Annotated in this window: 97 protein-coding genes, 3 tRNA genes, 1 other RNA gene and 1 pseudogene (1 of these 102 running past the window's edge); 53 read left to right on the top strand and 49 right to left on the bottom strand. The window is 36.1% G+C overall.

The genetic code is table 11. The annotated features are described in order from the left end of the window. From traM to BM361_RS09155, 14 genes are all read right to left on the bottom strand, one after another. On the bottom strand, nt 1-28 hold the start of the coding sequence (gene traM, locus BM361_RS09220; protein ID WP_074978387.1) for a conjugative transposon protein TraM. 914 nt of this gene lie to the left of the window's left edge; 28 of the gene's 942 nt are visible here — the first part of the coding sequence; its start codon is at nt 26-28; its stop codon lies off the left edge, out of view. 11 nt (nt 29-39) lie between these two features. Then, nucleotides 40-672 (bottom strand): conjugal transfer protein TraK, encoded by a 633-nt coding sequence (locus BM361_RS09215; protein ID WP_074978386.1) that lies wholly within the window; start codon nt 670-672, stop codon nt 40-42. Between the two features lie 29 nt (nt 673-701). Further along, nucleotides 702-1,532: a hypothetical protein gene (locus tag BM361_RS09210; protein ID WP_074978384.1), complete on the bottom strand. Its 831-nt coding sequence runs from the start codon at nt 1,530-1,532 to the stop codon at nt 702-704. A 6-nt stretch (nt 1,533-1,538) separates the two neighbouring features. Continuing rightward, nucleotides 1,539-2,108 carry a conjugal transfer protein gene (locus BM361_RS09205; protein ID WP_074978622.1) on the bottom strand — a complete coding sequence of 190 codons (570 nt, stop codon included), beginning with the start codon at nt 2,106-2,108 and terminating at the stop codon, nt 1,539-1,541. Between the two features lie 76 nt (nt 2,109-2,184). Next, a complete protein-coding gene (locus BM361_RS09200; protein WP_074978383.1) occupies nt 2,185-4,590 on the bottom strand; it encodes a TraG family conjugative transposon ATPase in 2,406 nt (801 codons plus the stop codon). Then, nucleotides 4,577-4,861, bottom strand: coding sequence for a VirB3 family type IV secretion system protein (locus tag BM361_RS09195; RefSeq protein ID WP_074978381.1), 285 nt, complete (start codon nt 4,859-4,861; stop codon nt 4,577-4,579). The genes BM361_RS09200 and BM361_RS09195 overlap by 14 nt, the downstream gene beginning before the upstream one ends. Next, the gene (locus tag BM361_RS09190) at nt 4,861-5,148 is read right to left on the bottom strand and encodes a hypothetical protein (protein ID WP_074978380.1); all 288 of its coding nucleotides are present in this window, start codon (nt 5,146-5,148) and stop codon (nt 4,861-4,863) included. Before BM361_RS09190 ends, BM361_RS09195 begins: the two co-directional genes overlap by 1 nt. Nucleotides 5,149-5,366: 218 nt before the next feature. Then, nucleotides 5,367-5,585 carry a hypothetical protein gene (locus BM361_RS09185; RefSeq protein ID WP_074978378.1) on the bottom strand — a complete coding sequence of 73 codons (219 nt, stop codon included), beginning with the start codon at nt 5,583-5,585 and terminating at the stop codon, nt 5,367-5,369. Between the two features lie 129 nt (nt 5,586-5,714). Then, nucleotides 5,715-6,047: a hypothetical protein gene (locus tag BM361_RS09180; protein WP_074978377.1), complete on the bottom strand. Its 333-nt coding sequence runs from the start codon at nt 6,045-6,047 to the stop codon at nt 5,715-5,717. 329 nt (nt 6,048-6,376) lie between these two features. Beyond that, nucleotides 6,377-7,039 carry a P-loop NTPase family protein gene (locus BM361_RS09175; RefSeq protein ID WP_175496566.1) on the bottom strand — a complete coding sequence of 221 codons (663 nt, stop codon included), beginning with the start codon at nt 7,037-7,039 and terminating at the stop codon, nt 6,377-6,379. After that, nucleotides 7,036-7,572 (bottom strand): hypothetical protein, encoded by a 537-nt coding sequence (locus tag BM361_RS09170; protein ID WP_074978375.1) that lies wholly within the window; start codon nt 7,570-7,572, stop codon nt 7,036-7,038. Before BM361_RS09170 ends, BM361_RS09175 begins: the two co-directional genes overlap by 4 nt. Before the next feature lie 2 nt (nt 7,573-7,574). Further along, nucleotides 7,575-7,853 carry a helix-turn-helix domain-containing protein gene (locus tag BM361_RS09165; RefSeq protein ID WP_074978374.1) on the bottom strand — a complete coding sequence of 93 codons (279 nt, stop codon included), beginning with the start codon at nt 7,851-7,853 and terminating at the stop codon, nt 7,575-7,577. Between the two features lie 304 nt (nt 7,854-8,157). Beyond that, nucleotides 8,158-9,003, bottom strand: coding sequence for an RteC domain-containing protein (locus BM361_RS09160; protein ID WP_074978372.1), 846 nt, complete (start codon nt 9,001-9,003; stop codon nt 8,158-8,160). Between the two features lie 82 nt (nt 9,004-9,085). Continuing rightward, nucleotides 9,086-11,512, bottom strand: a complete 2,427-nt coding sequence (locus BM361_RS09155; protein WP_074978371.1) for an aminotransferase class I/II-fold pyridoxal phosphate-dependent enzyme — start codon at nt 11,510-11,512, stop codon at nt 9,086-9,088. A gap of 226 nt (nt 11,513-11,738) precedes the next feature. Here BM361_RS09155 and BM361_RS09150 point away from each other — a divergent pair, with 226 nt between their 5' ends. From BM361_RS09150 to BM361_RS09130, 5 genes are all read left to right on the top strand, one after another. Next, nucleotides 11,739-12,113: a DUF7793 family protein gene (locus BM361_RS09150; protein ID WP_074978369.1), complete on the top strand. Its 375-nt coding sequence runs from the start codon at nt 11,739-11,741 to the stop codon at nt 12,111-12,113. A gap of 46 nt (nt 12,114-12,159) precedes the next feature. After that, nucleotides 12,160-13,128, top strand: coding sequence for a helix-turn-helix transcriptional regulator (locus tag BM361_RS09145; RefSeq protein ID WP_083425904.1), 969 nt, complete (start codon nt 12,160-12,162; stop codon nt 13,126-13,128). An 85-nt stretch (nt 13,129-13,213) separates the two neighbouring features. After that, nucleotides 13,214-13,702 carry a MauE/DoxX family redox-associated membrane protein gene (locus BM361_RS09140; RefSeq protein WP_074978366.1) on the top strand — a complete coding sequence of 163 codons (489 nt, stop codon included), beginning with the start codon at nt 13,214-13,216 and terminating at the stop codon, nt 13,700-13,702. 23 nt (nt 13,703-13,725) lie between these two features. Then, nucleotides 13,726-13,974, top strand: coding sequence for a DUF6520 family protein (locus BM361_RS09135; protein WP_074978364.1), 249 nt, complete (start codon nt 13,726-13,728; stop codon nt 13,972-13,974). Between the two features lie 57 nt (nt 13,975-14,031). Next, nucleotides 14,032-15,084: a hypothetical protein gene (locus BM361_RS09130; RefSeq protein WP_074978363.1), complete on the top strand. Its 1,053-nt coding sequence runs from the start codon at nt 14,032-14,034 to the stop codon at nt 15,082-15,084. 5 nt (nt 15,085-15,089) lie between these two features. Here BM361_RS09130 and BM361_RS09125 read toward each other — a convergent pair whose 3' ends face one another. Genes BM361_RS09125 through BM361_RS09115 form a run of 3 tightly spaced genes read right to left on the bottom strand, consistent with a single transcriptional unit; the run spans nt 15,090 to nt 21,076 of the window. Further along, on the bottom strand, nt 15,090-16,619 hold the full coding sequence (locus tag BM361_RS09125) for a TlpA family protein disulfide reductase (protein ID WP_083425903.1): 1,530 nt from the start codon (nt 16,617-16,619) through the stop codon (nt 15,090-15,092). A gap of 30 nt (nt 16,620-16,649) precedes the next feature. Next, nucleotides 16,650-18,068, bottom strand: coding sequence for a RagB/SusD family nutrient uptake outer membrane protein (locus BM361_RS09120; protein ID WP_083425902.1), 1,419 nt, complete (start codon nt 18,066-18,068; stop codon nt 16,650-16,652). Between the two features lie 23 nt (nt 18,069-18,091). Further along, nucleotides 18,092-21,076 (bottom strand): SusC/RagA family TonB-linked outer membrane protein, encoded by a 2,985-nt coding sequence (locus tag BM361_RS09115; RefSeq protein WP_074978360.1) that lies wholly within the window; start codon nt 21,074-21,076, stop codon nt 18,092-18,094. A gap of 1,052 nt (nt 21,077-22,128) precedes the next feature. On the opposite strand from BM361_RS09115, the gene BM361_RS09110 reads away from it, so the two are divergent. From BM361_RS09110 to BM361_RS09050, 13 genes are all read left to right on the top strand, one after another. Beyond that, nucleotides 22,129-22,503 (top strand): helix-turn-helix domain-containing protein, encoded by a 375-nt coding sequence (locus BM361_RS09110; protein WP_074978358.1) that lies wholly within the window; start codon nt 22,129-22,131, stop codon nt 22,501-22,503. Between the two features lie 494 nt (nt 22,504-22,997). Further along, on the top strand, nt 22,998-24,677 hold the full coding sequence (locus BM361_RS09105) for a DUF262 domain-containing protein (RefSeq protein ID WP_074978357.1): 1,680 nt from the start codon (nt 22,998-23,000) through the stop codon (nt 24,675-24,677). Between the two features lie 5 nt (nt 24,678-24,682). Further along, nucleotides 24,683-26,668, top strand: coding sequence for a DUF262 domain-containing protein (locus tag BM361_RS09100; protein ID WP_074978355.1), 1,986 nt, complete (start codon nt 24,683-24,685; stop codon nt 26,666-26,668). A 574-nt stretch (nt 26,669-27,242) separates the two neighbouring features. Continuing rightward, nucleotides 27,243-28,730, top strand: coding sequence for an Eco57I restriction-modification methylase domain-containing protein (locus BM361_RS09095; protein WP_074978354.1), 1,488 nt, complete (start codon nt 27,243-27,245; stop codon nt 28,728-28,730). Continuing rightward, a complete protein-coding gene (locus BM361_RS09090; protein WP_074978352.1) occupies nt 28,723-29,697 on the top strand; it encodes a BsuBI/PstI family type II restriction endonuclease in 975 nt (324 codons plus the stop codon). The genes BM361_RS09095 and BM361_RS09090 overlap by 8 nt, the downstream gene beginning before the upstream one ends. 9 nt (nt 29,698-29,706) lie before the next feature. Beyond that, the gene (locus BM361_RS09085; protein WP_217643768.1) at nt 29,707-30,246 is read left to right on the top strand and encodes a hypothetical protein; all 540 of its coding nucleotides are present in this window, start codon (nt 29,707-29,709) and stop codon (nt 30,244-30,246) included. 157 nt (nt 30,247-30,403) lie between these two features. Continuing rightward, nucleotides 30,404-30,973, top strand: a complete 570-nt coding sequence (locus BM361_RS09080) for a Crp/Fnr family transcriptional regulator (protein ID WP_074978351.1) — start codon at nt 30,404-30,406, stop codon at nt 30,971-30,973. Nucleotides 30,974-31,128: 155 nt separating this feature from the next. Further along, on the top strand, nt 31,129-31,491 hold the full coding sequence (locus BM361_RS09075; protein WP_217643767.1) for a nuclear transport factor 2 family protein: 363 nt from the start codon (nt 31,129-31,131) through the stop codon (nt 31,489-31,491). Nucleotides 31,492-31,656: 165 nt separating this feature from the next. Next, nucleotides 31,657-31,887 (top strand): contact-dependent growth inhibition system immunity protein, encoded by a 231-nt coding sequence (locus tag BM361_RS17125; protein WP_254785779.1) that lies wholly within the window; start codon nt 31,657-31,659, stop codon nt 31,885-31,887. 418 nt (nt 31,888-32,305) lie between these two features. Continuing rightward, the gene (locus BM361_RS09065) at nt 32,306-33,721 is read left to right on the top strand and encodes a hypothetical protein (protein ID WP_074978347.1); all 1,416 of its coding nucleotides are present in this window, start codon (nt 32,306-32,308) and stop codon (nt 33,719-33,721) included. 160 nt (nt 33,722-33,881) lie between these two features. Continuing rightward, nucleotides 33,882-34,919 (top strand): DUF1214 domain-containing protein, encoded by a 1,038-nt coding sequence (locus tag BM361_RS09060; protein WP_083425901.1) that lies wholly within the window; start codon nt 33,882-33,884, stop codon nt 34,917-34,919. An 870-nt stretch (nt 34,920-35,789) separates the two neighbouring features. Next, complete coding sequence (locus tag BM361_RS09055) at nt 35,790-37,139, top strand: DUF2971 domain-containing protein (RefSeq protein ID WP_074978346.1); 1,350 nt, start codon at nt 35,790-35,792, stop codon at nt 37,137-37,139. Nucleotides 37,140-37,909: 770 nt separating this feature from the next. Then, a complete protein-coding gene (locus BM361_RS09050; RefSeq protein WP_139226670.1) occupies nt 37,910-38,218 on the top strand; it encodes a hypothetical protein in 309 nt (102 codons plus the stop codon). 114 nt (nt 38,219-38,332) lie between these two features. Here the strand turns inward: BM361_RS09050 and BM361_RS09045 are convergent, their stop codons facing one another. Then, nucleotides 38,333-38,509, bottom strand: coding sequence for a histone H1 (locus BM361_RS09045; RefSeq protein ID WP_074978343.1), 177 nt, complete (start codon nt 38,507-38,509; stop codon nt 38,333-38,335). 196 nt (nt 38,510-38,705) lie between these two features. Here BM361_RS09045 and BM361_RS09040 point away from each other — a divergent pair, with 196 nt between their 5' ends. Continuing rightward, nucleotides 38,706-39,125: a hypothetical protein gene (locus tag BM361_RS09040; RefSeq protein ID WP_074978341.1), complete on the top strand. Its 420-nt coding sequence runs from the start codon at nt 38,706-38,708 to the stop codon at nt 39,123-39,125. A gap of 110 nt (nt 39,126-39,235) precedes the next feature. Here the strand turns inward: BM361_RS09040 and BM361_RS09035 are convergent, their stop codons facing one another. The 3 genes from BM361_RS09035 to BM361_RS09025 form a co-directional block, all read right to left on the bottom strand. After that, on the bottom strand, nt 39,236-40,468 hold the full coding sequence (locus BM361_RS09035; RefSeq protein ID WP_074978340.1) for a site-specific integrase: 1,233 nt from the start codon (nt 40,466-40,468) through the stop codon (nt 39,236-39,238). A gap of 237 nt (nt 40,469-40,705) precedes the next feature. Then, nucleotides 40,706-40,779 (bottom strand) — tRNA-Arg (locus tag BM361_RS09030). A gap of 138 nt (nt 40,780-40,917) precedes the next feature. After that, a complete protein-coding gene (locus BM361_RS09025; RefSeq protein ID WP_139226668.1) occupies nt 40,918-42,117 on the bottom strand; it encodes an IPT/TIG domain-containing protein in 1,200 nt (399 codons plus the stop codon). Between the two features lie 135 nt (nt 42,118-42,252). Between BM361_RS09025 and BM361_RS09020 the strand changes: the two genes are divergently transcribed. From BM361_RS09020 to BM361_RS09010, 3 genes are all read left to right on the top strand, one after another. Further along, complete coding sequence (locus BM361_RS09020; protein ID WP_074978337.1) at nt 42,253-44,184, top strand: tetratricopeptide repeat-containing sensor histidine kinase; 1,932 nt, start codon at nt 42,253-42,255, stop codon at nt 44,182-44,184. Then, nucleotides 44,177-44,815 (top strand): response regulator, encoded by a 639-nt coding sequence (locus tag BM361_RS09015; protein WP_074978335.1) that lies wholly within the window; start codon nt 44,177-44,179, stop codon nt 44,813-44,815. The genes BM361_RS09020 and BM361_RS09015 overlap by 8 nt, the downstream gene beginning before the upstream one ends. Before the next feature lie 129 nt (nt 44,816-44,944). Next, complete coding sequence (locus tag BM361_RS09010) at nt 44,945-46,414, top strand: sulfatase (RefSeq protein WP_074978334.1); 1,470 nt, start codon at nt 44,945-44,947, stop codon at nt 46,412-46,414. A gap of 86 nt (nt 46,415-46,500) precedes the next feature. Here the strand turns inward: BM361_RS09010 and BM361_RS09005 are convergent, their stop codons facing one another. The 3 genes from BM361_RS09005 to BM361_RS08995 are packed head-to-tail and all read right to left on the bottom strand — an operon-like array spanning nt 46,501 to nt 47,320. Then, complete coding sequence (locus BM361_RS09005; RefSeq protein WP_083425900.1) at nt 46,501-46,719, bottom strand: hypothetical protein; 219 nt, start codon at nt 46,717-46,719, stop codon at nt 46,501-46,503. After that, nucleotides 46,716-47,039, bottom strand: coding sequence for a rhodanese-like domain-containing protein (locus BM361_RS09000; protein WP_074978332.1), 324 nt, complete (start codon nt 47,037-47,039; stop codon nt 46,716-46,718). Before BM361_RS09000 ends, BM361_RS09005 begins: the two co-directional genes overlap by 4 nt. A 2-nt stretch (nt 47,040-47,041) precedes the next feature. Continuing rightward, nucleotides 47,042-47,320, bottom strand: a complete 279-nt coding sequence (locus BM361_RS08995; RefSeq protein ID WP_038262554.1) for a rhodanese-like domain-containing protein — start codon at nt 47,318-47,320, stop codon at nt 47,042-47,044. A 525-nt stretch (nt 47,321-47,845) separates the two neighbouring features. Here BM361_RS08995 and BM361_RS08990 point away from each other — a divergent pair. Next, a complete protein-coding gene (locus BM361_RS08990) occupies nt 47,846-49,396 on the top strand; it encodes an arylsulfatase (RefSeq protein WP_083425899.1) in 1,551 nt (516 codons plus the stop codon). Between the two features lie 1,436 nt (nt 49,397-50,832). Here BM361_RS08990 and BM361_RS08985 read toward each other — a convergent pair. The 3 genes from BM361_RS08985 to BM361_RS08975 all read right to left on the bottom strand — a co-directional run bounded on the left by BM361_RS08985 (nt 50,833) and on the right by BM361_RS08975 (nt 53,190). Continuing rightward, nucleotides 50,833-50,910: transfer RNA gene (locus BM361_RS08985), tRNA-Pro, on the bottom strand. Between the two features lie 6 nt (nt 50,911-50,916). Beyond that, nucleotides 50,917-51,000, bottom strand: a tRNA-Ser gene (locus tag BM361_RS08980). 141 nt (nt 51,001-51,141) lie between these two features. Further along, nucleotides 51,142-53,190, bottom strand: coding sequence for an HD family phosphohydrolase (locus tag BM361_RS08975; RefSeq protein ID WP_074978330.1), 2,049 nt, complete (start codon nt 53,188-53,190; stop codon nt 51,142-51,144). A gap of 178 nt (nt 53,191-53,368) precedes the next feature. Between BM361_RS08975 and BM361_RS08970 the strand changes: the two genes are divergently transcribed. Beyond that, nucleotides 53,369-54,547, top strand: a complete 1,179-nt coding sequence (locus tag BM361_RS08970; RefSeq protein WP_074978329.1) for an acetyl-CoA C-acyltransferase — start codon at nt 53,369-53,371, stop codon at nt 54,545-54,547. A 79-nt stretch (nt 54,548-54,626) separates the two neighbouring features. Further along, a complete protein-coding gene (locus BM361_RS08965; RefSeq protein ID WP_038262483.1) occupies nt 54,627-55,379 on the top strand; it encodes a C40 family peptidase in 753 nt (250 codons plus the stop codon). An 87-nt stretch (nt 55,380-55,466) separates the two neighbouring features. Here the strand turns inward: BM361_RS08965 and BM361_RS08960 are convergent, their stop codons facing one another. Together BM361_RS08960 and gyrA are read right to left on the bottom strand one after the other, a co-directional pair. Further along, complete coding sequence (locus BM361_RS08960) at nt 55,467-56,747, bottom strand: tetratricopeptide repeat protein (protein ID WP_074978327.1); 1,281 nt, start codon at nt 56,745-56,747, stop codon at nt 55,467-55,469. 113 nt (nt 56,748-56,860) lie between these two features. Further along, entirely contained in the window at nt 56,861-59,410 is a 2,550-nt protein-coding gene (gyrA, locus tag BM361_RS08955) for a DNA gyrase subunit A (protein ID WP_038262460.1), read from the bottom strand. 264 nt (nt 59,411-59,674) lie between these two features. Here gyrA and BM361_RS08950 point away from each other — a divergent pair, with 264 nt between their 5' ends. The 4 genes from BM361_RS08950 (at nt 59,675) to BM361_RS08935 (ending at nt 64,666) form a co-directional block, all read left to right on the top strand. Further along, nucleotides 59,675-62,230, top strand: a complete 2,556-nt coding sequence (locus tag BM361_RS08950) for an ATP-dependent Clp protease ATP-binding subunit (RefSeq protein WP_074978326.1) — start codon at nt 59,675-59,677, stop codon at nt 62,228-62,230. Between the two features lie 125 nt (nt 62,231-62,355). After that, entirely contained in the window at nt 62,356-63,732 is a 1,377-nt protein-coding gene (gene rimK / locus BM361_RS08945) for a 30S ribosomal protein S6--L-glutamate ligase (RefSeq protein ID WP_038262456.1), read from the top strand. Between the two features lie 79 nt (nt 63,733-63,811). Next, nucleotides 63,812-64,195 carry an STAS/SEC14 domain-containing protein gene (locus BM361_RS08940; RefSeq protein ID WP_074978324.1) on the top strand — a complete coding sequence of 128 codons (384 nt, stop codon included), beginning with the start codon at nt 63,812-63,814 and terminating at the stop codon, nt 64,193-64,195. A 78-nt stretch (nt 64,196-64,273) separates the two neighbouring features. Next, on the top strand, nt 64,274-64,666 hold the full coding sequence (locus BM361_RS08935; protein WP_074978323.1) for a hypothetical protein: 393 nt from the start codon (nt 64,274-64,276) through the stop codon (nt 64,664-64,666). Here the strand turns inward: BM361_RS08935 and hutH are convergent. Beyond that, nucleotides 64,635-66,146: a histidine ammonia-lyase gene (gene hutH, locus BM361_RS08930; RefSeq protein WP_074978321.1), complete on the bottom strand. Its 1,512-nt coding sequence runs from the start codon at nt 66,144-66,146 to the stop codon at nt 64,635-64,637. The genes BM361_RS08935 and hutH overlap by 32 nt on opposite strands. 123 nt (nt 66,147-66,269) lie before the next feature. On the opposite strand from hutH, the gene BM361_RS08925 reads away from it, so the two are divergent. Continuing rightward, the gene (locus BM361_RS08925) at nt 66,270-67,619 is read left to right on the top strand and encodes a TlpA family protein disulfide reductase (RefSeq protein WP_038262450.1); all 1,350 of its coding nucleotides are present in this window, start codon (nt 66,270-66,272) and stop codon (nt 67,617-67,619) included. A 24-nt stretch (nt 67,620-67,643) separates the two neighbouring features. Here the strand turns inward: BM361_RS08925 and BM361_RS08920 are convergent, their stop codons facing one another. Beyond that, the gene (locus tag BM361_RS08920) at nt 67,644-69,176 is read right to left on the bottom strand and encodes a bifunctional ADP-dependent NAD(P)H-hydrate dehydratase/NAD(P)H-hydrate epimerase (protein WP_074978319.1); all 1,533 of its coding nucleotides are present in this window, start codon (nt 69,174-69,176) and stop codon (nt 67,644-67,646) included. A 307-nt stretch (nt 69,177-69,483) separates the two neighbouring features. Here BM361_RS08920 and thrA point away from each other — a divergent pair, with 307 nt between their 5' ends. The 8 genes from thrA (at nt 69,484) to BM361_RS08880 (ending at nt 78,470) form a co-directional block, all read left to right on the top strand. Then, nucleotides 69,484-71,931 carry a bifunctional aspartate kinase/homoserine dehydrogenase I gene (gene thrA, locus BM361_RS08915; RefSeq protein ID WP_074978318.1) on the top strand — a complete coding sequence of 816 codons (2,448 nt, stop codon included), beginning with the start codon at nt 69,484-69,486 and terminating at the stop codon, nt 71,929-71,931. Between the two features lie 2 nt (nt 71,932-71,933). Next, on the top strand, nt 71,934-72,860 hold the full coding sequence (locus BM361_RS08910) for a homoserine kinase (RefSeq protein ID WP_074978316.1): 927 nt from the start codon (nt 71,934-71,936) through the stop codon (nt 72,858-72,860). 20 nt (nt 72,861-72,880) lie between these two features. Then, nucleotides 72,881-74,179 carry a threonine synthase gene (thrC, locus tag BM361_RS08905; RefSeq protein ID WP_074978315.1) on the top strand — a complete coding sequence of 433 codons (1,299 nt, stop codon included), beginning with the start codon at nt 72,881-72,883 and terminating at the stop codon, nt 74,177-74,179. Nucleotides 74,180-74,240: 61 nt separating this feature from the next. Beyond that, complete coding sequence (locus tag BM361_RS08900; protein ID WP_074978313.1) at nt 74,241-74,885, top strand: peroxiredoxin-like family protein; 645 nt, start codon at nt 74,241-74,243, stop codon at nt 74,883-74,885. 156 nt (nt 74,886-75,041) lie between these two features. Further along, nucleotides 75,042-76,127: a glycine cleavage system aminomethyltransferase GcvT gene (gene gcvT / locus BM361_RS08895; protein ID WP_038262421.1), complete on the top strand. Its 1,086-nt coding sequence runs from the start codon at nt 75,042-75,044 to the stop codon at nt 76,125-76,127. Nucleotides 76,128-76,254: 127 nt separating this feature from the next. Next, nucleotides 76,255-77,082, top strand: coding sequence for a sugar nucleotide-binding protein (locus BM361_RS08890; RefSeq protein ID WP_074978311.1), 828 nt, complete (start codon nt 76,255-76,257; stop codon nt 77,080-77,082). 205 nt (nt 77,083-77,287) lie between these two features. After that, a complete protein-coding gene (locus BM361_RS08885; RefSeq protein ID WP_038262416.1) occupies nt 77,288-77,575 on the top strand; it encodes a 4a-hydroxytetrahydrobiopterin dehydratase in 288 nt (95 codons plus the stop codon). Nucleotides 77,576-77,744: 169 nt separating this feature from the next. Next, nucleotides 77,745-78,470 (top strand): YebC/PmpR family DNA-binding transcriptional regulator, encoded by a 726-nt coding sequence (locus BM361_RS08880; RefSeq protein ID WP_038262414.1) that lies wholly within the window; start codon nt 77,745-77,747, stop codon nt 78,468-78,470. Between the two features lie 30 nt (nt 78,471-78,500). On the opposite strand, the gene BM361_RS08875 is transcribed toward BM361_RS08880, so the two are convergent. The 5 genes from BM361_RS08875 to BM361_RS08855 form a co-directional block, all read right to left on the bottom strand. Beyond that, the gene (locus BM361_RS08875; RefSeq protein ID WP_317039396.1) at nt 78,501-79,007 is read right to left on the bottom strand and encodes a 1-acyl-sn-glycerol-3-phosphate acyltransferase; all 507 of its coding nucleotides are present in this window, start codon (nt 79,005-79,007) and stop codon (nt 78,501-78,503) included. Nucleotides 79,008-79,065: 58 nt separating this feature from the next. Beyond that, the gene (locus BM361_RS08870) at nt 79,066-79,695 is read right to left on the bottom strand and encodes a chloramphenicol acetyltransferase (protein ID WP_074978308.1); all 630 of its coding nucleotides are present in this window, start codon (nt 79,693-79,695) and stop codon (nt 79,066-79,068) included. Next, nucleotides 79,695-80,393, bottom strand: a complete 699-nt coding sequence (locus BM361_RS08865; protein ID WP_074978307.1) for an HAD family hydrolase — start codon at nt 80,391-80,393, stop codon at nt 79,695-79,697. Before BM361_RS08865 ends, BM361_RS08870 begins: the two co-directional genes overlap by 1 nt. Then, nucleotides 80,384-81,112, bottom strand: coding sequence for a 3-deoxy-manno-octulosonate cytidylyltransferase (gene kdsB, locus BM361_RS08860; RefSeq protein ID WP_074978305.1), 729 nt, complete (start codon nt 81,110-81,112; stop codon nt 80,384-80,386). The genes BM361_RS08865 and kdsB overlap by 10 nt, the downstream gene beginning before the upstream one ends. A gap of 125 nt (nt 81,113-81,237) precedes the next feature. Continuing rightward, a complete protein-coding gene (locus tag BM361_RS08855) occupies nt 81,238-81,804 on the bottom strand; it encodes a DUF4126 domain-containing protein (RefSeq protein WP_074978303.1) in 567 nt (188 codons plus the stop codon). Nucleotides 81,805-81,987: 183 nt separating this feature from the next. Here BM361_RS08855 and BM361_RS08850 point away from each other — a divergent pair, with 183 nt between their 5' ends. The 3 genes from BM361_RS08850 to BM361_RS08840 are packed head-to-tail and all read left to right on the top strand — an operon-like array spanning nt 81,988 to nt 84,799. Continuing rightward, the gene (locus BM361_RS08850) at nt 81,988-82,599 is read left to right on the top strand and encodes a flavin reductase (protein ID WP_074978302.1); all 612 of its coding nucleotides are present in this window, start codon (nt 81,988-81,990) and stop codon (nt 82,597-82,599) included. Further along, nucleotides 82,596-83,780, top strand: a complete 1,185-nt coding sequence (locus tag BM361_RS08845) for a M20 family metallopeptidase (protein ID WP_074978300.1) — start codon at nt 82,596-82,598, stop codon at nt 83,778-83,780. Before BM361_RS08850 ends, BM361_RS08845 begins: the two co-directional genes overlap by 4 nt. Next, on the top strand, nt 83,777-84,799 hold the full coding sequence (locus tag BM361_RS08840; RefSeq protein WP_074978298.1) for a hypothetical protein: 1,023 nt from the start codon (nt 83,777-83,779) through the stop codon (nt 84,797-84,799). The genes BM361_RS08845 and BM361_RS08840 overlap by 4 nt, the downstream gene beginning before the upstream one ends. A gap of 10 nt (nt 84,800-84,809) precedes the next feature. Here the strand turns inward: BM361_RS08840 and BM361_RS08835 are convergent, their stop codons facing one another. Next, nucleotides 84,810-86,234: an ATP-dependent DNA helicase gene (locus tag BM361_RS08835; RefSeq protein WP_074978296.1), complete on the bottom strand. Its 1,425-nt coding sequence runs from the start codon at nt 86,232-86,234 to the stop codon at nt 84,810-84,812. Nucleotides 86,235-86,351: 117 nt separating this feature from the next. Between BM361_RS08835 and BM361_RS08830 the strand changes: the two genes are divergently transcribed. From BM361_RS08830 to BM361_RS08810, 5 genes are all read left to right on the top strand, one after another. Next, a complete protein-coding gene (locus BM361_RS08830; RefSeq protein ID WP_038262391.1) occupies nt 86,352-87,002 on the top strand; it encodes a hypothetical protein in 651 nt (216 codons plus the stop codon). After that, complete coding sequence (locus BM361_RS08825; RefSeq protein WP_038262387.1) at nt 86,980-87,810, top strand: DUF3822 family protein; 831 nt, start codon at nt 86,980-86,982, stop codon at nt 87,808-87,810. Before BM361_RS08830 ends, BM361_RS08825 begins: the two co-directional genes overlap by 23 nt. Further along, complete coding sequence (locus tag BM361_RS08820; protein WP_074978295.1) at nt 87,811-88,353, top strand: RsmD family RNA methyltransferase; 543 nt, start codon at nt 87,811-87,813, stop codon at nt 88,351-88,353. Nucleotides 88,354-88,506: 153 nt separating this feature from the next. Continuing rightward, nucleotides 88,507-89,010 carry a nuclear transport factor 2 family protein gene (locus BM361_RS08815; protein ID WP_074978293.1) on the top strand — a complete coding sequence of 168 codons (504 nt, stop codon included), beginning with the start codon at nt 88,507-88,509 and terminating at the stop codon, nt 89,008-89,010. An 18-nt stretch (nt 89,011-89,028) separates the two neighbouring features. Continuing rightward, on the top strand, nt 89,029-89,781 hold the full coding sequence (locus tag BM361_RS08810) for a hypothetical protein (protein ID WP_074978292.1): 753 nt from the start codon (nt 89,029-89,031) through the stop codon (nt 89,779-89,781). A gap of 38 nt (nt 89,782-89,819) precedes the next feature. Here BM361_RS08810 and rnpB read toward each other — a convergent pair. Further along, an RNA gene (rnpB, locus tag BM361_RS08805) (RNase P RNA component class A) lies at nt 89,820-90,118 on the bottom strand. A gap of 272 nt (nt 90,119-90,390) precedes the next feature. Between rnpB and BM361_RS08800 the strand changes: the two are divergent. Further along, nucleotides 90,391-92,137 (top strand): annotated as a pseudogene (locus tag BM361_RS08800) (DNA polymerase III subunit gamma/tau). Here the strand turns inward: BM361_RS08800 and eboE are convergent. Next, a complete protein-coding gene (eboE, locus tag BM361_RS08795) occupies nt 92,138-93,337 on the bottom strand; it encodes a metabolite traffic protein EboE (RefSeq protein WP_038262372.1) in 1,200 nt (399 codons plus the stop codon). Between the two features lie 348 nt (nt 93,338-93,685). Between eboE and miaE the strand changes: the two genes are divergently transcribed. Beyond that, a complete protein-coding gene (gene miaE, locus BM361_RS08790) occupies nt 93,686-94,267 on the top strand; it encodes a MiaE family protein (protein WP_074978291.1) in 582 nt (193 codons plus the stop codon). Nucleotides 94,268-94,523: 256 nt separating this feature from the next. Here the strand turns inward: miaE and BM361_RS08785 are convergent, their stop codons facing one another. Then, complete coding sequence (locus tag BM361_RS08785; protein ID WP_038262366.1) at nt 94,524-95,432, bottom strand: Ppx/GppA phosphatase family protein; 909 nt, start codon at nt 95,430-95,432, stop codon at nt 94,524-94,526. A gap of 97 nt (nt 95,433-95,529) precedes the next feature. Then, complete coding sequence (gene ppk1 / locus BM361_RS08780) at nt 95,530-97,638, bottom strand: polyphosphate kinase 1 (protein ID WP_038262365.1); 2,109 nt, start codon at nt 97,636-97,638, stop codon at nt 95,530-95,532. Nucleotides 97,639-98,006: 368 nt separating this feature from the next. On the opposite strand from ppk1, the gene BM361_RS16980 reads away from it, so the two are divergent. Further along, entirely contained in the window at nt 98,007-98,183 is a 177-nt protein-coding gene (locus BM361_RS16980; protein ID WP_175496565.1) for a hypothetical protein, read from the top strand. Nucleotides 98,184-98,186: 3 nt separating this feature from the next. On the opposite strand, the gene BM361_RS08775 is transcribed toward BM361_RS16980, so the two are convergent. Further along, nucleotides 98,187-98,516 carry a hypothetical protein gene (locus BM361_RS08775; protein ID WP_074978289.1) on the bottom strand — a complete coding sequence of 110 codons (330 nt, stop codon included), beginning with the start codon at nt 98,514-98,516 and terminating at the stop codon, nt 98,187-98,189. 38 nt (nt 98,517-98,554) lie between these two features. Then, complete coding sequence (locus tag BM361_RS08770; protein ID WP_139226666.1) at nt 98,555-99,688, bottom strand: HEPN domain-containing protein; 1,134 nt, start codon at nt 99,686-99,688, stop codon at nt 98,555-98,557. Nucleotides 99,689-100,192: 504 nt separating this feature from the next. On the opposite strand from BM361_RS08770, the gene BM361_RS08765 reads away from it, so the two are divergent. After that, nucleotides 100,193-100,603 (top strand): hypothetical protein, encoded by a 411-nt coding sequence (locus BM361_RS08765; protein WP_074978285.1) that lies wholly within the window; start codon nt 100,193-100,195, stop codon nt 100,601-100,603. Between the two features lie 239 nt (nt 100,604-100,842). Here BM361_RS08765 and BM361_RS08760 read toward each other — a convergent pair whose 3' ends face one another. The 4 genes from BM361_RS08760 to BM361_RS08745 are packed head-to-tail and all read right to left on the bottom strand — an operon-like array spanning nt 100,843 to nt 110,317. Continuing rightward, a complete protein-coding gene (locus tag BM361_RS08760; protein WP_074978283.1) occupies nt 100,843-104,076 on the bottom strand; it encodes a glycoside hydrolase family 2 in 3,234 nt (1,077 codons plus the stop codon). A gap of 11 nt (nt 104,077-104,087) precedes the next feature. Beyond that, the gene (locus BM361_RS08755) at nt 104,088-107,411 is read right to left on the bottom strand and encodes a tetratricopeptide repeat protein (protein ID WP_074978281.1); all 3,324 of its coding nucleotides are present in this window, start codon (nt 107,409-107,411) and stop codon (nt 104,088-104,090) included. Nucleotides 107,412-107,468: 57 nt separating this feature from the next. Continuing rightward, nucleotides 107,469-108,881: a sulfatase family protein gene (locus BM361_RS08750; RefSeq protein ID WP_074978279.1), complete on the bottom strand. Its 1,413-nt coding sequence runs from the start codon at nt 108,879-108,881 to the stop codon at nt 107,469-107,471. Between the two features lie 56 nt (nt 108,882-108,937). Beyond that, nucleotides 108,938-110,317, bottom strand: a complete 1,380-nt coding sequence (locus BM361_RS08745; RefSeq protein WP_074978278.1) for a sugar porter family MFS transporter — start codon at nt 110,315-110,317, stop codon at nt 108,938-108,940. Between the two features lie 142 nt (nt 110,318-110,459). Here BM361_RS08745 and BM361_RS08740 point away from each other — a divergent pair, with 142 nt between their 5' ends. Beyond that, nucleotides 110,460-111,335: an AraC family transcriptional regulator gene (locus BM361_RS08740; RefSeq protein WP_074978276.1), complete on the top strand. Its 876-nt coding sequence runs from the start codon at nt 110,460-110,462 to the stop codon at nt 111,333-111,335. A 265-nt stretch (nt 111,336-111,600) separates the two neighbouring features. On the opposite strand, the gene BM361_RS16975 is transcribed toward BM361_RS08740, so the two are convergent. Together BM361_RS16975 and BM361_RS08735 are read right to left on the bottom strand one after the other, a co-directional pair. Then, complete coding sequence (locus BM361_RS16975; protein WP_175496564.1) at nt 111,601-111,744, bottom strand: hypothetical protein; 144 nt, start codon at nt 111,742-111,744, stop codon at nt 111,601-111,603. A gap of 761 nt (nt 111,745-112,505) precedes the next feature. Then, on the bottom strand, nt 112,506-112,994 hold the full coding sequence (locus BM361_RS08735) for a SixA phosphatase family protein (RefSeq protein WP_074978274.1): 489 nt from the start codon (nt 112,992-112,994) through the stop codon (nt 112,506-112,508). A 278-nt stretch (nt 112,995-113,272) separates the two neighbouring features. Between BM361_RS08735 and BM361_RS16970 the strand changes: the two genes are divergently transcribed. Both BM361_RS16970 and BM361_RS08730 read left to right on the top strand, forming a co-directional pair. Continuing rightward, nucleotides 113,273-113,431, top strand: coding sequence for a hypothetical protein (locus BM361_RS16970; RefSeq protein WP_175496563.1), 159 nt, complete (start codon nt 113,273-113,275; stop codon nt 113,429-113,431). Between the two features lie 83 nt (nt 113,432-113,514). Then, nucleotides 113,515-115,343, top strand: a 1,829-nt coding sequence (locus tag BM361_RS08730; protein WP_175496562.1) for a PKD domain-containing protein, incomplete at its 3' end; no start/stop codon positions are given.

The following is a 115,343-nucleotide window of genomic DNA, read 5'->3' as shown; positions in this document are numbered from 1 at the left end:
ATACGATTTTATTTTTCTGTATTTTCATGTTAATAAAGTTTAAAGGGGTGATTCCGTACCATCAAAGTCTGATAGCTTTCGCAATTGACTTTCATAGAAATTAGTAATAAGCAGTCCATGGGGATTATATGGAAAGTTTCTATCTACCCGGATCAGATTCCCTGTGGATCTAAGCTCGTAGGTATCGGTAACATTCCCCCTATTAATTTCAAAAATAGTAGTCACCTCAAAGGTATAAGGTGAGTTTTGAATATCAACCTCTGGGGTCACTCGTATCACCTTTTGAACCAGTGCATACTGCAGTAGTTTGTTGTACACCCCGTCGGCTTTTTTCTGCCGGTACAATGCATCCACCGAACTATCGCCAAGCCAAAGTGCTTTATCAAGGTTCGACTTATAATTCCCAGGGGTGATTCCATAAAAGTACCTATGAAACAGCTCTAAATGTGCCAGAGCTTCCACTTTAAGGTTCTCCCTTTGATCTACCAGTTTTAAAGGAATTACCGATCCATCACTATTCACTACAAAAGCATTATTTACGCTTTTTTTGTGGAGCTTGATCACCATGCCTAGAGCTACCACACAGGTAATAAGCGAGGCAGCCACCACACTCAGAACGATCAACCTGTTGGTTTTAAGCACATCATAGATATTTTTATACGGTATTTTCATCATCAATTATTATTAATTAATTAAAAATTTCAGGTGTTAAACAATCTAAAGACAAAGGAGGTCGCCCTGCGGTAGAGCTTGAATTTTAGTAATACAATAAACCCAATCGAGGCAAACTCGATCAGTGGCGCAAAAAACTCACTGCCCCAATCCGTTCCAAAAAGGTTACTCCAGAAATTTGTGTTGATTTCTGTATAGAGGTTATTGATAAATACATTGACCAGGAAAAAGGCCGGCACCAGCATATAAACCCCTGCGTAGAGTTTAAAAAAGGTATAGGCCAAGCTCCTGAACTTTTCAAAAACTGCCAGGCTGATCACTAGTGGAAAAAATGCCTGCATAATACCCAGGAGAAAAAAACGCTCGGCCAAGAATATAGGATATATAAACAAATCCAAAAGCCATAGGATTACGCCCCCAATAAAGGCCAGCATTTTAAGACCGTACAATGGAGTAACCAATGCTTCATACAAAATGGCCATCGCTTTTTTAGCCGCTTCCATGGCACCCACCTCGCGTTCCAGGTCAACATCCTGTAGTTGTAGGGGGAGCAGCGCAGGAGCCGTATCACGATACTGGGATTCGATACTTACCAGGATCCCATCGAACACCCCTAAAACCTGGGTGGAAAATATCACCAGGATAATAACGGCAAAATTCTTAGCCAGTTCAGTGGGAGTCAGACCCCAGGTATGTCCATCGGTGGTGGCGATCCCTTCATTGTATTTCTTAAGGATATTGATCAGAAAAAACAGTACCGCCAGGGTTTTCATCCCGGTTATGGTATACTGAGAGAAATCACTACTTTTAATAGTTTGAAAAACCGTGTCTACATATTCCAATCCTATCCCTAAATACATCGTTCTCTAGTATTGTGTTTGACGGTTATTAATCTTGTCTTGCATACTTCGAAATGAAATAATCTCCTTATAGCGGCGGGTCTTGGCTGCTACTTCAGCTACCATCTCATTGGACTGCGTTTCATAGTCTTTCAAAAGAGCTGCTCGCTCCGCATCGCTCATTTTCAGGTAATCACTGGTGAGTATCTTATCGACATACGTTACACTTTGCATGGAACGGTCGATAATCTCATTGAAAGATGCGATCACCCTCTCTACCTCCTGGGGTTTGATATAGGGAGAATTCAGAATCTGCTGCAGGTCGTTTTGTACCATATCAAATAGTTTCCTATTATTTGCAATCAGTTTACTTACAGCCTCTAATTGTTTAATGACACTGCTTACCTGTTCGATACGGTCTTTCTGTTGCCTTAAAAAATCTACCGTTTTTAAAAGCTGTGAGGTTTGCTTGGCAGACTCTATCAGTTGTTTGGCCAGGCTGATAAAGTTGGTGTTATCATACACCGGCATCCCCTGGGCCACACTCTGGCCAGATGATAAAAGAGCGAAGGATAGCGCTAATAGCAAGGTCTTAATGTTGCCATTAGCCCTTGTATCACTCAATTTAAATAAGCGATAGCGCTTGGTTGTTGTATTAAAAAAATTCATGATTTTAAGTTTTAGTGTTTATAAATTCTTTAATGGCTTGTTCCATATCGTTAGTCCTATCATAAATCCGCATGATGCGCTCGTTTTCCGAGCCGTCTGTCAGGTAGGCAGCATATACCTCTGGCGGCACCTCCAGCCGGAAGATGTTACTCTCCTTCCCTATTTTTATAAAGATCTCTGTGTATCTGCGGCTTCCCGTAAGGTTATTACGAATAGAACGCAGTTGATTCAAATCATGGCGCGATAGGTTCAACCGCTTTTGCAACTGATCATAACCTTTTTCATTACGCAGGCTGTAGATTACCTGGGTGTTTTCCAAAATACTGGCCGAGGTACTATTCTGTGGCAATTGATTGATCGACTGCAGGATAATACCAATCGCTCCATTTTGTTTTCTAATGGCCTGATAGTAGAATTCTACGCTTTCCAATACTCCGGAAAACTTAAGCTGCTTGGCAAACTCATCAAATAGAATGATCCCTTTTTCCGAGCGATTACGCCAAATGGTCCGCTGTATAGCGGTTTTAATTAGCTTAAGCATCACCGAGAGAATTTCCTTATTGTCTTTGATTTCATCGAGTTCAAAAATGATCATACGCTTATCCTCAATCTTATAGGTCTGATCCTCCCCGGTATTAAATAGAAAACTGTACAGTCCATCATCCACATATTCAGAGAGAATATGCAAAAATTCATAAGGGCTAAAATGCTCCTCCCGAACCCCCAGCTCCTCTAAAAGCGTGTCTTTACAGGTAGCTACAAAATGGTATAATGAAGACAGAGAATGTTGATCCTGCTCTTTTTTATAATATTGGAGCAAGACTTTTTTAACAGCCACCGCTTTGGCCTTTGAGGCTTGTTTTCCATCAGCGAGCAGCTCTAAAATAAATACCGAAAGTTCTTCCAGGCGTTCTGGAGTTAGATCTGATTCACCAGCTATGTAGAAAGGGTTAATCCCCAGATTTTCTCCTTGTCGGTATCGAAGAATAATATGTTGGTCAGGATAGAGTTTCGCGAATTTCGTGTAGGAGCCTCCCAGGTCAATAATAACCAGTCGTACCCCTGATTCAAAGTATTGACGAAGAATATTGTTAGCCAAAAAGGACTTCCCTTCCCCTGTGGGGGCGAAGATGGCAAAATTCCTGGCCTTTATGCGTTTTTTCTTTTCATCCCATACATCTTTGAGCACCGGAATATTGAACTGACGATCATTAAAAATTACCCCTGTAAGATCTGAGCGGTAATTGGTGTTATTGATCCAAAGGCACAAGGCATGCTTAAGGTCAGTTACATAGAGATCATCGTTAGAGAAGTTGGAGGCAAAACAAGGAAAGGAGTTTAAAAAATAATGCTTGCGCTCTTCTCCTTTGGGAACATAGGGGATGATATCGAGCTCTTTACATTCCGACTTGATTTTAGAGGTCACCCTGCTTAGACGCTGTGGATCTTCATCCCAGAAAATCACATTCAAGTGTCCTCGGATAATTCTTGAACTCTCATCTTCATTGATACGATCTACAATATGCCGTATCTTTTTTAGCAAGACTTTATTCTGCGTACCGAAATTTGAGCTTTTACTAAGTTCCTCTATTTTCTTATCGAGAAGTTTTCGCCATTTATGCTTGTCATCCATATAGATAATATGGTTTACCACATGGTTCTCTTGAAGGTGAAGTCCTAAACCATCGATAAACCCTTGATGAAAGGAAAAGTCATCAGCGGTGAACTTTTCATTTATGCGACTACTTTGCAAGGCCTCTCCAAAGCATAATTCGCTATTAAAGCTCGCCACTTCAAAGTGATGATCCCCTATTGCAATCCCTTTTTTAGAGAGTTGAATATCGGTGTCAAATTCCTTATTAAACCCATTAAAATACCTGGAGGTTAGCTCTAATAACGAATCAGCCTTCAAGGGGGTGAGGGCAATCTCTTTGCTATTATTAATATAAGCGGTGGCATCACCAGTTGCTTGGATAAATTCTGCTATACGATCATTTAGTTTTTCAGGAATAGCTTTATTGGCATTTCGAAATGGATTTACATATTTGGCGGCATTTAAGGAGCGGTCTAAAGGAAGTATAAAATAGAGATAGGACTCATGATCCATGTAATTGCGATCTTTAAAATAATCATAAGTAGCCTTTTGCAAAAATGTTTCATTAGGCAATGGTGATGCATCAAACCCTTTTTTAGTATACACATCTTGCTTTTGAATGATGATCCCCACCGGCAAGGATTTAAAGGCCTGAAACCAAACACCATGTAAGGCATCAAAATCAGACTCCGATAACGAATACACCTCTGGAAGGATTACTTTATAACCAAGCACTACATTTCCATTGGAGGCAAACACCAGGTTATCCTGAATATCTAAAATAGGATGGTATGTAGATAGATTAATCTTCTTCATAGCATAGACCACTTGATTTTTTATTGCTGATGGTATTGGGAAATATTTTCTTTAGGTGTACTACCACAGGATGCTTGCTGATATAGGAAAGCACCACATACAACTTAGCATTCAGACCAAATACCGAAACAATAACCCCCAGGCTAAAGGAAAAGATAATGACCAGCAAAGAGCCGATCACCGATATCATTTGCAGGGCAAAGAGCGATATGGGAAGTCCCATAATCATGGCACCCTTACGAATATTTTTATAAGGCTGGTAACGTTTCATTACACCACGATTCCTATCAGATACGTAAATATTCCCACCACGGCCCCTGCTATCAAAACAAAGACCAGTACCCGGGTAATCCCTTTTTTAAGATCTGCATTTTCTCCAAAGAAGTGTCCTGCATTAAACAGAAAGCCCACCAGAAAGATCACCCCGAGAATAATGGGGAAGATCGCCCGAATGGTATCGGATATATCATTAACAGAATCTTCAATACCTCCAATTTGGGCAAACGAAGAATTGACAAATAAAATAAAGAAGACTAAAGCAAAAAGTAATTTTCTCATATCTAAAACGGTTTAATTTTTGTTTGGTTTTAGCTAGAAGAAAATTACGGGTTCTACTCCTTTAAAACACTGATAAACAGGTATTTGTTAACAACCTATAAAATGTATAACAATGTGTTGAATTGATTTTAAATCAATCCTAAATGAATGATTATGTTGTATTATTGTGTTGATAAATTTTAAATCTAAAATCTGAGAACTTGTAAAAAACGTCAATTTTAGATTTTTGTCACTAAAATCTCATCAAAAATAAATGTTCCTAAAGGAATATTTTTCATATTAAAATATCCATTATCCTTAAGTTTTAACTGAATGTCTTTACTATTGGCATACCCCTTTACAGAATTAATTGTAAAGTTATCAGGAATAAAAACACCTGAATAAACTATGTCATGTTTACTTTCATTTTTGATAACTTCTAAAGCCTTTAAACTCATACACGGTGTCGTGTTACGTCCAAATATAAGAGTCGTGAACACCATTAAAAGGCAATAAGTATTACAATTTATTTCTAAAAAAAGCTAGTAAACTTTACTTCTAATATGTTGGAATATATTAGTAGGTAATTAATGAATTCCATATTCAAAGGTTACCTCTCCATCCTTGGCTTTAAAAGGATCAAAACAAAAAATAACATCCATTCCTCCATAATAATCCATATTCCATTGATCATCAATTTCGCCAAAATATTCTTTACTTATTTCATAAAACTTAACTTTAATGGTGTCCGACACATAACCTTTTATTTTAATTTTAGCGTTACTGTAACTCTTATCCTTAAATTTAATAGTATCAATTACCATTTTATCAAAATTAGTAATACGCAGCTTTTTGTATGGTTCTTGACATGAAACCATTAACATGATAACAACCAGTATTAATAAGATTTTTTTGATCATAATATTTTATTGATATGATGGGAAGTAAAGTAGAAAAAGTAATTTTTTAATGTTCAAAAATAAAATATATATAGTCTTTAATCTAAACTTTAACCATAATTGATTACACTAAATACATTTAACGGTTTTAATTTAAAAGCATAAAAACTTTAATATATCAACTACTATTTCTTATAGTTATTTCCCCAACTCACATGAATTATTTACAATATTCAATAATTCCTAGAATCTTTTACTTCTGCCGTTTTATCCTTACTCCCTTATCGAACAACGACAAATTAAAAGTTAACAGGTGTCATTTTTAATGTTTTCAATGATCCTAGTGAATGTTAACCTCTTTTGTCTTTAGATTTTGCATTAAAACTTATTAAGTTGAAGATTTGTCTCATACGACTTCGAACCCGATTTCCGTATCGTTCCTCCAACTCCTCTGCATTCAAGTTTGTAGTAGCATGAGTTTTCATCCGGCTAGCCAGGAATAAATCATATCGGGATAATAGCACCTCTCCTAGCACATTACAATCCTTCCCAAAATACCTCCCTGTGGGCTCCACCCCTAAATCATCAAAGCAAAAGAACTTACTGTTACCGAACTGTTCAATAGTAGCATATCCGATGTTATTAAAGGAAAAGACAATGTTGCGCGACGGAATAACTTCATAAGCTCTCTGATGGGGAACCATGTACTTAAGTAATCGCATCAGGGAGGTTTTGCCACAACCAACAGGCCCTGTAAGCAAAATGCCTTTATGAATGTCTATCCCGAATTTCCTGCAAATAGTTTCATCCTGAATAAAATAACAACAAAGCTTGTAGAGGATTTCTTGATCGTCTTTATAGATCTTAAACCTTTCCCCAAACATCATTTTACCTTTGGCTTCCAGGTAGGTAATTATACTATTAAAATTATATTGAATGTATCCATTTTTGAGTTCCCCTAACTTGAATTCAGTACTGCCCTCCTTGATGATATGGGGTTGATCAATCTTCATAATGGCTGGTTATAGTTTTTATCCTCAGTGGTTCGCAGGTTGTCTTTATTATGGCCAACCTGCGAAGACCGATTTGCTTTGTTTTTTGACTGATTAAAGTTCTTTTTTGAAAATTTCTCAGTTTTAAGGTTTTCTAAGGTTTGATTATGTTTTATAAAAGGTACCACTGCTTGTCCACCACTTGTCTCAAAATTGGCACTACATGGGTACACTACTTGTTCAGGACTTGTCCCAAAATCAAACATCTTTATTCTACTCCCTTTAAGGGGATTATGTGAGGGCATATATGAGAGGTAATTCCAATGATTCAGTTCCTTTATACACCGATGATAGGTGGACTTAGATCCAATCTTAGCATATCGCATCACCTCTTCTCGATTGATGTAAAATGATGATTTAAAAAAACTCAGATTCCACAATTGGAATAAGGCCATATAAAGACTGATATGACTCGTATTTAGACGGTTGTCTTTCAAAAAATGCTCAAACACCCCATTGAGGTGTTTGATGTAATTAATGTGCTGCTTATCCATTACTAGAATTTATGATGCACCTTATTTTTTTCCATTACCTGCAGGATCTCCTTATAATCGTAAAATAAGACCCCTCCTATTTTGGTATAGGGCAAGGTACCATTGATTCTGAGGTTTTGTAGGGTGCCTGGAGAAATCTTCAAAAGCTCTCTGACTTCATGGGACTTGAGCCACTTTTTAGTGTTATAACCATTTTGATTTTGTAGTAATTCTTTTAGCTCATCGAGTAATTCCATTTTAAATTCCCGAAGATCCTCGGTGGTAATAATTGTTGCTGCCATGTTTTGTGTTTTTTTAAATAACAAAGCCGCCAGATACGGTTTAGCTTTTTAGAAATGACGGCTTCGCTTTGATTTGACTTTCGTTGTACAAATTTGAATTGCATCGCAGACAATTATTCACAAGGTCATCGTAGTTACATTAAAATTTAACATTTATAAAAACCATAGGAAATGAATCTATTTGTGGTCTATTGAGAATTAAAAAGTCACTTTTTTGACTATCACTTGAAGTTTGATCTAAATATTACCCAGAACGTAACCTGTTCGTAGTTACGAATTTTTAAGTAACATAATTATGCATGACTTAAAGCTGATCATCCTGGTCCATCCGATGATTCAACCGGAACTGAAGTTCTTCCAAAAACCTAGCTCTACTGCCTTTCCTGGCTTTAATTTCAGAGTAAGTTTTATAGATATTATCCAGTTTTACATCAAAGAGCATTTCAAAGGTATTGGCTATGTTTTTAAGATCCTCCTGCCCGTCATTAATTACCTGGCCACTATGCAGGGCGTATATAAGTTCTGTGAGTGCCGTTTTAGAAGCGGTCCACTGCAATTTTTTATCAAAGGCGGTTGATACGCCATTATTTTTGTGGAGGTCTTCGATTTGTTGAATCAGGTTTTTGATATACCTGGCATAAGAATTCATGCCTTTTATTCGTGCCCATAGCATATCGTGGGAGGTAAAAAAAGTAGGATCCAGATAACAGGCCTCCGGAAGCGCGTACAGGGGAAATATTTGATTCTCTCGTGTAAAATATTGATGGTCTAAATAGGTGAGCTCTTGTTCCATGTAGTGAACAAAATCCCAATTACGATTAAAGAACTTATTAATACGTCGGATACGTTTTTTTAAAAAGGATAACTGATGGTGAAATCCAAGTTTGGGGAGGCGCAGTTGGCAGGAACGCACTTCAGTAAAATACACCAGGTAGCCAAGCGGTTCTGATTTGACCTGTTTAAAAAAATAAATCTCTTCATCCACGCTATTAAACCCCTGTTTCTCCACCATTCCTTTTAGTAAAAAAAGGGCATTATTACACAGGTGTATTCCTTCATTTGCCTTTTTAAGATTGATTCTTTTATCGGTTCCAATATCATTTAGCTTTTCCATAAAGCCATTTATGATGCTATTAAATTTTCCACCCATTCGTCTTTTATTTTTTAATTCTGCAAAGTCAAAAGGGCATTACCTGCCCATCTTTCTCATCACCTGAAAGGAGTAACTTATGCTACTTTTTTCCCTGTAGCATCCCCATAAGCTCCATTGAGAAATTGTCTTTGGCCTGCAAGTAAGCATAGGTAGGAGTTAAATCAGCTCCCAATTTTTTCTTTTCAAAACCAGCAGTCATCCCCAGATTTATTCGACTAAACCCGCTAGCTCCTGCTCGTTTAATGGTTTGATAAAGCAACTGACGATACACCTGATGTTTAAAGGCAAAATCATAATCCATGCCCACAAATGCCGGAACATAAATGCCTTTGGCATTCTTATAACAGAACATCACTCCTACCTCTATGGCTTTACCCTGCTGACTATACTGCTTTTTTAAGGTCAAGGAAATAAACTCCCACTGGGGGTGATTAGCCATCAGGGTTAGTATTTTCTTGGGAAAGGCAAAAGTGTTGAGTCCAAGGTTGTTTTTTCGAACATTTCCTAATAGCTGATAATAATGATCCTTTTTCGAATCAGGTATGTGCTCTAAATATTGAATATCAAAATGCGCCTCAAAAGGAGCTATATCTTTTCTAAAATGTCTTCGGGATCTGGTTGAAAGCCCGGCTAAATAGGCTTCAGGGCTTTCCCAAGATAAATCTTTTATATGACAGCTATCAGGCATGGCTATTTTAACAAAACCATGGTTATGGAAAAATTCATTTAAGTGTTCATCCCTGCCAAAATCTCTTAATAGTATCATGGAGGTTTTCAATGACGTCTGAAGTTTTTCCAGCTTATCAAAAAGAAGGTGAAGCGCTTGGTGCCACAGGGGATGTGATTTATCGAGGTACAAATGCTCCCCTTCGGTAAAGAGCGATCCCATCCCTAAAACTTTTGAGGTCATGTAGAGGGGATCTTTTTCCCTTTCCTTTTCCATGAGTTTAGAAACGGATTCCGGAGCTAACATGTCTTCCTTCCACAGGGCGCCGGTAAAAAAGGTTGCCAGCACAGGGTTATTTAATTGATCCCTGATCAGAAAGTAATGAAAGCTCCAGTTCTCCTGCGGCAAGTCATTTCCATTGAAAGCCTCTTGCAGAAAATGTAATCCGTCCCAATCAAAAACTCCTTGTCCTGAAAACAATTCATTCCAAAGTTTCTTGGATATTTTGGTAATTGACTGCTGATATTGTAGCTGTAAGCCATGGGCTGACATTTGGTTAGTTTTCTTCAAATGATCCGTTGATAAATTAAAAGCCCTGAATACTTTTAGGGTCGTGGTATGGGTAGCAGCTAGCGCCTTCGGGAAGTGGTATTCCATAGCAGCTACCAGTGCTTTTATTTCTTTAGGCTCATTATGCCTGGAAATAGTGATGCGCACCCCGGTATTTTTAACCGGAACCGCTGGAAAGATCCCCAGGTTGACAAAAAAACCTTCCTTCATTAATCGGTTGACAAAATTATACCCGGTAATGGGCATTCCAGTCCCAATATAAAACACTGGCGAATTGTTTTTATCCACCAGCGGTAAAGCGGTTTTTTCCAATAGCGAATTAAACAATTCAATGCGCTCTAGCAGTTCTTTTTGCAAATCATAAATTTCATCAGATAAGTGAATATCTGCCGAGGCGATAGCAGCAGCCACCGATGCCGGTTCCAACTGGGCTGAAAAGGTAAGCGGCCCACCGAATGTTTTAATTTTATGATACATTTCCTTATTGGAACACACCAGTACCGAACCACTGGCCCCAAAGGTCTTGCTTAGGGTACCAAATAATAACATCCGATCCGATAGCTGCCCCATTTTACTGATCACATAACCTGCACCGTTTTTACCTATCCAACTCATTCCATGTACATCATCAAAATACAGATGCAATTGGGGATATTTTTCACTCAGGGCTACAAGCTCTACTACCGGCGCCTGATCTCCATACATGGAATACACCCCATCGGCCATATACCAGATCTTATCATGTTTTGATGAAAGGGCTTTGACCTTATCTTCTAACCGATCCAATCGATTATGACGAATCATTTCAACCGGGACCGATCTAATTTTCAAAGTTTTGGTAGCGCTCTGAACACTCCAATGGACCTGATGATCCAGTACTATGGCATCCCGGTCAGATACGGCACTGGGTATGACTCCCATATGTCCCAAGGTACTGTTCTTGGTGATAATAACAGGGTAGCCATACATGGAAGCTATCTTTTGCTCCAATTCACTGTATAGTGGATGAGAGATATATGTCTTTGAAAGTGGAAACTGGGTTCCATATTTAAATATTGCAGCTGCAGCGGCTCTTTTTAATCGTTGGTCTTGTTCAAGGCCCAGGTACCCTGTGGTACCAAAATGGAAAAGCTCCTTGCCTTTGATCTGAATTTTTCTTCCATTAAAAAAAGTATCCTCGGCATAAAGGTGTAACACCCCTTGATTTTTAGCATCGGTAAAAACCTCATTCACGGTATCTAGAAAATTATTGTGCTTAATTTTAGCCATTGCTTTGCTATTAAATGATTACAAAAAGCCTTAAATCAGTCGGTTTTAATGTGAAACTACACAAAATGATTCATTTCTTACTCACCTGAAAGGCAATCACTTACAATTAATACTTTTCAGACAAATCAAAATCCGTTTCCGACATAACGAAGCAGAAAAAGGGGAATTTTCCTAGGGGTTAATATTATAATTATCAGTATTTTAACCCCGTATATGTATTTGTGCCATGAAAAATTGTATTGAAAATGATGTAGCGTCATTTTGGATCCAGGATGAGATACTTTTTTTCAACTATAAACCGGGCGTTGCAATCCATCTTCCGGAAGCGATTCGCATAGTTTCCGATCGTTTAAAATTGCAACAAGGTGAAGCTTATCCCATCCTATGTAACATCCAGGGCGTTAAAGAAGTTAGTAAGCAAGCGCGTCGCTATCTGGCCACCGAGGGTACCCTTTTAACCAAGGCCGTAGCCTTTATCTCCCATACCCCTTTAGCTCATATCCTATCACAGCTTTATGTAAAGGGCAATATGCCTTCCATTCCTACTTGCGTTGTTCAAACAAAGGAAGAAGGAATAAAGTTTTTAAAGGAATTTAAGTAAGCATCCATAGCAGCGCCAAGGCACATCCATCTAAAGTAATTAGATTATGGAACGAATGATAAAAGATCCGAGGTTACAACACATATTTTTACAATTGGTTGAGATGTCCAAGGGAAATTTTTCTTACAAAATCCCTCGATCCGACAGCACTGATGTCATAGAGGCGATTTCTGCTACTTTGAACAGCGTCACAGAAGAAATCAAAGATTCCTTTTTACACCAGGGCTATGTATCGCTGCATGATACCTACATGACCCGTGTTCATCTGTCTATACTACTGGATTCCAATTTTATCGTTGTGGATACCAATGATCAATTTCCCGAGCTTATAAAACATTCAAAATCCGACCTTATCGGTGGCTTAATAGCTCCTTTATACACCCCTGAAAGCCTTAAGGCTTGGAACCAATTAAAAGAGCAAGCTTCAAAAAGTAGCTTCAGCGAACAATATATCGCACTTACCTTTAAAACTAAAGATCATTTAGAGTTACCTCTACGATGTTTATTTCGAAAGCTGTTATTACCAACATCAAATACACCTCACTACCTGATAATGGCCTCTGAAATTTTTAAAAATCCAAAAATTGAAGAGCTTCAACTTCGGCAACAGATCGCCCAAAACCTGCAACAACAAAAAAATCGAAAAATCGTACCCAGAAGAAGCTATCTAAACACTTCCGATATCAAAAAGCTGCGGGAGATAGGCGAATATTTAAAAAACAACCTTGATAATAGAGATATCACCCTTAGGGATCTATCGCTAATGTTTGGAACCAATGAGTACAAACTAAAACGGGGCTTTAAGGAACTATATGGTACTACGGTATTTCAGTTTTTAAAAAGTGAGCGTCTTAGAAATGCGCATGTGCTGATTAAAAACACCGAATATTCATTTAAGCGGATAGCTCTTAGCAGTGGTTTTAAAAACCAAACACATTTCTCCAGAGAGTTCAAGGCGCGCTATGGGTACACCCCTACCGCTCTTAGAAATACCTTCAACACCCCTAACACCTAATACCTCGCAGATCAACATTCTCCCCCAGTAGAAAAACCAATCCAGCTAATTTTACACCATAACACTTCAATTACCCTCAATTGATATGAAATGGTTCGAAAATAAAAGGAATTTAATAGTGGATCTGGTAGGCTGGATGTTTATTCTCCTCTTTACTTATGCCGGACTGACTAAACTCTTTGAATTCCCTGAATTTCGAAGCCAGCTTGGTCAATCACCCCTGCTCACCCCCTATGCAGAGTATGTCGCATGGGTGATTCCTGCGCTGGAAATCCTAATTGCCATAGCCATCCTTATTCCCAAATTCAAACTCCTGGCCCTCTATGCCTGTTTGTTTCTAATGAGCCTTTTTACCTTTTACATTCTTGCCATCCTAAATTTTAGTGATTACATCCCTTGTTCCTGTGGAGGCATTTTAGAAAATCTCAGTTGGCAAGATCACTTAATTTTTAACATGCTATTTATACTACTGGCTATTATAGCCATAGGATTATATCCGAAGCTTACAACAACTATAGATCTCAAGATATTTTATCGCGATAAGAAAGGGGAAGCCGAAAACCTAAAAGAGTAGGCATCATATTAATTCTTTCAATTATGAAAAAAATGAAATTAATCATAGGAAGTACTGCTTTTTTGGTGGCTGTAGCAGCTGCCATTGCAAGTACCAATGTACCGACGGAAAACCTTGCCGATCAATACTATCGTATTAACGGTTCTGGTCAATGTGTTGAAACCAATTGTGATCCTTTAAATACAGGTACTTTATGTGAGTTCACTGTATACGAAACAAAGCTAAGTCAGTCACAGTGTGATAATCCTGTTATTGAATCGCGCAGACCTTAATTATTAACATCAAGGGGAATGGGAAGCTCCCATTCCCTATTTTAAAATGCAGTGAGTATGACTCGTCAAAGGCTTTTCATTATTTTAATAGCCATCATTACAAGCTTAGGAATCATTGTGATGCTTCAATGGCGATCTACCGCTTCAACAAGTATTGGTAGTGGATTTTTAAGAAAGTTCCCTCCTAACATATTACCATCCTGGGAAGCGACTGCGATCGGTGCACATCAAAGTATTATCGGAGCCACTGCAACTGATATTTACCTAAGCTCCCACCATAATCCCTTATTGATTTCAATATTCAATACCCAGACAAGCACTTGGAAAAGTCAAACCTATAAGGCTCCTAAGCACGCTAAAATAGCATGGAAACTATTAAAGCCACAAGCTCATCCATCAGGAATCTATTTTACTGAAGGAATTACTCCCATGGTATTATATGGAAGTCCAAATTTGGACAGTCTACAAGTAATACCCACTTTAAAAACCACCTTTTCAGGCATCCTTGCAATTGATAAAAGCCAATACATTTTAAAATCATATGCCTCCAAGTACCAACAAAACATTCTTATCAAAGCAACTTTAAACCCTCAAAAAACAATTGAAAAACCTGATCTTCTTACCAAACAGGTAGATGGTTTGTTTTGTACTGAAGGTGATCTTTTGATTGATCATCGCACTGGTACGCTCGTTTACGTTTATAGGTATCGAAATGAATTTATGGTACTGGACTATGATCTAAATCTGAAATTTAAAGGCCATACTATTGACACTATAAATAAGGCACAGATAAAGGTTACCAAGATCAATAAAGGAACCCAGGTTCAACATAGTTTATCTGCTCCACCACTTATAGTAAATAAAAATAGTAGGGTTTATAAGAATATGCTTTTTGTACAATCCAATATCAGGGCCCAAAATGAGGACCCTGATGTATTTAATACTAAAACAGTAATTGATGTATATGACCTTGGATTAAAAAGGTACCTCTATAGCTTCTATATCCCAAGGTATTTGAATCAAGCCTTAAAGGACTTCACCATCACAGACCACCATCTTACAGCCTTGTACGATGACCACCTTGTAAAATTTAGGCTAAACCTCCCATAACAAGATTACTTTGCCAATGCCTCTTCCAATAGCGCAATCAACTCCTTAGACTTTCCTATTTTGGGAGGCGTGACTGAAAACATTTTTCCATGTTTATCAATGATCATGGTTGTTGGTCCTCCTTGGATTCCGTAATATTTTATAAATGGGTGTTTCATTCCTTGTCCATTGGTATATAGATGTACATGCTCTTTGAGTCCATAATGCTCTGAGGCTACACTTTTCAGCCACTGGTTTCGGTTCTTATCCATCGAAATGGAAATAAAGACCATATCCTTATTATCCTTAAACTTGGGATACACCTTTTGATCTACCTGTTTGGCCAGTACCCTGCAGGCACCACACCCGGTAAACCAAACCTCAAGGTATACCACTTTACCTTTAAAATCTTCAAGACGTACCATATTTCCCAAGGTATCCTGCAATTTAAAATTATAGGCCTGAGCTCCACGTACTTTCCTACCGTACCACTGCTGCATTATTTTCTTAAGATCAGGGGACTTAATCAGTGTATACCCTGTATACAAACACGCTTCAAAACCATTAGTATCAGTAACTTTTGGGTTTTGTAGATTGAAAATAAAAAGCATTTCCTGAAGTCTTCCATCCAATTCATTTTTCCAAAAATCACATAGCGCTGAAAAGTTTTTTGTATAGATTTTATCAAACTCAAAATCCCGGTCATTAGGGTGTTCCAAAATTAACTTTCCAATGGGTAATAATGATAAGTATTTTACACTCTTCCATGAGTTGGCAACTTCATTTTCTTTAATCAGTGATTGAAAGGTATCATCCACCATTGCCATGAGTACCTTCCTATCCTGATCGGTTAGACTTGAATTTTTAAGCGACCAATAGTTGCGATATTTATAATAATTATCACCAATAACCTCAGCCTTAATGGTTGCATACATTTTAGAAGGCAGCTTTGGCTTAAACTCTTTTAAATACTGTAACTGATGGTTTAAAATCGAATCACCCCACTGCTGCGTTATACCAAATCGCTTATGGATTTCCAGGTTGTAAAGGGTATGCCCATAGTGCTCTTTAAATCGGTCAAACTGGCTATTGGCCTGAAAATCCAAATGACATTGTAATTCAAAAAATGGATTTGAACTTCCTGAAAAATCATAAGTGGCTTTATCTCCTCTTCTATCCACTTGTACTTTTATGGTATCTCCAGGACTTACCAAATAGTCTCTAAATGCATTATAATACCGACCAGAACTGTTCCTTTTGCGATAAAACGCAATAGTTATTCGTTGATTTTCAGAAATCTTTGAAGATGTAAAGCTAAACCTCCCATTACTATCTGAATAAATCATGGTATCCAAGACTTGTAATTTTCGATTGCCGGAAACGATCCCTCCAAAGTATATTCTTAGGCTGTCTCTGGCACTCTCGATTTGTTTAAATGAACCTGAAATCACCACGGGCTCTCCATTGGTATTATTTAGGGTAGTTTGCTTATTTGTCTGGCTGCATCCGGTTATAAAAAACATGGTTGCCATACCCAGTATTTTAAATAGTATCATCACAATTAATTTTTAAGTTAGCCTTTGAAATTAATACCCCGGGTTTTGCTCCAATTGGGTGTTTCTAAGTAATTCATTTAATGGAATGGGATACAGCACATCGGTAGGCTCCCATCCGGTTTTACCTCCCAGAATTTGATCGGCTCTTTGTGTTCGTTTTAAATCCAGCCAACGATGGCCCCATTCGGTGAATAGTTCCCTCTGGCGTTCGCTATAAATAGCATCCAAGAGCTGTTGTAGATCAGTGGTTGTGATATCTTCCAGCCCTGCCCTGCTGCGTATGCGGTTAATATCCTGTTGTGCTGCCGAAAAATCATTTAAATGAGCGCTGGCCTCGGCTCGAATTAAATAAAGCTCTGCAAGGCGGATCACCATGGAATACTCAATCAGCTCTGAGCTGATACGCACCTTGAACTTATGGGGGTAATACCAGGTTTGTTCTCCATCACTCACGCTCCCTATCCATTGTGTCAAGCGCTGATCCTCCGTGCTAAAAGCACTTAACAGGGTATCGGTTATTCCAACCGAGGTAGGTCTAGAGGAAACAGGTATAAACCAAAAAGCTTCAAGGGTATTGAGTCTTGGACGCACCGGTCTTAATTGCCAGATAGCCTCTTTACTGTTTTTTAAAAACACGGCTGTTAAATCAGGCTCTAATTCATACAATCTTGAATTGGATAAAACGGCACTTGCCATCTGTTGCGCCTGCTCCCAATTTTCGGTGTACAAATACACCCTGGCTAGCAAGGCGATGGCAGCCCATTTATTAGGGCGTACCCGCTCCCCTTCAGACCAGCTATAATCCATAGCAAGAAATTCTTTTGCCAGGCGTAAATCTTCTATGATCTGTTGATATACCTGATCTTTTGGAGCTCTTTCAGCTGTAGCATTGGCTTCATAATCAGAGACCAAATGCAAGGGAACATCGCCAAATAGGTTGGTGAGATAGAAATAACAAAAAGCCCTTATAAACCTGGCCTCTCCTTCAAGTTGTTGTACTACCTCAGCACTGAGCTGATCGGAGAGCGCTAACTGTTCCAAAATAACATTACAGGTATAAATGTATTGATAAGCTTCATTCCATAGATAGCGCTCAATGGCCTGATCATCCGGGTTTAGTTCATTCTCAAAAAAGGCATTAGGCGGTCGAAAACTAAACAGTTCATCTGCTGCCAAAGAAGAGGTTACCGTAACACTATTGTAATACCCTCCTGCAAACCCAAGGCTGCTGGCCATCTGGCTATACATACCACGCACTACAGCATTTGCAGATTCATCGTCTGTAAAAACTGAAGGGGATACCAACTCATCTTTAGGAGCTGGAATATCCACAAAGTCGTCACAGGAAACATTTACTACCAAAACAGTTATCCATAATATCCATTGTGAAGTAAAAAGGAACCAACCTTTGTTTCTCCATATTCTATGTATTTCAATTGTTTTCATCATTTCAAGTTTTTAATAGATTCGCATTAAAATGTAAATTGTAAGCCCATTACAAAAGTTTGTAGCGGCGGAAGGCTCATTCCGGGACTCTCAGGATTCAACCCTTTATATTCGGTAAGGGTCCATAAGTTTTGTCCCTGCACATACAACCGCGCCCCGATATCCTTAACAGGAATCTTATATCCTAGTGATACATTTTTCAATCGTATAAAGGAAGTATCACCATAGATCAAATCACTCTGTTGTTGTCCGGTAAAATAGGCACTACCTGCCTCTGAAAAAGTCTGGGTAAACCTTTGCACAGAAGATTGATCCCCCGGACTTTGCCAGCGCTCCATTGCATAGGCTGGTTGATTGTATAAGAATCCAGGCGGAAAATTATGGGTATACCGACGTCCTGTTTGATTTACAAATTGAAATAAGAAATCAAGCTGCCAATTTTTATAGGTCAGACTGTTTTGCAACCCACCAAAATACTTTTGTGTCAGTTCATAGATCCCTCTTAGATCTTGTGGTGCACTTACCTGCCCATCCCCATTTACATCCTGGTATTGATAGACTCCGGATAGTGGATCCACCTCGGTATAGTGAAACTTCTTTTTTATAAACAGAGAGCGTCCCTGTTCATAAATATTCGAAAAGACCGAGGTCTCCAGATCAGGATACGCTACAAGGGTATTTTTTGGATAGGTAATATTAAAATGTGTTTTCCAGGAAAAATCAGGGTTTTGAACATTGGTAATAGCCAGTTCAAACTCCCAACCGGAATTTTCCACAAGTGCTGGTAGATTTGCTCTTATGGAGGTAAAACCAGTACTACCGGGCAGTGGCACCCCCACCAACTGGTTGTCCGAACGATTCCTGTAAAAACCGGTACTAAGCATAATGCGATCCCTTAAAAATCCAAGATCAAGTGCCAATTCGAGTTTTTTATTCCGTTCCCATCCAAACCCTTCATTAAACAATCGGGTTGGATAAAGGCCTATACCATTTTGATAAGGATAAGAGGTTGCGCCGTAGGTATCGAGATATTCATAATCCCCAATCTGATCGTTTCCTGTAACCCCGTAACTCCCACGAAGCTTACCAAAGCTCAAAAAAGGCAAGCCATTTTGAATAAACGATTCATTTGAAAATAGCCAGGCAGCTCCTACAGCTCCAAAGGAGGCAAATCGCTTTCCCGGTCCAAACCGACTACTACCATCACGTCTTGTGGTAAGGTTTAAAAAATACCTATCGGCATAGCTGTAATTGACCCTTCCAAAAAAGGCCTGGTATTTATAATCTGAATAATTATAACGATCAATCATCAGCTCACTGGCTGCGGCTGGATTTTCCATAAGCAGATCACTGCTAAAACCACTGGCCTGTATAATGGTTTGCTCTTTGGTGGTTTGTTGAAAGCTTCCCCCTGCCAATAGCTTTAAACGGCTTTTTCCAAATTGTTTTTCATATTCCAATTGTGGTTCAGCGATCCAACTTTCAAGGGTAGTCTTTCCAAACATGGCAGAAGGCAATGAACCTGAGGCAGGGTTTAAAGAACTCCTTGGTCGTAGTTGTTGCTCATCACGAGATAGCTGGGTATACCCTAAATTTACCTTGGCCTTTAACCCGGTGAAAAGCTCATAATCCACCACTCCATTACTGACAAAGGTATTAGAACCAGCCTCCAGGTGCTGTCGGGTATAAACATAGGGGTTGGTTACCTGGTTATAGAACAGTAGATCTCCTTGCTCATCTATAAAATCAGGAGCATTGGGAGGCAGCAGTAAGGCTATGGCCGTTAGATCCTCTCCCAATAAGTTATTTTGATTTTTGGTATATAGGGTGGTAACATTTACATGAAACCGATCATTTTCAGAACTGTGATTCAAATTAGTATTTAGCGACCATCGCTTGTATGCATTATCCCCCGGAAACACCGTGGTTTCCTTGTAAAAACCACCTCGAACGGAAAAAGAGGTATTGGTATTCCCTCCAGATACAGATAATTCTGCTTTATTGATATAGGCCGTTTCTCCCAGGAGCTTATCTTGCCAGTTGATATTCCTGTTTTGATCCCATTGAACAAGATCTGGTGCATTAAACTCATTTGGGGTTACTCCGTCATTTAAAAAGGCCTCATTGCGCATTTCTAAATATGCAGGGGTATTTAGCAGCGATACCCGATCTGCTACCCTTCCGATCCCGGATTGCAAATTCAGATCAATGACTGTTTTACCCTTTTTGGCTGATTTGGTAGTGATGAGCACCACCCCGTTAGCCCCTCGCGAACCATATATGGCAGTAGCATCAGCATCCTTGAGCACCTCGATACTCTCAATATCAGACGGATTAATGGCATTAAGAGGATTGGCTTGAGATATTATACCAGTACCCAATCCAGTCAAAGATTCTGTCACAAAAGGGACCCCATCGATGATGTATAAGGGATCATTCCCACTAGAGATACTGTTCTGACCACGGATACGCACGGTGAATCCACCACCGGGTACACCGGTATCTTGACTTAGATACACCCCAGGCATCCTTCCCTGGAGTGCTCCCAAAACATTACTCACCGGTTGCTTTTCTATATCCGCAGCTTTAACGGTACTGATACTTCCGGTTCGCTCCTTTTCAGAAACGGTATAATACCCGGCATTAACCGTAACAGCCCCAAGATCTAAAATAGATTCAGTAAGGCTTACATCCAGTTTAGGGCGATCCCCAACGGTCTGCTTAAAGGTCTGAAAGCCGATATAGGAAAATGATAAAACATCGGTGGGGGCAGCACTGATCTGGTAGATACCCTTTGTATTTGTATATGTGCCGTGTTGGGTACCATCAATTAGTACATGCACCCCAGGAATCGGAATTCCGTCAGTATCGGTAACAATACCACTGACCCAATGTTGCTTTTTATTAAGATTGGTATTCTGTCCAAAAGCGGAATAGGTTAATAGTGTGAGGGTTACAAATAGTGCCAGTAATAGCAGTATCCGTACCTTGTTCAAAGCATTATTTTTCATAATTTTGAAAGGTTAAATGAAACTTCGTTTTATTTGATATCCGGCTCTCTAACTTCCCTTTGCTATTTCGTTAGAGGGCCTTCTTCTTTTTATACCTGTAAAACAGGCAATTCATACATTCAAATTCTCAATAGTTAGTTTATCCCATTGCCGATTATGTTTTATTTACAACAATTAAACAATGATTTATCGATCTTTATATACTTATTTTTACTACCCAGCAAAAGCTGAGAAAAAGTAACTAACCCCCCAAGCTTACTCAAAGGGAACCTGCCAAAAGGCAGGTTTTCTTTTTAAGGGTATAGGGCCCATAGCATGCAAATAGCCACAGGCCAAATAACCCTACCAACTAACTCAAACTAGTATCTCATACTCCAATGCAAAGCATAGAGCATAAAGCATTTATCATATTTTAAGCTTGTAATTCATCACATGGCCGGACACCATGATTATATGTAGTGGTCAGTCACAGGAGAAAGAGTGTTTCGAATTACCGGTATAAATTAAAAGTATAACGTCACTCCCATAACAAAGATTTATCCTATATAGGACACTTAGGCTTTTTAACAAACAATAAATAGTACACCGTAAACCCAACATTAAGCTGGGCATGGGTCACCCCTACTTGTTTACTATTATGTACTTGTTTATTCATCCTATCCATTTTTAATTCTCCTGTAGCCATTTAGACTAAATGGAGGGTTCTAATTCACGAATCTTAAATGAAAACTGAAATCATTGCTAAGATATGTTGAGAAACACCAAGTGTATAAAAACAGTTGGGTGCGAAACTCAACTTACTGCTTTTGAGGTACTGGTATACCCTTACACGAATAAGTTTGAGCCCACACCCGGGTTGTGAGCTAATTTACTTATCATCTCGTGTACATAAAAATTACCAGTTTTCAAAAGCGAGACTCTAAGCAATTGCTTCTAATATTTTTCTTTCAGAAGAATCGCAAAAATATGTAATCTGAAGCTAATATAACAAATATTTTATTCAACACAAATTTGTATCGAATAAAGCAAGCAATTTTCTCAAATTTTACTAAATGGTAAAATATAGCGAAGAAGAAATTGAACTGTTAGGCATTCAAATAGGTTGTGTAATAAAATTGGCTAGATTAACAAAAGGATTATCGCAGGAAGAGCTTTCTTTATTAGTGGGTTCTAATTCGACTAATATAGGTAGAATTGAACGTGCTGAACATACAAGTGGTTGGGATAAACTACTAATGATATGTCAACAATTAAATATAGATCATTCTAAACTATTCCTTTTAAAAAATGAAAAAAGTTTACTTGATATTGTAGATCAGTCTTTAAGTCTTGAGAAAAAGCTTAATCAAGATAAAAAAGACTATTATACTTTTCTTAAAAAATCCATTTCCAACAAATTTAAATCGCTTTCAAATAAGACTAAATAAAAAGGACCAACAAAGAATAACGATTAACTTTTTTGTTCCCATCACTCGTCCTTCCCTACCCTTACATATTACCATGGTTAGTACTATTTATGAATAATCCATATATCAAACCCCATACAAACACGCTATACATACGCTATACAGTTAGTATGTATACGTAATAAATATGGTGTATAAATATCTCTTTGATACACACCATACAACTTTTGAAGTTACTCTCGACAAAAAGATTGAGGTTTTCCGTAATTAGGGTTGTTAAATTTTGGCTTTCTTTAAGGGAAGGGGGAAAAGCCCCTTGGAGGTTTGGGGAAATTTTGTATTATATTTATAGCATTAATAACGAAAATTAATATTTGGTTTTTGCAAAAATCTATTTAAAACTTAAAATTACATTAAACACCTTATTATTAATATTTTACAACTATAACACCTAAAGATATATAAACGTAAATTGCGTTTATACAAACGTTGTGGGTAATGCAGAAAAAAATTAAATGGAAAATATATTAGAATTAAAAACCATCAGTGAACTTCAAGAATATGATTTCTTTATTCCATCTTATCAAAGAGGATATAGATGGAGTTCCAAAGAGGTTGTTGAATTGCTTAACGACATTTCAAATTTTACACCAAGATTGGTAAATGAAAGTTCAGATGAGAAAACTTGGTATTGTCTTCAGCCAATTGTAGTAAAAAAAATCGATGACAATAAATTTGAAGTCATTGACGGACAACAAAGACTTACTACAATTTACCTAATCTTATATTATTTAAATCAGGATTTTGTTGAAAAAAGAAGAGATAAACTATTTGAAATAGATTACGAAACTAGAACAGATTCTAAAACCTTTTTAAATCAATTAGAAGAAGAAGTTGACAATAAATCAAACGTTGACTTTTTTTATATCACAAACGCTTATAATACAATTTCTAATTGGTTTGAAGAAAAAGGAAATAATTTTGACACAGGAAATTTTCGTTCAAAATTTAAATTTAATTCTAAAGTAATTTGGTATTTAAGTAATGAAAATGATTCAATTTCAATATTTACAAGAATTAACATTGGCAAAATCCCTCTAACGAACTCCGAGTTAATTAAAGCACTATTTCTAAATAGTTCTAACTTTCAAAATCAAGAAAACAAATTAAGATTAAGGCAATTAGAAATTGCTACGGAATGGGATAATATTGAAAACTCTTTACAGAATGATAAATTTTGGTTCTTTTTAAATCAAAACTCTATTTCAACTAACCGAATAGAATTTATTTTCAATCTAATAAACGAGGAGCCAGACCCGAATGATAATTATGATACTTTTCGATATTTCAGCAAGAAGTTTTCAAAAGGTAACAATGAAGAATTAACTAAAAATTGGAAAGAAGTTAAAAGATATTTTCAAAGGTTTAGCGAGTGGTTCAACGAACGTGAATTATATCATAAAATAGGCTTTTTAATTAGTACTGAGTCAACTAGTATTAAAGAACTTTACAAAACATCTGATAACATAAGTAAATCTGAGTTTAAAAAATATTTAGATAGTCTTATAAAAAAAGAATTGAAGAATATTGACATAAGTGAATTGCAATATTCAGATGGAAAAGATGTCAGGAAAGTACTCCTTTTGTATAATATTTTAACAATGTTGGCTAGCTCAAAAGATAATTCTTATTTCCCTTTTGACTTATATAAAAATGAAAAATGGGATTTAGAACATATAACTTCTGTTAAAGACAAAATTCCTGATAAAAACAAAAAGCAGTGGATTGAAGATGCAGTTGTCTTTATTGGTAATGAAACAAGAGAAGAAAAAGCATTAAGGAAACAAATAAATGAATGGAAAGAAGAAGACCAGGATGGATTTAAAATTTTGTTCGAACAAATTGTAACTTATTTCAACTCGGAATTAAGAGAAGATGATGATATAAATGATTTGTCGAATCTCACACTATTGGATTCTGGAACTAATAGAAGCTATAAAAATGCTGTATTTCCTTTTAAGCGAAAAACTATAATTAATCGTGACAAACAAGGAATTTTCATTCCAATATGTACAAAAAATGTTTTTTTAAAATATTTCAGCGAGTATCCTCCTAAAATTTCTTTTTGGTCTCAAGAAGACCGAGAGAATTATGAAAATGATTTACTTAATGTTCTAAATTCTTACTTAGCTTAAATACTATGGAAAACGAAAAGTACAAAGGCAAAATTTATAGTTTTTATGAATTATTGAAAGCTAATAATATCGAGATTCCTATAATTCAGCGTGATTATGCTCAAGGTAGAAAAGACAAGAAAAAAATAAGACAAAATTTCCTGAATGCATTGTATGAAAGTATTAGCAAAGAAGAAAAAATTATGTTGGATTTTGTATACGGAAGTAATACAGAAGATTCTTTTCAACCACTCGATGGACAACAAAGATTAACAACACTTTTTCTGTTACATTGGTATGGTGCTTTAAAAGATAACAAGCTACTAGATGAAGTAAACACATTAATAAAGTTCACCTATGAAACAAGAATATCCTCGAGAGATTTTTGTAATTCACTAGTAAAAAATAACATTACATTATTAGAAAATGTTTCTCCAAGCGATACAATAATAGATTCTCCTTGGTTCTATTTATCTTGGAAAAATGACCCTACAATCGATGCTATGTTAAGAACAATAGATGATATTCATCTAAAGTTCTTTAATACTCCAAATCTTTGGCATAAACTAACATCTTCAGAATTTAATCTTATAAGGTTTTATCACGTTGAATTAGAAAATATTGGGTTAACAGATGACCTTTACATAAAGATGAATGCTAGAGGAAAATTACTTTCCACTTTTGAAAATTTTAAAGCAGGTTTGGAAAAATTGATTAGAGACGAAAAATGGGAAAGTCAATCAGATTTTACAAAAACATTTGCATTTAAAATAGATACCACTTGGACAGATTTGTTTTGGAAACATTTTAGGAAAGGTGATACGGTTGACAGTTCATTCGTGAATTTTATTTCAACACTATTAATGTTACAAACATCTGTAGAAAGGAGCAAGAAAACAGATGAGAGATTGAAAATTATTTCTAAATTAAAAGATGATGCTAATAATATTTCTCCAAAGTTTTTTCAACAGCAAAGTTTTAACTATTTGGTTGATTGCTTGAACCTGCTAGATGAAAAATATGAGGAAATAGAAAAAATAAAAATCGACTTTCCTCTGTTCCGACATCAACCAAACCAAGATTTTTTAAAAGAAGTAATAATTGCTCCAGAAATTGATGGAGCATCTTATACTCAAAGAGTTTTCCTTTTTGCTCAATTAGAATACTTTAGAAAAACAGATGAAATTAACACTCAAAAATATCTTGACTGGATAAGAGTAGTAAGAAATATAGTTTCTAGAGGAGATATAGAAAAAAGCGGTAAAAGACCAGATATAGTAAGAAGTCCAGCGACATTTGATGGAGTTATTAATCTAATTTCAGAATTATCCGCTGGATGTTCAGACATTTATGAATATTTATCAAAAATCGACAATTTAAAATCAACTTTTGCAAAGGAACAAATTGAAGAAGAAAAGTTTAAAGCGAGAATTATTATTCAAAATTCTCAAATTAAGCAACCCATATTTCAATTAGAAGATACCGACCTGTTTAGAGGTCGTATAGATTTTATTTTCTACTGTTTAAATATTGATAAATCTTCAGATAAAATTGACTTGGACTCATTAGAGGAAATTAAATCTGTATTTATAGAAAATCTTAGCTCAGATTCGTGCTTAACAAATGATTTAAGGCGTGCTCTATTAACAATATCAGTTGATGGAAAGTACGAATTTTATCACTATTGGTGGTCTTTTTGGAATGTTGTTGATAGTGATAAAAGAAGATTGATAGACAAATTCCGTGAAATTGAATATTTGATTCATTCAGAATTTAGAGAATATTTCAAAAACCTTATATTGAAATTGAAAAGCAAGAATTTAATAAAAATATCACAAGACTTCACTCCAGAGGATAGTTTTCCAAATTGGAAACTAAGACTAATCAAGGAAGAAAGGCTATTAAATGAAATTGATTCGAATTATATTGCGATACCTCCAGATAATAGTTATTGCTATCTTTTAAAAAGTAAAAGACCTAGAGATAAAAACGGATGTATTAAAATTGAATAAAGCACTACCCACAATCGAGTAGCCCGACGCGATGAATAATTACCGCGTTGAGGCTCTCACACCACCGTACCCTTCGGCTGTCGCTCAGGATAAACCAAGCGGGTCGCGTATACGGCGGTTCAAAAATGATATTAAACCATAAGGGGGCACCTGCATAACCACAAGCATTATTACTATTGAATTTGGATTTATGTATAGATAATTACGGATTACTGGATTGTTTATTTAGCAAATTTCTATTATTTTCGGGAAGTATGTATAGATTATTATTTGCAAATACTATATCAGAATTATACTAGTGTTTCATAATAAACACAGGGTATAGACCAAGAAACTATAAAGATATATAGACGCAAATTGCGTTTATACAAACGTTGTATGCCATTCGCCAAATAGGAACTTCTGAAACATATTGAATCGAAAATTATCTACTTCTCCAGTTCTTATTAAATCTTTTCGCTAACCTTAAAATTGATAGCGAAAACTTGGGGAAAAATGATATTTTTGAACAAAATATAAATAACTGAATATCAAAAATAAATAAAAACATTAATCAGAATTAATAAAATAAGAATTGACATCGGAAATAAGACATAAGCAAAAAGAGTATTCACAAACTAAGAGTGATGAGGATAAGAAAATATTAGGACAATATTTCACAGATTCACCTATTGCCCAATTTATGAGTTCTCTTATTGATGATGAGGTATTAAACCCTGATAAAGTAAAACTATTGGACTGTGGCGCTGGTCATGGTATCCTAACCGTATCGACTGCATTTCATCTATTAAATAAGGGGATAAACAATATAGACGCAACCCTTTATGAAATAGACGAACAAATCATTTCAAATCTTTCTGAAGTATTAGAAGAATTAAAAGCAATATTTGCTAAAGAAAAAAAGATTTTCAATTACAATATTATAAATGATGACTTTGTAACTCTGAGACCAGATTTAAACACTGAGACAAAATATGACTTAGCAGTAATTAACCCACCATATTTCAAGTACTCGGTTAAAGAATCCATTTATGCTAAAAAAACTACGGACTTATTTAAAGGTGATCCCAATATTTATGCTTCGTTTGTTGCCATAACACTTTCTGCATTGGAGGCTAATGGACAGCTCGTAGCTATAACACCTCGTAGTTTTTTAAACGGTCTATATTTTAAGGGCTTTAGAAAATATCTACTGGATAATGCTCTACTTGAATTAATCCACATTTTCAAATCTAGAAAAGAGGTGTTTACAGATTCTGATATTTTACAAGAAAATGTCATCTTCAAATTGATAAAAAATGGTCAAGAATTAGATGAAATAACGATTTCGAGCTGTAACAACATTACTGATTTAAACACCCCAAACATCAGAGTATATCCTAAGGATATAATTATTGACACTAGTAATAATGAAAGTATCATTCGCATTCCGGAGACAGAAAAGGATTTTCAAATTTTGCAACAAGCAGAGAGGTTACCTTCAACATTTGAGGAAGAAGGGTATTTTATTTCTACTGGTCCAGTAGTTGAGCACAGAACAAAAGAATATCTTACGTCAAAACATAGTCAAGAAAAGCAAGTACCACTTATCAAAGCTCATAATGTTTTTATAAACGGTATAATTTGGAATGGTAATAATAAAAAAGACATTTCATTTAACTTACTTGAAAATTTTGAGAAACATTTAGTCCCAAATATTAGATACGTAATTCTAAAACGTTTCACATCAAAAGATGAAAATAGAAGGTTAGTTGCTGGAGTTTACATTCCAATTAGAAACCTTAAGCAAATAGGCATAACTAACAAGTTAAATTACATAGGTCGTAAAAATTCTACATTATCGGAGGAAGAAGCAAATGGGTTATCAATCTTATTTAATTCAACTTTTATGGATGATTATTACAGATGTATATCAGGGAATACTCAAGTAAATGCCACGGATATAAGAATTATGAAAATCCCAACTAGAGAACAAATTATTCAACTAGGTAAACATTCTTCCAGCTTTAAAACATTGGAATACGATACCATTGAAAAAATTAATGAAATTCTAAATGACTGATTTAAAAGAACTAAAATTACAAGAAGCAAAGCAAATATTAAAGGCATTAAAACTTCCCAAGAAACAAACTAATGACCGTTCTGCATGGGTTTTTCTATCCTTGGCGAATATTAAACCCAATACTTCTTGGAATAAATGCCAAGCACCTCTACTTCCAACTTATATTATTATGGAATTCATTCGTAATAATTATGGAATGGATTACAAACCAAATAGCAGGGAAACAATTAGAAGACAAACACTTCATCAATTTGAACAAGCTAGAATTATAGATAGAAATAGAGATAATCCAAAAAGACCTACAAACAGTAAAGATAATAACTATTCATTAAATGAACCTATTCTCGAAATTTTGCGAGCTTTCCCGGCCGGTGATTGGAAAGAAAAAGTAGATGCTTTTTTACAAAACACTCCAAGTTTAAAAGAGGAATATCAAAAGAAACGAAACATAGACAAAATTCCTGTGAAACTTCCAAATGGTAAAGAACTAACTCTATCCCCAGGCAAACACAATCAGCTTCATGCCGATATAGTTCATGAATTTTGCCCACGATTTATTGGAGCAGGTGGGATTGTTCTTTACATGGGTGATACAGCAAGTAGTAGATCCGAAGAAGGGGGCAAATTAATGCACCTTGAATCAGAATACCTTCAATCTTTGGGGGTTCCACCAATGTCACATGATAAATTACCAGATGTAGTAGTCTATGATACCAAAAACAAATGGCTATTTCTAATAGAAGCTGTTACTAGTCATGGTCCAGTATCCCCAAAACGCTGGAAAGAACTTGAAGAAGCTCTTAAAGATTGTAAAGTTGGTAAAGTTTATGTGACGGCCTTTCCTGATACCGCAGAATTTAAAAGAAATGTAGCTGATATTGCATGGGAAACCGAGGTTTGGATGGCAGATAAACCCGATCACATGATTCATTTCAATGGTGACAGATTCCTTGGTCCCCATTCTTAAACTATTCTTATGAGCTTTATATATGTAGATGTTACCCCAGAGCAAATTGCAAAAGCAATAAAGATCAGAAAGAGTCGAGATGAACAATATGGCAATATTTATCATGAAGTAGACAGTGATCTTCGCTGGGTTGGTGATCTTGGAGAGATTTGTTTCAATAAATGGTTAAAAGGAAAAGGATTGACTGGGTTTGAATGGCATCTTGACAATGCCGCTGGGAAACCTGATTTCACAATTAACGGTGTTAAAATTGATGTAAAAACCGTAAAACGAAAAGTTCCTCCTAGAATGAATTATACAGCACAAATAACTGCTAGGCACAAAGACACACCTGTAGATGAACTTTTCTTTTTTAGTTATGAATTTCAAATTAAACGCCTTTGGTTTTTAGGCGGTATCAAGAAAAAAGACTTTTTAAAGAAAGCTGACTATTTTAAAGCAGGTGACAGAGTTCATTCTAATTATGTAATAAGGGAGGGACACGAAATTTATAATGCTCCAATTGAAATATTATTAAAGCCTGACGATTGGATAAATGATATAAAATAGTAAAAACGGCATACAACACGCGGTATAAAAAATTGCCGAGACAGTAGGTTATTCAACGATTGTAGCACGATTTAGCTTCTGTGCAATTGGACAGTGAATCGCCTGCAGTCGGCAACATTTTCATACCGCCATCCGTTAGCGGTAATTAAACGAGACAATGTACTTACCATTAAAAAATACATTTGAAAAGATTTTAAAAATAACAGATGAGGATTGGAATATTTTTGAATCTATCCTTGAAACGAAAAAACTCAAAAAGAAAGAATATCTCTTAAAACAAGGACAAATCTGTCGAGGAATTTACTTCTTATCGGAAGGAACAATTAGATCTTTTCACATAAATAATGATGGTAAGGAGATAAATACTGCATTCTACTTTCAAAATGATTTTCTTCGAGAAATTGAAAGTATGACCAATAATATTCCTTCGCAAAAAAATATCCAAGCAATTGAAAACAGTACAGTTCTATACATTGACAAAGCTAAATTGGTAACTCTTTATAAAAAATCTGAATTCTACCAAAAGTTAGGACGAATGATATTGGAAAAATTAACTATAAGCGAACAAAAATATTCTTCATTTTTAACAACATATTCTCCTAAAGAAAGGTATTTATACATTCTCGAAAACCGCCCTGAATTAATTGAACGGATTCCCCTTCAATATTTAGCTTCATACTTGGGAATAAGTAGAGAATCTTTGAGTAGAATTCGGAAAAGGATTTAATCATTGATTTTGTGACTTTCGTCAAAGGAAAGGGATTGACTTCTCAATAATTTTGAGCTTTAATAAATAAGCACTAAAAAATGAGACAATTAATTCTAATAACCTTTTTAAGCACAATCAGCCTTTTAAACTGTAAGGCACAAAATCAAAACAATATGGAAAATCAAATTAAAGAGACAGTAACATCTATTGAAGAAGCTGCTGCAAATAGAGATGCTGAACAACTCACTGAACTATTACATAGAGACTACCGAGTAATAGCAAATCGATTTAAAGGAAATGAAAATGCTGTAATCATTTCAAAAGATAACTATTTGCAAATGATGAAAGACGAAAAAATAGGAGGTACAAGTTATAACATCAACTTCAATGATGTAAAAATTTCAGGACACACAGCAATTGTAGATGTTCTATATTTATTGGAAACAACATCAGATATGCATAAGTTCCTTGTCTTAATTCAAGATGAAAACAATAAATGGAAAATTGTAAGTGATATTCCAATTGTAAGGGAATAAATATTTGAGTAAAGTAAAAACTACCGCCAACACGGTGTATAAGCAATAGCGGTTTGAGTGTAAACTTGAATCGTTTTTGCATTTAATTAAGTACCTTGTTATTTGAAACGTAAATGCATAAAATCCGCTACTGCTCATACACAAAACCGTTGTGCACAAGCTAAAATGAAAACGAAATCAATCGAACAATTAGAGAAAGATTATTGGAAAGAGCCTTCCGAGTTTCCGACTGATATGGTAAAAAAATGTTATCAGTATCGGAAAATAAATATTACAGATTTGACTGATGAGCAAATAAGACTTCTGTTTTCTCAACAAATCGGAACGGAATATCTAATCGGAGTTGCACTCGAAAAACTTGAACGAAATATATTGACTGAAGGCGACTTTTACTAAGGAGATTTACTTGTTGCTGTTTCAGGTTTACCGACTGAATTTTGGAATGAAAAGCAAACTGAATTTCGAACTTTTACAAACTTAGTAGAACAAAACTCTGACCAAATAAAAACTGAACTCGGAGAAAAGAAATTTGACCGAATAAATGAAAAAATAAAAGCCAGTGCACAACACCGGTAGCTGTTGCGCAAGTCAATAATTTTATAAAAACAAGCTCTAAATAAGCCCTTTTAAGGGCTTTTATTTTACCATAGAGTTTAAGTGAGGTTTTCCGTAATTAGGTTTAGTTATTTTTGTTTTTCTTTGGGAAAGGGGAAAAAGCCCCGTGGAAAGTTGGGGAGCTTTTGTTTTATATTTATAGAGTAAAATAAACACTATATGGTGTTTATAAATACATTGTAACCAATGCCGAAAATGAATGCCAAGAATATATTTTGACAAACAAATCTTCAGTCACCTGTTCAAACAGGAAAAAGCTAAATATGTCAAACTATTGAATCAAATCAGGAAACAAAAGGCAAGTTTATTCTGTTACTCTCATGCACATCTTCGAGATTTAAAAAACGATAAAACGAATATTAAATATTCCGAATTAGAATTTATGGATTCAATTGTAAATGATAATTACCTATCATACCACGCAATTGAAAAGAAAACTTCTTGCTATTTAGCAAGACCTTTAGAAGCATTTGCTGATGTTGAAAAAGAAAATGATGATATTGATTTCTCAAGCATCTTTGATTTTGACACGAGCGACCTAAATCCAGAAGACCGAGAAAAAATTGAAAATGCAAAAACTCTATTAACCGATACAAAATTAGATTTCAACTTTCCAGAAATGGAAAACTTGGACTCTTCAATAACTACCCCTTTAAAAAACTTTCTTTCTTTTGGTAAAGAACCAATGAGTATAATGCAATGGAGCGAACATTTTATGGGAATGCTTAAAAATATGCAGGAGGATAAATCTGTGTATAAAGAATTGAGAAACGTTACAGACAAGCATATTAATAATGGAAAGTTTATCATTGACTATGACGAGATAGATTTCAATGAAGACTTGAAAGATTCTTATCTTCAAAAGACGTTTATAGAATATGTGAATAGTAATTTAAACCCAAATGGAGACAAGGAAATATCAAAATATGACTTTTTTACAAACGCATATTTTACTCTTGACCTTTTAGGAATAAGTAAAGAACCATCTAAAAGTGTTAGATTCAATAATATGCTTAATGATGGGATTCACAGTTATTATGGAGCTTACTGCGATTGTGTTGTTTCAGACGATAATGGTTTTCTAAAAAAAACCAGAGCACTTTATAAGTTACTTGGAATTGACACAAAAGTTATTCACGCTGATGAATTCATCCAATCTTTTGACTTTATTGTCGAAAAGGAAGAAAAAGACCAAAATACTTTTTCCAAACTTTTAGTGAATGATTTGAAAAATGGATTGATTGTGGATTCTTATAAATCTATTGATATAAATAGAGAGACTGTTACAATTAAGCCTTTTCATAATTATTTAGGATTCTTTAATAGAATTGACAAAATCCTAGAGGATGGTAAATGCTACCTTTATTTTTATCGAAAAACCAATAATTATTCAAACTTCACATTTATAAGAGAGTACGAATTAGTTGTGAATAATGCGGTTGAAATTTTTAGAGCGGATAAATATTTTAAAGAAAGATTTGAATGGGAAAAAGAAAAGGATTTGATTCAATCCAACAAATGGTATGGACGAATATGGGAATTTGAAACTTTTACTTTAAAAATTGAGACTAATAAAGGTTCAGGAAAATTAAGTATATTAATATCAATGAAATAAAAAGCACTGATTACAACCAGGGCTGTAATTCAGCGGGGCTATAGTGCAAAACCGAAAAGTAAAATATATAACCAGCTTGATTTCTCTGCGGAATAGTCCTGTGGACGATTCCACGCCGAAATCATAGCCAAACCGTTGGCAAACATTAAAAGAGGACGATATGAAAAAAGTATTATTTATGATCGTTGCCATGACTCTGCTGGCATGCAATCAAACCAAGAAATCAAAACAGGAAAAAACCAAAGCTACAAATGAGCCTGTCATAGTTACACCGGAAACATTTATTCGAGCAGAAACAGATCGCGCCTTCATGGAAATGATAAAAAATGCTGGACAAACCAACAAGTTTTTCCACTTTCGACAACCAACACCATTAGATAAGCAAACAGTGATTCGAATGAATAGAGATGTACTCTACTCAGGAGGAGTATTTGATGCAAGTGATGGCTTGGATATCACATTTCCTGAAATGCCAGATGATCGATATGCATCTATTTTCATCATTGATAATGACCACTACGTACAAGATTTGATTTATCAACCTGGTCAATACAAAATAGAGGGCAACACTGATTTTCTATACATCATCATAAGGCTTCAGGTCTTCGATGCAGGTGACAATGAAGAAATTGCATTACTAAATGATCTTCAAGATAAATTTATTGTAAAGTCTATCTCTAGCCAAGAGTTTCCCGAATTTAAGTGGAATTTAGAATCATTAGATTCCTTAAGAGCAGTTTATAATGAGGAAAGTGCTAAATATTCAAGCTGGGAAGGTATGATGGGAAAAAGAGGTGCAGTAAATGAAAAGACAAGGCACATTGCTGCAGCAGCTGCCTGGGGCTTGTTGCCTGAAGAAGCTGCAACCTATCTAAATTATAAGCCAAAAGAAATAAGTGCTTCAGACTGCTACACCGCCACCTATAAAGTACCAGTGAATAAGGGGTTCTGGTCTATTACCGTTTACGGAGATGACGGTTATATCAAAACGGAGAATTGTCTGTTAAATAATTCCAATGTTCAACTAAACGGAGATGGAACCTTCACCGTACATTATGGATCAAAAGATGTTTGTGGCGAAGTTCCAAATCGTCTAGATGCGCCTGAAGGTTGGAATTTTTTATTAAGAGTTTACCTGCCAGGAGAAGAAGTTTTAAGTGGCGATTATTTGGTTCCCGAAGTTGAAAAATCAAATTAAGATGGAATAATTATAATTTGATTTTTTAGCGATTTAAAAGAATAAAAATATGCCCTAATCGAGTAGACGGCCATGAATGTTAAACCCATTGTACCCCTTTCAAATATTCATATTAACGAATACTTATAAAAACAAAAACATTATTCTGAGTACATCACCTTACCCTTCGGCTGTCGCTCAGGATAAACCAAGCGGGGTGTATATACGGCGGTTCAATAACCATCTTTCAATTCGCTCTTTACACCAAATTGAACCGCCTTCTAATTTATTCTTAGGCTACCAAACTTAACTGGGATTCGGACACCCATTCACAAGCTCAGCTCCTAAGTATATTTCAAAGGGGGTATTGTTCGGTCCTTCCTCGTTTGTGAAACCTGTGTAAAATAATATACCTCGTTTACTACGAGTACCATGACCGCTGCTGACTTCTCCCATAGACCACCACGTAGTGCCCACACGCCAGCAGGCTCGTTCGCTAAAAATGTCTACCAGACATTTTCCTAACGCTCCGCCCTCCAGGTAAGAACATCTTCTTTCTTTTGATTCCTACCATATCTACTACTTTGGTGCTTCTCTACATAAGATACTTTGGACTTATCAGTTATGTGCCTACTCATCCGACCTCATAGCCTCGGTATATGGTTCGTGTTCCTCAGTACCGAAATTTGCTTAGTATTGCTCATTATTCAATCGCAATAACCTTCATTCCTAGCTTCACAGCTAGCAACCTTGCGACTTGCTAATGGTTCATGGGGTAACCCCTGCCCATAAGGGACTTGCAGCCTCTAGATTAAAATCATATCTTCGATATGATAAAGATGCTCATGCTGGGCACACACATTATATAACCGTTGTAGGTAATTATAGAAAATGAGAGTCTTTAAATACAGAGGAGGAAGTTTTGAACGAGATTTAGACTCTCTTGAAAAAAACTTTTATTGGGCACCTAAATTTGATGATTTAAATGACCCTTGTGAAACTTTAATAAATACTGACCCTTTCAAAGTTCAATCTAGAACCTTTGCTAAACTATTTGGCAAAGAAAATTCGGAACAGTTTACAGAAGTCGAAAAAGCTCTTCACAATCTATTTGATGTCAAAAAAAAAGCAATAGGAATATACTCTTTGTCTAAAACTTTTAAAGACGAATTACTTTGGGCACATTACGCAGATAGCCATAGAGGTTTTTGTATCGAATATGATTTGGAATTATTAGCAAATAGTTACAAATCCTTTGAAACCTTTTCATTTCCTGTTATCTATAACAAGAAACCACCAGAATACGGAATACGAGATATAAATAACACTAAATCAGAACAAATCGTACAGAAATTAGCTGGTTACAAATCTAAAAGGTGGCAGTACGAACAAGAACATAGAATTGTTACTGGCTTTTACGGAGAACACCCTTATGAACCAAGTTGTTTGAAGTCAATATATTTTGGCTTAAATATGAACGAAAAGGAAAAAGAATTAATGATTGATAGATTAAAAGGGAGGAATGTTCAATTTTATCAAATAATCCAAAAACATAATTCTTATGAATTTGATGCGGTTAAAATAAATGATTTAACTAAAGAAAAACATACATACCTAAAGGAAATACCTAAAGAAGTAACTAAAGGCAAACCAATCAAATTCGTTATTAATAGTAAACTCTATATTAGAGATAAAAAAGGAATTGTAGAAATAGAGTTAGAGTCCAAAGTGAATAAAAAACAATTAGATTGGATTGCTCAGCTACTAAAAAAGGATATATTCAGGAAAGTTGAAAGATTATTTGTTTCATATACAATAAAGGATGGTTCAAAAGGAGAAGGATATTGGGCTATTAGCACTTATGAAAAAGACAAATTAGAATCTAAAATAAACGGACTAACCCTTGAGCAAGAAATGTCCCTTGTAGATATCTTGACTAATGATAAAAGAAAAAGCTTGGGAAAGTGGATTGATGAAACACCATATGTTAGCAGTGGAATTATTCTTATAGAGAAAAATAGAGAGTTATTTTTCGAAACTATTTATCATGATGGAAGTAAGTTTTCTACTAAAGTTACATCTACAAGACTGAATGGCGATTATAGATACGATGATTGCGAACCAAATATTCATGGTGAGTATTATACAGTGAGTAATGATGGAAAATTAAATTTTTGTTCCAATGACGGAATATTTAGAACAATAAAACCTTTTAATAGAAATAACTACCTACAACTGTAAGCTTCCCTTTATTTATTACCTTCATGAATTGGAAGGAGACTACCTTAAAATTGACATTCTGTGTACTCTAACTGCTTTTATAAGTAGTGATTATTCATAACCAAAAGCGTTATCCTTATTAAGTTAGTATTTTTTACATTTTAACAGATTTACCATTTTTAATTTAGGAAATTTCAACTATTTTAGAGCACAATTACATCGATTTTTTTACAAAAACGATAGCTTATTAATTCTAGAGTTTTGTAATAACCACAGGGAATAAATCTAATAATCATTAAAAATATATAAGCGCTATATGTTTAGACTTTCCTATAAATATGACAGTTTAAAAGTTAAATCTATCTGAAATGTAGTATTCTGCATTTATTAAATTATTGTAATATAAAAAAGATATGAAAAGTTTCTTAAGTTACTCTATTTATATAATTCTTATCATAGTCTTCTTGGCTATAATATTCAAAGTTGAAATTCCTCACAGAAAACTGATTTTAGTGATTTCAATAATAGTTCTTATAGTCCATGAAGCATACTTTTATATTAAAAAGAGATCGAAAAAGCAATCAAAATGACAAATTGAAATGACTGATTTTTTTATATGTGAATATTGAAATGGACTTGGAACGAATAATAAACAAATACCCGAAATTTCAATTGTACTCAAAAATGTCTTGCAAACCTGCTCATATATATCCGAATTATACCGGACTCGGCTGCGTCCAACACGAGCGTAGCGAACTGGCGAAGCAATCCACTCGGAATTGTTAACACCAATGTGTAAGCTTCACTTAATTTACAACCTCCATAAAATGAAAAAATACCATCTCGAAATTGACCTTCTATGTACTCTTTCTGCTTTTATTGGCAGAAAATATGATAATATAATAGATCATAAGTATGAATGGATCAATGAAGTCATTATCGACTTTTTGAACAATGAATGTCTAATTTGTATTGCACTAGATTCTACCCTTTTTAATGATCAGAAACTTCATTATGCCATAGTTGGTAAGTGTAAAGAGTTTGGCTTGAATATTTGTGAATATGAATCTTGGGATGATTGTTTGCCCTCTAATAAATAAAAAAACATATCACAATTTAGCCTTTTATTGAAGTATTGGAAGGATTACCTTTTTTTAAAATCTAATTAATTCAAAAAAGAGCCAACATAATTGTTGACTCTCGTGATAAGAAAATTATTTCTTAGACTCTTCTAAAGATACTTTTCTGAATTCTTTAAAAAGCTTTCCAAGTTCCATGGATGATTTACGAGCACGGGTTCCTGCCGCTTTATTTCCCTTTTCTAATTGTAAAGAAGCATCTTCTTTAAAACTTGCTAACTCGGCTTCAATTTTTTCTAATAGTTCTTTCATAAGATTTAATTTATAATTTCGAAATACCCTAACCTAACGATTAGATCGGTGAAATTGTATATCCATAGGCCTAAAAGTTTGATTTAATCCATCGATCAAATCGCATACTTTTTATTTTTTAAATAGTTAATCCAACTCTTTATCGTATGAATTTTATAATATAATATTACATTTGCCCGCAACTTTTAATCGATCTATGCGTATAACAGTCACCTATGACAATTCTACATTAAATGCTATCTGTGATGCAGATTTAAGCCAATCTTACATCCTGCTAGATAAAAACAAGATTGCCATTTATCATGGATACCATGTAAAACGTGTAATAGAGAAATCCTTAAAAACTACAGCTAATATTCGCTATGAGCTAGAAGAAAGCATTATTAATGAACGATTCTGTCCCATCAGGTTATCCTCTGATGATAAGAAGAATTATGGCGTAATTGAAAACTATATGCTTAAACTACCTTATTTTAGTTATCCTAATCTATTCTTCAATTTGAACAAAAGTCAACGCCTTATGATCTGGTCTTACAGGAATCTCAAATTAGTTTATATCATTCTAGGCCTAATAGGCATTGCCATTATTATATTACTCCTCTTGACCAGTATTTAATCATTCTTAAAAGAACACTAAAACACTTCCTTATTACTAAACGATCCTGTTTTTTATGTAATTCATTGTTCTGTTGTTTACTTTTCTAAGCGATCAACTAAATCACCTTGTTAATCTTTATTGCTATTCAATTTCAATGCTAGTGAATTCATATCCTCACTAATCTTTTTATCTAACACCCGAGCATAAATTTGTGTGGTGGCCAGTTTGGTATGCCCTAACATTTTTGAAACCGTTTCAATGGGTACACCATTCGATAGCGTTACAGTGGTTGCAAAAGTATGTCTTGCCATATGAAAGGTTAGAGTTTTGTTTATTTCACATAGAATAGCCAACTCCTTTAAATACGCATTTAACTTCTGGTTCGATATTTTGTGAAACAACCTTCCCTCATGCCTGGCTCTTGGATCTTCTCCATATTTTAGGACAATCGCTTTTGCCTTTTCTAGTAATGGTACCTTAGAAGTGGTTCCTGACTTTTGACGCTTACTGACAATCCAAATATTGCCATCGAAACCCATTTGTAAATGCTCTTGTTTTAGATGCATGATATCAATATAGGATAGCCCGGAATAGCAGCTAAAAACAAATAAATCTCGTACATATTCTAGTCTCCCAATACTTAAAGACTTTTCTTCAATGATTTTAAGTTCTCCGGCGTTCAAATAGGTCCGTTCAGATTTTTGATATTTCGTCTTGTAATTCAGAAAAGGATCCTTCATTAACCATTCAATCCTTATTGCCAAATTGGTCATTTTCTTCAATCGGGTCATATGACGCATCACTGTATTATTCCCGATAGGCTTTTGATGGTCTGTGGGAATATAGTTTCTTAAAAAATGTTCAAAACCAATCAAAAATTTATAATCCACCTGATCTAGCGCTACATTTTTTAATCCCTTATTCTCATAGATAAATTCTCTTAAATAACGCTGAGTGGTCTTATAATGCCGTAGAGTGGCTTTCTGCAATTGCCTTTCCGAAATCTTGTTATGATAGGCAAACAACTCCTCGAGGCTCTTGTATTGCTGATCTTCTTTTAAATACTTTCTCCGAATTGCATCTGCGGTTATTACATCCGTTTCTTTTCTGAGCTCTTCATAGGCTTGAAAAATCTCCATATGGGTTTGGTCAAGGTATTTGTTGACCGAACGAGCGTAAGCACTGTTACCTTTCAGTTTTGATCTTTTTGGGTCCCAAAGCGATAGTTTAATATGTCTTTTAAGACTAAAATTAGCTCTTTTACCATTTACGGTTACTCTGGCGTATAGCTTAGCCTGACCGTCGATTGCCCTGGATGCATTGACCCAAAATAGAATGGAAAATGTTTGTGAAGTTTTCATAGTTGAAATGTGTTTTTAATTAAACTTAAAATCCTTTGAAAGTCAAATCAACTATAACTCTGTATATCAACAAATTAACCCCTAATTCGGTCAACAAAATTGATCAATCAAAAGTGTTGACCGATTTGTTGACATTTAAACCCTTATTATATCAAATTATATGGGGTCTTTAAAACAGCAAAACCCTGCTAATCATCTGATTTGCAAGGTTTTGCTGTTTTTTGGTTTTAAAAAAAGTGATTGCGGCAGGATTCGAACCTGCGACCGTCTGCTTAGAAGGCAGATGCTCTATCCAGCTGAGCTACGCAACCAGCTTTGTAATTCTTTGCTACAAAAGCGGTGCAAATATATAACCCTTACAAATACTAAGCAATATAAAATCGAATATTTTTAAATAAAATCGGGATTTTTATAAAACTAAAAAGCAAACGAACTGATAATCAAAACAATTAAAATTCCTGTTTTTCCAATATTCCCTTACCAATTTTAAATATCGTAGCATCCAAAGCGGTTACAGCGGTTACAGGAATAGATTCCGAAAAGAATAGCTGCCATGAAACACCTCCGTCTGTGCTATATAAATTCCCGCCCTCTTTAGTTAATATATAAATATTATCGGTGTCAAAAAGATGTACATAAATGATTTTTTGATTCGCTATAAATTCTGGTAAACTAACCATTTGCCACAGATCGTTCGGATTCTCTTTAATATACAGCGATTGTTTATCATTTATTGAGGCATTCCAAAAAGCATATCCTATATCGCCATAACCAACTTTGGCACCCACGCCTAACTCCAGATCAATTGCTCCCTGAAACCATTCAACTCCTAAATCACTTGTTGTATAAAGAGTTCCGGTTTTGTAATCTATTAGCTGAATACTACTGGTAGAAGTCTGAACTATATCCAAATCGTAGGCATTAATTTCAATGGACTGCTTCCATTGTACTCCGCCGTCTTCAGATTTAAACACATAGGTGTTCCCCCCTCGTTCTGCAATCAAAAAACCGTCCTGGTCACTTACAAAAAATAAACGCTTAACAAGATACCTTAGATCCAGCACTGTAGTTTCATCCCAATTTAAACCACCATCCATTGATCTGTAAAAACGGTTTGAACCCGCATATACCCATAGCTGGTTCGAATTATAGGCCTCAAAAAAGAACGAAGCAGCCTCTGTCTCTAAAATTACTATCCAGTTCAATCCTCCATCTATTGTTTTATAAAGTCTTATTTTACTCAAACTTCCATCATCAATAGTAGCATATCCAACCAAAGAATTTACCATTTCAAATTGGGCAAAGGGTAAGGAAGGTAACTGCTCCCATCGGTCATCCACTACCTTAATAAAGGTGTCAAAATAAAAATCAGTTTGTTCAAGACTTAGTTCCAGAACTCCACTGCTACTACCTTCGGGTAATTGGAATGTAATCCGCTCCGAATTAACCCTAAAATCGGAAATGGTATTCCCGTTAAACACTATATTCGGTTTATTATCTAACCCCTCACCTTCAATGGTTATGGTCTTATCGGAGGCCACCAATTCAGGGAGAACCACCGCCACATAAGGTTGATTTATAGCATCATCTCCATCACATCCATAAGTCAGGAAATATAAAAAAACGAATAGCAATACTTTATTCATCATAAGATTTGATTTCAGAATTACACATTAATAAATGATTCAAATAAAGAATATAAAAACCAACCATTTATCACCGTTTTCCGTGAATTTTAAGTTTCTATTATTTCATACATTTGTTTTTAAACACCCCGCAATTACATGAACAAAACCATTTTATTAACGTTCTGCCTTTTCATTTCAGCTTTTGTTCATGCACAAAATTATCACCTGGATCTCACCACTTTTGAAGAAAAATATATTAAAGAAATTCTGAACGAAGTTTCGCAGCACAAAGACCAAAAGGAATACGCAAAAGCCATTTCCGGCTATAATGAGATCAAAAAATATCTGGATACAATACCACGACTGATTCCTTTAAAATTAATACTCAATGCTGAAAAAGCAAAGCTATTTGAAAAACTGAATCAGTACGATTCAGCTGCAACACTTTATAAAGATTCAAAAGAAATCTTTAACTACATCCCCGGTATCATACAGGATCTTCCGGATATCTATGTCGATATTGTCATAGGAGGAATCCAGGTAGATAAAAAAACAGAAAAATATCCTCAGGCGATTCAGGAACTTTACAATGCATTATTAAAGGTTCCGGGCGATCAGGGAAAGTTACGCAGCAAGTTATACTATCACCTCGGTTATACCTATTGGTATATAAAAGACTTAGAACAGGCCGAAAAACAATTTAGAACAGCACTGTCATACTCCAACATTAGTCCATTTTTTAAGAACAGCTGCTATATGGGATTAGGAGATGCCCTTATTAAAAAAGACCTCGACTCATCCTTGTATTACTACCGAAAGGCAGAAGCCTATTTTGCCAACAAAACAGACAAAACGAACTACCAGATTAATCAAACCAATATTGCCAATGCATTAATCTTGAAAGACTCCCTCGCAAAGGCAGAAAAGATTCTATTGAATTCAAAAGAATATTTTGAAAATATAAAACTGACCCCATATTTAATACCGGTTTACACACTTTTAGCGAACATCAACCTAAATAAACCAGACCTAAAAAGTGCATTGTATTACCTGGAAATGGCTAACCCGATAACATTGACGAAAGGATCATTGCGGCATCGGGAAAAATTCTTTGAAATCTATGTTGAATACTCCCGAACCATCAGGGATTCCAGTACAGCAAGGCACTTTAACAATCAGGCAAAAGCTGTAAAGGACAGTATCTTCAATTCAGAAAAATTAACCCAAATTGAAGTATATGAAGTTAAACACCGCAATGAAATCAATGAAATAAAAATTGCAGCACAAAACGACCTGATCGCATCTCAAATAAAACAGCGAAACATACTCTTGATTTCCTTGATCGTATTGGGAATATTAATTTTCATATTGTTCTTACTTTATAAACAAAAACTCAAATTCCAAAAAGACCTCCTTAACAAAAAAGATGAACTGGCAAATCAACAACTGGCTACATTAAAAGAAACTCAAAAGGCAGAACGCATTCAGGCGAAATTGGACGGTCAACAACAAGAACGAAGCAGAATTGCTAAAGATCTACATGATAGTATAGGCGGAAATCTTGCGGCTATTAAAATGCAATTAACCCACCTGAAGTCTGAAGAAGAACAGTTAAATTATATAATCAAAAATGTAGACACCACCTATAACGAACTAAGAATGGTTTCTCAGAATCTCTTCGTTCAACCTGCAGACAAACCCTTCACATTATCTCTTGAAGATCTGGTTGACCAATATAATTCTAATAAAACAATCGTCGAACTTTACCTGTTTCCGCACAACCAAATTAACTTTATTTCGAACACCATTCAAACCGAACTTTACCCTGTATTAAAAGAAATTTTAACTAATATTTTTAAACATGCTGAGGCCAACTACTGTAACATCAATATAACGGTACATGAAGATTATCTCAACCTTATTATAGAAGATGATGGAGTCGGTTTTAACCCATCCAAGGCGAATCTTGGATTAGGACTTTCAAATATTAAAACCAGAATTAATACGCTCAATGGTGAAATTCAAATTGAATCTATTCCTAATACTGGAACCACTATCAATATAAATATCCCTTTAGCTCATGCCTGAAATCTATAGAATACTTGTTGTAGACGACCATAAAATGTTCTTGGAAGGAATTACCTCTATCTTAAATCAAGAGGAGCATCTTGAAATTATAGGGATTGCTTATAATGGTAAACAAGCCCTAAATATTTTAAAAGAACAAACCCCCGATTTAATTATAACCGACATAGAAATGCCCGGCTTAAACGGTATATCCTTCGTTAAGGCCGTAAGAAGTTTCGATACCACAATTAAAATTTTAGCAATCAGTTCACACCAAAGCAGTGCTACCATTCATCAGTCCATAAAGGCCGGGGTTAACGGTTACATTCTGAAAAATTCCGGAAAAGTAACCTTGCTCAAAGCCATAGCAGAAATTTGCAGCGGACATCGTTTTTTCCCTCAAAGCGTTCAAGCAATTTTGAACAACAGCATTTTTAAAAAAGATAATTCGAACCAAAATATTATCCTAAGTAACAGAGAAAAAGAAATTTTAAAACTAATCGCTCGGGAATATAGCACTCAGGAGATTGCTGATACCCTGTGTATTTCCAAAAACACAATCGAAACGCATAGAAAAAACCTCATGAGAAAAACGGAAGCTAAAAACATGATCGGCCTGGTGAAATACGCTATCAAAACGGATCTTATTTAATTAATTTCATGAGAATTTCAAACCGCCATTATACATGAAATATATTAGGGCAATACTCCTAATTTTTCATAAATTGCTTGCCCTATTATTCAGAATAATGACAAATGCATTCAGAATTCATTAAGCACCATGAAAAATACCTTTACCATCCTGTCTTTACTGTTTATTTGTGCAATCGGCCCTTTAAAAGCACAAAATTTAAAGAATGACACCAACAAAAAGATGAATGTATTATTCATCATTGCCGACGATCTAACCGCTACTGCGGTTTCGTCATATGAAAACAAGGTCTGTAAAACTCCGTATATAGATCAATTAGCACAGGAAGGCACCCTCTATTCTCGTGCCTATTCTCAATATCCGGTTTGTGGTCCTTCTCGGGCTTCCTTAATGTTCGGTTACTATCCAAATGCCACACAAACCTATGGCTATGTCAGCGGAAGGGAAAATGTAGGAAATGATAAAATATCGTTCGCCCAGTTATTTAAAAACAATGGATATTATACCGCCAGGGTTAGTAAAATATACCATATGGGAGTCCCAATTGATATCGAAAAAGGCAGTAATGGCAAAGATGATGAAGCATCATGGACTGAACGCTTCAATAGTCAGGGTCCGGAATGGCAGGCAAAAGGTGAAGCTGAGCTGGTGCAAAACAATCCGTATAATACGATCGAGCGTAAAGGAGGAAACGTCATGACCACCGTGAAAGCCGACGGTGATGACCTGGTACATTCTGATGGAAAAACAGCTCAAAAGACTATAGAGCTTATTAAAAAACATAAAAAGGACCCATTTTTTTTAGCCGTAGGTCTCGTTAGACCGCATGTCCCCTTTGTGGCTCCAAAAAAATACTTTGAGCCCTATCCCTACCAACAAATGGTAGTACCCCCTCAGGTTGAAAATGATTGGGATGATATTCCGGCACGCGGTATTAACTACGTAACTTCGGTAAATGCTAAAATGAGTACAGAACAAGAGCAAAAGGCAATCGCTGCCTATTATGCTTCTGTATCCTATATGGATGCACAGGTAGGAAAAATACTTAAAACCCTGGAAGAGGAAAATTTAGAAGATAATACCATCGTTATTTTCACCTCTGACCATGGCTTCCACTTGGGGGAACATCGTTTTTGGATGAAGGTAAGCCTGCACGAAGAATCGGTAAGAGTCCCTATGATCATTAAAGTACCTGGAAAAGCCCCGGGCGTATGCCATTCTTTTGCAGAACTCTTAGACTTGTATCCTACGGTTGCAAACCTGGCTGGGTTAAAAGTACCCGAAGGACTTCAGGGAAAAGATCTCAGTCCATCGCTAACGAATCCTGAAGTAGAAATCAGAGACCATGCATTTTCTACCACCCAGGGAGGAGATACCTTTCTTATCAGAACTGATAAATGGGCATACATCCAGTATGGGGAAGACGCCAGTAAAGGCATGGAACTCTTCGATATGGAATACGACGAAAAACAATATAATAACCTTGCATACAACCCACAGTTCAATAACATCGTTCAGGAAATGCAGCATAAGCTGAAAGAAAAATTGAAAGCCGTAAGAACTAATGATTTAAACATTAACTACGCGAAAGGGAAATAAGAATTAAAAACAAACTAAAGAATATAAAAAAGATGATCGTAAGTATAACCTACGATCATCTTTTTTGAATAACCAAAACCTCAACCTTACTTAATATCATCCTCCGGCGAAATATCGCAGCCTCCTCCGCTACAGTATCCTCCGGCACAACCAAGCCCTAAGAGCCCTTTAAGAAACAAATAAAGCCCTAAAAGAAGCCCTGGCCACTGCCCGTATTGAATTCCCTGGATGAGCACGAGTACGCCTACACCAAGAAATACCAGCCTTAAAATATTCCATCCTTTTAGGATCCTGTTTTTAATCATGAAATCTTTTGGTTAAGACGCTTCCAACCACCTCCATTATGTACATTGGTAAACCCTTGGTTTTTAAGAATGTTCTTTGCCGTCGCACTTCGCATGCCCGAAGCACAACAGGTAATAATAGGCCGTTCTTTATTCTTTAATTTAGAAAGATTACCAGACAGCGTATTTAATGGTATATTCTTAGATCCTTTAATATGACCCGAGGCGTACTCACCACTGGTCCGCACATCAATGATAATTCCATCGTTTTTTAACAATTCAGTAAAATCCGGACTTGTCCCTGATCCGGAGCCAAAAAGCCTTTTTAATATATTCAGCATAATTATGAGTGTTTAATATAATTAACATCCATCCATGAACCAGCATTCACACATGGAATATTATTTTCTTTTAAAAACCGCTCTACTTGTCCGCTTCGCATTCCTGAGGCACAGCATAGCACTAATGGTCCTGGTAATTGTTTTAATTCTTCAAGTCTCCCTGAGATCTCATTTAATGGTATATTCTCCGAGCCCTCAACATGCCCTGAACTAAACTCATGTCGGTTACGCACATCTATAATCGTACCCTTATCTTCCCTGATTAGATTCTCCATCTCCATAATTTCTCTTTTTAAAAATTATACCACAAAAATAGATGTCAACAAAAAGCTAGTCAGCAACTTTTGTTACCTACGGCATTATATTTCTAAAAAAATGCTATTTACTCGTATGAGTGATTAAGTGCAAAGCATCAATAAGTATTTATCAAATAACCAGCTAATTAATTTTAATAATTTTTTATTATCTTAAGTAAGAAAAATACCATTTTATATAAATATTCCTTATCTTAGAAATCCCCTCTGAAATTTGAATTCTAAAAGAAAATTAAATTTCGACCTCGTATGTTTTTATAGCACATAAAACAAACATACATGCTAAGACTATTTTTTCATAAACCATTTCCTACGGTTGACTTTACAGTGACTACTGTTATAGATCAACATAGCCTCAACCATGATTATGAAAAAACATTCGTTTGCTTTTGTTTACAATGCAATTGGGTAAAACAACATTTCCTGATAGCTATCCCTCACTTCGGAAAAACCTTAACAACTCATTTATTAAATCATTAATTAAATTAACTCATGAAGAACACAGCTCGCTATTTTAAGACCCTCTGCATTTTACTACTCATTCCATTGATCAGTAATGCACAAGAAAAACCAAATATCCTAATTATTTTCCCTGACGATGTTGGCTGGAGTAATGTTAGTGCCTATGGCAACGGAGTTATGGGGTATAACACACCAAACATTGACCGAGTTGCGAAAAATGGTATTATGTTTACGGAACACTATGCACAACCCTCATGTACAGCAGGCCGTGCTGCACTTATCACTGGACAATACCCAATACGTAGCGGCATGACAACCGTAGGACGACCGGGTGCCGAACTGGGTCTTAAAAAAGAATCTCCAACACTGGCTGAAGTCCTGAAAGAACAAGGATATGCTACTGGCCAATTTGGAAAAAATCATTTAGGCGATAGAAACGAACACTTACCAACTGTCCATGGATTCGATGAATTCTTTGGGAACCTATACCATCTCAATACACAGGAAGAATATCAACAAATGGATTACCCTCAGGATCCGGAATATTTCAAAAAACATGGTACCAGAGGTGTATTACACACCTGGGCTACAAACGTGGATGATAATACCGTTGACCCAAGATTTGGAAAAGTAGGTAAACAAAAAATTGAAGACACTGGACAACTTTCCAGAGAAAGAATGGAAACCGTTGATGAAGAGTTCAAAGAGGCTATGATGGATTTTATTAAAAGATCTAAAAAGGATGATAAACCTTTCTTTGCATGGTTCAATCCGAGTAGAATGCACATGTTTACGCGCTTAAAAAAAGAAAGCAGATATTTAGCTTTACCCTACACCACAGAGCACGACTTTTATGGAAGTGGAATGATTGAACACGATATGATGGTGGGTGAAATTTTGGATGAATTAGACAAAATGGGCCTACTCGAAAACACCATTGTTATTTATTCTACAGATAACGGTCCAGAACATAGTGCACGTACTCATGGAGGAACCACTCCTTTCAGAGGTGAAAAAATGACAACTTACGAAGGAGGTGTAAGAGTACCTATGTTAGTCATGTGGAAAGACAAGATTGATGGTGGTAAAAGATTACAAGGCATTCAAGCGCATATGGACATATTTACCACCTTAGCTGCAGCTGCCGGTGTTCCTGATGTAGCACAAAAAATGCTTAATGAAAAAAATCAATACATAGATGGAGTAAACAACCTAGATTACTGGTTGGGGAAATCAGATAAAAGCAATCGAAATAGTTTCATATACTATCATGAATCAGACATTCGTGCCGTTCGAATAAATCAATGGAAAATGCACTTTCAAACCAGTGAAAACTATTACGCCCCTTATGTCAAGCAAAAGTTTCCGATCATGTACAATATTCATTTCGATCCTTATGAAAGTTTTGACAATCTGACCGACCAATCGGACATGTTACAGCGAAAGCAATTTATTAATGAGCCTATGCAGGAATTACTTGCTGAACACATTGAAACTTTAGTCAAGTACCCTCCCGTTCAAAAGGCTACAAGCTTCGACTTTTCTGAGCTCATAAGACAATTACAGCAAGGAAAACAATAAAGCCTCATAAGATCCTATAGAAAAACTTGTCAAAGTATTGTATAAAGGGTATTGAAATACCCTTTATACTTTCTTGCAAGGTAATATTCATTAAATATCTGTTTTGTCAATAACCTCCTGGCTCGTATAATCAACAAACTAAAGGCACGAGCATATTTGCTTCTTGCTTATCTTCCTAAAAAAACTCTTGATCAAAGCATGTTAGAATACCATTTGATTCCTAACGATTTACAACCTTAATCATTTCCTCTTCTTTACACCGTTAGTTAATTAATTCAATAGTGCAAAACGGCACGAATCAAAAGAGTCTATTTAGCCGATTTTGCATCTTATTGCCGTGATGTATAAAATGATATAAAAAAATACAAACTCTTTCTTTAGCTTGATATTTGATCAATATTCAAGCATGGAAACACCCCATTTCAGGCATAGTTAAGGCATGGTTGAAGCATAGTTAAAGTATGGATAAAGTATGAACACATCGATTCAGATTCAATCAAGTATAAAATGTTTCCAAACTTTCTCATAACCTCCCGTGATCCTGAATTCGTTTTGTTGGGATCAATCTCAAAAGTTAAGTGCGAATTGAATAATAGATTAAGATCTTTGCTAAAAAATAATAGTATTCGGATTATTTCTGGACCTCTTATGCCTGATACTGCCAGAAGTATTAATCACCCACTTCAATCTGGTTTCCCATCAAACAGACCAGGGATCACTACATATGTATTTTGAAGCAATATGATTTAGAATCCATCTAACTTGTCATTCTGTACCTATTATGGAATCCAATAATATAGTAACCGGAACCAGACTACTCTGTTCTCTCCCAATGTCATTCCGCACCCAATGTCATTCCGCATTGTTGCGGAATCCACTATCCACTCATCACTCTCCCATGTCATTCCGCATTCGCTATACAATCTCGTGACTCGATGCTTAATCTATCATTCCTTCAAAAATCAATCACAATTTTTGCACAAACACAAAATTAGGCATGATCCGTTTGTTGCTCATCTAAGCTGAACAAAGCTGGCGCTTTAATTCCTTCTCAAAAAAAATGAATAGCTTCAGTGGATGGATTACCTCCGGTGATCCTGAAGTGGGGTCGTTGCTCATCATCACTGAACAAAGCTCGCTCTTTAATTCCTTCTCAAAAAAATGAAATCTTCAATGGATGGATTACCTGCGGTGATCCTGAAGTGAGATCGTTGCTCATCATCGCTGAACAAAGCTCGCGCTTTAACCTCATCTCCAACTAAAAATAGAAAGATTTATTCAATGGATTACCTCCGGTGATCCTGAAGTGGGGTCGTTGCTCATAATCGCTGAACAAAGCTCGCGCTTTGCATCTTTTTTTATTTATTCCTGCGCTCGAAAATATATTTTCGGCTGGGTATAAATAAAAAAAGCTGAACTCTTAAGTTCAGCTTTTCTGGTCGGGGTGGCAGGATTCGAACCTGCGACCTCCTCGTCCCAAACGAGGCGCGATAACCGGGCTACGCTACACCCCGAAAATGCGGAGAGACAGGGATTCGAACCCTGGCAACACTTACGCGTTGACAGATTAGCAATCTGCTCCATTACCACTCTGGCACCTCTCCAATATTTTCTTAATGATCGTATGCACTTCTGAAATGCGGATGCAAATGTAGTAGATAGGATAATAGCACGCAACCTTTTTTAATGTTTTTTACACAATTTTAAATCGCTTTTTTATTAACACCCTAATGATCAAATAGATATTATTCCGGGTATTCTACACGTAAATGATAAATGTTTGTTAGCTTCTGCTTTAAGACCTTTTTAATGGTCTCTATTTCCTTAAACGTAATATTCGCATTAATGAACTGATTCTCCTCAATTTGCTTACTGATAATACGTTCAACAAAACTATCAATTATAGAAAACGTCGGATTTTTCAAACTCTTAGAAGCCGCCTCTACAGAATCTGTCATCATCAATATTGCAGTCTCCTTTGAAAATGGAATGGGACCCGGATACCTGAAATCATCCTCATTAATCTCTTCAGCCGACTCTTTCTCTTTCATATAAAAATAATAAACCAAAGAGGTTCCGTGGTGCGTTCTGATAAAATCTATAATACGATCTGGTAATTTGTTCTTTTTGGCAATTTCAATCCCGTCAATAACGTGATCTATTATCACCTGTGCACTTTCCTTCGGTGCCAACTCATTATGTGGGTTCACACTGGTAGTTTGATTTTCCGTGAAATACATTGGATTATTCATTTTACCAAGATCATGGTACAAAGCCCCTACCCTAACCAACATGGCATTCGCCCCGATCTCGTTAGCTACAGCTTCAGCCAGATTAGCTACCTGTAAAGAATGATGAAAAGTACCGGGCGCCTTTTCTGCCAACTCCTTTAATAACGGTGAGTTCGTATCCGTTAACTCCAGTAAGGATACGTCAGAAACCAATCCAAATAATTTCTCATAGATATATATTAACGGAAAAGCAGCTAAGGTTGCCAAACCATTCAAAATAAAGATTCCGAAGGTTTGCCATTCGATATTCTTGATATGTCCTTCCTGAATAATATAAAGTCCAAAATATCCGAGTATATAAATTAAAGTGATCTGCGCCACCGAAATAAATAAATTTGCTCGCTTGTGTAAATCGGTAATGGTTTGAATGGTTATAATACCAGCAATAATTTGTAAAAACACGTATTCAAATCCGTTCGGAACTATAAAACCTAATAACAGAACAGTTATAACATGTGTAAATAATCCCAGCCGCGGATCAAAAAATGCCTTTAAAATTAAGGGTAGAATACACATCGGCACTACATAAATAAAGCCCACATTGTAATTTAAAGCCAGGGTTGTTAAAAAGATCATTAACAACACATTAAAGACAATAAAAGTGACCTTATTATTATTTTCATATACCAATGGTCGATATTTATAAAGAAATAAAATCAACATCAAAAAGGTAATCGAAACCAATAGAATATACCCGAATAAAATCCAGTTGTAATTGCTTTCACTCCACAACTGAGATTCATATTCCTTTCGTAATGAATAAAGCATATTATATCTTTCGCCTTCTACAACCTCACCCTTGGCGATGATTCGCTTTCCTTTTTCTACATGCCCCCTGGTTCCCACAATTGACTTCAACTCCTCCTCTAAAACCTTATTGGTCAGGGCTTCATCGAAAAACACATTGGGCTTTAAATCATCAAAAAATAAATTGTAAAAAGTCCCGAAATATTGAGAAGCATTCTTGCGCTCTAAAATAGAAGATATCCTTTTCTGAATTTGACTCAATTGAATGAGATCCCCATAAAACATAGGACTTTGCTCATTTCCTCTAACCAAATTAACAACATCTTCAGGATCGTTATCGACCTCCGTTTGAACAACACCCCTATTGTAAATTTCATTTAAGATCTCTAAACCATCAGCCTTAAGACGCTTCTTGGTGTTACCACTATATAATGAATCAGGAAAATAGGTTGAAAACTTTTGCTGATACTGCTCAATTACCGTCTCTTTTACCTTTGAATCAAAACGATAAAAATTAACTTGTTTGCTCTTTAACGAATCCTTTTCTCTATTTAATTCCTCATCAGTCTTATAAATAGCAAAATCAAAGGGAGCATAAAGTGTCTCATATTGCCAGATCTTACCCTTTTGAAAGTCATACTTAAACTTACCTCCTTTAGGAAAAAGGTATACAATCAAGGCAATGACAAGAAGAAACAACGAAACTTTATATATGTTAGATTGATTCTTATAAATTCTACTCAGAAACTGTTTCATAGGGCATAATTGATATTCAAACCTACACATTTTTTTTTATACAGATCCCTTTTTACAACCAAGTAAGTCTAAAATGAGCTCAGAAAATACCAAAACAGAGCATTAACCTTTAAAAACCCATTGCTTCTATGATTATCTTTTCAAAATAACTAAATTCGCAATACTAAAAACTAACAAAATGGCAAATAAAGTAGTAATTGTTTCCGCAGCAAGAACCCCTGTAGGGAGTTTCATGGGTGCTCTTTCAAGTATCCCCGCTCCAAAATTGGGTTCTATTGCTATTAAAGGAGCTTTAGAAAAAATAAAATTAGATCCTGCATCAGTTGATGAAGTTTTAATGGGAAATGTAGTCCAGGCCGGAGAAGGTCAGGCACCAGCAAGACAAGCCGCTATATACGCTGGAATTCCAAACACCGTTCCGTGTACAACGGTAAATAAAGTATGTTCAAGCGGAATGAAAGCTGTGATGCAAGGAGCACAGGCAATTGCCTTAGGTGATGCTGATATAATTGTTGCTGGAGGAATGGAAAATATGAGTTTAATCCCTCATTATGTCTACATGCGTAAAGGAACAAAATTTGGCCCTGCCTCCATGGAAGATGGAATGCAAAAAGATGGCTTGGTAGATGCCTATGATAAAAATGCAATGGGAGTATGTGCAGATGAATGCGCCCTGGAATACAAGATCAGCAGAGAAGAACAAGATGCTTTCGCCATTCAATCCTACAAACGTTCTGCAAAGGCTTGGAGTGAAGGTAAATTTGATAATGAAGTAGTACCTGTAGAGGTACCACAAAGAAAAGGCGACCCTATCATCGTAAAAGAAGATGAAGAATTCAAAAATGTCTTTTTAGACAAAGTTGCTAAACTACGTCCGGCATTTACCAAAGAAGGTACCGTAACAGCCGCTAACGCCTCAACAATTAATGATGGAGCTGGTGCGGTTGTACTCATGTCTGAAAACAAAGCAAAAGAACTTGGTCTTACCCCATTAGCTACCATTCTTAGCCATGCAGACGCTGCCCAAGAACCTAAATGGTTTACTACGGCACCTGCAAAAGCACTCCCTAAAGCTTTAAATAAAGCCGGTAAATCATTAAGTGATGTGGATTATTTTGAATTCAATGAAGCTTTTTCGGTGGTTGGTTTGGCTAACATGAAAATATTAGAACTTTCCGAAGATAAGGTAAACGTTAACGGTGGAGCAGTTTCTTTGGGACATCCGTTGGGATGTTCTGGAGTCAGAATCCTGATCACCCTTCTGAATGTTCTTGAACAAAACAATGCTAAAATAGGTGCGGCTGCCATATGTAATGGTGGTGGCGGAGCCTCAGCTATGGTTATAGAAAGAAGTTAAAAAAAATAACTAAATGACCCGATAGTACAAAATAGTATGCCTCGGGTCATTTTTATATCGTAATACAGACTAAATATTAATGCAATTCGGAATCTGTCATTTGAGTATTGTCCCGCTGCGCTCTGAAGCCAGCGATAAAAGTGAATTGGTTTCTCAGGTACTATACGGAGAACACTTTAAAGTCTTAGAACAAAGAAAAAATTGGAGTAAAATTCGCTTGGCCTTTGACAGGTATGAAGGATGGATTGATAACAAACAATTTCTGCTAATTTCTGAGGAACAATATAAAAACTTAGAGCAGCAGGAACTGGAATTATCAGGAGATCTGGTTGAATTCGTTACAAAGGATGACACTCAGGAACTATTAACCATTCCATTAGGTTCCAGTATCAGTGGAAATGCCATCCTGGATTTTTCATACGACGGACAAATAATGGGTGGCATAAGGCCTAAAGACAAGATTATAGAAACTGCATATATGTACATGAACTCACCCTATATGTGGGGTGGTAAAACTCCATTTGGAATTGACTGTTCAGGTTTTACTCAAATGGTTTATAAACTTAATGGCTATAAACTTTTTAGAGATGCTTCTCAACAAGCAAAACAAGGTGAAGCGCTAAGCTTCATTGAAGAATCTGAAGCTGGCGATTTAGCCTTTTTTGACAACGATGAAGGCAACATTGTTCATGTAGGCATCATGATGTCTGATAACTATATTATTCATGCTCATGGTAAGGTTAGAATCGATCGAATAGATCATTCTGGCATCTTTAATGTAGACACCAAAAAACACTCACATAAATTAAGAGTAATCAAGAAGGTGATTTAAGGAATATCCCTTATTAATTTATAAAAATAAAAAAGCCTTGAATTCGTTTCAAGGCTTTTTTATTTTTATATGTTAGCTTAAGAAAGATTACTGTTGAATGCTTTCTAATTTAGCTTGCATCTCTTTAAACTTAGCTGATTCTCCCAAACCTCTGTATATATTCATCAAAGTTCTGATCGCATCAGGATTTTCAGGATTAATCTCTAACACCTTCTCTAAATAAGGAATAGATGATCTATGAATATCCTCTCTTTGTGACTTCAATTCATCATACTTCTTGTTATCAGCAGATGAAGTACCCAAACTGTTCATTTGGTCAACGATATCCTGCTCTCCAGATAAGATAAGTGAAGCCATATTTAAATTCGTGTTTTCATTCTCAGGATCTAAAGCCAACGATTTTTTATAATATTCCTTAGCTTTCTCAGCATCTCCCTGCTCTGCAGTAATTACACCAAGATTATAGTATAATGATGGGTTATTAGGATCTTTCTGAATCGCTTCTTCCATAAGGTTTTGAAACTTCACCTTATCATCCATCTTTATGTATAAGTTAGCCTCAGTAAGCAACAAGTTAATGTCGTCTGGATTCGCTGCGCGAGCATCCTGAATAGCCTCAATAGCTTTTTCAGTATCTCCCTTTTGAGTGTAAATCAACGCGATGTTTTTTACAATCTCAGGCAACCTTGATTCCGTAACTTTCTCAGCAGGGTTATTATGTGAGTTTGCTTTAATCATTAAATCACGTTGCTGTTTACTACTAAAAACCTCTTCTTCTCCGGTTTCTACATTAGTAGCTACGTATTGAGTAGAAACTCCAGTATAACCTATATCCTTTAATTGAGTGTAGTAATCCAAAGCGGTATCATAATCACCTCCGTTTACGGCACTGGAAGCTGCAAAATAAAGGTAATCCTTATTATTTTCTTTATCTAACTGATAGGCCATATATAACTTATCAGCAGCCGATGCATAATTGTTTTGCTTATTATCTTCTACAGCCGAATTAACTAAAGCTCCTGACATTTGAGCCATAACTTCTTTTGCTTCATCAGTATACTTTTGCTTATAAGACTTTTCAAACTCAATCAACTCATTGAAAGACTCTAAAGAAGTTTTAAAAGAATTGGTAGCATCCATCCCCTTTTGAGCCATGTCGAAATAAGTCTTTCCTTTTAAGAAATAAAATTCAGCTTTGTACTTATCATCTGCATTAGCCATTAGCGGACTTGCTGCCTCAATCGCTGCCTTAGCTCCCGCTACATCTCCTCCTTTTAATGCTTTATCAGCATCCTTTAATTCGTTCTTTTGAGCAAAAGAAAAAGCAGTAATTAATAACGTTGAAACAACTAAAACTTGTTTTTTCATCAGTCTAAAATTTTCTATGGTTTTAATGTATTAATTCTTTTAATTATTTACGATTTAAATCATCGTATGGATTAAAATAAAACTTATTTATTTAAAAACAACAATAATAAACGTTATGATTCGTTGCTTGATTCGTTAGTAGATTCATCAACTTCTGTACCATTCTCCTCTACTTCGATATCATTTAAATCCTGAATATCATCTTCTTCCTTCATTACTTTAGCAACAGCAGCAATCGAATCATTCCCTTTAATATTAATAAGTCGAACACCCTGCGTGGCTCTTCCCATAACTCTAAGATCCTCTACTGCCATTCGAATAGTAAGTCCTGATTTATTAATAATCATTAAATCATCCTCGTCAGAAACATTCTTAATGGCAACCAATTCTCCTGTTTTACTACTTATGGACATGGTTTTAACTCCCTTACCACCTCTGTTAGTCATACGATAAACCGCTTCACCATCATCAGGATCATCCAGGTAAGTACGCTTACCATATCCGTTTTCAGAAACCACGAGTATATTCTCTTCCATATTATGGACAGAGATCATCCCGATTACCTCATCATTATCATCTGCCAGGGTGATACCTCTTACACCAGATGCATTTCTACCCATCGGACGCGTTTTTCCTTCTTCGAATCGAATAGCTTTACCAGATTTGGTAGCCAGCATAATTTGACTGTTCCCAGTCGTTAATTTAGCTTCTAGTAATTCGTCATCCTCTCTTACAGTGATAGCATTAATACCATTCTGACGAGGTCGGGAATACTGTTCAAGTGAAGTTTTCTTAACGATCCCTTTTTTTGTTGCCATGATGACATAATGACTATTAATATAGTCCTCATCTTTTAAATCTTTGGTACAAATAAAAGCCTTTACCTTGTCGTCCTGTTCTATATTTATAAGGTTTTGAATCGCTCTACCTTTGGAAATTTTTGAACCTTCAGGAATCTCAAATACACGCAACCAAAAACATTTACCTTTTTGAGTAAAGAATAACATGTATTGGTGATTGGTACCGACAAAAAGATGTTCCAGAAAATCCTCATTTCTCGTTGAAGAACCTTTTTGACCTACACCTCCACGGTTTTGAGTTTTATATTCTGTAAGCGGTGTACGTTTTATATACCCAGCATGAGAAATCGTTATAACCACCTGCTCATCGGCAATCATATCCTCAATGCTAAAGTTTCCTCCTGCATAATTGATTTCAGAACGACGCTCATCTCCATACCTATCTCTTACTTCAATAAGTTCCTCTTTTATGACGTCCATTCTACGCTCTTCTCTGGCTAGAATATCTTTTAAGTCCTCAATCAATTTCTTGATTTCATCATATTCAGCACGTAACTTATCCTGCTCCAGACCCGTTAATTGTCTCAAACGCATCTCTACAATCGCCTTAGCCTGAATTTCAGACAACTTAAAGCGATCCATTAATTTCGTACGAGCTTCATCTGCATTAGAAGATCCACGGATAATACTAATTACCTCATCGATGTTATCAGATGCTATTATGAGTCCTTCTAAAATATGGGCTCTTTCTTCTGCTTTGCGCAATTCATATTCAGTCCTTCTTACTACAACCTCATGACGGTGGTTCACAAAGTGCTTAATAAGGTCCTTCAAATTCAACATTTCAGGACGACCGTTTACCAAGGCAATATTATTAACGCTAAATGAAGATTGCAGGGCTGTATATTTGAATAAGGTATTCAATACAATATTAGGCACTGCATCGCGCTTTAAAATATAAACGATACGCATTCCCTTTCTATCCGACTCATCACGGATATTCGAAATACCTTCAATCTTTTTGTCATTAACTAAATCGGCAGTCTTTTTAATCATTTCCGCCTTGTTCACCTGATAAGGAATCTCAGTAACAACAATACATTCTTTACCGTTAACCTCCTCGATTTCAGCTTTAGCCCTCAGAACGACACGTCCCCTACCGGTCTTAAAAGCCTCACGAACTCCATCATATCCATAGATTATACCTCCTGTTGGAAAGTCCGGAGCTTTTATGTGCTCCATCAATCCATCAATTTCTATGTCCCTGTCATCTATATAGGCGATGGTACCATTAATAACCTCTGTAAGGTTATGAGGAGGCATATTGGTGGCCATCCCCACGGCAATACCGGAAGCACCATTGACTAACAAGTTTGGAATTCGCGTAGGGAGAACTTTGGGCTCTTTTAAGGTATCATCAAAGTTGAGTTGATGGTCAACTGTCTCTTTGTCGATATCTGCCAACATGTCTTCAGAAATCTTACGCATTCTGGCTTCCGTATAACGCATTGCTGCCGGACTATCACCATCAACTGATCCAAAGTTACCCTGTCCGTCTACTAACATATAGCGCAAACTCCAATGCTGCGCCATCCTCACCATAGTATCGTATACCGAAGAATCTCCGTGTGGGTGATACTTACCTAGTACCTCCCCAACAATTCTTGCGGATTTCTTATAAGCTGTATTGGATCTGACTCCTAATTCATGCATTCCAAACAACACCCTTCTGTGTACCGGCTTTAATCCATCACGTACATCAGGTAAAGCACGTGACACAATGACTGACATCGAATAATCGATGTAGGCCGATTTCATTTCATCTTCAATATTAATAGGAATCAGTTTTTCTCCTTCTGCCATATTAATTTGTTTTTATTTTTCGATAGTTTACAAATCGAGCCAATATACGCATTTTATATAGTACGCAAGAGTTTTTAACCCACCTTTTTTCATATAATTTATTAACAGTTTTTAAGAGTGTAGACGTTGATAAGATGTCGTTAATTTTCTTTGATTTTGAATTATTTTTTCGTCTATTAGCTATGGCTGCAAGTATTAAGGTATGGTTTTTGCCTTTTTGTTGTAGATTTTAATTATTTTTAAAGAAGTAAAGGAGAAAGAATTATGGATGACAATTTTTCACCAAGAGTAAAAGATGTGATCACATACAGTAAAGAGGAAGCACTTCGTTTAGGGCACGACTTTATTGGTACAGAACATCTTGTGCTTGGTTTATTGAGAGACGGTAGCGGGAAGGCCATAAATATCCTTAATGCCTTAAATATAGACCTGGATCATTTAAGAAGAAAAGTAGAGATATTGAGCCCGGCTAATCCAAATGCCGATGGCGCTCCTAATTTTAAGAAGAACCTGCATTTAACCAGGCAAGCTGAAAGAGCTCTAAAGACCACATTTTTAGAGGCTAAATTATTTCAAAGTTCTTCGATAAATACCGCTCACCTCTTATTATGCATTTTAAGAAACGAAAATGACCCCACAACTAAGCTGCTTAACAAACTTCAAGTAGATTATGATGGGGTTAAAGACCAATTTAAGCAAATGATTATAAGCGACGACGATTATATAGATGCTCCATCGGCAGAATCTTACCCAGATGATCCCGGTTCAGCAGAAGATTCAAGAGACAATCCGTTTAATAGCCCTGGCGGTTCAAAATCCAGTAAGAAGTCTAAGACTCCTGTTCTGGATAATTTTGGACGAGACCTTACACAACTGGCTGAAGAAGATAAATTAGATCCGGTAGTAGGTAGACAAAAGGAAATTGAACGTGTTTCTCAGATTCTTAGCAGAAGGAAGAAAAACAACCCCTTACTCATTGGAGAGCCAGGAGTTGGTAAAAGTGCCATAGCAGAAGGACTTGCTTTACGAATTGTAAAAAGAAAAGTATCTCGAGTGCTTTATAATAAAAGAGTAGTTACCCTTGATCTCGCCTCTTTGGTTGCTGGCACCAAATACCGAGGACAATTCGAAGAACGCATGAAAGCGGTTATGAATGAACTCGAAAAAAATGATGATATCATTCTTTTTATTGATGAAATTCATACTATAGTGGGTGCTGGTGGTGCCACCGGAAGTTTAGACGCATCCAATATGTTCAAACCTGCATTGGCAAGGGGAGAAATACAATGTATAGGAGCTACTACTTTAGACGAATACAGACAGTATATCGAAAAAGACGGAGCCCTTGAACGAAGATTTCAAAAGGTAATGGTTGAACCCACCACAGTAGAAGAAACCGTTGAAATTCTTAATAATATTAAAGGTAAATACGAAGAACATCACAACGTAATGTACACAGACGATGCTATAAATGCCTGTGTAAAATTAACGAACCGATATCTTACCGATCGATTCTTACCAGACAAAGCTATTGATGCTTTGGATGAAGCAGGGTCGCGTGTACATATCACCAACATGGAAGTGCCTAAACAAATTCTTGACCTTGAGAAACAACTTGAAGAAGTAAAAGATCTTAAAAATTCAGTTGTTAAAAAGCAAAAATATGAAGAGGCTGCAAAATTACGGGATGATGAAAAACGTATTGAAAAAGAACTCTTAATCGCTCAGGAAAAATGGGAAGAAGAAAGTAAACTACATAAAGAAACTGTTACCGAAGAAAATGTAGCAGATGTAGTTTCAATGATGAGTGGTATTCCTGTAAACAGAATAGCACAGGCAGAAAGCACCAAACTTGCTAAATTACCTGATTTAATCAAAGGTAAGGTTATTGGTCAGGATGAAGCAGTTGGTAAAGTTGTTAAAGCCATTCAACGTAACAGAGCAGGATTAAAAGACCCTAATAAACCTATAGGATCTTTTATTTTCCTTGGACAAACGGGTGTTGGTAAAACACAATTAGCTAAAGTCCTTGCCTCTCAATTATTTGACTCTGAAGATTCTTTAATTAGAATTGACATGAGTGAATATATGGAGAAATTTGCTGTATCGAGATTGATCGGTGCACCTCCGGGATATGTCGGGTATGAAGAAGGAGGCCAACTTACCGAAAAAGTTAGGAGAAAACCGTATGCTGTTATTCTGTTGGACGAGGTTGAAAAAGCCCATCCGGACGTCTTTAATATGCTGTTACAGGTATTAGATGATGGTTCACTTACAGATAGTCTTGGTCGAAAAATCGATTTTAGAAATACTATTATCATTATGACGTCGAATATTGGAGCTCGACAATTAAAAGATTTTGGTCAAGGTGTCGGATTTGGAACCTCTGCTAAATTGGCTCAGGCAGATGATCACGCGAGAAGTGTCATTGAAAATGCCCTTAAAAAAGCCTTTGCTCCTGAATTTCTAAACAGAGTTGATGATGTTGTAGTCTTTAATCCTTTAGAAAAAGAAGACATCAACAAGATCATTGATATTGAATTAGAGAAATTGTTTGAAAGAATCAAAGATTTGGGCTATACGCTCACCCTTAGCGACAAAGCCAAAGATTATATCGCTGATAAAGGCTTCGACAAGCAATATGGAGCTCGTCCTTTAAAAAGAGCAATCCAGAAATATATTGAGGATGCACTGGCAGAAGAAATTATAACTTCCAAACTAAGTGATGGAGATACCATTTTTATGGATCTTGACAAAAAGAAAGATGAATTAACAATAAAGATCAAAAAATCGGAGAAACCGACAGAATCAGAATCTTAAAAAAAATATAATCTTTATACTAAAAAAGTGTATCAAAATTTGATACACTTTTTTTTATTTTTATTTTAAAGGAAATAAAATTACTAAAGGTATCTTTCATAAATTCGTAACATAAAAAACTAATCATGGTAGACGATAAAATTATTGTAGGTAGCGAAGAATGGTTTTCACTGCCAGATCTTGATATTCCAGCTGTTAAAGCACGAATAGATAGTGGTGCCAAAACCTCTTCTCTTCACGCAGTAAACATTGAACCTTTTAAAAAAGGACATGAAACCTGGGTTTCATTCGATGTATTCCCTATTCAATACAATGGAAAAAAACACACACATTGTACTGCCAAAGTCATAGACAAGCGTATTGTTAAAAGCTCAACAGGAAATAAAGAGAACAGATTTGTTATAAGAACCACCCTGAAGTCAAATGATTTCAGTACCGATATAGAGGTTACTCTTACCAACAGAGACTCCATGGGATACCGAATGCTTCTGGGAAGAGAAGCCATGATGGGAAGAATGCTGGTAGATCCGGAACAAGGATTTCTTCTGGGTGAAATGACTGATGAAGAAATTGATAAGGCTTACAACACAAACACCAATGAAAAAACCGGACTTAAAATAGGGCTTCTTGCCAGCAATCCTAACTTGTACAGCAACCGTCGTATAATGGAAGCTGCTGAAAGGCTTGGCCATACTGTAGACTTTTATAATATCAGACAATGCTATATTAAATTGAATGCAGAAGCTCCGGAAATCCATTACAGAGGTGGACTGATCCTAAACGAACTTGATGCTATAATTCCTCGTATCAGACCAAGCCTCACCTATTACGGTTGTGCCCTGACAACACAATTTGAAAATTTGGGTGTTTTATGTCTAAATAAAGCTTCTGCGATAAGTAAATCAAGAGATAAACTATACTCTCTTCAACTATTGTTGAATAGTGGGATTGACATCCCTACCACCGGTTTCGCAAATTCACCTTTAGACACCAATGACCTTATTAAAATGGTTGGTGGATCCCCTTTGATAATTAAACTTTTAGAAGGAACTCAAGGTAAAGGTGTTGTACTGGCCGAAACTAAAAAAGCTGCAGAAAGTGTAATTAATGCATTCAAAAGCCTAAACGCTAACATCCTTGTTCAAGAGTTCGTTAAAGAAGCAGAAGGGAAAGATATCCGTTGTTTTGTAATAGACGGTAAAGTAGTAGCCTCCATGCAAAGAACAGCTCCTCCGGGAGAATTTAGAGCAAATGTTCACTTAGGCGGAACAACCTCAGTGGTTAAAATAACCGCCGAAGAGCGTAAACTGGCAATTAAAGCAACCAAAGCCATGGGACTACATGTTGCGGGAGTTGACATAATTAGATCTTCAAAAGGGCCTTTATTACTAGAAGTTAATTCTTCTCCCGGACTGGAGGGAATTGAAACAGCTAGCGAAAAAGATATTGCATCACTAATGATCAAATCGATTGAAAGAAATTTGAACTGGAAACATTCATAAAATTTTAAATTCTCAAACTTCACTATCTCTAAACCAATAGGTAATTAGTATCTTTGTGATTACCCAATTACCCAACCACATGGAAAGAGATAGTGAACTTATAAAAAAATATAAGGTTGATATAGGCTCCGTCGAGGTCTTTGAAAATTACATGATAGCTAATTTAAACGAAGGGATAACCCTCACCATTGACACCGCTATTGAGCTAATCTATATCGCAGACATACACTTCAGCACCCAGGAATTCATCTATATAACTTGCAGAAAAAACTCATATGCAGTTGACCCTACCTTATATACAAAAGTAGCTGAAATACCTACCTTGAAAGGAATTGCCATTGTTTCCGACAAAATAGTTGACAGAAACAATTTAAACGTTGAAAGACTTTTCTTTGACAAACCAATGATGCTTTTTGAAAGCGTCACGGATGCCACAGATTGGGCTGAGTTAATCATCGGATAATCATGTATTTGATGGTTTATTTTTCCCGAACCATTTTCTTAACAATAATTTTACACCATAATTATATCCCCCGTATTTATGGTAAAGAAATTTGTTTTTGATTTTGGTGAAGTGGACATCTATGAAAACTATGCCGTAGGCGTTATAAATGAAGGAGAAGTTTTCAAACGAGATCAAGTACTAACACTATATCAATACTCCCTTGAAGCATTCGGAAAAAAACCATTTGGTTATATCTCTAATCGGTTAAACTCATATTCTTTAGATCCACGAATCTATTCAGTAACGAAAATGGCTCCAAATCTGGTCGCAATAGCCATCGTTGTCAAGAGTCCTGCTCAAAAAATGAGTGCAGCAGTCGAAAAAATGTTTTTTGATAAACCTTTTAAATATTTTGAATCTTTTGAAAAAGCAAAAGCCTGGATGGATCACCAGATTGCTAATCACACAGCATCGTTTCAGTCAGCTTAAAGTTATCGATAAAAACTATTGATTTTTCAATATCGTCATGCAAGATTCGATCTTCATTAATAAAAGGCACTTCTGTTCTATATGCTCCAACCAAATCTTCAATAGCTTTTGAAGATGTTAACGGACGTTTGAATTCTAATGCCTGAGAAGCATTCAAAAGTTCAATTGCTAATATTCTTTCTACATTATCTACAATCTTAAGACATTTTGTAGCCGCATTAGCCCCCATACTAACATGATCTTCCTGTCCATTAGAAGAAACGATACTATCTACACTAGCAGGTGAAGCCAGTTGTTTATTCTGACTAACGATACTAGCTGCCGTATATTGAGGAATCATCAATCCTGAATTTAAACCAGGATCGTTTACCAAAAATGCAGGTAAACCACGTTGTCCAGAAATTAATTGATAAGTTCTTCGCTCTGAAATATTCCCGATTTCCGCCATGGCTATACCTAAATAATCCAAAGCAAGAGCTAATGGCTGACCATGAAAATTACCTCCTGAAATAATTTCGTCCTCCTCACTGAAAATATTTGGATTGTCAGTAACAGAGTTCATCTCAGTTTTGAAAACCTTTCTAACAAATGCTAAAGTATCTTTTGAAGCCCCATGCACTTGAGGAATACATCTAAAAGAATATGGATCTTGTACTTGCTTTTTATCCTTATCGGCAATTTCGCTATCCTCTAAAAATGCCAATACACGTTCTGCTGTTTTTACCTGACCCCTATGTGGACGTATTAAATGAATTAGCTTATTGAAAGGTTCCACACGACAATCAAACGCATCAATAGACAGTGCACCGATTAAATCTGCTAAATACGATAATTTATAACTTTTTAAAACACAATACACCCCATAAGCATTCATAAATTGAGTACCATTTAACAGGGCCAAACCTTCTTTGGCCTTTAACTGAATTGGCTCCCAATCATTATGTTTTAAGACCTCTGCACTAGTTTTAATAGTTCCATTGACATAAACTTCTCCCTTCCCCAATAATGGTAATGCCAAATGAGCCAAAGGTGCCAAATCACCAGAAGCCCCTAAGGATCCCTGAGTATATACAACCGGGATAATATCATTATTGTATAAATCAATCAACCGCTCAACTGTTTGTAGTTGAACTCCGCTATGACCATAGCTCAATGATTGTATCTTAAGTAACAACATAAGTTTCACCACCTCAACAGGGACCTTATCTCCAGTACCACAGGCATGAGACATAACTAAATTTTCCTGCAACTTACTTAAATGTTCTCCAGAAATTTTAACATTACACAATGAACCAAAACCTGTATTGATTCCATAAAATGGCTTTGAAGAAGAACTCAATTTTTCATCCAGATAGCCACGGCACTTTTGTATGTTTAGCCTTGCCTCTTCCGAAAGCTTTAAATTTAAATTATTCTCAGTAATCTCCATTATTTTTTGAAGATCAAAAATATCAGCGCTTATGTAATGTGTTTTTTTCATTTCTAAAAGAATATCGGTGCGTCAAAATTCTGTATTCACAATAAATTAAACAAGCTGAAATTCAATTATTTTTTTGTTTTCGGAATATTATTACATTTACCAAAAACTAATTAAATCCTAAAAATGAAGAAAATTTTATTTTCAGCAGTTATTGCAAGTGCAATTATAAGCTGTCAAAAGGAACAAAAAGTTGATTATACCTTGATTCAAGGTAAAATTGACAATGCCACCGCAAAAGAAGTTGTTATTAAAGGAAATGATTTTTCGAAAGCTATCGCCCTAAAAGAAGATGGTACTTTTGCAGATACCCTTAGAGTAAATTCTGGATATTATTCCCTTGCTGAAGGAAGAGAATCAACCACTATCTATCTTGAACCGGGTTACAATATAAATGTTACTTTAGATACCAAAGAATTTGATGAAACTATTACCTACACCGGGAATGGAGCAGAAAACAGTAACTTTTTGGCAAGTAAATTTTTAATTGAAGAAAAAGAGGCTATTGCACCACAAGAGCTGTATAAATTAGAAGAGGAAGCGTTTAAAGCTAAAATTCAAGAAGACAAAGACAAAATTGCTAAGTCTTTAGGTGAAGCACAAAATCTTGATGAAGATTTCGTAGCCCTTGAAACCAAGAATATCAATTACGATTATTTATCAAAGTTAGCTACTTATACTAATGCGCATCGTTATCTTACTAAAAACAATGACTTTGTACCTTCAGAGGGCTTTGAAGCGGAATTAGCGGAGCTTGATTTCAACAATGAAGCGGATTATAATAATTTTGCAGGTTATCAAAACCTGGTAAAATCTCATTATAATGAAAAGATAGCTACATTAGATTCTACAACAACAATTGCTGATGTTCTTACCTCTATCGAAGCTAAATCGATTAAAAATGACCTAGCTCAAATGCTTTCTTACAGAATTTCTCCATCGAATGAAAATTCTGAAGAATTATACCTGGCTATCATGGATGCATCTTCAAATGAAGAGTTTAAGCAGAAGTTAGAAAAGAAATATACTACCATTCAAAAATTGGCGAAAGGGAACCCTTCTCCTTCATTTGATGGTTACGAGAACTATAAAGGCGGAACCACTTCATTGGAAGATTTAAAAGGCAAATATGTTTATGTAGACGTTTGGGCTACCTGGTGTGGACCATGTAAAAGAGAAATCCCATTCTTAAAAGAAGTTGAAAAAGAATACCATGGTAAAGATATAGAGTTCGTTAGTATCTCTGTAGATAAAGCTGCAGATAAAGAAAAGTGGAAACAAATGGTTGCTGACAAAGAACTAAAAGGTGTTCAGCTTTTTGCTGATAAAGACTGGAGTTCTGACTTTGTTAAAAATTATGCCATAACAGGAATTCCTAGATTCATCCTTATAGACCCTGATGGAAATATTATTTCTGCTGATGCTCCAAGACCATCAAATCCAAAATTAAAAGAAACATTGAATACATTGTTATAAAAAAAGCCGCTTTAAGCGGCTTTTTTATTCTCCTTCCTTTTTTGGTTCCTCTTTTATAAATAAATCTAGAAAAGCGTCTCCGATAAAATCTATAATTGTTGTTGCTGTCAAGGCTTGATAACCGGTTTTCTCAACGCCAAGATCACCTGCTTTCCCATGTAGGTATACTCCAAAAACTGCTGCATTCAAATGATTATAGCCCTGAGCTATTAAACCTGTAATCATCCCTGTTAACACATCCCCACTACCAGCAGTAGCCATTCCGGGATTACCATTGTTATTTATATATAACTGATTTTGATAAACGGTTATGGTATGAGCCCCCTTAACTACAATTATCAAATCATTATTCTTGCTAAAGCGTTTTACCATTTCAAGCTTGTCAAAATCATCATTCCACTCACCTATTAACCGTTGTAATTCCTTTGGATGCGGTGTTAATACAGATTTAGGTGGAATCAATTTTATGAGTTCAGGAAATTCTGCCAAAATATTTAATCCATCTGCATCAATAACTAAGGGGACTTTATTTCCTTTTAAGAAGTCTGCAAAGGCGTTTATTGTTGTAGTGTTGGTTCCAAGACCAGGTCCAATAGCTATTACATTCGGAGTAATTTCATATTTTATGTTAGTAATACTTTCCTCATTACTATCTGCTATGACCATAGCCTCAGGAAAAGATGTTTGAAATATTGTATAACCGCATTTGGGTATAAATGCTGTTACCAAACCTGCTCCTGTGTTCAAACAGGCCTCTGAAGTCATTAATGGAGCTCCAATTTTCCCATAACTACCTCCTATAATTAGAGCATGACCATAAGTTCCCTTATGAGAAAATTTTTGACGAGGAATATACAACGGGAGTACTTCATGTTTCCCTATTAAATACATCATGGTTTCAATACTACTCAGGAAATTCATATCCAATCCTATATTCAATAATTCCCATTGATTCGTATATACTCCTGTTTCAGGTAAAAAGAACACTAATTTCGGAACTTGAAAAGTCAAGGTATGATTTGCCTGAATAACGAAGTCTTTGCGATCAGGCACTCTATCTAAATAAAGACCTGATGGAATATCCACAGACAACACAAACGCTTTTGAACTATTAATATGAGCTATTAGACCTCCTACCCAATCTTCCGGCGAACGATTCAATCCAATTCCGAATATACAATCAATAACTATGGCATCTGTCGATATTTCAGGGTAAGCCGAATCAGTATTAATTGCTTCCGGCCAATATTTTAATTGTTTCAGTCGATCGAGATTTATCAAAAAATCTCTAGACCTATTATCACTAAAATTAACTATATGAACAATAACATCATACCCCTTTTCCAGCAACAATCGCGCAATAACCAAACCATCACCTCCATTATTGCCCACTCCGGAAAACACATGGAGCTTCGCTTTTGCGCCTTGTAATCGCAAATCTAACCACTTAAAGACCTGATTGGAAGCACGCTCCATTAATTCATTACTTGATATGTTCTGACTTTTAATTGTGAATTCATCAGCGGCATAAACATGATCGGCAGCAAAAATCTTCATATTTTAATATTTAAATGGAAAAATTATTAATTTGACAATAATCTAGTTGATCTATTGTTTGTACAAGTAAAAATACTACATTTGAACTGTTATTATTCAGTTATGCAAAACTTTAATCACATAGCAACTATTACAACCGGCACAGGCATCGGTCGTATTGCTATTTCGATTATTGGCACTTCTACTACAATTATTACCCCGTAAGGGGGCTCTTTATTCACATATTATCCGTATACCCTATTTGATATTTATCAACATCAAATAAATTAACTATATCCATATAAATCAACTACTTTAAACAAACAAAATGAAAGTACTTAAATTTGGAGGAACTTCTGTTGCAAATGCAGAAAATATAAAAAAGGTAAAGAACATCGTTCAAAATGCCGTTAAAGATCAAAAGATAGTAGTCGTAGTTTCTGCACTTGGAGGGGTTACTGATCTACTCATAGAAACAGCACAATTAGCATCTCAGCAAGACGAAAAATACACCGATTTACTACAAGAAATTGAAAGAAGGCATCTGGAATCTATTAAAGATTTAATCCCTGTTGCACAGCAGAGTAAAGTATTAAGTGCTGTAAAAAGAGAATTCAATATATTAGAAACTTTATTAGAAGGGGCTTTCCTCATTGGTGAAATTACTCCTAAACTATCTGATAAAATAGTAAGTTACGGAGAATTACTTTCTTCTTTTATTATTAATGAATATTTCGAATCTGAAAAGCTATATAGCGTTTTTAAAGATGCCAGAACCCTAATAATTACCACTGAAAATTTCGGTAAAGGTATCGTTGATTTCTCAACCACAAATCAATTGTGTGAAACCTATTTCGGAACGGTTTCCTATGATGTTGTTGTAGTTCCTGGTTTTGTAGCTTCATCTCGAGAAGGAAACTCTACAACCTTAGGAAGAGGAGGTTCCGACTATACTGCGTCTATAATAGCTGCTGCAATCGAAGCCGAAAAGTTAGAGATATGGACTGATGTGAGTGGTATGTACACAGCAAACCCTAAACTTGTTCATCAAGCCGTTGCTATTAATGAAATATCTTATGAAGAAGCAATGGAGCTTTCTCACTTTGGTGCAAAAGTATTATATCCTCCAACCATTCAACCTGTGCTGGCCAAAGGGATACCTATGCATATTAAAAATACATTTAACCCAGAAGCTAAAGGGACACTTATCACTAAAAATTCTAATGGAACCAAAAGGGCAGTTCGTGGTATAAGTCATATTGAAAATATCGCATTACTCTCTTTAGAGGGCAGTGGCATGGTTGGAATTCCTGGTGTTTCAAAAAAACTCTTTGAAGTATTGTCTAATGGAGAGGTTAATGTGGTTCTCATAACCCAGGCTTCTTCCGAGCACTCCATTTGTCTTGGTGTATCGCAGGATGACATATATAAAGCTGAAACACTTATAAACGAAGCCTTCGCTTATGAAATATCATTAGGAAAGATAAAACCTTTAATAGTAGAAAAAGACCTGGCGATTGTGGCCCTGGTTGGAGACAACATGAAAAGTCACCAAGGACTCAGTGGCAGAATGTTTAGTTCGTTAGGTAAGAATAATGTAAACATAAGGGCTATAGCCCAGGGAGCATCAGAAAGAAACATCTCTGCCGTAATTGAATTAAAAGATGTAAAAAAAGCCTTAAATACATTACATGAGAAGTTTTTCGAAGACAACATTAAACAATTAAATTTATTTGTAATGGGAGTTGGAAATGTTGGCGCTAAATTTCTAAAACAAATAGAACAACAAAGAAAGTTCTTAAAAGAACAAATGAAGCTAAATGTTAGAGTCATAGCCTTATCCAACTCTAGAAAAATGGTTTTCGACCAGGGAGGAATCAGCTTATCAAAATGGCAGGAGCAGCTTCAAAATGGCGAACAAGCAGACGTCCAAACATTTGTTAAAAAAGTGAACGAATTAAATTTACGCAACAGCATTTTTGTCGACAATACTGCTACTGAATTAGTGTCCAACACTTATGGTGAATACCTGAGAAATAGTGTTTCTGTTGTTACATGTAATAAGATTGCCAGTTCATCTGTATATAGTAACTATTTACAACTAAAAGACCTGTCAAGAAAGTATAATGCTCCATTTCTTTTCGAAACCAACGTAGGAGCAGGTCTTCCTATAATTGACACACTTAAAAACTTAATTGCTTCTGGTGACAAAGTAACCAAAATCCAAGCGGTCTTGTCGGGTAGTCTTAATTTTGTTTTTAATAATTTTGATAACACAACAAATTTTGAGAATGTAGTAAAACAAGCTCAGGAAGAGGGATATACGGAGCCTGATCCGAAAATCGATTTAAGTGGAATCGATGTGATGAGAAAGATTTTGATACTTGCCAGAGAAAGCGGTTATAAAATGGAATTGGAAGACATTGAGAATGAATCATTTCTTCCTCAAGAATGCCTCGATACGGATAATGTAGATGACTTTTACACCTCATTGGTTCAAAACAAAAAACACTTTGATTCTATTTTTGAGAAAGCCGCTTCCAAAAATTGCAGGTTAAAATATGTTGCTCAGTTTGAAAATGGCAAGGCCAAAGTTGGGCTTCAGGAGATTCCTGAAGGGCATCCATTTTACAATCTGGAAGGAAAAGATAATATTGTTTTATTTTTTACCGAACGATATGTAGAGCAACCTTTGCTTATAAAGGGTGCTGGTGCAGGTGCCGATGTTACAGCATCAGGAATATTTGCAGATATCATAAGAATCGGAAACTTTTAGATATGAGAGAAATAAAAATATTCTGTCCGGCCACAATAGCTAATGTTTCATGTGGGTTTGATGTGCTTGGTCTATGCTTGGATAGTGTGGGTGACGAAATGATAATTCGTACCACCCAAAAAAAAGGAATATCGATTACTAAAATTACTGGTCAAGAACTGCCCAAAGAAGTTGAAAAGAATGTTGCCGGGGTTGCAGCCATGGAGCTTCTGAAAAATACAACTTCAGCATATGGGTTTGAAATAGAGATCCATAAAAGAATTAAACCGGGAAGTGGCATTGGTAGCAGTGCTGCAAGTGCTGCCGGTGCGGTATATGGCATCAATGAATTATTAGGTAAGCCTTTTGGCTTAACCAAATTGGTTGAATTTGCTATGAAAGGAGAGGCATTAGCAAGTGGTGCAGCTCACGCTGATAATGTAGCCCCTGCCCTTTTTGGTGGTTTTACACTGGTAAGAAGTTACCATCCGTTGGATGTTATTCCGATAAACACACCTTCTGAACTTTATGCAACTGTTGTTCATCCGCAAATTGAAGTAAAAACTGCCGATTCAAGATCTGTATTGAAGCAAAATATACCCTTAAAAAAGGCCATTGTGCAATGGGGAAATTTAGCTGGCCTTATAAGCGGTTTATACACAGAGGATTACGACCTTATTTCTCGTAGCTTACACGATGAGATCGTAGAACCCCTAAGAAGTCTGTTAATTCCAGGATTTAATGAGGTGAAAGAAGTGACAATTAAAGCCGGAGCATTAGGATGCGGTATCTCAGGCTCCGGACCATCTATATTCGCCCTGTGTAAAGGATTAAATAGCGCGAAAAAAGTAGGTGAAGCAATGAGCAAAATCTATGATAAGTATGGAGTGGATTATGATGTTCATATCTCGAAAATTAATACCAAAGGAATTAAACAAATAAAAAACTAACCATTAACGAGAATTTAATAATGAACTATTATAGTTTAAACAAGAAAGCTCCAAAGGTTTCTTTCAAAGAAGCAGTCATAAAAGGCTTAGCACCAGACAAAGGACTTTATTTCCCAGAGAAAATCACACCACTTTCGTCCGATTTTATTAGCAATATAGAAAATTACTCAAATGAAGAAATAGCCTTCGAGGTTATCAAACAGTTCGTAGGAGATGATATTCCACAAACAGCACTTCAAGAAATCATCAATGAAACTTTATGCTTCGATTTTCCAATTGAAAAAGTAGAAGAAAATGTTTATTCATTAGAGCTTTTTCACGGTCCTACCATGGCCTTTAAAGATGTTGGAGCACGATTCATGGCTCGTTGCCTTGGCTACTTTAATCGTAAAAGCAATGAACAAAACGTAACCGTTCTTGTCGCAACCTCTGGTGATACCGGAGGTGCTGTTGCCAGTGGATTTTTAGGAGTCGAAGGAGTCCGTGTTGTAATACTTTATCCTAGTGGAAAAGTAAGTGATATACAAGAAAGACAGCTAACCACCTTAGGCAGAAATATCACGGCCTTAGAGGTAAATGGAGTTTTTGATGATTGTCAGGAAATGGTAAAAGCAGCTTTTTTAGATGACTCATTAAAAGGTGAAAATCTAACCTCTGCTAATTCAATAAATGTTGCCCGATGGCTACCTCAAATGTTTTACTTTTTCTTTGCGTACAAACAATTAAAAAAACATCAGAAGGAAATAGTATTTTCAGTACCAAGCGGTAATTTCGGTAATATTTGTGCAGGAATTATGGCCAATAAATTAGGCCTCCCTGTTAAACACTTTGTTGCAGCAACAAATGTGAATGATACAGTTCCTAAATATCTGGAGAGTGGTAACTACCAAGCTAAACCATCTATACAAACCATATCAAATGCCATGGATGTAGGTAATCCCAGTAATTTTATTAGAATTCAGCATTTAATGAATAACGATTTTGAACATTTAAAATCAATGTTCTCATCTTATAGTTTCACCGATGAAGAAACCAAATCAACGATGATGGAAATTTATGAGTCTTCTAAATATATTGCAGATCCTCATGGCGCTGTTGGGTATCTTGGCTTAAAAAAACAACTTAAAGAGACCCTTAATAATACATTAGGAGTTTTTCTGGAAACAGCTCACCCTGTTAAGTTTTTAGATATCGTAGAAACAACATTGGATATAAAAATAGATATCCCGGAACAAATTAAATCCGTCATGAACAAGAAAAAGACAAGTATACCAATAGGGAATTATCATGATTTAAAAAATTACCTATTAAACAGATAAATTTTATGTAATGCATGATTAGCGTTAGCGACAAAGGTAGGACAACTATAAATTTTTAATTATGAAATACAAATTATTGTGGATGTTGATCGCTTTTGTCGCTATATCCTTTAACTCAAAACAGCTTAATGCTCAAAACATAAAGTACGATAAATATGGGATGGAAGCTGTTGATGCGCCAATGGGTTTGGCTTTAGGGAATGATGCACCTCAAATAACCCTTACCATGCCTGATGGCTCGAAAACAACTTTAAAAGACCTTTATACAGAACAACCCATTGTTATAATCTTCTACCGTGGATATTGGTGTCCGATTTGTAATCGATATCTGGCCGATTTTGCTAAAAATGCAAGTGAAATAGAAAAAAGAGGAGCTAAAATAATAGCTATCACTCCACAAGATTATGAAAACATTGGCAAAACTATGGAGAAAAATGAAACCGATTTTTTAATTATTTCCGACACGGACGCTAAGATTATGAAAGCTTTTGACGTAGACTTTAATGTTACGGAAGATTATCAAGGTAAAGTTCTCAAAGGTCTAAACACTTCTATCTCAGAAACGAATGCATCCAATCAGGCTATTTTACCTGTCCCTGCAACCTACATTATTAATACAAAAGGAAAAATTGTATATCGACAGTTTGATCCAGATTATAGAAATAGAGCATCTGTAAAGGAAATTTTAGCTAATTTACCTCAGTAATGTTCGATCATCATATTCCAAGGAAAACACTGCTTTTTCAGCAGTGTTTTTTTATTCTTCTCACTTTCCTTTAAAACTCCTTATTTTTTAAATAATTTAGCAGCCAAATACATAAATAACAGATCTATAATTGATAGAATAATCAAAATTAACTAAATGAAGAATACTGCTTTAACCGATGTACATATTGCTTTAGGAGCTAAAATGGTTCCTTTTGCTGGATATAACATGCCTGTTCAGTATGAGGGGGTAAACATTGAACATGAAACTGTTAGGAATGGTGTTGGTGTCTTTGACGTTAGTCATATGGGTGAGTTTTTAATTGAAGGGCCAAAAGCGCTAGACCTTATTCAAAAAGTAACTTCGAATGATGCTTCCAAATTAACTGTGGGTCGTGCTCAGTATTCATGTCTTCCTAATGAAAATGGTGGTATTGTAGACGATTTAATTATTTATAAGATGAAAGAAGAAAGCTACCTATTGGTGGTTAATGCTTCTAATATAGACAAAGACTGGAATTGGATTTCTAAATACAATGAAGAATTTGGTGCTGAAATGAAAAATCTTTCAGATGAATATTCATTACTGGCAATTCAAGGTCCTAAGGCTGTTGAAGCCATGCAATCGTTAACTGAGGTAGACCTTTCCGCTATTAAATTTTATCACTTTGCTGTCGACCAGTTTGCTGGGAGAGACAACGTGATTATCTCTGCTACAGGATATACTGGTAGTGGTGGTTTCGAAATCTATTGTAAAAATGAAGATGCTAAAGATGTCTGGGAAAAAGTTTTTGAAGCTGGTAAAGACTATGGCATTAAACCAATCGGATTGGCTGCACGCGACACTCTTCGTCTGGAAATGGGATATTGTTTATATGGCAATGATATTGACGACTCTACCTCACCTATTGAAGCCGGTTTGGGTTGGATTACCAAATTCACTAAAGATTTTGTAAATGCTGATGCCTTAAAAGCTCAAAAAGAAGCAGGTGCAGAAAGAAAATTAATCGCCTTCGAACTCACGGAAAGAGGGATACCCAGACAAGGATATGATATTGTAAATGAAGCTGGAAATATAGTAGGTAAAGTTACAAGCGGAACCCAATCCCCTTCTCTGGGAAAAGGAATCGGATTAGGGTATGTTCCAACTGAACTCTCTAAGGTTGATCAAACTATCAACATCCAAATCAGAAAAAAAGCAATTCCGGCTAAAGTTGTCAAGTTACCTTTTTATAAGAATTAACTTTATATTAAGTGAATTACTTTTTAAAAAACAACTGTAAAGATATCCGGGGAATTCGTTAAATTTCTCATAACACATACGATATAGACCCCGGTATTGTTATTTATAAGGTACCGGGGTTTATTATATGAAAAAAAAGAAGTCTACTAGAATATTAATATTGGGAGCCAGTGGCTTTTTGGGACAAGCTCTATATAAAGAGCTCTGCCACTATTATGATACCTATGGAACCTATCACACCGGAAGGATATATTCAGATAACAAACATTATTTTCATTTTGACATTGAACACGATGACATCTATGATGTTTTAGAAAAAGTAAAACCTCAAGTAATTGTTTCAGCTTTAAGGGGTGATTTCGAAGCATTGATAGAAACCCATGAGGATATTACGGATTACATCCGACTTACCAAATGTAAAATATTCTTTTTCTCCTCTGCAAATGTTTTTGATGCCTTTAGTAATTATCCTTCCTATGAATACGACAAAACATTATCTCTTAGTAAATACGGCCGCTTAAAAATTAAGATTGAGAATATGTTAATGCGATTACCAGAAAACAAGTACGTAATAGCTCGGTTACCCATGGTTTTTGGTAGCACTTCACCTAGAGTAAAAGAGTTAAAATCTTCTATTCAACAAAAGGAACCTTATGAAGTTTTTCCAGACTTAATTATGAACGTTGCTTCTGTAGACAATATTACCAGGCAAATTCATTATATGATTAATCGCAAAAGAAAAGGAATATATCATTTAGGAAGTTATGATCTTGTTCATCATGATGAATTCGTAAAAGAAATGATTGAGAAACATGGATATGGAAATGTCATTTACAAAAATGTATATACCTCTAATTTCGATCGTTATCTGGCTGTACTTCCTAAAGACAATAAACTTCCTAACTATTTACAATATTCATACAACGATGTCATTGATGAATATAAATCAATATAAAATATTTAGCCTGTTAAATGTTTAGCTTATACCTAAATATGGGGATTTCACCTATTATGAAAGTGTCTTCAATTCTTATTTAATGATTTTCAAATCACTAAAATACCTTGCTTAAAAACACTTCGTTGGACGAACTACAAAATCGATGTTTTAATTCTCATCAATTTGTTTAACTTTATCTTAATAACCAATTAAACTTAAAACCATGAGTATCCTTTCAGAAGACCTTATAAAAATCAAACTTCAGGAATTAGAGTATTGGGACTATATTGATGGTGCCTTACACACCTCCCTTGACTTTAAAAGTTTTAGAGATGCTTTTGCTATGATGACTAGAATTGCATTCGAGGCCGAAGCACAAAACCATCATCCGGATTGGAGCAACGTTTACAACAATCTTTCCATAAAACTTTTCACTCATGATGCAGGAGGAGTTACCGAAAAAGATATTAAAATGGCTACCTCAATTGAAAACATCATTAAAGGAGAGTAAATTTTATATAATCATCGGACATTATCTCAAAATCAAATACCAAAAACAGCGATGTAATTAATCCATTTCTACGCTTTTTTTAAAAATGCAGATTTTTTTTTCAATATTATTCGCATAATTTTCATTGAAGAAATTTTAATGTAATTTTGTTTTTAAATAACACTATTCTATGGGAAGAGCTTTCGAGTTTAGGAAAGAGAGAAAATTTAAACGTTGGGCCAGTATGGCAAAAACCTTTACGCGAATTGGTAAAGATATTGCCATGGCTGTTAAAGAAGGTGGCCCAAATCCGGAAACCAATTCCAGATTAAGAGCAGCAATTCAAAATGCAAAGGCTGCAAACATGCCTAAAGACAATGTTGAAAGAGCTATCAAAAGAGCTTCTGATAAGGACACTGATCATTATAAAGAAGTTTTATTTGAAGGGTATGCTCCACATGGTATTGCTGTTATAATTGAGACAGCTACAGATAATAACAACAGGACTGTAGCAAACGTTAGAAGTTATTTTAATAAATGTAATGGTACTTTGGGTACTTCCGGATCGGTGGAGTTTATGTTTGATCATAAATGCCATTTCAAAATTCCACAAGAAGGTATAGATCTGGAAGAACTAGAGTTGGACATGATTGATTTCGGAGTAGAAGAAATTTTTGCTGAAGATGATGGAATATTAATTTATGGACCATTTGAGAGTTTTGGAGCCATCCAAAAAGAATTGGAAGCAAGAGGTCTTGAAATCCTTTCCTCTGGCTTTGAGCGAATTCCTCAGGTTACTAAAGAATTATCGCAAGAAGACACTGCCGAAGTAGAAAAACTTATCGGATTAATAGAAGATGATGATGATGTACAAAACGTATATCACTCCATGTCATCTTCAACAGAAGATTCTTAAATTAAAAAAGCCGCAAAAAGCGGCTTTTTTTTATTCAAAACTGTTTTCAGGCACCTTACCCTTAACGCCTTTATAAAAATTCTTTATGATTGTAAAATCGGCTTCCCTATCCTCTGTCGGATAAAAAGGATTCGAAATCTTCACCTGTTTCTTTCCAAAATCTAAGGCTGTCATAACAATAGGCACATTTGCCTCTTTGGCAATATAGTAAAATCCTGTTTTCAACTTCTCTACTTTCTTTCGGGTACCTTCCGGAGCAATTGCCAACCTGAACTCATCGCGTTCCTTAAACATTCTGGCAATACTCTCTACTTTATTTTGTCCGGAGGTTCTATCAAGCTCTGCTCCTCCTACCGCTTTAAAATACCAACCAAACGGCGGTTTAAAAAGTTCTTTTTTCGCAACAAAATTCATTTTAAAACCAGAAATACTTCGCACCAATACACCAATGTAAAAGTCATGCCAACTAGTATGCGGTATTACAATAATAACATACTTCTTAAGAGCTGGGAATTCACCTGAAATATTCCATTTCATTAGTTTAAAAAAAATGAATCTCGAAATTGCTCTCATAGGATACTTTTATCTTATTTGATTAAAACTCTTTATTTAAGTTTTTTTGAAAATACTCACAGAATAGACCTACATGATAACCATCCATTAACGCATGGTGAACATGAACCGATACAGGCATAAACATATTATCTTCTTTTTTATAAACCTTTCCGAAAGATATTTTTGGAATGGAATCACTGAACTTATAATTTCTGGCATGAGAAACAGCAGTAAATTTCACCCAGGGTATTGCTGAGAAATGAATCGTATTACTCGCATCATTGGCAGGAACCAAATCATTTGCTTTCCTTACCCTATCCACCTCCTTTATAGCCTCCTCATAAAACCCCTTAAAATCATCCTTATAATCCATATAAGAAAACCCAAATGTTCCATTATCCCGATTAATTGTAGGTGAGGCATTAACTTTATCATATTCTAAAACCTCATCATCCTGAATTCTATGTTTGAATTCAGGGATATTATTTGCAGCTTCAAGAGCAGCGTATAAGTAATAGATAAAAAATGAATACGCTTCCTTTTTACAATGTTTATATGCATTGCTAACCTCTACCTCGAAAGTGAGCCCAAAAAAAGGCTCATCAAAATTTTTATAGAAATTAAAATGTGCTTTTCGATTCCAATTGGTGATGTCCAGTTTTTTAACCATTACAATATCTCCAGTACCTCTTTAATGTTGTTTACCTTTTTATACCCTCCATTATCATCCGCTTCATGCACCATTTCATGCACCCAAGTGGTATGAAAGGGAACATGAATTGCATTCCCACCAATATTAATAATAGGCAAAATATCAGACTTCAACGAGTTGCCAATCATTAAAAATTCTTCATGCTCAACCTCAAGATGTTCCAAAAGGTTGCTATAATTTGATTCTTTTTTGTCACTCAAAACTTCAATATGATGAAAGTACTCCGAGAGTCCGGACTTTTCAAGCTTTCGTTCTTGATCCAAAAGATCCCCTTTGGTTAGCAAAAGTAATCGATAACTTTTACTCAGCTGTTTAAGAACTTCTTCTACACCATCTAATAACTCCACAGGTTTCTCTATCATTTCCTTCCCAAGATCAAGGATTTTAGAAATTGTATCTACGGTAATTTTCCCATTAGACAAGTCAATGGCACTTTCTATCATTGAAAGCACAAAACCTTTTACTCCATACCCATAGAGCGAAAGATTTTTCATCTCCATCTTGAATAATTCCTGATCAATTTTGTTTTCCGTTTCGTAGCTGGCAAGAAGTCTGGCAAATTTATGTTCTGTATCTCTAAAATAAGTTTCATTTACCCACAGGGTATCATCTGCGTCAAATCCAATTACCTTTATATTATCAAATTTTATTTCCATACCTTCAATGCCTTTTCTAAATCCTCGGGGGTATCAATCTCTATTCCTGTTACTGAGGTTTCCACCATTTTTATTCTTTTACCATGCTCTAAAAACCTTATTGCTTCAATTTTTTCTGTTGCTTCTAAAGGCATCATCTTCATTTTCGGAAATTCAATCAAGGCCTGTTTTCTAAAAGCATATATTCCTTTATGCTTATAATATTTAGCTCCGGCTTCCTTATCTCTGGGATAAGGTATTGGTGATCTTGAAAAATAAAGAGCGAAATCCCGATTATCGACAATCACTTTTACATTGTTTGGATTGGAAATATCTTCCCAATCGGAAAGTGGTGTCATCAGGGATGCTAAATCTATTTCTTTATGATGATCATCATTAAAGACCTCCAACACCTTTCTTAGGCTTTCTTTTTCAGTAAAAGGTTCATCGCCTTGAACATTAACAACAATATCGACATCCATATTTTCAACTGCCTCAGCTATACGATCACTGCCACATTCGTGTTCTTTTAGGCTCATTATAGCTTTCCCTCCATTTGTTGTGATCTCTTCAAAAATAACATCACTGTCAGTTACCACATAAACATCATCAAAGAGCCCTGTTTTCAAGGTGGCTTCATATGTTCTAAGGATGACTGATTTCCCTCCTAAATCTTGCATTAATTTAGCCGGAAAGCGGGAGGCTGCATATCTGGCCGGTATCATTGAAATAATTTTCATCTATATATTTTTTTCTCATTCAGAATCGTTGAGAATTCCAAATACAATCAAGAACACTACATTTCAGTTATACATAATTTCACTGAAACATTTAATCTTCAAAAATACAGCTTCTAAATGAAAAATCAATTTTTAGAAGTTTTGAACTTTTTCGAAATCTTATATAAAAAGTAAAGAATCATTAATACTATAATAAAGGAAACAACCGGTAAAAAAACAGATAGTAAAGACATCACTATTGATCCACCCGTTTCTATGGTTGCTACTACAGTATTTCCTAATCCCGCTGTTGAAGTTGATGAAGCTAATCGAGTCGTTGATGACAACCCTTTTATTGCCGATGCAGTTCCTCCCCCAGCAATGATTGCCAATGACCAGGTAATTAGCGGATCTAAATCTGAAGCTGTTGATACCACAACTGCTGTTCCGGCAACAGCTGCGAGGGGGATTGCTATAGTATCCAGCAAATTATCAACAAAAGGAATATAATAGGCGAACACTTCAAACAACATGGCTACTCCCAAAGTAATAAATGCGGGAATTGAACTCAACCATTGCCAACTATCATTTAAATCCCAAACCCCTAAATACGAAACTAAACTAAGAACAAATAAAGGTAAAAACACCCTAAAGCCTACACTGGCCGCTAGTCCTATACCCAAACAAATACTAATTATAGTTTCTACATTCATATTTAAACTTTAAGAACATCTTCAATAAATATACTAATTATTTGAACAACGAAATAACTCATTTCTGATTAGAATAAGCCGTAAACTCATAACGTAACACCAACAATAACACTAACATACACATGATAATTATCAATCTTTTTCAGGTTGAAAATCAGTAATTTAAACTATTAATGTAGCGATATGAAATTAAACAAGAATCATAATTACGTTTCTTTGGATATTGGATTTCCAATTTGGGATAAAACTTTTATAGCAGCCCCGCTGGTAGTTATTGGAACTAAAGAAAATGATGGCTATGATATGGCTCCTAAACATATGATTACGCCATTGGGATTCCAAAATTATTTTGGTTTTGTATGTACGCCAAAGCATGCAACTTATAGAAATGTAAAAGTTTCCAAAACATTCACTGTAAGCTTCCTTTTACCTGAAAGCGTTACCATAGCCTCTTTATCGGCATTTCCAAGAGATCAAATCACGTCAAAATCAGAGAATATAATTAATGCTTTACCTACATTAAAATCTGACCATATTGACGCACTGATTCTAAAAGATTCTTATCTAAGGTTAGAATGTAAACTTTTTAAAATAATTGATGGTTTTGGAGAAAACAGTATAATCTCAGGAATAATAACTCATGCTTCGGTAAATGAGAACTACCTCATAGAATCCGAAAAAGACCAGCAATCTCAGCTAAAAGATCATGGCCTCCTGGTTTATATTGCACCTGGCAGGTTTGCAAAGGTTACAGAGACGTTTAACTTCCCTTTCCCTAAAGGCTTCAAACGATGAATTCAGTAAATCAAATAGTTGCTGAGATTAAAACCTTCTTAGATTCAAAGCAAGAAGAAGCCTTATCCTACCTAAAACTATTAGTGAAAACCGAATCTCCCACAGGTTCTAAACCAGCCATTGATAAGATTATGGAGCTACTAAGACAAGAATTAGAAACGCTCGATTACTATACTTTTCGAAATCCGGGTAATAAATCCGGTGGATATTTATTTGCCCGACCAAAACAACGAAAAAAAAATATCCCCATTCAACTGCTCATTGGTCACTGTGATACCGTCTGGGGCCTAAACACCATTAAATCGATGCCAATGACCGACACCAGGGAAAAACTATCGGGACCTGGAGTTTATGATATGAAGGCTGGCTTAACACAAATAATATTCGCAATTAAAGCACTGCATCATTTAAAATTGGCTCCCTCAGTTACCCCGGTTATATTGATTAATTCAGACGAAGAAACAGGCAGTAAAGAATCAACATCCATAATTAAAAAGCTAGCAATCATTGCTGACCGGGCCTATATTCTGGAACCACCTTTAGGATTACAGGGTAAATTAAAAACAGCTCGAAAAGGTATTGGAAGATTTACTATAACAGTAAAAGGAAAGGCCGCACATGCGGGGCTTGAGCCTGAAAAAGGGGTGAATGCAATTGTCGAACTTTCTCATCAGATTCAAAAACTTTATGCTATGAATGATGCTGAAAAAGGCATTACAGTAAATGTAGGCACCATTACTGGTGGTATTTCTCCTAATGTGGTTGCTCCTGAAAGTACTGCTGTTATTGACGTTAGGGTACTCAATCAAAAGGATGGTAAATTTATTAGTGATAAAATTCACAGTTTAAAACCTACGATACCAGATACAACCCTGGAAATTCATGGGAAAATCGGAAGGCAACCTATGGAAAAAACGAAACGCAATGAAACCCTATGGAATTTGGCATTGTCAAAGGCCAAGCTTATGAATATGAACCTGAAGGATGCCACTGCTGGAGGAGGATCAGACGGAAATACTACAAGTTTACACACTGCTACTCTGGATGGACTCGGGACCACAGGAGATGGAGCACATGCTCAACATGAATTTATATTAAAAGAAAAAATGATGGAGCGCACCTTACTACTAACCCTCCTCATTTTAGATAAACCGTTAAACCTAAAACCACTACAACGATGAACTCAACACATATATATACTTCCCTCACGAGAATCTCTGATCTTTCCGAAAAAAATTATTCAGTAACAAAGCTTAATAAAGATCCTTGGGAAACCGGTGATTATGTAGCCTGTAAGATCATAGATATTGGAAAACCCTCTGCGCAGCTTGAACTAACAAATGGACGAATGAGGGGTGTAATGGGCGGAGAAGTGTTAATTGGAGCCCTGGGATTAAGGCATGCCACCTTAGAGGCCACAGGAAGTTGGAAAGAAGTTACTGATGATGGGATCATGCATGTTTTAACCTCCGGTGGTTTATTGGGTAAACTCACTTCCAGGTCTATGTTTATGAGTGCATTGATTACCATGGAATATCTTGGGCATCTCAGTCGCAACCATCATAAGATTGTGATGAATGATTTTATTAAACCCGTTTCCACAAAAGAGTTTAATATCCCTGTTGTTTTATTTACCGGCACTTCAATGTCAGCTGGTAAAACAACTTCAGCTAGAATTGTAACCAAGATTTTCAAAGAAAATGGCTTAAAAGTTCTTGGAGCAAAAATAGCAGGAGCGGGACGCTATAAAGACATTTTAGCTATTAAAGATGTTGGTGCAGATACAATTATTGATTTTGTAGATGCAGGACTTCCCTCCTCTATTTGTGGATCTGGACTTTTTAAAGATAAAATGAATTATTTAAAAAGCCGGATGAGTCACGAAAATCCAGATGTCGCTGTTATAGAAATTGGAGCCTCTCCTTTAGAACCTTATAATGGTGAAATTGCATTTCAGGCAATTAAAAAGCATGTAAAATGCAATATTTTAAGTGCCTCAGACCCTTATGCCGTATATGGTTTAATGAAGGCATTTAATATGAAACCTGATATTGTTACAGGTATTTCAACCAATACACTGGGAGGAAGGGAGCTCGTTGAAAACCTATGCGATGTCACAGCTTTAAATCTTATGGATCCAAATACACAGCCTGACTTAAAACGAATATTAAATAATTTACTTGAGCTAAATTTAAAATAGATTATTATTCTTAATCCTCAAAAAACTCATTTTTAAAACCAATAAGATATAATCTATTCTTTGCTCTGGTTACGGCAGTATACAACCACCTTAAATAATCTTTATCTATCCCATTAGGCGCATAGGGCTGTTCAATAAAGACAGTATCCCACTGACCACCTTGACTTTTATGACAGGTAATAGCATACGAAAATTTAACCTGTAATGCATTAAAGTATTTATTATTCTTCACCTGTAAAAACTTTCGGTAATTGGAGGATTCATTCTGATAATCTTTCATTACCTCCTGATATAATCGATTAGAATCATCATAGGATAATGCAGGAGTTTCTGCAGTAATAGTATCAAGTAACAATACAGTTTCAAAGGGTTTCATATCAGGGTAATCAACCATCTGAACTTTAACTTCGGCAAACTTAAAGCCATACAACTCCTTAATAGCAAAAATTTCAAGGATTTCTATTATATCACCATTGGCAATAAAACCTGCCTTACTGGAGGCCTTAATCCAAAAATAGTTATTCTTAACTACCATAAGGAAATCACCTGCGGCCAGCTCATTTTCTAAAAACAAAATACGACCTCTAATTTGTTGATTATAAAGATTTGCCCTTTTATTTGATCTTACAATAATTGCCGTTTCTTCTTTACCATTTTCACTATAAGATTGATTAATGGCATCTTGAATTTCGTAACCATCAATCAGTCTGACGATATCAGAAAATCCATTTAAGTTAAACTTGAAATCATTATAAAAACCATTATCCATATGCTCTCTGAGGGCAGTTGCATTATAAAGAATTCCTGAATCGAGTTGTTGTCGCATTACTTCATTCAACTCCATTTTAATGACCTCTTTATTATAGTTAAGCGATAAAGTGTCTTCGCTAAGCGCAGGGCTTATTTCAAGATTAACCGGAGGTAACTGCGCTGTATCTCCTATGAGAACCAACTTACAGTTATGCCCGGAATACACATATTGAATAAGGTCATCTAACAAAGACCCATTTTCAAATAGTTTAGAATCTGTCGGAGCATCTGGGATCATGGAAGCTTCGTCTACGATAAAAATCGTATCCCTATGCTTATTGGGAGCTAAAACAAAACGAATACCATCACCTTTAGATTTCTTCGGAAAATATATATGTTTATGAATGGTGTAAGCTGTTATTTGAGAATAGCTGGTAATAACCTTTGCCGCTCTTCCGGTTGGAGCCAACAAAACCACTTTTTTCATGGTGTGCCACAAATTTTTAACAATAGCTGCAATGATTGTTGTTTTTCCAGTTCCCGCATATCCCTTCAATAAAAACACCCCATTCTTGTCTGTTGAAAATATAAACTCAGAGAGTTGCTGAAGCACAACACTTTGAACATGAGTGGGTTCATGAGGGAATTTTTCCTTTAACAGTTTATAAAATTTAATTGCATTCATAAAGAAAGGGTTTGTGAGCCAAAGTTAGGGATGATTTTTAAGGGCAAATACTTTTGTGAATAAAAAAAAATTGTAGATTTGCGTTAACCGCTCACAAAAATTAACTTAATAAAAAAGATGAAGACCGTATTAAAAATTGTTTTTTGGTTGTTAAGCTTCTTTTTTGCTTACATGATTTATAATTCAATCAATGGACCAATAAAATTTGAAAAAGTAAAAAAGAAACGTTACGCTGACGTAATTGCAAAATTAAAAGATATTAGAAACGCTGAGGAAGCCTATCTCACAGTAAATGGAAGTTATACGGGCAGCTTTGATAAATTAATTCAATTTGTTGACACTGCTAAATTCACCATAACTCAGCAAAGAGATTCATCTTACATGGCATACGACGAAACTTATCGTATCGATATGCTTAAAGAGGTTGTGATCATTGATACCCTGGGAACTAAATCTGTAAAAGACTCTTTATTCAAAAATTCTGACAGATACAAAACTTTAATGAATGTTCCTCATGCTGCTAATAATGAGAAATTCGACCTTAAGGTTGATGTATTAGAACAGAGTGGATATCAAGCTTCTGTATTTGAAGCAAAAGTAGCTAAGAGTGTAGTATTACACGATCAGCCTAAAGATCTTGTTACAAAAGAAAGTCAAGTGATTTCAGTTGATGATATTAACGGACCTGAAATTATTGTTGGATCATTAAGTGAAGTTAGTACCAGTGGTAACTGGCCTACAATTTATGACTCTAAGAAAGACAAATAATATACTTACCACAACTTATAAAGAACTGTCCATTCAGGTTAGCTTGAGTGGACTTTCTTTTTGTATCCTTGATACGCTACACAAGACTATTGAAAGCTTAGCCCATAAGTCTTTTGAGCAAATTTCTTCTCCTGAAGAACTAATTGATCAATTAGATCCCTTCATTCAGGAACACAAACTCAGCGAAACAGCTTACGACAAAATAACGCTTATTCATAATAATGAGCTTTCTTCGTTCGTCCCAAAAGATTTATTTAATGAAAATCATTTAGCTAATTATTTAAAATACAATGTCAAAATATTAGCGACTGATTTTATTGCTTACGATGAGCTTAAAACTGCTTCAATGGTAAACGTTTATGTCCCTTTTACTAACGTAAACAACTTTATCTTTGACAGCATAGGAGAATTTGAATTTAAGCATACTGCCTCAATTTTAGTGGAGAACCTATTACATAAAGCTCCTAAAACTTTGGACTCAGTTATGTTTGTGAACGTACATAACGGTCATTTTGAAATTGTCATTTCAAAAAATTCTAAATTAATTCTCTATAACAGATATACCTATCAAACAAAAGAAGATTTCATTTACTACATTCTTTTCACGGCTGAGCAGCTTCAATTAAATCCGGCGCATTTTACGCTATACCTTCTGGGAGACATCCAAAAAGACAGTGAGTTATTTGATATAACTTATAAATATATAAAATATGTTGAGTTCGGAAATAGCTATATTGACTATACTATAAACGATAGTCTTGCACCGATAGCTAATCATAGACACTTTATACTTCTCAATAGTTTTTAGATGCGAATTATTTCAGGTAAACATAAAGGAAAAAGACTAATAGCTCCTAAGAAGCTTCCCGTACGTCCAACTACCGATTTTGCGAAAGAAGCCTTATTCAATATTCTAAATAATAATTATTATTTTGATGAGCTCACCGTTTTAGACCTTTTCGCCGGCACAGGAAATATCAGTTATGAATTTGCCAGTAGAGGAGCGATACACATAACCAGCGTCGATGGGAATTCTGGTTGCATTCAGTTTATCAGCAAAACGGCCAGAGAACTCGACTTTCCAATAAGACCCATTAAGAGTGATGTTTATAGATTCTTAGAAAAAACAAGTGAAAAAGCAGACATCATTTTTGCTGACCCGCCATACAACTTCCCTACTGAAGAATTTGCCAGAATTTCAGAATTAGTATTTTCAAAGAACTTACTTTCGGAAGATGGTATGCTCATCATAGAGCACTCTAAACATACTGATTTGAGCCAACTTCCTAATTTCAGTTATTTAAAATCATATGGCGGCAGTACGTTTAGTTTCTTTGAACTTCCCGCTTAAAGCCTAATAATACCAAGAGCAAAAAAATAGCATATATTATTTATTTTCAGTATCTTAGACATAGTCTAACTAACTGATTCTACCCCATGGTATTTCTACCATAAACGGTACTTCTTTCTGCTAGAATTTTATTAAAACCAAACAACAACTATTATGAAAACTATTCATGTGTTCGTAGTCATGTTTGTTTTATTACTGGCATGCGAACAAGAACCAAAACAATATTTCAGCAGTGCGCCTGAAATAGATCTTGCAAAATCCAATACCGAAAGTTATTATTCAGGAAATTGGGAAGCCTTTAGGGCTAATTACGTCGATACTGCAAAAATATATCACAATAGCACAGAAGCTATTACAGTAGACGAAATGATCATGCGCTTCAAAGATGGACTAAAGGACGTATCCACCTACAGTCCTAAAGATTCTATTTATTATGAAATGATTGTTGAAGATGATGGTGACCACTGGATTAATATGTGGGCTACCTGGAGCGCAACTTTTAAAAACACAGGTGAGAAAGTTGAAGTTCCTTATCATATTACTGCAATGATCAAAGACGGCAAAATAATTAAAGAATTTGGGTATTGGAATCATTTACCTATATATCAGGCATTGAAAAAATCCAGAATGCAAATGGACACCACTAACACGAATTAATCAAACCACTTTATAATCATGAAAAAGCTAATCATTTTATTAATCATCATGCTTCCTTTTTCTTCAATTGCACAAAATGGAAGCACTGTTGAAACTTATCGAATACACGAGGATATAGTAATCCCTAATATGGCCATTACTTACGAGAATGCCATAAAAGAACTGGTAAGCAATTTAAAAAAACATAATATTCCGGATGCAAAATGGCTCTCTGTGGCAACGAATGATTTCAGGTATCTTCATGTAACCAAAATTGATAAGATGGCGGATATGGATCGAAATACATTTGCTACATTATCTGAAAAAATGGGAGAAAATGCCCTGAATGAACTGTTTCACAGAATCAATAAATGTTATGACGAGCACGGCGGTTATATCCTTCATCTCGATCACGAACTATCTTATATGCCGGATGGTATGACCCAGACTCCTGAAGGGCAACCATACAGAAGATTCTATTATTGGCAAATTAAACCATCTGATGTTGAAAAAGCCACCGCATTAGCCAAAGAGATTAAAGCCATGTATAAGAATAAAGGCATAAAACAACATTACCGTCTGTATCGAAGTGGGTTTGGTAATATGAAAACCTACTTCATGGTTGCAGTAGCTGCCAAAGATGCCATTAGTTTTGAGCAACAGGATGCTGAGACGATGAAATTAATGGGGGAAGAAGGAAAAGCTCTATTTGAAAAGGTGATGAAAACGGCAATTCATTTCGAAGAAGTTAGTGGTTATATACGGAGCGATCTATCTTATATGCCGCAATAAAAAAAATCCCTCTGAGAGGGATTTTTAATTTAATTCACAAAAAAAGCAGACCTGTAAGCCGGATTCTGTCGAGTCTTATCATTTATCTGAACTTTTTGTTACCAAAAAGCTTTAACCGCCTACCCTCCAACATTGGACGCGCGATCCTCAAGCGCTGGTTTACTTGGCGTTGCACCACATAGAGTTTACCTGATTTCACTACAGCCTTACCTGTACATTCTTTCTGTTGCACTGGTCCTATCTACCGAAGTAGATGACGGGTGTTACCCGCTATGCCGCGCTATGGTGTCCGGACTTTCCTCCATCTCAATGAGACAGCGATAAGATAGTCTGCGACACAAAGGTACTTCTTTTTTGGACTTATTAATTTAAATTTCAGGAATTGGTTTAAAGTATTCTCAATGACCATTCAGAAAAGTATCGGGGTAATATCAATCTCTTTTATAAATTTAATTAATAAGCCACAATTACTAAACTTTTCAAGTCTTTTCTGATGTTAATAACTTATGGTAAAATATGGATTGGAATTATTAAATTTTGGATTCAATTTTTAACTTTGTTTCTCGTTGAAAAACCTCATTTTACGGGTTCAATAAATTACAATCAAAGTTGGAACATTTTATAGTATCGGCTAGAAAATATCGCCCCAAAACATTCAAGGATGTTGTTGGACAACAAGCGATTACGAACACACTCAAAAACGCCATAGAACATAATCATTTAGCTCAGGCTTTATTATTTTGTGGTCCAAGAGGGGTTGGTAAAACGACTTGTGCCCGTATTCTGGCAAAGATGATCAATCAAGATGGCTCTCAAAGTGAAGACGAAGATTTTGCTTTTAACATTTTTGAGCTCGATGCTGCCTCCAACAACTCTGTAGATGATATCCGTAATTTAATTGATCAGGTTCGAATTCCGCCACAAGTAGGAAAGTACAAGGTTTATATCATCGATGAGGTGCATATGTTATCTCAGGCTGCCTTTAATGCTTTTTTAAAGACGCTGGAAGAACCGCCAAAGCATGCTATATTTATTCTTGCTACTACTGAAAAACACAAGATCATTCCTACTATTCTTTCACGTTGCCAGATATTTGATTTTAAACGAATAACGGTTACAGACGCCAAGGAATATTTAAGATATATAGCTGAAAATCAAGGTATACAGGCAGAAGATGATGCTTTACATATCATTGCCCAAAAGGCAGATGGTGCAATGCGGGATGCGCTGTCAATTTTTGACAGAGTAGTAAGTTTTTCAGGAACAACCTTAACGAGACAAGCTGTAACCGAAAACCTAAATGTTTTAGACTACGATACTTATTTCAAGGTTACTGATTATATATTATCTAATAATATTCCGGAATTACTAATTCAGTTTAACGAGTCACTTTCTCATGGTTTTGATGGCCACCATTTTATAGCCGGACTTGCCTCGCATTTCAGAGACCTGATGGTTTGTAAGAATCAAGCTACCATTGAACTCCTTGAAGTTGGTGAAGAGGCAAAACAAAAGTATTTAGAGCAAAGCCAAAAAACCTCCATTCCGTTTTTGATGCAATGCATCAAACTAACCAACGAGTGTGATCTGAATTACAAGACCAGTAAAAATCAGCGACTGCTGGTGGAACTTTGCTTAATGGAACTTGCCTCTATCAATTTTGATGGAGAAAAAAAAAAAAAATGGTAAACGTTTCATAATTCCAGCAACTTACTTCCACAGTGCTGAACCTGAGGTTCTTGAAAAAAGATTAGATCACGAAAAACCTTCAGCAACTACTACTCAGGTTACATCTTCTGATGAAACTACATCTAACGTTTCCGAAGTTTCGACGGCTACAGTAACAGAAAAGGCAACAAAGCCCGCTCCTAAAATAAAATTAAAAAATCTCGACAAAAAAGTTTCCGGACTATCTCTATCCAGTATAAAAGCAAAAAAGGAGCACGAGTTAAAGAAACAGGATGTTGTTGTTGATGAGGAAAACTTACCAAGCGATCCATTTGAGGAATCAACCTTACAGGAATACTGGAAAAAATATGTGTTGAAAATCGACAAAGAAGGGAAAAAACTTTTAGCGTCTTCATTATCATCTGATATTCCAAAGTTAAAAGAAGATTTCACTATTAGTATTGAGTTACCTAATGATACTATGAAAAAAGAGGTAGAACGGGATCAATATCCATTAATGACCTACCTGAAAAAGAAACTAAACAATTATGATATCAAGCTTCATATCGTTGTAAATGAAGTTGCGGCCAAACAATATGCTTTTACTCCACAGGAAAAGTATCAGAAATTAGTTGAAAAGAATCCTCATGTTGAGACACTTCGAAAGTCTTTTGACCTCGATTTTTAATCAACTCTTCAGTTGTTCTTTCACCCAACACAATTCCCGAACAATAGAACCTTTTAAATCTTTTCGTAAATCCTCAGGTAATATTTCCCAGGTATAAGTTTCAACTTCAATATGATCGGTAATAGATTGCTCTTTAAGACACTTGATCACTTTTATGAGTTGATCCTGTGTTGAATTCAGTGCGCCGAATTTATCTATAAAAACAGGAACATGGAATTGTGCCCTAATTTCATTAATCAATTGTTTCTTGTTTAAAATCATATGAAAGTCATGATATTTCACTACCTGATCCCCTATTTTTTCACGAACCTGATGTAAAAAATCTGAATTTTTTAGTGCGAACAAATTCTGAATAATCAAATCGTTCCTGTGCTCTTCAAAAACGACTTTCAAAGCGGAGCTCAACTGTACTTTACCCACTTTGATTCCTGTTTGCTTAAACCTTTTGAAAGTTAGTTCTGGTTCTTCATAAACTAATGAGAAGTGACACACGTCATAACATATGTTGATATAACGATAAACCATATACTCGGCTATTTCTTCACTGGTCTTTAATTTTTTTACCAGGTAATTAACAGCTATGGGCGCTAAATATCCTCTAAAAAAGTCGATAACCTCATTACTATTTTCAATAAGTGTATCTGGCTCCGGTTCGAGATCTAAATGAATATATTTCCCGGTTTTAAGCTCAACTTTATATAACTCCAGGATGGTTTTAGCCAGATTCTTGGCAGAGGATTTATAACTATTCTCCAACAAAGCATCTGAAGTATGCCAATGTTTATAACTCAACGGAGAGGTAGTTATACTACCATTCATATTTTCAGGCAATAAGAGTGCCAGTTGCGCAATGAGTCTCTTGGTATATTTAAACCGCTCTTTGGTGGTCCAATCTGGTAAATGCACAGCATCTTTTATAGCGGAATATGCTTCGCCACCATACAGGTAACCATTAATCGTATGAACATAAAGGTTGTTTGATTCCAACCATTCTTTAAAAAAAATGAGATTATAATTTTTATTGAGTTCTTGACTGGCTAAATTAGTCAGAGTTAAACCTATACCAAAAGGTTTGTCTTCAGAAATACTGGATTTAATCGAAGGAATATACTCGGCCAGATTCTTAAAGGTACCCTTCCACCCTTCTCCAGGATGAATATTGGTGCTATAAGACAAATGATATTTATCGTTAATTAGCATTCGAAATGTTTTTGGTTCGTATTCTATTTAATTTTAAACAATACTTTTACATATCATTTTTTGCCTAACCAAATACAAATCATAAGTAAGCCTAAAATATAATTGAGCAATCGATATTCAATAATCTCAATTACATTTTGCTACTAATCAATCAAGACAGGGGAATTCGTTATTGCGAGTATTGGCTAAAATGTTTTTAAAAACATTATTTTTGCCTTATTATATGGTGCTAAGGTAAGTTTTGATGAAGCTCGGAGGTTTAAATCCTCGATAAAGAAATATATTTATCGATATAAAACTCTCAGCATAAGAACTTTAAAAACATTTTAATTAAAATCACACATAACAATGCTCGGTTTAAAACTTCCAACAGATCCCCGCTGGGTAAATATTGTCGAGAAGAATATTGAAGAAATTTTAACAGATCATGCCTATTGCGAACAAAAGGCAACCAGTACAGCTATATCACTAATTGTACAGTTTCCCGAATACACTGAATTGGTACAGGAGATGACTGCCTTGGTAAAAGAAGAAATCAGCCATTTTAAAATGGTTCACGACAAAATTATAGCGCGCGGATGGGTTTTGGGTAGAGATCGTAAAGATGAATACGTAAACCGCTTGATGAAATTTTTCCCTAAAGGAGGAAACAGAACCACTCAATTAGTGCATCGTTTATTATATGCTGCGCTTATCGAAGCGAGAAGTTGTGAACGTTTCCGCCTACTATCTGAAGAACTTAACGATCGGGAACTCTCTGAGTTTTATAGAAACCTTATGGCCAGTGAGGCAAACCACTATACCATGTTTTTAGGTTTTGCCCGCAAGTATGGGGATCGTGAAGAAGTAGACCAAAAATGGCAAGACTTATTGGAGTTTGAAGCTAAAATCATGCAAGAACTGAGCAAAGATGCAACCATGCATGGTTAAACGGCTTTAAATGAGTATGAAAGTTTAAATCACCATAACCATATTATACTTTATCACTACCCTGGCAATATTAGTTGAGTGACACGTTCATTCACAAATGCTTATAACATCAAAAAGCTTGAAAGGAATCGGTTAGGTATAAAAATTAAAAGAGGCGATCTCCCTGCAGTTTTACGCTGCTTAAGATCGCCTCTTTCTATTTAGCTTTTAGTATAATTGGTATCTCAATGTTTTTGGATCTGCTAAATTTAATTGACTACAATAGTGCCAATTCCTTGTCCTTCTCTAAACTATAAAGCAGTTTTATTATACCATCCGATAGTCCTATTTTAGGTACATGTATTTTTTTGGCACCACTCCATTTTGAGGCATTCAGGTAAATACGAGTTGCCGGAATAATCACATCCGCCCTATCGGGATTCAATCCTAATTCGGAAATACGCTCTTCATAGCTTAATTCTTTCAAGAACTGATACTGAGCATTTAAAAAGATATACGAAAGAGGTGTTCCCGGTTTACGTCCACTCATTTTAAACAGTTTATTGATATTACCTCCGGAACCTATTATTTCTACCTTCTTATAATCCTTCGTATTCTTTTTAATCCATTTTTCTATATCCCTCCAGATTTCTTCCGTGATCATTTCATTTAACAGGCGAACTGTCCCTATTTTATACGATTTGGAGGCCAACACTCGCCCTTGGTTGAAAATAGTAAACTCTGTACTCCCTCCTCCTACATCTACATAAAGGTATGTTTTATCTTTTTCTATCAATAAATGAAGGTCGGTTGAGGCAATAATGGCTGCTTCCTTTTTACCATCTATAATTTCAATTTCAATTCCTGATTTTTGTTGAATGGCTTCGACCAGTTCATTTCCATTGTTGGCTTCTCGCATAGCTGACGTCGCACAAGCCATATATTTTTCGACATTGTGCACCTTCATTAACAGCTTAAAAGCCTTCATGGCCTCCACCATTCGGGTAGCATTGTTTTTTGATATCTCTCCGACAGTAAAAGAATCCTGTCCTAAACGAATAGGCACCCTCACCAAAGAGCTCTTTTTAAATTGCGTTTCTTTACCCTCGTCTTCAATAACGTTATGTATTAATAATCTAATAGCATTCGATCCTATATCTATGGCGGCAAATTTTCGGATTTTCATTCGCTTACAATTTTATTTATTGAAATTAAGCTTCAACACTTAATTCATTCGGGTCTTAATTTTCATTTCTATTTTAGAAGATACAATATATCTTTTATCAGTTCTCTATATGAGTCATTTTTTTTAAATAATACTCATAGGTAGCGACTTGCGATCTCACCTTCACCATTTTGTTGGATCGATATGCATTATCTTGTTTTATAGAGTGTACTCTGGCTTTTACATTATCACTCCAACTGATATTAAAGGTGTCTATCAGCTCTTGTTTTATATCTTCATCATATATCGGGCATCCGACCTCAACCCGGTAATCTAAATTACGGGTCATCCAATCGGCTGAAGAAATATACACTTTCGGATCACCTCCATTGCCAAAGATAAACAATCTGGGGTGCTCTAAATATTTATCAACGATACTGATGGCTTCTATATTATCACTCAGGCCTTCAATTCCCGGAACCAAACAGCAGGTTCCTCTAACGATAAGTTGAATTTTCACACCGGCCTGACTGGCTTCATAAAGTCGGTCAACCATTTTGTAACTGGTAAAACTATTCATCTTTACTTTGATGAATGCTTCCTTACCTGCTTTTGCATTATCGATCTCCTGCTTAATTAATTTCGAGAATACACTTTTGGTATAGTGCGGCGAAACAATCAGATGTTTGTATTTATGAACTTTGTAATTGGTATCAAAGAAATTAAACACTTTCGCAACCTCCTTTAAGATGGGTTGGTTCGCTGTAAACAGTGTATAGTCGGTATACAGTTTTGCTGTAGACTCATTAAAATTTCCTGTACTAATAAACCCATAGCGCATAAGTTTTCCTGCATCTTCTCGTTCTATCAGGCATATTTTAGAGTGCACTTTTAACCCTTGCACCCCGAATATAAGCTTTATTCCTTCTTGCTGTAATTGTTCGGCATATTGAATATTAGCTTCTTCATCAAACCGGGCCTGTAACTCAATTTGTACCGTTACCTCTTTACCATTCTTAACCGCATTAATTAAGGAGCTGGCTATTTGGGAGTTTTCAGCAAGACGGTAAACAGTAATCTTAATCGCTTTAACTTTTGGGTCTAAGGCTGCTTCCCTTAACAACCTGATGATATACGAAAAGGTATGGTAAGGTGCATAAAGCAGGTAATCCTTTTTACCTATTTGTTCCAGCAAACTACCTTCCATACTCAATCCAACAATGGGTAGTGGCGGATATCGCTTATACATTAAATCGGTTCTACCCAAACTTGGAAAGTTCATAAAATCGCGACGGTTGTGATAGCGTCCTCCGGGAATCACACTATCTGTTTCTTCGATTCCCATTTTATCTTTAAGAAACTTGAGTGTATCTTTTTCAATGTGATCATCGTATACAAAGCGTACCGGCTCACTTATTCTTCGATCACGTACGCTGGAGGAAATTTTTTCAATAAAACTCTTCGACAAATCATTATCGATATCCAGTTCGGCATCACGGGTAATTTTTATCATGTGTGCCGATAGCGATTCATAGTCAAAGATGCTGAATATACTTCCCAGGTTGTACCGAATAAGGTCATCCAGGAAAATAATATAACTTTTATCACCCTCATTGGGTAAAACCACAAACCTGTCAACCGTGCGTGGTATTTCAATAAGAGCGTATTGCACTTCATTGGTTACATTGGTGAAAAATCGTCCGACTCCTTTGGCTTCACTTTTAGTTTTCATAACCATTTTAACAGCCAGATAACCTGCACTGTCCTTTAGGAGCGGTATTTTATCGAGGTCATTTAAAATGATGGTGACTAAGGCGGGGCTAACTTTCTCTAAGAAGTAGCTCTTTAGAAATTCACCTTGTCTTTGAGTCACATCCTTTTCATTAATCATATAGATATTCTCTTCGATCAACAGCGATTCTATACGTCTTAAAATTGACAGACTCTCCGATTGTTGCTTGATTACTATCTGAGTGATTTCATCCAGGAGTTCCTTGGCGTTTGCTCCACCCAATACGCTCTTACCTGTTTTACCGGCTTGGGCGATTCGTTTTACCGTAGCATAACGAACTTTAAAAAACTCATCGAGATTATTGGAAAATATACCTACAAAACGAAGTCTGTCAATTAAAGGAACAGACTCATCAGCAGCCTCTTGCAGTACGCGCGCATTGAATTGCAACCAGCTTATTTCCCGGTTTACATATTGTTTCTGTACTGTATTCATATATAATAAGTGAATTCTATCTATGACTTGATATTGTTAGTTGGATTGATCTATTAACAGGATAATGCCCTAGAAAATCTATTGCGCATTAAAGTTAACAGATTAATGTTGATGAACAAAGTTTGATTTGGTATTTATCACGTGTTTTTTGAGGAAGTGATGTGAAACTTTTTGTATCTATTTAAACATATATAAACCTACTCATACTTTATCCATACTTTATCCATACTTCAACTATGCTTGAACTATTAAGGAAACCACCCTAAAATGAGGGTTTTTCCAGGTAGATTTAAAGTCCAAACACCCTTTAAATAAACATTTTAATAAGAAATAGATCGTTTTAAACATGGCGGCAAAAAGGTGCAATAATGGCTACAAGTGACTTTTTTTGCAGTCCTGTAATCCAGATATGCAGTTATGCCTATGCGAGCCTTGAAAATGCGTGGGAATCTCTTGAAAAAGATCCACATACGGTAATGCGATTACTCCATAGCGCTATGGTCCTCCTCTTAATTACGGTAGAATATCATATTATTAAGATTTAAGGATTAATTTTCTTTTTGATAAAAACTATTTATATGATCCAATAAGGCTTCATCTCCCAAGGGCATTAAACGATTGGCTATGGATAGTGCCTGGCGTATATAATCCTTTTCGATCCATTCTGGTGCTTTCTCCATATCATCTTCCGGATCCAAGATTCGTTTACAGAGGTATAATAATGATCTAACGGATAATAGCAAGTCCTCATGGTTTTTCACATAAAAACAGGTTACCTGAAATCGGTCATTAAAAAAGGAATGGGGTTGCAAGGTAGGAGTATGGTCTTTGGCATGCCGCTTTAAGTCCTTAATCAGCTGTTCTTCGTTCGTATTCATAAAATGACTATTTATATTATTATTGCAATTTTTTAATATTATTTAACTTTCTCCTCCTTTATTACGGATCGCATCTTGTCGAGAAATCTCATTTCTTCGTAAGGCATGAGATTCAATATGAGGGTCAGCACCTCTTTGACATCACCTCCTGCATTATTTACCATGATATTCGTATCGTCTTGCCCGTCTAAAGCCAAGGCACAAACCTTGAGTAAACTGGCGATCATAAAGGAAGTCTCGAGGTAACCTTTTGTATTTACCCGGAACCGAAATAATTCATTGCGATGTGGATGGGGATCAAGCATGTGATAATGTTCTTTAACCAAGGATTTAATCGTTTTCAAAAAGTTTCGATCTTCCAATACATTCCTTGATTTAAAATCTGATTCATGAACTTGATTTTCGAGAAAACCAAGACACCTGTCCTGGCCCTCCTGAAATAATTCATTGGCCAACTCATGTAAGGTATTGGCCTTGCGTTGGATGGCTATTAACTGATCTTGGCTTACGTGATAATTACTCTTATAGCGTACGGAAACATAAGCTTCATCTAAGAGCTTTAACACTATCTGATCTTCTTCCGTATCACTATTAAAAAGAGTTCCTAATTCAGGTATAAAGGCTTTCAAATAAACCTGAAGTTCTTTTATACTATGACTTTTACGCTCCTTGCCCATAAAGGAAAGGGCCAAATAGCGATACCAAAGTTCTATATACTGATGATACATAAAAGCAGCCTGCGCATGGTTTTGATTTTTCCGAAAAAATTCGGCACCACTTTTAAAAGCTTCAATTTTATTACTTTCTCCTTGATGCCTTTTCAATTGGTTCTCAAAAGCATATTGGGTCATTGCATATGCTACAATCCCTGACTTTTCTCCAGAACTGGAAAATTTAAGACATTCGGACCTACAATGCTCCATAAAAAAGAGATTGTGATCTTTTAGTTGCTGACTGGCATATTCCAAAGAGAATATTCGATATAAAGCTGTGGTTCCTTCCTGAAATATTTTAGCCACCATAGTGGCCAGTTCCCGGGTTAAGGAGGAGCAGTTTCCCGCAAGGATAATCACGTACAAAGGCCGGCGGGCCTTTCTTATTATTAATTCAGATAGATAAATGCATTGTACCTCGAGTAGACCGGTGATTTTGCTGACGATTTGATTTTCCATGGTTTCCTTTTTATTTATGATTCTATTTATTTTTAAGCATGCGACCCCTCTATTTCGGGGTGCTTTTATACCATAGGTTACGATCACGAAATAAATTTATACCCTGATTTTTAAGAGGTTTAGATGAGCAACTATACAGATGTATTACTCAATGAAACACATTAAGGATCGTAAACCTTATTTAATAAGATGTGAATCGTTGTATGGCCGGATACCATAAAAAATGTAATCGTCTGTTATGGGACAAATGCCAAAAGGATTGGCTTAGAATTATTAAAAACCGGAATGAATAAATGCTAAAACGTCATTCCCATAACCATTATCTTATATTATTTCCTTCTACTATTTTAAGCTATAGCACATATTGTAATCTTTATCTTCACAAATACCACTGCTATTTCTTTATTTTTTTGTAGATTTATTATCGTTTTATTGATGTATTTATAAGCAAATATAAATGATAATTTTCACCTATAATGGGTAAATGTTGATTAATTTCACTGTATGAGTACAATTTTAACAGTTTTCGGTTTGATTGCTCAAAACGAAGGGATTACGATCTCTGCGCTTGAGAAGCAGATAGGTGCGAGTAAGGGAGTGCTTTCCAGAGCTCTGAAAAATAAAACTGACATTCAAACCAAATGGCTCGCAGCGCTGGTTGAAAATTATCCCAATTACAATCCTTCGTGGATTCTTATGGGGAAAGGTCCCATGTTTAAACCTCAAACTCCGGATGATCTACATCCTATTGCTGAAGATTCGTCTGAATATCAATTGCGGGAAAAAATAACTGTTTTAGAGGAACGGATTGCAGCATTAAAAGAGGCTAATGAAGCATTGAAAGAAAGTAATGCAACCTTAAAAGAGTTAAAGTTGTTTTTAGAAAAACGTATTTCAGATTTGGAGGGGGAGTGATTTATTTGTTGTGCTGTTATGGGGTTAAGATGTTATGATGTTTCGTCGGTAGGAGCTTTGTAAAAGCATAGCAGTCTCTCGTATAGGTTCGTGTTCCAATTGAAAAGATTACTTCGTCGGGCTTTGTCCTCCAATTATAACCTTACGAATGATGCTCTAATCTTACATAAAAACAAAACCCGTGCGAAACATAGTTTTGCACGGGCATGTTATCCATCATAAAGTATTTCGAAATACTATTATTCCTTTTCCAGTACTATTTCACGAATCATCAGATTGTTACTTTTGGTTGCTTTTGCCTTTAAAATCAGTTTTCCATCATTACTATCTTCTCTCATTACATGAAACTTTACCCATTGACCTCCATTAGCACTATGAGCTCCTAACTGTACTTTACGGCCTTCAAACTCCAGGATCCCTTCACGGCCCTGCTTATTCCAATCATCAAACAGCACATAAAAACTACCTAACATCCCTTCAGGGCATTTTAAGGTAACTGTAATTTCTTTTCCGTGCCAGGCTGTTCCTTCATCATCTTTCCAGGATCCATCGGCTTTTACATTATAAGACACCTCCTTTTGAACCAGAATCTCATCGTTAACTATTTCCCAGGCTACACTTTCATTCAAAGCCTTTAAATTTTCGGCTGCATTAACCTGAAGAACAGCATTCTTGAATGCTCCCTTTACAGCTACATCATCTGCTTCCGGGATAAAAGGAAATAGTTCTTTCAATGCAATTTCTTCAATAGCGGTTGCTGGCTTAAAGTCGTCCGATGCAACATAAGATTTGAGGCTATATAAAAGTTGTTTTGCCACCGGTAATTCGCTGTTTGCTACATTAAATCCACATACCAGTAAATTACCTTTCCCTACTTTAAATTCAAAAATAGCACCTTCTTTATTGTTTCTATGAAAATCGTCCACTACCTGTGCTATAGGTTTATATGTTTTTGGAGTATCATTCAGGATAAATCCTTTAGATCCATTCATAATGGTTTCCCACTGCCAATCACTATGAAAATCGGTCACAAATTCCTTAAATGCAGGGTGCTTATCTTTCAATAGCAGACCAATACTTGTTTTACCTTGTCCGGGGAAAAAAGTTAAAGACCAGTAAAGCGGATAGAAAGACAGATCGACACTGGTAGCGTCGGTACCCAAATTATTGGCAATTAACAAAACGTCCTTTCCTTTCTTCAGGGCTTCCAGAGTTTCATCATCCAGCATTTGTGAAACAATAACTTCTTTATGGTCTGCTTCCGGTACCTCAGGAGGATACACCCATATATCCCATTCATTTTTAAACGCTGTTCCTTTCAGACTTACTGCAATGTTAAGTTGTTGTGGTTTGTTTATATTTTTTAAAGACATAGATAGGTTACCGACATCTGTAAGGCTTCCTATTTCAAGGTCTTCTAACTTCCACTCTTTGGTTTTCAGAAGCTTGCCCGATGCTGTTGTTATATTAGCAACAAGGTGTCCTTCTTTTATTGGAAACTGTCCATAGTGCGATAATTGAATAGCGCCTTCAAAGGTTTCATTAGAGGTCCACACCATCTTTTTCATGCGCAGCAAGGGTACCGTTTCATTGAAATGTTCTTTGAACTTTTGAGGTGTTGTTATCCCCTTACTATTCCAATTCGCATCCAACCAACCGATTAAAGCTTCGCCTTGTCCCTGATAATCCTGCATGCTCAACAACTGTACTCCTGCGCAGCTTTTTGTTCTTAAGAATGATTCCGTTTCATATTTATACATGATTTGATTCAGGGCTCCGGAAGCCATTTTAAAATCATCTGCCTGATCGGCTATTCCATTTTTTTCAGCCATTGCCTTAAACTCTTGAAAGTTTCTGGCCTTCAAAACACCTTTATAAGTATCTATTTCACTCCAGGACGGATATACCGGCCATTGTCCTATTTCATGAGCAATGATAGGAATATCCATTTGGCTATATACTTTCTCAAAATCCCAATCCGTATGAGGTCCATTCAACCCTCTTGTTCTACCTACTTTTTGTATGTAATGGGTAGCCATATAGTCGTCTACCTCCGTAATCTTTCTGGCTGTTGAAACTGAATACAGTCGTCGGTTATCTTTTTCTTTCAAATCCTTCACCCACGTTTTCATCACATCAAAATCGGAGTTACCCAACTCATTACCAATACAAAACATGGTAAAGGACGGGTGGTTTCCATAATAATCGACTACGCGATTCATTTCTTCGATTACAAACTGATCGCGTTTCGGGTCTTTCCCCAGTCCTTGTGGGAACCCTTTGGTATTCATTTCAGGACGTCCGCGGTCTGTATTATCCACACTCATCCACCAATCTATCCAAATTGAGGCCTCTGCCTGCAAATAAATCCCTACCCGGTTGGCTGCTTTAAAAGCTACTTCCGGCGGACACCAGGAATGAAACCTTGCATGATTCAGTCCGTAATCTTTATATATTTTAAATATGCGCTCCCAATCTTCTACTTTGGCTGACGGATAGCCTGTTTGCGGAAAGTGTACACAATCGAGGTTTCCTCGTAAAAAAACCGGAGTATCATTAATAAGAATATTGGTTCCGTTATGGCCTATTTTAAGGTATCCAAATTCAGTTTCCCGGCTGTCATCAAACCTTTTTGTTTTAAGGCAGGCATTTAGTATATAGACCGTGGGGTCAAATTCATTCCATTTTTTAAGTGCTCCATTTAAATCAAGCACCACTTCTTTTTTATGGCTTCCTTCTTCCAGTTTATAGGATACCTCTAAAGATTTAACCACATCTTTATGGCCTAACTCACTGATATCTATAAACAGTTTCCCTTTTTCTTTTCTGGCTGCCGTGATATCCAATTCTACACGTAACTGATCACTCTCCAGCAAGGGATATGTGCGGAGTGCAGTGATATGAGTAGGGTCGTGTGCCATGAGTTCCATTCTTCCTACAATTCCATTCCAGATGCTTTGAGTATAGGCACCATAGGCATGTCCTTTATCTCCGATATTATGGATCATATCATTATTAACCTCTATTTTAAGTTGGTGTTTCCCTGGAGTAAGTATTCCTATGTTATGAATATGCGGTGTCCCAAGGGCATCCTGAGTGCTTAACTCCACTCCATCCACATATACTTTCGACTGCCAAAGCACCCGTTCTAAAAAAATCTGAAACTCCTTGTTCTTCCAATCTTTGGGAATCTCGATGCTTCGTTCGAAGGTGGCTACACCCAAATATTTATGGGTTGGAGTCAGCACTCCAAAATCGGACCCTTTCGTTTTCAGACCATAGCCTTGTTGTGTTAATGAGGAAGGCAATCTGATTATCCCTTCCTTTTTATAATCGGTTGTATTTTCAATCTCCGGCCGCTCTTCACTCAGGCTGACATGCCAGTCACCTGAAAGGTCGAGCACATTTTCCTGAGCTTGCAGAAATGTCAGATTGCATACTAATACTGTGAATAAAACAATGTTTTTAAACATACTTAATCTAATTATTTTTCTACGTCTGTTTTTTGAATATTATCGTGAACCATATTAAGATGGATATGGGCTGGCATATGATAACGGTCGAAGTTTAAAGCCTTATTTAATGCTGCTTCAGCCAGTTTATAATTACCCAGTCCTAATTGACCTAACCCGATCAAATAGTAACAATGAATTTGATTTCGTTTACTCAGGTCCTCTTCCCAAATTAAAAGGTCTGGAAGAGAGATGGCAAAATAGTCTAATTTAACATCATCATCCATATGCATTTCACCATACGAAATCAGATTCTTAAATCTGCGGTTTGCCTCCTGTTTATCACCTAATTTTAATAATGCCAGGCCTTGATAAAAAATCTTATCGGGCTGTTGATCGTTATAGAACATCGCCGGACTCGGGTCACTTAATCCTTTTGATGCTTTAGTCCAGTATTGTTCAGCTTTGGTTAGTTCTCCCAATTTCTCATAGGCACATCCCAGCCAATAAAAAATATCATTCTCCTGAGCTCCGAACAGTTTTCCTTCGCCAAGGTTATAGGGATATACCTGAGCTGCCTCAAGGAAAGATACAGCCTCATCGTATCCTCCCCGCTTTATGGACTCCTTAGCGAGTTCAACGTGTATGGTAATGTGCTGAAAAGGCACTTTACCTTCTCCTCCTTCCCATGGATGAAATTGACGCGATTTAATATCAGCAAAAGCCTTCTCATAATCTCCTTTGAAATTATTTAAGGTAATCCACTCCAGGTATAAATCGTCTCTCATTTCAGTTAATTCGAAATTAGAAGATAACAGTTGCAGACGATCCTTTACCGGTACATTTAATTTTTTATACAATTGATCCAACTCCATTAACAGTCTGGCTTCCCGATTATCTAATTCGAAGGCACGTTCTAAATGGGTTCTTGCCAAGTCCCTCTGGTCGGTTTTATTAAAATACAACAAAGCCAGGTTTCGATGACAAATTGGATTATCATCGCTTAATTTAACGGAAAGCTCCCAACAACTTTGAGCCTCTTTATATTGTTTAAATGCATACCAGAAATTCCCCAGATAATAAGGAGCCTGAGCATCGGATGTATTTTGTCGTATGGCCGATTGCAACACAACAACTTCTTCTAAACGATTTGGAAAACAATAATCCCCAGGCATCATGGATGCTTTTTGATACTGTTTTAATGCTTGTTCTAATTGTCCTTGCTGTTCAAGGTACCATCCTGAAAAATAGGCTATCATAGGGTAAACGGCATCTTTTCCGTCGACGTGAACATCCAAAAGAGCTATAGCTTCTTCAAACTGTCCTGCCTGAGCGTAGTCTAAAGAATACTCGATATAATTATGTGGATTATCGCGTATTAATTCTTTGAAGGTTATCAAGTCTTCCTGCTTCCCACTTAACAAGTATTTCTCATAGTGTATGCCAAAATTAAAGTTGTCGATCGCCAGGGATTCATTGACTAACTGCATGGCTTCTTCGTTTTGCCCCATTTTTCTTAACAGAAGTACTTTTAAATGCCTTGCTTTGTGGTTGTGCCAATTTTTAATAAGTGCTTTACCAACCAATTCCAGCGCCTTTTCAAGATTGCCATTTGAACAATCTATTTGCGCCAGGTTAAAATATCCTGCATCTTGCCAGGCGGCATTCCAACAGGCTTTAAAAAAGGCTGCATAAGCCTCTTCCTTTTTTCCCAGGAATTTTAGTGCGAGTCCTTTATTAAAATAAGGTTCCCCATCGTATGGATTTGGGTTGCGCTCGGTTAAGGTTTCTATGGCCTTGTCGAAATACGTTAATGCTTCTTTGAATTTGGCGTGTTTAAGATTCCATAACCCCATGGCATTATTACATCGTACATCTCCCGGTTCACGAGCAAGGGCTTCGAGGTAATACTTAGTTGGGTCATAAGTAGCATGGCGGTATTGTTCGAGGTGTAATCCACGTAAGTATAACTGCTCGATGCTCTTAATTTCTTCAGGTTGTTTCGCTGCTTTGGCCGGTTCGGGAATATCAACATTTGTATGCACCTCCGGCGACCATGAAACCAATACTTTTCCTTTTGCATCATATAAGGTAGCCGTAAGTGTTTCATAGGCTGAATTACCCAGGGGGATACTTTTTTCAAAGCCATTTTGCGGACTCAATTCTAAGGTTTCTTCAAACAGTATAGATTCAGAATTGCGCAGGATAACGCTACTATTCTTATATACGGAAGTCACATGAATTTTCAGCAAGGCTTCTGAATCCTTATGCTCCAGATTCAGCAGCGCTTCTTTGGTGGCATTTTTAACAACTCCCACATTGTAATATGGCATGAAGTATTGCTTAAAGCTTTTTTCTTCATAGGGATGTAACCATGAAAAATCGGGTTGATTATCGGTATAAACACCGCACATAAGCTCGATATAGGGGCCGTCTTCATCGGTTAGGTTCCTATCCCATGCATGTCCGAAATCGCCATTTCCCCAGGTCCACTGTTTTTTTCCTGGTGATATGTGGTGATCGGCTATATGTAATAAACCTCCTTTGGTATCATTCTCGTACCCACCCACAAAATCGTACTTGGAGGTAATAGCCATGTAAGACGTGGGTACCGGGATATTTTTATATTTTGAAATGTCTGTACCAGGCGCATAATCCACCTTATAGTATTCCCCTTTAGCAATAGGAAATTCTGAAACATCACGTTTACCATGGTCAAAAACGGCATGCACATCGGGTGGAAATACTGACTGGTAATGATCGTTTACTGCAACTGCCGGGTTGGCCCACCATAAAAAGGTTTGCGGATGAGGCGTGCGATTATACAGCTGTGCTTTTATTTCCAGGTATGCTTTATCGGGGTATAAGGTAAAACCAGCCATCCCTTTGGTTCTGAACATGCGTTCCAGTTCACTTACCCATACGGTGATACTGCCATCTTTATTTTCTTCTATATTAAAGTCGGTGGGATCATAAGTGCTCGGACGGTGGTGTTGAGGCCAGTTAAACTCAATACCTCCTGAAATCCACGGCCCCGTTAAGCCTACTAATGCAGGCTTAATCACTTGATTATAATATACAAAATGGCGTTCTCTTACTTTATCATAAGCCATTTGAATTCTTCCTCCAAGGGCTGGAATGATCATTATTTTCACATAATCATTTTCGATAAACACCACCTCCCACTCTTTGAAGGTTTTTTCGTCACTTATAGATTCGATCACCGGATTTGGGTATACTACACCACTACTGGCTTGATATACTCGTTTATCTAAAAAAACCGGATATTTTTCTGGCACCCCTACTTCATAGGTAGGTATTATTACAACATCTTTCCAGGCTTTAACCTTACTCATAATTAATTGTAGCTATTGGTATTAAATTCTTTGGTTGATTTTAAGATCAACTATGCACTATTTTTGAGATATTTCTTCTTTCCAATCTTGATAATTGGCTGTGAGTTCCTTTATTTTTTCAGGGTGCTCGGCTGCGAGATTGGTGGTCTCTCCAAGGTCATTTTTTAAATTATACAGGTAGGTTCCTTTATCGAGGTGGATACTTCTGAAATGATTGTCCTTTTTTACGACATGTAATTTCCAATCACCCTTGCGAATGGCCCATTCATTACCGGTATCCCAAACCAGGGTTTCGTGAAATACCTGAGGTTTGGATTCCGTTAAATCAAAAAGATTTTTCCCGTCGAATATGAGGCTATCTGTGGCTATCGAACCAGCTGCTGCCAAACAAGTAGGCATAATATCCATGTGTGAAACCGGCGTACTAATAACCTGATTGCTTTTTATTCTTTTTGGCCAACTCATGGTAAAAGGGGTACGGATGCCTCCTTCCCTAAGAATATATTTATGTCCGTTTAAGGCACCATTATCGGCATAGGTATTTTGAGAACCTCCATTATCGGAAATAAAAAATATCAGGGTGTTCTCAAGTTTTCCCGTTCTATCAAGCGCCTGCAGTACTTTCCCTATATTATCATCTAAACAGGCTAAATTCGCCAGGTATCGTTTACGACCATCAGGATCCTCTTCCATGCGCCAGCATGTGCGTGCATGGTAATCTAAAAACGATTCTTCTTCCGGATTCCATTCAGGAAACTTTTCGACGCCGAATTGCTTAAGATACTTATCGGGCGCCTGATAAATTGGATGGTGGACCGCATTAAAGGATAGCTCCATAAAGAAAGGTCTTTTGTCTTTCTTTTCTATTTGCCTTACGGCTTCGTCTCCAAATATATCGGTAGTATACCCGTTAAAATCTTCCTTTTCTTTATTTCTCCATAGCGGGCCGAACTGTGACATCCTATCATCGTCAGGGTTTTCTACCCAATCGTCGGAGGCTTTTAGTTTAAAATAATCGTGACGATGTGCACAGAAGCCTAAGAATTCTTCATAACCATGGTTCAATGGGAATTCACGATACTCCAGCGGATTTTTAATCTTAGCATTATTATCCAGTATATCAGCATAATGTGTCTTTCCGATTTTAACGCATCGATACCCCTGCTTTCCTAATAATTCAGGGATGGTATATTGACTTTCAGAAAAGATCTTACCGCCATAATAATAGGTTCCCCATCGCTCCTGATAGGCTCCTGTTATAATTCCCTGACGCGAAGCATTACAAACAGGTGCGGTTGCGTATCCATCGGTAAAACGGATCCCCTTTTGAGCAATTTGATCCATATGAGGGGTTATGGCATCGGGAGCTCCATCATAGGCGCTATAATCTGCATACCCCTGATCGTCGGTAATGATCAGAAGAATATTAGGACGGTCGTCTTTTACCGGCATTTTTTCACTGCATGCCATGAACGTCAAACTAAGTAATACGGCTATTTTTATCGGTTTAAAAAACATAGGTCTCTTTAATTATTTATCAATTCTTCTTCAATTTCTTCGAGTGATTTTCCTTTTGTATCCGGTAATTTTTTATAGATGAATATAAATCCCAAGATACAGATACCACTATAGCACCAAAAGGTTCCGGAGGCTCCGAGGAATGCGTTTAAAAGCGGGAAGGTATAGGTTAACACAAAGGAAGCTGTCCACAGGGAAAAGGTAGCTACAGACATGGCTACTCCCCTGATGCGGTTAGGGAAAATTTCTGAAATGACCACCCAGGTAACCGGAGCCAGGGTCATGGCATAGATAGCGATGGCGATGAGCACTAACAGTAATATTGGCCAGCCTTGAAAATTAAAATAATACGCTGCACCCAAGGCAACATACACAACGGCCAATCCGAGGGCACCAAACAGCATTAGTTTTCTTCTTCCCCAACTATCTACAGTCCCCATGGCAACAAAGGTGAAAATCAGGTTGATGCTACCGGTGATCACAATATTAAATAGCATATCCCCTACACTATAGCCAGCGGTGGTAAAAATCTCATCGGCATAGTTGAAGATGATATTAATTCCGCACCATTGCTGGAATACGGATAGTACGATGCCTACAATAAGAATAGGGTAGAGTTTTTTGAGTTCCTTTTTCTTGATACCTACAGATTTATGATCGGTTTGCAGCGTACCTTTTATTAATGCCAGTTCTTTAGCCGCATAGGCTTCATTTCCTATTTTTTTCAATACTTTCAGAGCCTTTTCGGTGAAGTTGGACTTTACTAAAAACCGTGGAGTTTCGGGCACCATAAAAAGAAAGCCAAAAAACAACATAGCAGGCACCAGTTCAGCCCAAAACATAATTCTCCAGCCTGTCTGCTGATTCCAAAGCATTGCCTGATCACTGATTTCATTTTTCGCTATGATCCAGTTTACAATTTGTGCCGCCAGGATCCCAATAACGATCGTAAGTTGATTAATGGCTACAAATCGTCCTCTGTATTTAGCCGGGGAAACTTCTGCGATATATAACGGTGAAAGGGTTGATGCAATACCAATTCCCACCCCCCCGATAATTCTGTAAATTATAAAGAAATTAAAATTATGAGCCCATCCCGTTCCTAATGCGGATAACAGAAATAAAACAGCAGCAATCTGTAAAGGTTTCTTTCTACCCAATCGATCTGAAATAACTCCGGAGACCATTGCTCCAAAGACACACCCTACCAGGGCACTACTCATTCCCCATCCTTGTAGCGAAGGAAAATCTACTATATTAAAATATACTTCATAAAAGGGTTTGGCCCCTCCGATTACAACCCAATCATAACCGAATAAAAAGCCGCCCAGGGCGGAAATAAAAACGATGGAGAGTAAGTATCTATTATTGTATTTAAACTGGTTCATTAGACTTATATTATTAAAAATATAGATATTTATATGCTATAAAATAAGAGACACATAAAACTAAAAAATTATTATATCCCTTTTTGAGATTATAAAAGTAGGTTTTATTGTTAATTTTGATATAGATAAGAAAAGGGTAAATATGGACAATATTACTATAAAAGAAGGTTTTCCTGGGCAACAGATCGTAGCCATGCCCAAAAAACTTAAAAAATGGTTGCAAACGGATGCCGTTAGTAGTCCCTTTCATTTTGGGGATTTGGGGTATTACCCAAACGCTCATTACCACCAAAGATATCGCAAAAAGGGATCTGAAGAACATATCTTTATTTATTGTACTTCAGGTAGTGGTTGGATTGAGTTAAATGACACCCATCACGAGATCCATCCGGGTATGTATTTTATAATTCCTAAAAACATCCCCCATCGTTACGGAGCTGATATTAAAAAACCCTGGAGTATCTACTGGCTTCATTTTAATGGTTCTTCTTCAGATTCCTTGTTACGTACTCATGAAGAAAGAGTCAATAAGGCTTTTCATGTGGGTTATCAAATGAAAAGCGTTGATCTGTTTGAACAACTATTTAGTTTGGCAGACACTAATTTTTCTGAAGCACAATTAAGGTATGCATGTATCCTTACTTATAAGTTTGTTTCTGATTTTATCTTTTTCGATCACATAAAAGGTGTGGCGTTAGAACAGGGACAAAATTTAAGAAATGATATTGTTGATTTTTTAATGGCTAATATTGATCAGCCTTTAACTGCCGAAGATATTGCGAAAGCATTTAATTACTCCCGTTCGCACCTGTTCAATTACTTCAAACAAGCTACAGGTCATTCGTTAATGTATTATTTTAATTTAAAGAAGATTCAGAAGGCCTGTGAATTTCTTAGCTATACCGATTTAAGCATAAAAGAAATTAGTCTTAAGACCGGATTTCAGGATCAGTTATATTTTTCGAGGGTATTTAAAAAATATATCGGGTTATCGCCTCGTGCATACAGGAATAAGTAGTGCTGTGATGTTGTTATGGTGTTATGGGGTTATGGGGTTATGGAGTTATGGGGTTATGGAGTTATGGGGTTATAGCATTAAGATGTTATGAAGTTATGGGGTTATGGAGTTATGGAGTTAAGATGTTATGTTGTTTCTTCACTGCGAGTCTGGACAAAAGTGTGGCAGTCTCTTGAATAGGATCTTACTCCATTTGAAAAGATTACTTCGTCAGGCCTTGCCTTCCTCGCAATGACGTCAAAGTGATTAATTCCGTTTTTGACAACTACTTTCTGAGCTTTTTAGGGATGATAAGGAGTTCGGTGGTTCCTTTATCGATATCTTTCCAGGAATCGACATCAAATTTCAGGACTACCAAGCCCGCGGTGGGAATATTATTAAAGTTTAATCCCTTTTTCACTTCATTCATTTTCTTTGCTCATCCAAAGAAAACGAACCAAAAGAAAGGATGCCCGTCGAGAGGTATTTTTGCTATCGCACCATTCTTCCAGACGCCAGCTGGCTCCTTCAATAAAAAGGCACACAATACCTTTTTTCCGATATTCGGGACGTTCGGCCCTGCTATCGCAAAACCATGAATTTAATCCTAAATGGCCTCCAAGGCTTCAACCATTTTTAACGGATTAAATCCATTTATACTGCCGACGGGAATACCATTCTATCTAGAAAAATAACTATACAATAATATATCAAACAGATATACCACAAACTAAAGGCAGAGTTTTAAATGTGAAAATTTTGAACTAAAGTTTTTTACTTAACGTTGTTATGGTGTTATGGAGTTACACTGTTATCATGTTACGTTGTTATGAGGTTTCAAGAGTAAACCATATCCCAAACCCGCCATAGTCCTTTGCAGGCGGGCACCTCATAAGTAAGAAATGTGTTAAGAATTAAACGCTGTTTGAGTCACGCCCTAGCGGGGCGAGTTCGTTTAATTTAACATTCGAACTTCAATGAGGTCGTCGAAAAGACAAGGCTAGACTTTTTTGGTTCTTTTTTTATTCATGTAATAATTACTGTTTTATATGGTATTCATGAATGCAAAGCATTTGGCAATGAAAAAAAGAACATATTTACTTCTGAAAGGATTTAAAAAACGAAACAAGCAATAATGATCTAAGTTATAGACTAAAAATATTATCCCACATCATCCAACAATTCTTATTTTTATTTTCTAAGTTTTTTAGGGATAATAAGGAGTTCGGTGGTTCCTTTATCGATATCCTTCCAGGAATCGACATCAAATTTAAGTACCACCAAGCCCGCGGTGGGTAGGTTATCGATAAAGCGATTTCCAAAAATATTAGCGATGGAAGTAAAAGCATGGTTATGACCAAAGATCATAATATGATCTAATGATTTATCGAGGGATTTGATATAACTGATTACCGAATTTCCTCCAAAATCATAAAGTTTATCGACAACGGTAAGTTTCTTTTTCGGCACATCAGCAGTTTCCATGAAAAGCTTGCAAGTTGATAATGCACGATTCGCCGGACTTGAAAAAATATGCTGAGGAAGGCCTTCCAATTTAACATATTGATTTGCCACCCGTTGCGTGTCTTTCATCCCTCTTTTTTTAAGTGGTCGTTCGATATCTTCAACATCGTATTCCCACGATGATTTCCCATGACGCATTAAAACTAGCTTTTTCATATTTTTCGAGTCGTTAAAATAACCGCTTTTACCGATGAAGTGTTTTGGGGTGTACGCTTATCGACAAAAGCAGGTATTTTAACATTTATTTTTGTGTTGAGTGGCGTTTAAATCTTCCTTTGTGCTAGGATAATTCCTGAATCCCAAATTCAAATCATCTTAACTTAACCTGGTATTAAAGATACAACACTTTAATATTTTTTGCTAGTGACCCATACAAACATTGATTGATAGCTAGCATGTTGCTGTGGGCAAAGAAATTTAAAATTATTAGGCCCATGAAACATTTTTACTCTAAACTCTTGTACTATTCGAGTACAAACATCCATTCAGATGATGTAGTTCATAAGACTACGAACGATGATCGACACGGTATCATACCGCAACTTTTTTATTTACCTGAAAATTTTACGATAAGCAGAAGAAGTGTAGCATAAGCTAAGGCTTTGATGTTGGTATGGGATAACTCCGTATCGACCCTACATTTTCATGTTTTAGATATAACCTAAAAACGATGGATTTGAAAAAATTTCTACTCTCAAAAATGCCAAAGTATAATGTTGTCAACAAATTGTTATTGTTGGCCTTTATGCTGTTGGTGAATATTGGAATTGGGTACTCGCAAGGTGGTTGTAATTCTAATGATTTTACTGTTAATAATTTCTATATTGGAGATATTAACGGCAATCCTATTACTACAACCTGCACACCTGGAACACCGCAATCAGCTTATTTGTATGCCTCATTCACAAAAAACACGAATGCAGATCGTTACTCTTTAAACGTCCAATTCAACCTAGAGATTAATGATATAGTAACTATTAATAATTATAATGATTGCTTTTATAATCAACAGGTAATACCTACCAATACTTCAATTCAACTATTTCAAATTGATTATACCTGCGGTGATAAAATAGAAGTAACCAATATACTGTTAAATTGGGAAACAACCGCAGATCCATGTGGCCCTGCAAATAGTAAAGGTAAATGTTTCAATGATGTTCCTGGTTTTGAGGTCGATGCTCCTTTAGTTGCAAATTTCAGCTATATAAATCCTTGTAATTCTTTGCAAGTTGACTTTACAGATTTAACTACCGGAGGTGAAAATGATGAAGATTATACATATAGTTGGAATTTTGGAGATGGAAATACATCAATTGAAGATTCTCCGTCTCATATCTATGGAAGTACAGGAGATTATACCGTAACCTTAACCATTACGGACTTTGATGGTTTAGTAGATACCCAAACATACACTGTTACTGTTTATCCTTCAGTTTCTGCAATTTTAGATAGCAAATCAAATGTATTATGCTCTGGCAATGCTGACGGAAGTATTAGCATTACCGCCTCAGGTGGAGACGAAACATATTCTTATAACTGGACAGGACCGAATGGGTTTACTTCATCAGATGAAGACCTAATTGATCTAGAAGCTGGAACTTATGACTTAGTTGTTACAGATAGTAGAGGATGTGAATATACTAACTCCTATGAAATCAACGTTTCAGACAACACAGATCCGATTATTACTGCACCTACTGATAAGGATGTAGAAGGCTGTGACACCGATGACATTACAAACGGAGGTTTAACGGCGTTACCATACAGCCCAACTTCTGCAACAATTACAGAAGCTCAATATACAGCAGAAGGAGGTTCTTTCGTTGAAGATAATGTAGCACTAATTACTTATAAAGATGAAATTAGTGGCACTTGTCCGATTGTTGTTACCAGAACATTTACTATAACAGATAATTGTGGCGCCACTGCTTTTGACACTCAACTTATCAACATTGATGATACCATCCCACCAGTGATTACCGGTGGTGGTCCTGAAGTTGTTGAATGTGATGGTAGTGGAAATACCGCTGCTTATAATGCATGGTTAATGTCTAATGGAGGTGCTACTGCCACCGATGCTTGTGATGATGATGTTTCCTGGTCATGGGTAGTCTTAAGCACTACTGATAACTGTGGAGGTACTCTAGTACGTCATATTCGTTTTAATGCTACAGATAATTGTAATAATACATCATGGTATGAGACTACATTCACGATTGAAGATACTACCGATCCTACATTTACGGTTCCTGCCGATATCACTATCGAGTGTGATGACGATGAAACGGACCTTTCATTAACAGGTGATGTTACTGATGAAGCTGATAATTGTGATACTACCTTGGATGCTACTTATTCTGATAGTGTAGCTGCAGGGGCTTGTGCTAATGCTTCTGTTATAACTCGTACCTGGACGCTAACTGACGATTGTGGAAATACAACGGAGCAAGATCAAATCATAACTGTACAGGATTCTACCGATCCTACATTTACGGTTCCTGC

This window comes from Zhouia amylolytica (assembly GCF_900116365.1).
Taxonomy (GTDB): Bacteria; Bacteroidota; Bacteroidia; order Flavobacteriales; family Flavobacteriaceae; genus Zhouia; species Zhouia amylolytica.
The sequence above is the reverse complement of the archived record's forward strand: the minus strand, read 5'-3'. Positions and strand labels throughout refer to the sequence as shown.

Bases quoted from the DNA above. Each gene is read 5' to 3' on its own strand.
- BM361_RS09215 (WP_074978386.1), bottom strand. From the start codon at position 672: ATGAAAATACCGTATAAAAATATCTATGATGTGCTTAAAACCAACAGG.
- BM361_RS09210 (WP_074978384.1), bottom strand. From the start codon at position 1,532: ATGTATTTAGGGATAGGATTGGAATATGTAGACACGGTTTTTCAAACT.
- BM361_RS09200 (WP_074978383.1), bottom strand. From the start codon at position 4,590: ATGAAGAAGATTAATCTATCTACATACCATCCTATTTTAGATATTCAG.
- BM361_RS09195 (WP_074978381.1), bottom strand. From the start codon at position 4,861: ATGAAACGTTACCAGCCTTATAAAAATATTCGTAAGGGTGCCATGATT.
- BM361_RS09190 (WP_074978380.1), bottom strand. From the start codon at position 5,148: ATGAGAAAATTACTTTTTGCTTTAGTCTTCTTTATTTTATTTGTCAAT.
- BM361_RS09185 (WP_074978378.1), bottom strand. From the start codon at position 5,585: ATGAGTTTAAAGGCTTTAGAAGTTATCAAAAATGAAAGTAAACATGAC.
- BM361_RS09180 (WP_074978377.1), bottom strand. From the start codon at position 6,047: ATGATCAAAAAAATCTTATTAATACTGGTTGTTATCATGTTAATGGTT.
- BM361_RS09175 (WP_175496566.1), bottom strand. From the start codon at position 7,039: ATGAAGATTGATCAACCCCATATCATCAAGGAGGGCAGTACTGAATTC.
- BM361_RS09170 (WP_074978375.1), bottom strand. From the start codon at position 7,572: ATGGATAAGCAGCACATTAATTACATCAAACACCTCAATGGGGTGTTT.
- BM361_RS09165 (WP_074978374.1), bottom strand. From the start codon at position 7,853: ATGGCAGCAACAATTATTACCACCGAGGATCTTCGGGAATTTAAAATG.
- BM361_RS09160 (WP_074978372.1), bottom strand. From the start codon at position 9,003: ATGGGTGGAAAATTTAATAGCATCATAAATGGCTTTATGGAAAAGCTA.
- BM361_RS09155 (WP_074978371.1), bottom strand. From the start codon at position 11,512: ATGGCTAAAATTAAGCACAATAATTTTCTAGATACCGTGAATGAGGTT.
- BM361_RS09150 (WP_074978369.1), top strand. From the start codon at position 11,739: ATGAAAAATTGTATTGAAAATGATGTAGCGTCATTTTGGATCCAGGAT.
- BM361_RS09145 (WP_083425904.1), top strand. From the start codon at position 12,160: ATGGAACGAATGATAAAAGATCCGAGGTTACAACACATATTTTTACAA.
- BM361_RS09140 (WP_074978366.1), top strand. From the start codon at position 13,214: ATGAAATGGTTCGAAAATAAAAGGAATTTAATAGTGGATCTGGTAGGC.
- BM361_RS09135 (WP_074978364.1), top strand. From the start codon at position 13,726: ATGAAAAAAATGAAATTAATCATAGGAAGTACTGCTTTTTTGGTGGCT.
- BM361_RS09130 (WP_074978363.1), top strand. From the start codon at position 14,032: ATGACTCGTCAAAGGCTTTTCATTATTTTAATAGCCATCATTACAAGC.
- BM361_RS09125 (WP_083425903.1), bottom strand. From the start codon at position 16,619: ATGATACTATTTAAAATACTGGGTATGGCAACCATGTTTTTTATAACC.
- BM361_RS09120 (WP_083425902.1), bottom strand. From the start codon at position 18,068: ATGATGAAAACAATTGAAATACATAGAATATGGAGAAACAAAGGTTGG.
- BM361_RS09115 (WP_074978360.1), bottom strand. From the start codon at position 21,076: ATGAAAAATAATGCTTTGAACAAGGTACGGATACTGCTATTACTGGCA.
- BM361_RS09110 (WP_074978358.1), top strand. From the start codon at position 22,129: ATGGTAAAATATAGCGAAGAAGAAATTGAACTGTTAGGCATTCAAATA.
- BM361_RS09105 (WP_074978357.1), top strand. From the start codon at position 22,998: ATGGAAAATATATTAGAATTAAAAACCATCAGTGAACTTCAAGAATAT.
- BM361_RS09100 (WP_074978355.1), top strand. From the start codon at position 24,683: ATGGAAAACGAAAAGTACAAAGGCAAAATTTATAGTTTTTATGAATTA.
- BM361_RS09090 (WP_074978352.1), top strand. From the start codon at position 28,723: ATGACTGATTTAAAAGAACTAAAATTACAAGAAGCAAAGCAAATATTA.
- BM361_RS09085 (WP_217643768.1), top strand. From the start codon at position 29,707: ATGAGCTTTATATATGTAGATGTTACCCCAGAGCAAATTGCAAAAGCA.
- BM361_RS09080 (WP_074978351.1), top strand. From the start codon at position 30,404: ATGTACTTACCATTAAAAAATACATTTGAAAAGATTTTAAAAATAACA.
- BM361_RS09075 (WP_217643767.1), top strand. From the start codon at position 31,129: ATGGAAAATCAAATTAAAGAGACAGTAACATCTATTGAAGAAGCTGCT.
- BM361_RS17125 (WP_254785779.1), top strand. From the start codon at position 31,657: ATGAAAACGAAATCAATCGAACAATTAGAGAAAGATTATTGGAAAGAG.
- BM361_RS09065 (WP_074978347.1), top strand. From the start codon at position 32,306: ATGCCAAGAATATATTTTGACAAACAAATCTTCAGTCACCTGTTCAAA.
- BM361_RS09060 (WP_083425901.1), top strand. From the start codon at position 33,882: ATGAAAAAAGTATTATTTATGATCGTTGCCATGACTCTGCTGGCATGC.
- BM361_RS09055 (WP_074978346.1), top strand. From the start codon at position 35,790: ATGAGAGTCTTTAAATACAGAGGAGGAAGTTTTGAACGAGATTTAGAC.
- BM361_RS09050 (WP_139226670.1), top strand. From the start codon at position 37,910: ATGTGTAAGCTTCACTTAATTTACAACCTCCATAAAATGAAAAAATAC.
- BM361_RS09045 (WP_074978343.1), bottom strand. From the start codon at position 38,509: ATGAAAGAACTATTAGAAAAAATTGAAGCCGAGTTAGCAAGTTTTAAA.
- BM361_RS09040 (WP_074978341.1), top strand. From the start codon at position 38,706: ATGCGTATAACAGTCACCTATGACAATTCTACATTAAATGCTATCTGT.
- BM361_RS09035 (WP_074978340.1), bottom strand. From the start codon at position 40,468: ATGAAAACTTCACAAACATTTTCCATTCTATTTTGGGTCAATGCATCC.
- BM361_RS09025 (WP_139226668.1), bottom strand. From the start codon at position 42,117: ATGATGAATAAAGTATTGCTATTCGTTTTTTTATATTTCCTGACTTAT.
- BM361_RS09020 (WP_074978337.1), top strand. From the start codon at position 42,253: ATGAACAAAACCATTTTATTAACGTTCTGCCTTTTCATTTCAGCTTTT.
- BM361_RS09015 (WP_074978335.1), top strand. From the start codon at position 44,177: ATGCCTGAAATCTATAGAATACTTGTTGTAGACGACCATAAAATGTTC.
- BM361_RS09010 (WP_074978334.1), top strand. From the start codon at position 44,945: ATGAAAAATACCTTTACCATCCTGTCTTTACTGTTTATTTGTGCAATC.
- BM361_RS09005 (WP_083425900.1), bottom strand. From the start codon at position 46,719: ATGATTAAAAACAGGATCCTAAAAGGATGGAATATTTTAAGGCTGGTA.
- BM361_RS09000 (WP_074978332.1), bottom strand. From the start codon at position 47,039: ATGCTGAATATATTAAAAAGGCTTTTTGGCTCCGGATCAGGGACAAGT.
- BM361_RS08995 (WP_038262554.1), bottom strand. From the start codon at position 47,320: ATGGAGATGGAGAATCTAATCAGGGAAGATAAGGGTACGATTATAGAT.
- BM361_RS08990 (WP_083425899.1), top strand. From the start codon at position 47,846: ATGAAGAACACAGCTCGCTATTTTAAGACCCTCTGCATTTTACTACTC.
- BM361_RS08975 (WP_074978330.1), bottom strand. From the start codon at position 53,190: ATGAAACAGTTTCTGAGTAGAATTTATAAGAATCAATCTAACATATAT.
- BM361_RS08970 (WP_074978329.1), top strand. From the start codon at position 53,369: ATGGCAAATAAAGTAGTAATTGTTTCCGCAGCAAGAACCCCTGTAGGG.
- BM361_RS08965 (WP_038262483.1), top strand. From the start codon at position 54,627: ATGCAATTCGGAATCTGTCATTTGAGTATTGTCCCGCTGCGCTCTGAA.
- BM361_RS08960 (WP_074978327.1), bottom strand. From the start codon at position 56,747: ATGAAAAAACAAGTTTTAGTTGTTTCAACGTTATTAATTACTGCTTTT.
- gyrA (WP_038262460.1), bottom strand. From the start codon at position 59,410: ATGGCAGAAGGAGAAAAACTGATTCCTATTAATATTGAAGATGAAATG.
- BM361_RS08950 (WP_074978326.1), top strand. From the start codon at position 59,675: ATGGATGACAATTTTTCACCAAGAGTAAAAGATGTGATCACATACAGT.
- rimK (WP_038262456.1), top strand. From the start codon at position 62,356: ATGGTAGACGATAAAATTATTGTAGGTAGCGAAGAATGGTTTTCACTG.
- BM361_RS08940 (WP_074978324.1), top strand. From the start codon at position 63,812: ATGGAAAGAGATAGTGAACTTATAAAAAAATATAAGGTTGATATAGGC.
- BM361_RS08935 (WP_074978323.1), top strand. From the start codon at position 64,274: ATGGTAAAGAAATTTGTTTTTGATTTTGGTGAAGTGGACATCTATGAA.
- hutH (WP_074978321.1), bottom strand. From the start codon at position 66,146: ATGAAAAAAACACATTACATAAGCGCTGATATTTTTGATCTTCAAAAA.
- BM361_RS08925 (WP_038262450.1), top strand. From the start codon at position 66,270: ATGAAGAAAATTTTATTTTCAGCAGTTATTGCAAGTGCAATTATAAGC.
- BM361_RS08920 (WP_074978319.1), bottom strand. From the start codon at position 69,176: ATGAAGATTTTTGCTGCCGATCATGTTTATGCCGCTGATGAATTCACA.
- thrA (WP_074978318.1), top strand. From the start codon at position 69,484: ATGAAAGTACTTAAATTTGGAGGAACTTCTGTTGCAAATGCAGAAAAT.
- BM361_RS08910 (WP_074978316.1), top strand. From the start codon at position 71,934: ATGAGAGAAATAAAAATATTCTGTCCGGCCACAATAGCTAATGTTTCA.
- thrC (WP_074978315.1), top strand. From the start codon at position 72,881: ATGAACTATTATAGTTTAAACAAGAAAGCTCCAAAGGTTTCTTTCAAA.
- BM361_RS08900 (WP_074978313.1), top strand. From the start codon at position 74,241: ATGAAATACAAATTATTGTGGATGTTGATCGCTTTTGTCGCTATATCC.
- gcvT (WP_038262421.1), top strand. From the start codon at position 75,042: ATGAAGAATACTGCTTTAACCGATGTACATATTGCTTTAGGAGCTAAA.
- BM361_RS08890 (WP_074978311.1), top strand. From the start codon at position 76,255: ATGAAAAAAAAGAAGTCTACTAGAATATTAATATTGGGAGCCAGTGGC.
- BM361_RS08885 (WP_038262416.1), top strand. From the start codon at position 77,288: ATGAGTATCCTTTCAGAAGACCTTATAAAAATCAAACTTCAGGAATTA.
- BM361_RS08880 (WP_038262414.1), top strand. From the start codon at position 77,745: ATGGGAAGAGCTTTCGAGTTTAGGAAAGAGAGAAAATTTAAACGTTGG.
- BM361_RS08875 (WP_317039396.1), bottom strand. From the start codon at position 79,007: ATGAAATGGAATATTTCAGGTGAATTCCCAGCTCTTAAGAAGTATGTT.
- BM361_RS08870 (WP_074978308.1), bottom strand. From the start codon at position 79,695: ATGGTTAAAAAACTGGACATCACCAATTGGAATCGAAAAGCACATTTT.
- BM361_RS08865 (WP_074978307.1), bottom strand. From the start codon at position 80,393: ATGGAAATAAAATTTGATAATATAAAGGTAATTGGATTTGACGCAGAT.
- kdsB (WP_074978305.1), bottom strand. From the start codon at position 81,112: ATGAAAATTATTTCAATGATACCGGCCAGATATGCAGCCTCCCGCTTT.
- BM361_RS08855 (WP_074978303.1), bottom strand. From the start codon at position 81,804: ATGAATGTAGAAACTATAATTAGTATTTGTTTGGGTATAGGACTAGCG.
- BM361_RS08850 (WP_074978302.1), top strand. From the start codon at position 81,988: ATGAAATTAAACAAGAATCATAATTACGTTTCTTTGGATATTGGATTT.
- BM361_RS08845 (WP_074978300.1), top strand. From the start codon at position 82,596: ATGAATTCAGTAAATCAAATAGTTGCTGAGATTAAAACCTTCTTAGAT.
- BM361_RS08840 (WP_074978298.1), top strand. From the start codon at position 83,777: ATGAACTCAACACATATATATACTTCCCTCACGAGAATCTCTGATCTT.
- BM361_RS08835 (WP_074978296.1), bottom strand. From the start codon at position 86,234: ATGAATGCAATTAAATTTTATAAACTGTTAAAGGAAAAATTCCCTCAT.
- BM361_RS08830 (WP_038262391.1), top strand. From the start codon at position 86,352: ATGAAGACCGTATTAAAAATTGTTTTTTGGTTGTTAAGCTTCTTTTTT.
- BM361_RS08825 (WP_038262387.1), top strand. From the start codon at position 86,980: ATGACTCTAAGAAAGACAAATAATATACTTACCACAACTTATAAAGAA.
- BM361_RS08820 (WP_074978295.1), top strand. From the start codon at position 87,811: ATGCGAATTATTTCAGGTAAACATAAAGGAAAAAGACTAATAGCTCCT.
- BM361_RS08815 (WP_074978293.1), top strand. From the start codon at position 88,507: ATGAAAACTATTCATGTGTTCGTAGTCATGTTTGTTTTATTACTGGCA.
- BM361_RS08810 (WP_074978292.1), top strand. From the start codon at position 89,029: ATGAAAAAGCTAATCATTTTATTAATCATCATGCTTCCTTTTTCTTCA.
- eboE (WP_038262372.1), bottom strand. From the start codon at position 93,337: ATGCTAATTAACGATAAATATCATTTGTCTTATAGCACCAATATTCAT.
- miaE (WP_074978291.1), top strand. From the start codon at position 93,686: ATGCTCGGTTTAAAACTTCCAACAGATCCCCGCTGGGTAAATATTGTC.
- BM361_RS08785 (WP_038262366.1), bottom strand. From the start codon at position 95,432: ATGAAAATCCGAAAATTTGCCGCCATAGATATAGGATCGAATGCTATT.
- ppk1 (WP_038262365.1), bottom strand. From the start codon at position 97,638: ATGAATACAGTACAGAAACAATATGTAAACCGGGAAATAAGCTGGTTG.
- BM361_RS16980 (WP_175496565.1), top strand. From the start codon at position 98,007: ATGGCTACAAGTGACTTTTTTTGCAGTCCTGTAATCCAGATATGCAGT.
- BM361_RS08775 (WP_074978289.1), bottom strand. From the start codon at position 98,516: ATGAATACGAACGAAGAACAGCTGATTAAGGACTTAAAGCGGCATGCC.
- BM361_RS08770 (WP_139226666.1), bottom strand. From the start codon at position 99,688: ATGGAAAATCAAATCGTCAGCAAAATCACCGGTCTACTCGAGGTACAA.
- BM361_RS08765 (WP_074978285.1), top strand. From the start codon at position 100,193: ATGAGTACAATTTTAACAGTTTTCGGTTTGATTGCTCAAAACGAAGGG.
- BM361_RS08760 (WP_074978283.1), bottom strand. From the start codon at position 104,076: ATGTTTAAAAACATTGTTTTATTCACAGTATTAGTATGCAATCTGACA.
- BM361_RS08755 (WP_074978281.1), bottom strand. From the start codon at position 107,411: ATGAGTAAGGTTAAAGCCTGGAAAGATGTTGTAATAATACCTACCTAT.
- BM361_RS08750 (WP_074978279.1), bottom strand. From the start codon at position 108,881: ATGGCATGCAGTGAAAAAATGCCGGTAAAAGACGACCGTCCTAATATT.
- BM361_RS08745 (WP_074978278.1), bottom strand. From the start codon at position 110,317: ATGAACCAGTTTAAATACAATAATAGATACTTACTCTCCATCGTTTTT.
- BM361_RS08740 (WP_074978276.1), top strand. From the start codon at position 110,460: ATGGACAATATTACTATAAAAGAAGGTTTTCCTGGGCAACAGATCGTA.
- BM361_RS16975 (WP_175496564.1), bottom strand. From the start codon at position 111,744: ATGAATGAAGTGAAAAAGGGATTAAACTTTAATAATATTCCCACCGCG.
- BM361_RS08735 (WP_074978274.1), bottom strand. From the start codon at position 112,994: ATGAAAAAGCTAGTTTTAATGCGTCATGGGAAATCATCGTGGGAATAC.
- BM361_RS16970 (WP_175496563.1), top strand. From the start codon at position 113,273: ATGAAACATTTTTACTCTAAACTCTTGTACTATTCGAGTACAAACATC.